The 113,346-nt window shown below is 72.7% G+C and carries 101 protein-coding genes, 1 tRNA gene, 1 pseudogene and 2 riboswitches (1 of these 105 cut by a window edge); of the genes and pseudogenes, 36 read left to right on the forward strand and 67 right to left on the reverse strand.

What is annotated here, in order from left to right; translation table 11 throughout:
- Positions 1–382, forward strand: partial view of a VanZ family protein gene (locus ACGFT1_RS12410; protein ID WP_373908941.1) — the 3' portion only. The gene continues 182 nt to the left of window position 1, outside the view; the window shows 382 of its 564 coding nt (coding positions 183–564); its start codon lies off the left edge, out of view; the stop codon is at positions 380–382.
- A 110-nt stretch (positions 383–492) separates the two neighbouring features.
- Entirely contained in the window at positions 493–696 is a 204-nt protein-coding gene (locus tag ACGFT1_RS12415; RefSeq protein WP_373908942.1) for a PspC domain-containing protein, read from the forward strand.
- 83 nt (positions 697–779) lie between these two features.
- On the opposite strand, the gene ACGFT1_RS12420 is transcribed toward ACGFT1_RS12415, so the two are convergent.
- Together ACGFT1_RS12420 and ACGFT1_RS12425 are read right to left on the reverse strand one after the other, a co-directional pair.
- Entirely contained in the window at positions 780–1,163 is a 384-nt protein-coding gene (locus ACGFT1_RS12420; RefSeq protein WP_373908943.1) for an ATP-binding protein, read from the reverse strand.
- A gap of 150 nt (positions 1,164–1,313) precedes the next feature.
- On the reverse strand, positions 1,314–2,501 hold the full coding sequence (locus ACGFT1_RS12425) for an adenosine deaminase (protein ID WP_373908944.1): 1,188 nt from the start codon (positions 2,499–2,501) through the stop codon (positions 1,314–1,316).
- A gap of 134 nt (positions 2,502–2,635) precedes the next feature.
- On the opposite strand from ACGFT1_RS12425, the gene ACGFT1_RS12430 reads away from it, so the two are divergent.
- A complete protein-coding gene (locus ACGFT1_RS12430) occupies positions 2,636–3,397 on the forward strand; it encodes a prolyl oligopeptidase family serine peptidase (RefSeq protein WP_373908945.1) in 762 nt (253 codons plus the stop codon).
- A gap of 100 nt (positions 3,398–3,497) precedes the next feature.
- On the opposite strand, the gene ACGFT1_RS12435 is transcribed toward ACGFT1_RS12430, so the two are convergent.
- Complete coding sequence (locus tag ACGFT1_RS12435) at positions 3,498–4,457, reverse strand: LysR family transcriptional regulator (protein WP_373908946.1); 960 nt, start codon at positions 4,455–4,457, stop codon at positions 3,498–3,500.
- Positions 4,458–4,519: 62 nt separating this feature from the next.
- On the opposite strand from ACGFT1_RS12435, the gene ACGFT1_RS12440 reads away from it, so the two are divergent.
- Positions 4,520–5,809 (forward strand): MFS transporter, encoded by a 1,290-nt coding sequence (locus tag ACGFT1_RS12440; protein WP_373908947.1) that lies wholly within the window; start codon positions 4,520–4,522, stop codon positions 5,807–5,809.
- 106 nt (positions 5,810–5,915) lie between these two features.
- Positions 5,916–6,929: a sigma-70 family RNA polymerase sigma factor gene (locus ACGFT1_RS12445; protein ID WP_373908948.1), complete on the forward strand. Its 1,014-nt coding sequence runs from the start codon at positions 5,916–5,918 to the stop codon at positions 6,927–6,929.
- On the opposite strand, the gene ACGFT1_RS12450 is transcribed toward ACGFT1_RS12445, so the two are convergent.
- Positions 6,813–7,169, reverse strand: coding sequence for an STAS domain-containing protein (locus tag ACGFT1_RS12450; protein ID WP_373908949.1), 357 nt, complete (start codon positions 7,167–7,169; stop codon positions 6,813–6,815). The two genes, ACGFT1_RS12445 and ACGFT1_RS12450, sit on opposite strands and share 117 nt — an antisense overlap.
- A gap of 105 nt (positions 7,170–7,274) precedes the next feature.
- On the opposite strand from ACGFT1_RS12450, the gene ACGFT1_RS12455 reads away from it, so the two are divergent.
- Complete coding sequence (locus ACGFT1_RS12455) at positions 7,275–8,195, forward strand: AEC family transporter (protein ID WP_373908950.1); 921 nt, start codon at positions 7,275–7,277, stop codon at positions 8,193–8,195.
- Between the two features lie 88 nt (positions 8,196–8,283).
- Here ACGFT1_RS12455 and ACGFT1_RS12460 read toward each other — a convergent pair whose 3' ends face one another.
- The 14 genes from ACGFT1_RS12460 to ACGFT1_RS12525 all read right to left on the reverse strand — a co-directional run bounded on the left by ACGFT1_RS12460 (position 8,284) and on the right by ACGFT1_RS12525 (position 24,811).
- Complete coding sequence (locus tag ACGFT1_RS12460; RefSeq protein WP_373909221.1) at positions 8,284–9,561, reverse strand: thymidine phosphorylase; 1,278 nt, start codon at positions 9,559–9,561, stop codon at positions 8,284–8,286.
- Between the two features lie 78 nt (positions 9,562–9,639).
- Positions 9,640–10,047 (reverse strand): cytidine deaminase, encoded by a 408-nt coding sequence (locus ACGFT1_RS12465; protein ID WP_373908951.1) that lies wholly within the window; start codon positions 10,045–10,047, stop codon positions 9,640–9,642.
- Positions 10,044–11,330 (reverse strand): ABC transporter permease, encoded by a 1,287-nt coding sequence (locus ACGFT1_RS12470; protein WP_373908952.1) that lies wholly within the window; start codon positions 11,328–11,330, stop codon positions 10,044–10,046. Before ACGFT1_RS12470 ends, ACGFT1_RS12465 begins: the two co-directional genes overlap by 4 nt.
- Entirely contained in the window at positions 11,330–12,454 is a 1,125-nt protein-coding gene (locus ACGFT1_RS12475; protein WP_373908953.1) for an ABC transporter permease, read from the reverse strand. The genes ACGFT1_RS12470 and ACGFT1_RS12475 overlap by 1 nt, the downstream gene beginning before the upstream one ends.
- Entirely contained in the window at positions 12,451–13,977 is a 1,527-nt protein-coding gene (locus ACGFT1_RS12480) for an ABC transporter ATP-binding protein (protein ID WP_373909222.1), read from the reverse strand. Before ACGFT1_RS12480 ends, ACGFT1_RS12475 begins: the two co-directional genes overlap by 4 nt.
- Before the next feature lie 198 nt (positions 13,978–14,175).
- Entirely contained in the window at positions 14,176–15,228 is a 1,053-nt protein-coding gene (locus tag ACGFT1_RS12485; RefSeq protein WP_373908954.1) for a BMP family protein, read from the reverse strand.
- Between the two features lie 290 nt (positions 15,229–15,518).
- A complete protein-coding gene (locus ACGFT1_RS12490; RefSeq protein WP_373908955.1) occupies positions 15,519–16,754 on the reverse strand; it encodes an amidohydrolase in 1,236 nt (411 codons plus the stop codon).
- 304 nt (positions 16,755–17,058) lie between these two features.
- Complete coding sequence (locus ACGFT1_RS12495; RefSeq protein ID WP_373908956.1) at positions 17,059–17,586, reverse strand: hypothetical protein; 528 nt, start codon at positions 17,584–17,586, stop codon at positions 17,059–17,061.
- A 15-nt stretch (positions 17,587–17,601) separates the two neighbouring features.
- Positions 17,602–19,422: an alpha/beta hydrolase gene (locus ACGFT1_RS12500; RefSeq protein ID WP_373908957.1), complete on the reverse strand. Its 1,821-nt coding sequence runs from the start codon at positions 19,420–19,422 to the stop codon at positions 17,602–17,604.
- 10 nt (positions 19,423–19,432) lie between these two features.
- Positions 19,433–19,882: a hypothetical protein gene (locus tag ACGFT1_RS12505; RefSeq protein ID WP_373908958.1), complete on the reverse strand. Its 450-nt coding sequence runs from the start codon at positions 19,880–19,882 to the stop codon at positions 19,433–19,435.
- 171 nt (positions 19,883–20,053) lie between these two features.
- The gene (locus ACGFT1_RS12510; RefSeq protein ID WP_373908959.1) at positions 20,054–21,208 is read right to left on the reverse strand and encodes a hypothetical protein; all 1,155 of its coding nucleotides are present in this window, start codon (positions 21,206–21,208) and stop codon (positions 20,054–20,056) included.
- A 46-nt stretch (positions 21,209–21,254) separates the two neighbouring features.
- A complete protein-coding gene (locus ACGFT1_RS12515; RefSeq protein WP_373908960.1) occupies positions 21,255–22,193 on the reverse strand; it encodes an N-acetylneuraminate synthase family protein in 939 nt (312 codons plus the stop codon).
- A gap of 12 nt (positions 22,194–22,205) precedes the next feature.
- Positions 22,206–23,450 carry an N-acylneuraminate cytidylyltransferase gene (locus tag ACGFT1_RS12520; protein ID WP_356818493.1) on the reverse strand — a complete coding sequence of 415 codons (1,245 nt, stop codon included), beginning with the start codon at positions 23,448–23,450 and terminating at the stop codon, positions 22,206–22,208.
- Positions 23,451–23,473: 23 nt separating this feature from the next.
- Positions 23,474–24,811 (reverse strand): DUF6716 putative glycosyltransferase, encoded by a 1,338-nt coding sequence (locus ACGFT1_RS12525; RefSeq protein ID WP_373908961.1) that lies wholly within the window; start codon positions 24,809–24,811, stop codon positions 23,474–23,476.
- 198 nt (positions 24,812–25,009) lie between these two features.
- Here ACGFT1_RS12525 and ACGFT1_RS12530 point away from each other — a divergent pair, with 198 nt between their 5' ends.
- From ACGFT1_RS12530 to ACGFT1_RS12540, 3 genes are all read left to right on the forward strand, one after another.
- Positions 25,010–25,987 carry a glycosyltransferase family 2 protein gene (locus ACGFT1_RS12530; RefSeq protein WP_373908962.1) on the forward strand — a complete coding sequence of 326 codons (978 nt, stop codon included), beginning with the start codon at positions 25,010–25,012 and terminating at the stop codon, positions 25,985–25,987.
- Positions 25,984–27,318: an alpha-2,8-polysialyltransferase family protein gene (locus tag ACGFT1_RS12535; RefSeq protein WP_373908963.1), complete on the forward strand. Its 1,335-nt coding sequence runs from the start codon at positions 25,984–25,986 to the stop codon at positions 27,316–27,318. Before ACGFT1_RS12530 ends, ACGFT1_RS12535 begins: the two co-directional genes overlap by 4 nt.
- A 184-nt stretch (positions 27,319–27,502) precedes the next feature.
- Positions 27,503–28,693 (forward strand): acyltransferase family protein, encoded by a 1,191-nt coding sequence (locus tag ACGFT1_RS12540; protein ID WP_373908964.1) that lies wholly within the window; start codon positions 27,503–27,505, stop codon positions 28,691–28,693.
- 42 nt (positions 28,694–28,735) lie between these two features.
- On the opposite strand, the gene leuE is transcribed toward ACGFT1_RS12540, so the two are convergent.
- The 9 genes from leuE to ACGFT1_RS12585 all read right to left on the reverse strand — a co-directional run bounded on the left by leuE (position 28,736) and on the right by ACGFT1_RS12585 (position 38,231).
- Complete coding sequence (leuE, locus tag ACGFT1_RS12545) at positions 28,736–29,386, reverse strand: leucine efflux protein LeuE (protein ID WP_373908965.1); 651 nt, start codon at positions 29,384–29,386, stop codon at positions 28,736–28,738.
- A gap of 69 nt (positions 29,387–29,455) precedes the next feature.
- On the reverse strand, positions 29,456–31,036 hold the full coding sequence (locus ACGFT1_RS12550) for a methylmalonyl-CoA mutase (protein WP_373908966.1): 1,581 nt from the start codon (positions 31,034–31,036) through the stop codon (positions 29,456–29,458).
- A 310-nt stretch (positions 31,037–31,346) separates the two neighbouring features.
- Positions 31,347–32,543, reverse strand: coding sequence for a hypothetical protein (locus tag ACGFT1_RS12555; RefSeq protein ID WP_373908967.1), 1,197 nt, complete (start codon positions 32,541–32,543; stop codon positions 31,347–31,349).
- Complete coding sequence (locus ACGFT1_RS12560) at positions 32,543–33,205, reverse strand: RNA polymerase sigma factor (protein WP_373908968.1); 663 nt, start codon at positions 33,203–33,205, stop codon at positions 32,543–32,545. The genes ACGFT1_RS12555 and ACGFT1_RS12560 overlap by 1 nt, the downstream gene beginning before the upstream one ends.
- 297 nt (positions 33,206–33,502) lie before the next feature.
- The gene (locus ACGFT1_RS12565; RefSeq protein ID WP_373908969.1) at positions 33,503–34,390 is read right to left on the reverse strand and encodes a hypothetical protein; all 888 of its coding nucleotides are present in this window, start codon (positions 34,388–34,390) and stop codon (positions 33,503–33,505) included.
- A 105-nt stretch (positions 34,391–34,495) separates the two neighbouring features.
- The gene (locus ACGFT1_RS12570) at positions 34,496–35,137 is read right to left on the reverse strand and encodes an RNA polymerase sigma factor (protein WP_373908970.1); all 642 of its coding nucleotides are present in this window, start codon (positions 35,135–35,137) and stop codon (positions 34,496–34,498) included.
- A 136-nt stretch (positions 35,138–35,273) separates the two neighbouring features.
- Positions 35,274–35,615, reverse strand: a complete 342-nt coding sequence (locus tag ACGFT1_RS12575; protein WP_373909223.1) for a hypothetical protein — start codon at positions 35,613–35,615, stop codon at positions 35,274–35,276.
- Between the two features lie 215 nt (positions 35,616–35,830).
- Complete coding sequence (locus ACGFT1_RS12580) at positions 35,831–36,415, reverse strand: hypothetical protein (RefSeq protein ID WP_373908971.1); 585 nt, start codon at positions 36,413–36,415, stop codon at positions 35,831–35,833.
- A gap of 139 nt (positions 36,416–36,554) precedes the next feature.
- Positions 36,555–38,231, reverse strand: a complete 1,677-nt coding sequence (locus ACGFT1_RS12585) for a family 20 glycosylhydrolase (RefSeq protein ID WP_373908972.1) — start codon at positions 38,229–38,231, stop codon at positions 36,555–36,557.
- A gap of 151 nt (positions 38,232–38,382) precedes the next feature.
- Between ACGFT1_RS12585 and ACGFT1_RS12590 the strand changes: the two genes are divergently transcribed.
- From ACGFT1_RS12590 to ACGFT1_RS12630, 9 genes are all read left to right on the forward strand, one after another.
- Entirely contained in the window at positions 38,383–38,931 is a 549-nt protein-coding gene (locus ACGFT1_RS12590) for a 2-oxo-4-hydroxy-4-carboxy-5-ureidoimidazoline decarboxylase (protein WP_373908973.1), read from the forward strand.
- 190 nt (positions 38,932–39,121) lie between these two features.
- Positions 39,122–39,502, forward strand: coding sequence for a succinate dehydrogenase, cytochrome b556 subunit (gene sdhC, locus ACGFT1_RS12595; protein ID WP_361988979.1), 381 nt, complete (start codon positions 39,122–39,124; stop codon positions 39,500–39,502).
- 8 nt (positions 39,503–39,510) lie between these two features.
- Entirely contained in the window at positions 39,511–40,005 is a 495-nt protein-coding gene (locus ACGFT1_RS12600) for a succinate dehydrogenase hydrophobic membrane anchor subunit (RefSeq protein WP_373908974.1), read from the forward strand.
- A gap of 19 nt (positions 40,006–40,024) precedes the next feature.
- On the forward strand, positions 40,025–41,779 hold the full coding sequence (sdhA, locus tag ACGFT1_RS12605) for a succinate dehydrogenase flavoprotein subunit (RefSeq protein WP_373908975.1): 1,755 nt from the start codon (positions 40,025–40,027) through the stop codon (positions 41,777–41,779).
- A complete protein-coding gene (locus tag ACGFT1_RS12610; RefSeq protein WP_373908976.1) occupies positions 41,779–42,558 on the forward strand; it encodes a succinate dehydrogenase iron-sulfur subunit in 780 nt (259 codons plus the stop codon). The genes sdhA and ACGFT1_RS12610 overlap by 1 nt, the downstream gene beginning before the upstream one ends.
- Positions 42,559–42,679: 121 nt before the next feature.
- Complete coding sequence (locus ACGFT1_RS12615) at positions 42,680–44,053, forward strand: FG-GAP and VCBS repeat-containing protein (RefSeq protein ID WP_373908977.1); 1,374 nt, start codon at positions 42,680–42,682, stop codon at positions 44,051–44,053.
- 88 nt (positions 44,054–44,141) lie between these two features.
- Positions 44,142–44,552 carry a VOC family protein gene (locus ACGFT1_RS12620; protein WP_373908978.1) on the forward strand — a complete coding sequence of 137 codons (411 nt, stop codon included), beginning with the start codon at positions 44,142–44,144 and terminating at the stop codon, positions 44,550–44,552.
- Between the two features lie 43 nt (positions 44,553–44,595).
- Positions 44,596–45,336: a TetR/AcrR family transcriptional regulator gene (locus ACGFT1_RS12625; protein ID WP_373908979.1), complete on the forward strand. Its 741-nt coding sequence runs from the start codon at positions 44,596–44,598 to the stop codon at positions 45,334–45,336.
- A 90-nt stretch (positions 45,337–45,426) separates the two neighbouring features.
- A complete protein-coding gene (locus tag ACGFT1_RS12630) occupies positions 45,427–46,047 on the forward strand; it encodes a Uma2 family endonuclease (protein WP_373908980.1) in 621 nt (206 codons plus the stop codon).
- Here the strand turns inward: ACGFT1_RS12630 and ACGFT1_RS12635 are convergent, their stop codons facing one another.
- A complete protein-coding gene (locus ACGFT1_RS12635; RefSeq protein ID WP_373908981.1) occupies positions 46,048–47,592 on the reverse strand; it encodes an ABC transporter substrate-binding protein in 1,545 nt (514 codons plus the stop codon). It abuts the gene before it with no gap.
- A gap of 175 nt (positions 47,593–47,767) precedes the next feature.
- On the reverse strand, positions 47,768–48,007 hold the full coding sequence (locus tag ACGFT1_RS12640; RefSeq protein ID WP_373908982.1) for an SCO4848 family membrane protein: 240 nt from the start codon (positions 48,005–48,007) through the stop codon (positions 47,768–47,770).
- Positions 48,008–48,098: 91 nt separating this feature from the next.
- Between ACGFT1_RS12640 and ACGFT1_RS12645 the strand changes: the two genes are divergently transcribed.
- Positions 48,099–49,334 carry a D-alanyl-D-alanine carboxypeptidase family protein gene (locus ACGFT1_RS12645; RefSeq protein ID WP_373908983.1) on the forward strand — a complete coding sequence of 412 codons (1,236 nt, stop codon included), beginning with the start codon at positions 48,099–48,101 and terminating at the stop codon, positions 49,332–49,334.
- Here ACGFT1_RS12645 and ACGFT1_RS12650 read toward each other — a convergent pair.
- Positions 49,282–50,190, reverse strand: coding sequence for a YihY/virulence factor BrkB family protein (locus ACGFT1_RS12650; RefSeq protein WP_373908984.1), 909 nt, complete (start codon positions 50,188–50,190; stop codon positions 49,282–49,284). The two genes, ACGFT1_RS12645 and ACGFT1_RS12650, sit on opposite strands and share 53 nt — an antisense overlap.
- An 85-nt stretch (positions 50,191–50,275) precedes the next feature.
- Here ACGFT1_RS12650 and ACGFT1_RS12655 point away from each other — a divergent pair, with 85 nt between their 5' ends.
- Entirely contained in the window at positions 50,276–51,031 is a 756-nt protein-coding gene (locus tag ACGFT1_RS12655; RefSeq protein WP_373908985.1) for a decaprenylphospho-beta-D-erythro-pentofuranosid-2-ulose 2-reductase, read from the forward strand.
- 7 nt (positions 51,032–51,038) lie between these two features.
- Here the strand turns inward: ACGFT1_RS12655 and ACGFT1_RS12660 are convergent, their stop codons facing one another.
- The 6 genes from ACGFT1_RS12660 to ACGFT1_RS12685 form a co-directional block, all read right to left on the reverse strand.
- Positions 51,039–51,623, reverse strand: a complete 585-nt coding sequence (locus tag ACGFT1_RS12660) for a 2'-5' RNA ligase family protein (protein WP_373908986.1) — start codon at positions 51,621–51,623, stop codon at positions 51,039–51,041.
- Positions 51,624–51,773: 150 nt separating this feature from the next.
- On the reverse strand, positions 51,774–52,787 hold the full coding sequence (gene trpS / locus ACGFT1_RS12665) for a tryptophan--tRNA ligase (protein ID WP_373908987.1): 1,014 nt from the start codon (positions 52,785–52,787) through the stop codon (positions 51,774–51,776).
- Positions 52,788–52,887: 100 nt separating this feature from the next.
- A complete protein-coding gene (locus tag ACGFT1_RS12670) occupies positions 52,888–54,342 on the reverse strand; it encodes a glycine hydroxymethyltransferase (protein ID WP_373908988.1) in 1,455 nt (484 codons plus the stop codon).
- A gap of 32 nt (positions 54,343–54,374) precedes the next feature.
- Positions 54,375–54,464: riboswitch (ZMP/ZTP riboswitch) on the reverse strand.
- 75 nt (positions 54,465–54,539) lie between these two features.
- Positions 54,540–55,001, reverse strand: a complete 462-nt coding sequence (locus ACGFT1_RS12675) for a nuclear transport factor 2 family protein (protein ID WP_373908989.1) — start codon at positions 54,999–55,001, stop codon at positions 54,540–54,542.
- Between the two features lie 77 nt (positions 55,002–55,078).
- A complete protein-coding gene (locus tag ACGFT1_RS12680; protein ID WP_373908990.1) occupies positions 55,079–56,263 on the reverse strand; it encodes a glutathionylspermidine synthase family protein in 1,185 nt (394 codons plus the stop codon).
- A gap of 13 nt (positions 56,264–56,276) precedes the next feature.
- Positions 56,277–56,684: a hypothetical protein gene (locus ACGFT1_RS12685; protein ID WP_373908991.1), complete on the reverse strand. Its 408-nt coding sequence runs from the start codon at positions 56,682–56,684 to the stop codon at positions 56,277–56,279.
- A 116-nt stretch (positions 56,685–56,800) separates the two neighbouring features.
- Here ACGFT1_RS12685 and ACGFT1_RS12690 point away from each other — a divergent pair, with 116 nt between their 5' ends.
- Positions 56,801–57,628 (forward strand): hypothetical protein, encoded by an 828-nt coding sequence (locus tag ACGFT1_RS12690; protein WP_373909224.1) that lies wholly within the window; start codon positions 56,801–56,803, stop codon positions 57,626–57,628.
- Between the two features lie 22 nt (positions 57,629–57,650).
- Here the strand turns inward: ACGFT1_RS12690 and ACGFT1_RS12695 are convergent, their stop codons facing one another.
- The gene (locus ACGFT1_RS12695) at positions 57,651–59,051 is read right to left on the reverse strand and encodes a PLP-dependent aminotransferase family protein (RefSeq protein ID WP_373908992.1); all 1,401 of its coding nucleotides are present in this window, start codon (positions 59,049–59,051) and stop codon (positions 57,651–57,653) included.
- Positions 59,052–59,097: 46 nt separating this feature from the next.
- Between ACGFT1_RS12695 and ACGFT1_RS12700 the strand changes: the two genes are divergently transcribed.
- Both ACGFT1_RS12700 and ACGFT1_RS12705 read left to right on the forward strand, forming a co-directional pair.
- Positions 59,098–59,598 (forward strand): carboxymuconolactone decarboxylase family protein, encoded by a 501-nt coding sequence (locus tag ACGFT1_RS12700; protein WP_373908993.1) that lies wholly within the window; start codon positions 59,098–59,100, stop codon positions 59,596–59,598.
- A 91-nt stretch (positions 59,599–59,689) separates the two neighbouring features.
- A complete protein-coding gene (locus ACGFT1_RS12705; RefSeq protein WP_373908994.1) occupies positions 59,690–60,412 on the forward strand; it encodes an isocitrate lyase/phosphoenolpyruvate mutase family protein in 723 nt (240 codons plus the stop codon).
- 6 nt (positions 60,413–60,418) lie between these two features.
- Here the strand turns inward: ACGFT1_RS12705 and ACGFT1_RS12710 are convergent, their stop codons facing one another.
- The 10 genes and pseudogenes from ACGFT1_RS12710 to ACGFT1_RS12755 form a co-directional block, all read right to left on the reverse strand.
- Positions 60,419–61,372: an ABC transporter substrate-binding protein gene (locus ACGFT1_RS12710; RefSeq protein WP_373908995.1), complete on the reverse strand. Its 954-nt coding sequence runs from the start codon at positions 61,370–61,372 to the stop codon at positions 60,419–60,421.
- A 1-nt stretch (position 61,373) separates the two neighbouring features.
- Positions 61,374–63,320: an ABC transporter permease gene (locus ACGFT1_RS12715; protein ID WP_373908996.1), complete on the reverse strand. Its 1,947-nt coding sequence runs from the start codon at positions 63,318–63,320 to the stop codon at positions 61,374–61,376.
- Between the two features lie 320 nt (positions 63,321–63,640).
- Positions 63,641–64,717 (reverse strand): annotated as a pseudogene (locus tag ACGFT1_RS12720) (glycine betaine/L-proline ABC transporter ATP-binding protein); the annotation flags it as partial.
- Positions 64,714–66,246 (reverse strand): GMC family oxidoreductase, encoded by a 1,533-nt coding sequence (locus tag ACGFT1_RS12725; protein WP_373908997.1) that lies wholly within the window; start codon positions 66,244–66,246, stop codon positions 64,714–64,716. The pseudogene ACGFT1_RS12720 and the gene ACGFT1_RS12725, both read right to left, overlap by 4 nt.
- Positions 66,247–66,287: 41 nt before the next feature.
- Entirely contained in the window at positions 66,288–67,808 is a 1,521-nt protein-coding gene (locus ACGFT1_RS12730; protein WP_373908998.1) for an aldehyde dehydrogenase family protein, read from the reverse strand.
- Between the two features lie 557 nt (positions 67,809–68,365).
- A tRNA-Arg gene (locus ACGFT1_RS12735) sits at positions 68,366–68,438 on the reverse strand.
- 77 nt (positions 68,439–68,515) lie between these two features.
- The gene (locus tag ACGFT1_RS12740) at positions 68,516–69,505 is read right to left on the reverse strand and encodes a malate dehydrogenase (RefSeq protein ID WP_373908999.1); all 990 of its coding nucleotides are present in this window, start codon (positions 69,503–69,505) and stop codon (positions 68,516–68,518) included.
- A 345-nt stretch (positions 69,506–69,850) separates the two neighbouring features.
- The gene (locus ACGFT1_RS12745) at positions 69,851–71,329 is read right to left on the reverse strand and encodes a DUF2690 domain-containing protein (RefSeq protein ID WP_373909000.1); all 1,479 of its coding nucleotides are present in this window, start codon (positions 71,327–71,329) and stop codon (positions 69,851–69,853) included.
- A 172-nt stretch (positions 71,330–71,501) separates the two neighbouring features.
- Complete coding sequence (locus tag ACGFT1_RS12750) at positions 71,502–71,975, reverse strand: DUF3017 domain-containing protein (protein WP_373909001.1); 474 nt, start codon at positions 71,973–71,975, stop codon at positions 71,502–71,504.
- Complete coding sequence (locus ACGFT1_RS12755) at positions 71,965–72,819, reverse strand: bifunctional methylenetetrahydrofolate dehydrogenase/methenyltetrahydrofolate cyclohydrolase (protein WP_356818569.1); 855 nt, start codon at positions 72,817–72,819, stop codon at positions 71,965–71,967. The genes ACGFT1_RS12750 and ACGFT1_RS12755 overlap by 11 nt, the downstream gene beginning before the upstream one ends.
- Positions 72,820–73,060: 241 nt before the next feature.
- Here ACGFT1_RS12755 and ACGFT1_RS12760 point away from each other — a divergent pair, with 241 nt between their 5' ends.
- Positions 73,061–73,666: a hypothetical protein gene (locus ACGFT1_RS12760; protein WP_373909002.1), complete on the forward strand. Its 606-nt coding sequence runs from the start codon at positions 73,061–73,063 to the stop codon at positions 73,664–73,666.
- Positions 73,667–73,748: 82 nt separating this feature from the next.
- On the opposite strand, the gene ACGFT1_RS12765 is transcribed toward ACGFT1_RS12760, so the two are convergent.
- The 5 genes from ACGFT1_RS12765 to purN form a co-directional block, all read right to left on the reverse strand.
- Positions 73,749–74,393 (reverse strand): LuxR C-terminal-related transcriptional regulator, encoded by a 645-nt coding sequence (locus tag ACGFT1_RS12765; protein WP_373909003.1) that lies wholly within the window; start codon positions 74,391–74,393, stop codon positions 73,749–73,751.
- Positions 74,357–75,679: a sensor histidine kinase gene (locus ACGFT1_RS12770; protein ID WP_373909004.1), complete on the reverse strand. Its 1,323-nt coding sequence runs from the start codon at positions 75,677–75,679 to the stop codon at positions 74,357–74,359. Before ACGFT1_RS12770 ends, ACGFT1_RS12765 begins: the two co-directional genes overlap by 37 nt.
- Before the next feature lie 82 nt (positions 75,680–75,761).
- A complete protein-coding gene (locus tag ACGFT1_RS12775; RefSeq protein WP_373909225.1) occupies positions 75,762–76,205 on the reverse strand; it encodes a MaoC/PaaZ C-terminal domain-containing protein in 444 nt (147 codons plus the stop codon).
- 319 nt (positions 76,206–76,524) lie between these two features.
- Complete coding sequence (gene purH, locus ACGFT1_RS12780; RefSeq protein WP_373909005.1) at positions 76,525–78,087, reverse strand: bifunctional phosphoribosylaminoimidazolecarboxamide formyltransferase/IMP cyclohydrolase; 1,563 nt, start codon at positions 78,085–78,087, stop codon at positions 76,525–76,527.
- Positions 78,084–78,734 (reverse strand): phosphoribosylglycinamide formyltransferase, encoded by a 651-nt coding sequence (gene purN / locus ACGFT1_RS12785; protein WP_373909006.1) that lies wholly within the window; start codon positions 78,732–78,734, stop codon positions 78,084–78,086. The genes purH and purN overlap by 4 nt, the downstream gene beginning before the upstream one ends.
- A gap of 566 nt (positions 78,735–79,300) precedes the next feature.
- Here purN and ACGFT1_RS12790 point away from each other — a divergent pair.
- Positions 79,301–80,122, forward strand: a complete 822-nt coding sequence (locus ACGFT1_RS12790; RefSeq protein WP_373909226.1) for a hypothetical protein — start codon at positions 79,301–79,303, stop codon at positions 80,120–80,122.
- Between the two features lie 44 nt (positions 80,123–80,166).
- Here ACGFT1_RS12790 and ACGFT1_RS12795 read toward each other — a convergent pair whose 3' ends face one another.
- Positions 80,167–82,173, reverse strand: coding sequence for a DUF6350 family protein (locus ACGFT1_RS12795; protein WP_373909007.1), 2,007 nt, complete (start codon positions 82,171–82,173; stop codon positions 80,167–80,169).
- A 96-nt stretch (positions 82,174–82,269) separates the two neighbouring features.
- On the opposite strand from ACGFT1_RS12795, the gene ACGFT1_RS12800 reads away from it, so the two are divergent.
- Complete coding sequence (locus ACGFT1_RS12800; protein WP_373909008.1) at positions 82,270–83,232, forward strand: RNA polymerase sigma factor; 963 nt, start codon at positions 82,270–82,272, stop codon at positions 83,230–83,232.
- Between the two features lie 103 nt (positions 83,233–83,335).
- Here the strand turns inward: ACGFT1_RS12800 and sucD are convergent, their stop codons facing one another.
- From sucD to ACGFT1_RS12825, 5 genes are all read right to left on the reverse strand, one after another.
- Positions 83,336–84,220 carry a succinate--CoA ligase subunit alpha gene (gene sucD, locus ACGFT1_RS12805; RefSeq protein WP_356818589.1) on the reverse strand — a complete coding sequence of 295 codons (885 nt, stop codon included), beginning with the start codon at positions 84,218–84,220 and terminating at the stop codon, positions 83,336–83,338.
- Positions 84,221–84,246: 26 nt separating this feature from the next.
- A complete protein-coding gene (gene sucC, locus ACGFT1_RS12810; RefSeq protein WP_356944786.1) occupies positions 84,247–85,425 on the reverse strand; it encodes an ADP-forming succinate--CoA ligase subunit beta in 1,179 nt (392 codons plus the stop codon).
- Between the two features lie 315 nt (positions 85,426–85,740).
- The gene (locus tag ACGFT1_RS12815) at positions 85,741–87,093 is read right to left on the reverse strand and encodes a VWA domain-containing protein (RefSeq protein ID WP_373909009.1); all 1,353 of its coding nucleotides are present in this window, start codon (positions 87,091–87,093) and stop codon (positions 85,741–85,743) included.
- On the reverse strand, positions 87,090–89,576 hold the full coding sequence (locus tag ACGFT1_RS12820; RefSeq protein ID WP_373909010.1) for a DUF5682 family protein: 2,487 nt from the start codon (positions 89,574–89,576) through the stop codon (positions 87,090–87,092). Before ACGFT1_RS12820 ends, ACGFT1_RS12815 begins: the two co-directional genes overlap by 4 nt.
- Positions 89,573–90,712, reverse strand: a complete 1,140-nt coding sequence (locus ACGFT1_RS12825; protein WP_373909011.1) for an AAA family ATPase — start codon at positions 90,710–90,712, stop codon at positions 89,573–89,575. The genes ACGFT1_RS12820 and ACGFT1_RS12825 overlap by 4 nt, the downstream gene beginning before the upstream one ends.
- A gap of 132 nt (positions 90,713–90,844) precedes the next feature.
- Here ACGFT1_RS12825 and ACGFT1_RS12830 point away from each other — a divergent pair, with 132 nt between their 5' ends.
- Both ACGFT1_RS12830 and ACGFT1_RS12835 read left to right on the forward strand, forming a co-directional pair.
- A complete protein-coding gene (locus tag ACGFT1_RS12830) occupies positions 90,845–92,200 on the forward strand; it encodes an SWIM zinc finger family protein (protein ID WP_373909012.1) in 1,356 nt (451 codons plus the stop codon).
- Between the two features lie 180 nt (positions 92,201–92,380).
- Positions 92,381–94,102, forward strand: coding sequence for a DUF5691 domain-containing protein (locus ACGFT1_RS12835; RefSeq protein ID WP_373909227.1), 1,722 nt, complete (start codon positions 92,381–92,383; stop codon positions 94,100–94,102).
- On the opposite strand, the gene ACGFT1_RS12840 is transcribed toward ACGFT1_RS12835, so the two are convergent.
- Positions 94,078–94,500, reverse strand: a complete 423-nt coding sequence (locus ACGFT1_RS12840; RefSeq protein ID WP_373909013.1) for a cobalamin B12-binding domain-containing protein — start codon at positions 94,498–94,500, stop codon at positions 94,078–94,080. The two genes, ACGFT1_RS12835 and ACGFT1_RS12840, sit on opposite strands and share 25 nt — an antisense overlap.
- A gap of 222 nt (positions 94,501–94,722) precedes the next feature.
- Here ACGFT1_RS12840 and ACGFT1_RS12845 point away from each other — a divergent pair, with 222 nt between their 5' ends.
- Both ACGFT1_RS12845 and ACGFT1_RS12850 read left to right on the forward strand, forming a co-directional pair.
- Positions 94,723–95,574: an esterase/lipase family protein gene (locus ACGFT1_RS12845; RefSeq protein WP_373909014.1), complete on the forward strand. Its 852-nt coding sequence runs from the start codon at positions 94,723–94,725 to the stop codon at positions 95,572–95,574.
- A gap of 233 nt (positions 95,575–95,807) precedes the next feature.
- Entirely contained in the window at positions 95,808–97,325 is a 1,518-nt protein-coding gene (locus ACGFT1_RS12850) for a M23 family metallopeptidase (RefSeq protein ID WP_373909015.1), read from the forward strand.
- A 42-nt stretch (positions 97,326–97,367) separates the two neighbouring features.
- On the opposite strand, the gene pcrA is transcribed toward ACGFT1_RS12850, so the two are convergent.
- On the reverse strand, positions 97,368–99,857 hold the full coding sequence (pcrA, locus tag ACGFT1_RS12855; protein WP_373909016.1) for a DNA helicase PcrA: 2,490 nt from the start codon (positions 99,855–99,857) through the stop codon (positions 97,368–97,370).
- Positions 99,858–100,097: 240 nt separating this feature from the next.
- A riboswitch (cyclic di-AMP (ydaO/yuaA leader) is annotated at positions 100,098–100,265 on the forward strand.
- Positions 100,266–100,273: 8 nt separating this feature from the next.
- On the opposite strand from pcrA, the gene ACGFT1_RS12860 reads away from it, so the two are divergent.
- Positions 100,274–101,344 (forward strand): C40 family peptidase, encoded by a 1,071-nt coding sequence (locus tag ACGFT1_RS12860; RefSeq protein WP_373909017.1) that lies wholly within the window; start codon positions 100,274–100,276, stop codon positions 101,342–101,344.
- Between the two features lie 129 nt (positions 101,345–101,473).
- On the opposite strand, the gene ACGFT1_RS12865 is transcribed toward ACGFT1_RS12860, so the two are convergent.
- On the reverse strand, positions 101,474–101,827 hold the full coding sequence (locus ACGFT1_RS12865) for a hypothetical protein (RefSeq protein ID WP_356818606.1): 354 nt from the start codon (positions 101,825–101,827) through the stop codon (positions 101,474–101,476).
- A 427-nt stretch (positions 101,828–102,254) separates the two neighbouring features.
- Here ACGFT1_RS12865 and ACGFT1_RS12870 point away from each other — a divergent pair, with 427 nt between their 5' ends.
- Positions 102,255–103,316, forward strand: coding sequence for an NlpC/P60 family protein (locus ACGFT1_RS12870; RefSeq protein ID WP_373909228.1), 1,062 nt, complete (start codon positions 102,255–102,257; stop codon positions 103,314–103,316).
- A gap of 85 nt (positions 103,317–103,401) precedes the next feature.
- Here ACGFT1_RS12870 and ACGFT1_RS12875 read toward each other — a convergent pair whose 3' ends face one another.
- On the reverse strand, positions 103,402–104,148 hold the full coding sequence (locus ACGFT1_RS12875; RefSeq protein ID WP_373909018.1) for a LuxR C-terminal-related transcriptional regulator: 747 nt from the start codon (positions 104,146–104,148) through the stop codon (positions 103,402–103,404).
- Positions 104,145–105,434, reverse strand: coding sequence for a PspC domain-containing protein (locus ACGFT1_RS12880; RefSeq protein ID WP_373909019.1), 1,290 nt, complete (start codon positions 105,432–105,434; stop codon positions 104,145–104,147). The genes ACGFT1_RS12875 and ACGFT1_RS12880 overlap by 4 nt, the downstream gene beginning before the upstream one ends.
- A gap of 210 nt (positions 105,435–105,644) precedes the next feature.
- Here ACGFT1_RS12880 and ACGFT1_RS12885 point away from each other — a divergent pair, with 210 nt between their 5' ends.
- Together ACGFT1_RS12885 and ACGFT1_RS12890 are read left to right on the forward strand one after the other, a co-directional pair.
- Positions 105,645–107,171 (forward strand): PspC domain-containing protein, encoded by a 1,527-nt coding sequence (locus ACGFT1_RS12885; protein WP_373909020.1) that lies wholly within the window; start codon positions 105,645–105,647, stop codon positions 107,169–107,171.
- The gene (locus ACGFT1_RS12890; RefSeq protein WP_373909021.1) at positions 107,158–107,367 is read left to right on the forward strand and encodes a hypothetical protein; all 210 of its coding nucleotides are present in this window, start codon (positions 107,158–107,160) and stop codon (positions 107,365–107,367) included. The genes ACGFT1_RS12885 and ACGFT1_RS12890 overlap by 14 nt, the downstream gene beginning before the upstream one ends.
- On the opposite strand, the gene ACGFT1_RS12895 is transcribed toward ACGFT1_RS12890, so the two are convergent.
- From ACGFT1_RS12895 to ACGFT1_RS12905, 3 genes are all read right to left on the reverse strand, one after another.
- Positions 107,364–107,891, reverse strand: coding sequence for a DoxX family protein (locus ACGFT1_RS12895; protein ID WP_373909022.1), 528 nt, complete (start codon positions 107,889–107,891; stop codon positions 107,364–107,366). The genes ACGFT1_RS12890 and ACGFT1_RS12895 overlap by 4 nt on opposite strands.
- A gap of 137 nt (positions 107,892–108,028) precedes the next feature.
- Positions 108,029–109,306, reverse strand: coding sequence for a hypothetical protein (locus tag ACGFT1_RS12900; RefSeq protein WP_373909023.1), 1,278 nt, complete (start codon positions 109,304–109,306; stop codon positions 108,029–108,031).
- A gap of 247 nt (positions 109,307–109,553) precedes the next feature.
- Positions 109,554–110,348 carry a class II aldolase/adducin family protein gene (locus tag ACGFT1_RS12905; protein ID WP_373909024.1) on the reverse strand — a complete coding sequence of 265 codons (795 nt, stop codon included), beginning with the start codon at positions 110,346–110,348 and terminating at the stop codon, positions 109,554–109,556.
- A gap of 139 nt (positions 110,349–110,487) precedes the next feature.
- Between ACGFT1_RS12905 and ACGFT1_RS12910 the strand changes: the two genes are divergently transcribed.
- On the forward strand, positions 110,488–110,955 hold the full coding sequence (locus ACGFT1_RS12910; RefSeq protein ID WP_373909025.1) for a pyridoxamine 5'-phosphate oxidase family protein: 468 nt from the start codon (positions 110,488–110,490) through the stop codon (positions 110,953–110,955).
- A 25-nt stretch (positions 110,956–110,980) separates the two neighbouring features.
- On the opposite strand, the gene guaA is transcribed toward ACGFT1_RS12910, so the two are convergent.
- Positions 110,981–112,561, reverse strand: a complete 1,581-nt coding sequence (guaA, locus tag ACGFT1_RS12915; protein ID WP_373909026.1) for a glutamine-hydrolyzing GMP synthase — start codon at positions 112,559–112,561, stop codon at positions 110,981–110,983.
- A 302-nt stretch (positions 112,562–112,863) separates the two neighbouring features.
- Here guaA and ACGFT1_RS12920 point away from each other — a divergent pair, with 302 nt between their 5' ends.
- Positions 112,864–113,163, forward strand: a complete 300-nt coding sequence (locus tag ACGFT1_RS12920) for a chorismate mutase (protein ID WP_373909229.1) — start codon at positions 112,864–112,866, stop codon at positions 113,161–113,163.
- The last annotated feature ends 183 nt before the right edge of the window (positions 113,164–113,346 follow it).

Genomic DNA, 113,346 nt, shown 5'->3' on the forward strand with positions numbered 1-113,346 from the left:
CTGGCCGGGGGCCGTGCGACCGCTCGGGGAGGGCCTCGCGCTGCTCGCCCCGCTGGGCGTGCTGCTGCCGATGGCGCACGGCAGGCTGGCCGTCTCACCACCGGCGTCCCTGGTCCGTACCGCCGCGACGGGCACCCTGGTCTCCCTCGGCATCGCCCTGCTCCAGACGGGAGTGCCGGGCCGGGTCGTCGACGTCGACTCGCTGCTGCTGAACACGGCGGGAGTCGCCCTGGCCCACCTGGCCGTCGTCCCGGCGGCCCGCGCCTGGCTGCGGCGGCGCGGGGTGCGGGAGCCGGGCGCGGCCGGGCCGTCGGTCACCGTCCAGGAGGAGCTGTCTCAGGGGCGTACCCCGACGATTCCCAGGGTCGGGATCGCCCCGTAGAGCGACGCTTCGTCCCCTTGGTCCGCCTACCGTGGAAGACAGCTGGGGACGCCACCCGGGCGGCCCCGCCCCCGGCCCGGAAACGGGCCGGCGACCACGGAGGAGCCCTCATGAGCGCCCTTGCCCGCCCCACCCACGGCCGCGTGATCGGCGGAGTGTGCGCCGCGCTGGCACGGCGCTTCGGCACCTCCGCGACGACGATGCGGGTGATCTTCCTGCTGTCATGCCTGCTGCCCGGCCCGCAGTTCGTGCTCTACATAGCGCTGTGGATCCTGCTGCCCGCGGAGAACGGCGCCCGTACCGCCGCCTGGTGAGCCGGGCGGCGGAGGGCGGGCACACCACGGGGGCGCGTCCGGGCCTGCCGGAGCGCCCCGCCCGCGTCGTGCGGAAGCCGGCCTCAGCCGAGCGGGATGCCGTTGACCGGCACACCGTGCGTGGGCAGACCCTTGAGCGGCAGTCCGCCGAGCAGGCCGCCGGCCGGCCCGGCCGGCCCCTTGGCGAGGACGCCCTCGGCGACGGGCTGCGCGGCGGCCACGCCCTTGCCGACGGCCGGGACCGCGGCGGCGACATTGCGCTCGGCCACGGGCTCGAGCAGCTTCATCGCGCCGCTGTCGGGCAGATCCTGGACGACCCGCTCGGACGGCAGTGCCTTGGTGACGGTGTTCAGGATCTGGCCGGCGGCCGGGGCGGCCGGAGCCGCGTCGGCCGCGCCCGCGCCCACGGCGGCGACGGCGGCACCGAGGGCGGCGGCGCCCAGAGTCTTGGCAGCAGACTGCTTCATGGTGGATGCGTCCTTGAATACGGAGACGGGAGATCACAAACGATCCGAGCGGTCCCCGACCTAAACACGCCGACCCACCGGCCGCAAACGCCGGAATGCGGGCACTGCGCGCGGGTGTGTCCGCATTCCGGGTCGGCGGGTGCCGCGCTACTACCCCTGCGTCCCGGCGGAACCGCTGGTGGAAGCGGTCTGCTGGAACAGCCATTCGGATTTCAGCTCGGAATATCCGGGCTTGATGACGTCATTGATCATCGCTAGTCGTTCATCGAAAGGGATGAACGCTGATTTCATCGCATTGACGGAGAACCACTGGAGGTCGTCGAGCGTGTAACCGAACGCCTCGACCAGATGCTCGAACTCCCGGCTCATCGTGGTGTGCGACATCAGCCGGTTGTCGGTGTTCACGGTGGCCCGGAAGTGCAGCCGGCGCAGCAGCCCGATGGGGTGCTCGGCGTAGGAGGAAGCGGCCCCCGTCTGGAGGTTGGAGCTGGGGCACAGTTCCAGCGGGATGCGCTTGTCCCGGACGTAGGAGGCGAGACGGCCGAGGACGACCGAGCCGTCCTCGCGGACCTCGATGTCGTCGATGATCCGCACCCCATGCCCGAGCCGGTCGGCGCCGCACCACTGCAGTGCCTGCCAGATGGACGGCAGCCCGAACGCCTCGCCGGCGTGGATGGTGAAGTGGTTGTTCTCCCGCTTCAGATACTCGAACGCGTCCAGGTGCCGGGTGGGCGGGTAGCCGGCCTCGGCACCGGCGATGTCGAAGCCGACCACGCCGGAGTCCCGGTGGCGGTTGGCGAGTTCGGCGATCTCCAGGGAGCGGGCCGCGTGCCGCATCGCGGTCAGCAGGGCGCCGACCCGGATCCGGTGGCCGTTCTCCCGGGCGAGCCGCTCGCCCTGCCGGAACCCCTCGTTCACGGCCTGCACGACCTGCTCCAGGGTCAGCCCCCGGTCGAGGTGCTGCTCGGGCGCGTACCGCACCTCGGCGTAGACGACCCCATCCTCGGCGAGGTCCTCGGCGCACTCCCGGGCGACCCGGACCAGGGCCTCCCGCGTCTGCATGACGCCGACGGTGTGCCGGAAGGTCTCCAGGTAGCGTTCCAGCGATCCGGAGTCGGCGGCCTCACGGAACCAGATCCCCAGCTTGCCGGGATCGGTCTCGGGGAGACCGTCGTAGCCCGTCTCCCGGGCGAGTTCGACGACGGTCCCGGGGCGCAGCCCGCCGTCGAGATGATCGTGCAGCACTACTTTGGGCGCCCGCCGGATCTGGTCCGGCGTCGGAACGTGTACCGGGATGGCCGCCGGGACGGCCCCCGTCGATGCAGTCTGGCTCGTCATTTCCGCACTCTAACTCCTACGCGCGTAGAACGCTGGGGGCGCGCAACGGCCGGTTCCCGGCACTTTTCCGTCGATACGCAACGGTGACCGCACGTACGGGTTTCGTACACCGCCCCTTCTGACACTGTTCTGTCATGGGACAGCAAGCGATTCCGGTCCGAACGGCCGGGCTGGGAAAGGCAGTCGGCCCGGAGCCGACGTCGGTGAGCGGAGCGGTGCTGCTGCTCCCCGGCGGGGAGGAGGTCTCCGCCCGCCGGCCGTCCCCCGTCCGGGATTTGACCCTGATCCGCTCCCTGGGCCGCGCGCTCGCCCGCGCGGGCCGGGCCGAGGACCTGGCCGTCCATCCCGTCCACTACCGCTACCGGGGGTGGAACGGCAGCGAGGCGCACCTGGCGGCGGACGCCGGCTGGGCCGCCGACGAGGTCGTACGACGGTACGGGGACGTGCCGGTCTGCCTGGTCGGCGTGGACATGGGCGGGCGCGCGGCGCTGCGGGCCGGCGGTCACGAGGCCGTCAACTCCGTGGTGGCGCTGGCCCCCTGGCTGCCGGAGGAGGATGTCGCCATGCCCGCCGAACCGGTGAAGCAACTGGTCGGGCGCCGGGTGCTGATCGTGCACGGCACGAACGACGAACGCACCGATCCCGAGCTGTCGTTCCGCTTCGCGGCGCGGGCGAAGAAGGCGAACCGGGAGGTGTGCCGGTTCGAAGTGCACTCCGACGGGCACGGGCTGTACGGTCACCGGGCCGAAGTGGTGAACCTGGGTGTGGACTTCGTCCTCGGGGCCCTGTTCGGCTGCCGGGTGTCGCGGCCGGTGGAGGACGCGCTGGCCGCGCCGCCGCCGATCGGCCTGCGGATGCCGCTGGCGGCGGGTTTCGGCAGGTCACTGAAACGCTGAGGCGGTGCGGGTCGGCCGGGATGCCTGGCTGTGTCCCTGGCCCTGGCCTTCTCCTGGTCCTGAACCTGGTGGCCCTGGCCCTGGCCTTTGTCGACCCGGTCTAGGGCAGCAGGTTTCCTCTGCGGGAGAGCAGGAACTTCTTGAAGGCCGCCACGGGCGGGGTGTCCGGCCGGTCCGCCAGCCAGGCCACGCCGATCTCGCGGGCCGCCCTCGGGGCCGTGACCGTCAGTTCCACCACCCCGGGGCGGGGAACGGTGGGCGGTGGCAGGAGTGCCACCCCGAGCCCGGCCGCCACCAGCCCCCGCAGCGTCTCGGCCTCCTCGCCCTCGAAGGCGACGCGGGGTTCGAAGCCGGCCTCGCGGCACAGGTCGTCCGTGATGCGCCGGAGGCCGTAGCCGGGCTCCAGGGTGACGAAGGTGTCGTCGGCCGCCTCGGCCAGGCGGACGCGGCGGCGGGCGGCCAGCCGGTGGTCGGCGGGGACGACCAGGCGCAGCTTCTGCTCGTCCAGGCGGCGGGCGACCAGGTCGGGGGCGTCGGGGACGGGCGAGGTGAGACAGAGGTCCAGCTCACCGGCGCGCAGCCGCTCCAGCATCGCCTCGCCGTAGTTCTGCACAAGGCTGAAGCGGACGCGCGGGTGGTCGGCACGGAAGGCGTGCAGCAGGCCGGGGACGGTCTCGGCGCCCATGGTGTGCAGGAAACCGAAGGCGACCTTGCCGGTGGCCGGGTCGGCGTCCGCGCGGATCTCCCCGGCGGCCCGCCCGACCTCCGCGAGGGCCCGCTCGACAGAGGCGAGGAGGGTACGGCCGGCGGTGGTCAGGGAGACCGTACGGCCGTGGCGGGCGAACAGGTCGACACCCAGGTCCTGCTCCAGCCGGGCCATCGCCCGGGACAGCGTGGACTGGGGGACGTTCATCTCCTGCGCGGCCCGGGTGACGTGCTCCGTGCGGGCCACTCCGGCGAAGTAGGCGAGGCGGGGCGCCAGCAGCCGTACCGTCCGAGCCATGTCTTCTGTGTCACCGGACGGTGACAGCCGCCCCTGTGGCCTCCGCTGATGCGCCATGGGAACGATTATGGCGATTCCATGCATTGGACGCATGAGGGGGGTCGTCCTACGGTCGGGGCATGTCTCCCGCCAGTACCCCGGCGTCCACGAGCGTGGGCGCCGTCTCCCCCGTCCCTCCCTCCGGCAGCGGCTCCGACTCCCGGATGACCCCGGGCGGCCCCGGCTACCGCCGGATGAGCCTCGCCCTCTTCCTCGCCGGAGTCGCGACCTTCGCCCTCCTCTACTCCACCCAGGCCCTGCTGCCGCTGATCTCCGGGGAGTTCGGGATACAGGCGAGCGAGGCGAGCTGGACGGTGGCCGCCGCGACCGGCGGACTGGCCCTGTTCGTGCTGCCGATGAGCGCCCTGTCGGAGCGGTTCGGCCGCCGTGCGGTGATGACCGCCTCGCTGGCCGTCGCCGTCACGGTCGGCATGCTGGTGCCCTTCGCGCCGTCGCTGGGCGCCCTGGTCGTGCTGCGGGCGGTGCAGGGCGCCGCGCTGGCCGGGGTCCCGGCCTCGGCGCAGGCCTATCTGGCCGAGGAGGTGCGGCCGAAGGCGCTGGTCACGGCGATCGGACTGTTCGTGGCGGGCAACAGCGTCGGCGGGATGAGCGGCCGGGTGATCACCGGCTGGGTCGCGCAGGAGTGGGGCTGGCGGGTCTCGGTCGGTGTGATCGGCGTGCTCGCGGTGGGGTGCGCGGTGGCGTTCCGGCTGCTGCTGCCGGCGCCGCGGCACTTCGCGGCGGGCTCGCTGCGCCCGCGGGTCCTGCTCGGCACGGTCCGCGGCCACCTGTCCGACCCGTTGCTGCGCCGCCTGTACGCGATCGGCGCGCTGTTCATGACGGTGTTCGGCGGCGTGTACACGGTGATCGGGTACCGGCTGACGGCGGAGCCGTTCGGGCTGCCGCAGGGGATCGTGGGCTCGATCTTCCTGGTCTACCTGGTGGGCACGGTCTCGGCGTCCACCGCGGGCCGGCTGGTGGGCCGGTTCGGCCGCCGGGGCGCGCTGTACCTGGCGGGCGGCACGACGGCGGCGGGCCTGCTGCTCTCCCTGGCGGCGTCCCTGCCGCTGGTGCTGCTGGGCCTGGTGCTGATCACGGCGGGGTTCTTCGCCGGGCACGCGGTGGCCTCCTCGGCGGTCAGCAGGACGGCCACCCACGGCCGCGCGCAGGCGTCGGCGCTGTACCAGTCCGCGTACTACATCGGCTCCAGCGCCGGCAGCACGGTCGGAGCGGTGGCGTTCCGCTCCGACGGCTGGTCCGGCACGGTCGGTGTCGGCCTCCTCGCGGTCGTCGGTGTCGTCGCGATCACCGTGCTCGGCACCCGGGCGGCCCGGGTGGCCGCCCGGCGGGAGCCGGCGGGCGCCCACTGAGCAGGCCCTTTTCGTACTCGGCGGGCCGTTGTCAGTGGGCTGCGGTAGCTTCCAGGTGGTGGGGCGCGAAGACGCGCGCAAGCACGGCCACAGGGGTGGGTGGACGATGGGCGACAGCACGGCGACGGCGGACCTGGACGCCGCACTGGAGAAGCACCGGACCGAGCTGACCGGGTACTGCTACCGGATGCTCGGTTCCTCCTTCGAGGCCGAGGACGCGGTGCAGGACACCCTGGTGCGGGCCTGGCGCAGTCACGACAAGTTCGAGGGCCGGTCCTCCCTGCGCTCGTGGCTGTACCGCATCGCGACGAACGTGTGCCTGGACATGCTGACGGCCGGCAGCAAACGGGCACGGCCCATGGATCTGACCGAGTCGACCCCCCTCGCCCGGGCGGCGCTCACGCCGCGCCCCGACACCACCTGGCTGGAGCCGATGCCGGACGCGCGTGTGCTGCCGACGGCCGGCGACCCGGCGGAGGCCGCCGTCGCCAAGGAATCCGTCCGGCTCGCCTTCATGGCCGCCCTCCAGCAGCTGCCGGCCAAGCAGCGGGCGGTGCTGATCCTGCGCGAGGTGCTGGCCTGGCGGGCGAGCGAGGTCGCCGAGTTGCTGGACACCACGGTCGCCTCGGTGAACAGCGCGTTGCAACGGGCCCGGGCCACGCTCGCGGAGCGCGCGGAGAGCGGCGCCGAGGGCGCGGTGTCCGATCCGCTGGACGAGGAGCAGCAAAAACTCCTGGAGCGCTACGTCAAGGCGTTCGAGGGGTATGACATGACGGCGCTGACGGCGCTGCTCCACGAGGACGCCGTCATGACGATGCCGCCGTTCGACCTGTGGCTGCGCGGCACCGCCGACATCACCGGCTTCATGACCACCATCGGCGCCTCCTGCGCCGGCTCCCGCCTGCTGCCGGTGCAGGCCAACGGCCTGCCCGGCTTCGCGCACTACAAGCCGGACCCGGAGAACGGCGGGTTCAGCCCGTGGGCGGTGCAGGTGCTGGAGATCTCAGACGGCCGGATCACCGGTTTCCACTTCTTCCTCGACACCCGGCGCTGGTTCCCCCTGTTCGGACTGCCCCTCCATCTGGAAGCGGAGGCCGACGAGGTCCAGCAGGGCGGCTAGCGCGGGGCCGGCGCCCCGCAGCCGGATCCGCCCGCCGGCCCGGCGGGCGGCCAGCTCCAGCCGCGCCAGCAGGTCGACGGCCGCCAGTCCCGGCGGTCCGAGCCGGCCGACGTCACAGACGACGGCACGTCCTTCGCCGCCGTCCTCCAGCAGTGCCCGCACGCCGTCGCACAGCCCCGTCACCTCGTCACGGCTGACGGGCCAGGGCAGCACAAGAACGGCGGGGGTCTCGGCATCCACGACCGGTTAGACCGACGGGACGGACGGAACTCATCGTCGTGCCGTGGCGAGAGCCGTCGAAGATCACATTGACCGATTCCCCGTTCATCCTCAAAGGTGAAGTTCGTGGTGGGGGTGCTGAGCGGGTTCGCGGTGATCGCGGTCGTCATCGGTGTGGGCTATGTGCTCGGGCGGCGCGGAACGCTCGGCGACCAGGGCGGCGAGGTGCTGACCAGGCTGGCCTTCACGGTGGCAGGCCCGGCGCTCCTCTTCACGACCCTCGCGCGCGCCGACCTCTGCGTCCTCTTCTCCAGCCGGCTGCTGGTGACGGCCCTGAGCACGGCCGCGGTGTCCGGGGTCTTCGTGGCGATCGGTGTGCTGCGGCGCTGGGAGGTGGGCCGTACGACGATCGGCGCGCTGTGCTCCGGTTACGTCAACTCGGGCAACCTCGGCATCCCGATCGCCGCCTACGTGCTCGGCGACGCGTCCCTGGTGGCGCCGGTGCTGCTCTTCCAGGTCGTCCTGGTGACCCCCGTCGCCCTGACGGTCCTGGACCTGTCCGGGGCGGGCGGGAAGGGCACGGTGTGGCGGCGGCTGCTGACCCCGCTGCGCAATCCGATAGCCGTGGGCTCCCTGTCGGGGGTGGTGGTGTCGGCGGCGGGCCGGCAGCTCCCCGGGCCGCTCATGAACCCCCTCACCCTGATCGGGCACATGTCCGTCCCGGCGGCCCTGCTGGCGTTCGGCATGTCGCTGCACGGCAGTGCGGCGCCCGGCCGGGGCCGGGACCGGTACCCGGTCCTGCTGTCGGTGGCGCTGAAGTCGGTGGGCCAGCCGCTGGTCGCCTGGACGCTGGCGGCGGCCGTCTTCGGACTGCGCGGCGCTGCCCTGCTGGACGTCGTGATCACCTCGGCTCTCCCGGCCGCCCAGAACCTCTTCACCTACGCCAGCCGCTACCGCGTGGCCGAGTCCCTGGCCCGCGAGTCGATCCTGCTGTCGACGGTGGCGTCGGTGCCGGTGATGGTGGGGGTGGCGGCGGTGCTGGGCTGACACCCGGTCAGTCGACGGGGAACCCAGCACGCCGAACGGGACCGGCGGAGGTCCACCGGTCCCGTTCACCCGAAAGGGGGGACACATGTCAGGCGATGCGCTCCAGCACCACCGGCGTCGCCGTGAACTCGGTGCCGGGCGCCGCGATGTCGTACGAGCCCGTCACCGCCTGGAGCGCGTAGTCGAAGCGCTCGGGCGTGTCCGTGTGCAGGGTGAGGAGGGGCTGGCCCTCGGTCACCGTGTCGCCGGGCTTGGCGTGCAGTTCCACGCCCGCCGCCGCCTGCACCGGGTCCTCCTTGCGGGCGCGGCCGGCGCCCAGGCGCCAGGCGGCGATGCCGATGCCGTAGGCGTCCAGGCGGGTGAGCACGCCGGAGGAGGGGGCCTTGATGACGTGCTGCTCCTTCGACGTGGGCAGCTCGGCGTCCGGGTCGCCACCCTGCGCCGCGATCATCCGGCGCCACACGTCCATCGCGGAGCCGTCGGCCAGGGCCTTCGCGGGGTCCGCGTCCTTGATGCCGGCCGCGTCGAGCATCTCGCGCGCCAGAGCGACCGTCAGCTCCACGACGTCCGCCGGGCCGCCGCCCGCGAGGACCTCGACCGACTCGCGGACCTCCAGGGCGTTGCCCGCCGTGAGGCCGAGCGGGGTGGACATGTCGGTGAGGAGCGCCACCGTCCGCACGCCGTGGTCCGTGCCGAGACCGACCATCGTGGACGCCAGCTCGCGGGCGTCGGCCAGCGTCTTCATGAAGGCGCCCGTGCCGACCTTCACGTCCAGGACCAGGCTGCCGGTGCCTTCCGCGATCTTCTTCGACATGATCGAGGAGGCGATCAGCGGGATCGCCTCGACGGTGCCGGTCACGTCCCGCAGGGCGTACAGCTTCTTGTCCGCGGGGGCCAGGCCGTCGCCCGCCGCGCAGATCACCGCGCCGGTGGTGTCGAGGACGTGCAGCATCTCCTCGTTGGAGAGCAGGGCGCGCCAACCGGGGATGGACTCCAGCTTGTCCAGGGTGCCGCCGGTGTGGCCGAGGCCGCGGCCGGAGAGCTGGGGCACGGCGGCGCCGCAGGCCGCGACCAGCGGGGCCAGGGGCAGGGTGATCTTGTCGCCGACGCCGCCCGTGGAGTGCTTGTCGGCCGTCGGGCGGGACAGCGCCGAGAAGTCCATGCGCTCGCCGGAGGCGATCATGGCCGCGGTCCAGCGGGCGATCTCGCGGCGGTTCATGCCGTTGAGCAGGATCGCCATGGCGAGCGCGGACATCTGCTCGTCGGCGACCTCGCCGCGGGTGTACGCGTCGATCACCCAGTCGATCTGCTCGTCGCTCAGCTCACCGCGGTCCCGCTTGGTGCGGATGACGGAGATGACGTCCATGGCCATGGCTGATGGCTTCCTTCCGGGAGGTGCGAAGTGCACGGCCCCCCTGAGCGGTTCAGAGGGGCCGTGCGGGAGTTACTTGGTGAGATGGTCCGGGCCGAAGGCCTGGGGCAGCATCTCGGCGAGCGGGAGGACGCCCGCGGGGGTGTCGAGCAGCAGCTCCGGGCCGCCGAACTCGTAGAGCAGCTGGCGGCAGCGGCCGCACGGGACCAGCAGGGCGCCGGTGCCGTCCACGCAGGTGAAGTGCGTGAGCCGGCCACCGCCGGTGCGCTGGAGCTGCGAGACCAGGCCGCACTCGGCGCACAGGCCGAGGCCGTAGGAGGCGTTCTCGACGTTGCAGCCGGTGACCGTGCGGCCGTCGTCGACCAGGGCCGCCACGCCGACCGGGTAGCCGGAGTAGGGGGCGTAGGCGTGGGACATGGCCTCCCGCGCCTCGGCACGCAGCGCCTCCCAGTCGAACCCGCCGGCCGGTGTCGCCGTCACTTGCCCTGGCCCTTCCGGTAGCGCATGCCGTCCGCCTTCGGCATCCGCAGGCGCTGCGCGGACAGCGACAGCACGAGCAGCGTGACGACGTACGGGGTGGCGCCCACGAAGTCGCTGGGGACCTCGTCGGTGACCAGGTACCAGACCAGGACCAGCGCGGCCGTGACGGCGCTGATCACGCCCTGCCACAGGGCCTTCTTGTACAGCTTCCAGCCGGCCAGCAGCGCGAGCAGGACGACCAGCAGCAGGAGCAGGGCGTGGACGGTGACGCCGCCGTTGCGCAGCTGGAGCGCGTCGGAGTAGCCGAACAGGCCGGCGCCCATCGCGAGGCCGCCGGGGCGCCAGTTGCCGAAGATCATGGCCGCGAGGCCGATGTAGCCGCGGCCTCCGGTCTGGCCCTCCAGGTAGGTGTGCGAGGTGACCAGCGCGAGGAACGCGCCACCGAGGCCGGCGAGACCGCCGGAGACGGCCACGGCCGCGTACTTGTAGCGGTAGACGTTGACGCCGAGCGACTCCGCGGCGGTCGGGTTCTCACCGCAGGAGCGCAGCCGCAGCCCGAACGGGGTGCGCCACAGCAGCCACCAGCTGCCGACGAACAGCAGCACGGCCAGGAGCGTCACCACGGACAGGTTGGTGATCAGACCGCCGATGATGCCGGCCAGGTCGGAGACGAGGAACCAGTGGTGCTTCTCGACCGACGCGAGGGCGTCCGAGAGACCGGGGAGGGTGACGTCGGGCAGCGAGTCCACGGGCGGGGACTGCTTGGGGTTGCCGCCCGCCTGGGCGGCCGAGCCGCCGGCGAAGAACAGCTTGGCGAGGTACTGGGTGGCGCCGAGCGCGAGCAGGTTGACGGCGACACCGGAGACGATGTGGTCGACGCCGAAGGTCACGGTGGCGACGGCGTGCACCAGGCCGCCGAGGACGCCGAAGCCGATGCCGCACAGCAGGCCGAGCCAGGGGCTGGACTGCCAGCCGATCCAGCCGGCGCCGAAGGTGCCGAGGATCATCATGCCCTCGAGGCCGATGTTGACGACACCGGCCCGCTCGGACCACAGGCCGGCGAGACCGGCGAGGCCGATCGGGACGGCGAGGGCGAGCGCGGCGGCGACCTGTCCGGCGGAGTCGAGCTGGTTGGCGCCGGTGATCACGCGGACCGCGGCGAGGAGCAGCAGCGCGCCCGCGACGATCATGAGGGTCAGGCCCAGGGAGCGGCCGGAACGCCGGGGGGCGCCCGGTGCCCTGGGGGCCGCCGGCGGCGGCGCGTCGGTCATCGTGGCAGTCATCACGCCACCTCCTGCTTCTTCGTCGCGGCGGCCTGGGCGGCGAGTTCGGCGCCCACCTTCTGCTGCTGGCGCTTGAGGCCATAGCGCCGTACGACCTCGTAGGCGATCACGACGCAGAGGACGATGACGCCCTGGATGACGCCGAGGATCTCCTTGTCGTAGCCCTGGAACTCCAGGTGGTTGGTGGTGCGCTCCAGGAAGCCCCACAGGAGCGCGCCGAGGGCTATGCCGATCGGGTTGTTGCGGCCGAGCAGCGCGATGGCGATGCCGGTGAAGCCGATCCCGCTGGGGAAGCTGTTGTCGTACTGATGGCTCTCGTTCAGCAGGGTCGGCATGCCGATCAGACCGGCCACCGCACCCGAGATGATCATGCTGGTGGCGATCATCTTCTTCACCGAGACACCGCTCGCGGAGGCGGCGCTCTCGGACTGGCCCACGGTGCGCAGGTCGAAGCCGAACCGGGTGCGGCCGAGCACGAACCAGTACGCGACACCGACGAGCACGGCGACGACGATGAACCCGTCCAGGACACCGGCCGGGCCGGTGTCGATGTTGAAGAAGTGCGCGGACGACGGCAGCGGCTTGGTGGACACCAGGGTGCCCGCCTGATCGAGCTGGCCGAGCTTCCCGGGCTGGAGCAGGTAGCCGATGATCGCGGTGGCGATCGAGTTCAGCATGATGGTCGCGATGACCTCGCTGACACCGCGGGTCACCTTCAGGATGCCGGCGATGGCCGCCCACAGCGCACCGGTCGCCATGGCGCAGATGACGATCAGCGGGATGGCCAGCCAGCCGGGCACGGTGAGCGCCCCGCCGAGGACGGCGGCGACGAACGCGGCGAGCCGGTACTGGCCGTCGACACCGATGTTGAACAGGTTCATGCGGAAGCCGATGGCCACCGCGACACCCGCCAGGTAGTACGTCGTCGCCTTGTTCAGGATGAAGACCTGGCTGTCGCTGGCGAAGCCGTAGGTCACCATGTCGTGGAAGGCGGGACCGGGATTCTTGCCGGTCGCGGCGATCACCAGGGCGGTGACGACGAGCGCGGCGACGACCGCCAGCAGCGGCGCCGCGATCCCGAGGAGCAGCCGCTCCTTGTCGATCCGTGAGGTCAGCTTCTTCATCGCGCGTCGTCCTCTGTGTGCTCCAGGTGCCCGGTGGCCGCACCCGTCATGGCGGAGCCCAGCTCTTCGGGGGTGATCGTGGCGGGGTCGGCGTCGGCGACCAGGCGGCCGCGGTACATCACCCGCAGGGTGTCGGAGAGCCCGATCAGCTCGTCGAGGTCGGCGGAGATGAGCAGCACGGCCAGGCCGTCGCGGCGGGCCTCGCGGATGTAGTCCCAGATCGCGGCCTGCGCGCCGACGTCCACACCACGGGTGGGGTGGGCGGCGATCAGCAGCTTGGGGTGGTGGCTCATCTCGCGGCCGACGATCAGCTTCTGCTGGTTGCCGCCGGACAGCGAGGCCGCGGTGACGTCGATGCCGGGGGTGCGTACGTCGTAGGCCTCGACGATGCGCTGGGTGTCGGCGCGCGCCGCCTTGAGGTCGAGCAGCGCGCCGCGCGAGTTGGGCTTCTCGGTGACGTGGCCGAGGATGCGGTTCTCCCACAGGGGTGCTTCCAGCAGCAGGCCGTGGCGGTGGCGGTCCTCGGGGATGTAGCCGATGCCGGCCTCGCGGCGGTCGCGGGTGGGGGCCTGCGATATGTCGGTGCCGTCGAGACGGACGACGCCGGCGTCGGGCCGGCGCATGCCCATGATCGCCTCGACCAGCTCGGACTGGCCGTTGCCCTCCACGCCGGCGATGCCCAGGACCTCGCCCTTGTGGATGGTGAGGGAGATCTCGTCCAGGATGACCCGCTCGACACCGTCGAGGTCGGTCTGGGTGAGATGGACGCCGTCCAGCGTCAGCATCGGCACCTCGGTGACCGTGGACTCCTCGGTCTCGGGCGTCGGCAGTTCGCTGCCGACCATCAGCTCGGCGAGCTGCTTGGGCGTGGTGCCCTCCGGCTCGACCGTGCCGACGGTGGTGCCGCGCCGGATGACGGTGATCTCGTCGGCGACGGAGAGCACCTCGCCCAGCTTGTGGGAGATGAAGATGACGGTGAGGCCCTCGGCCTTCAGCTCGCGCAGGTTGGCGAAGAGGGCGTCGACCTCCTGCGGCACCAGGACGGCGGTGGGCTCGTCCAGGATGAGGGTCCGGGCACCGCGGTAGAGGACCTTGAGGATCTCCACGCGCTGGCGGTCGGCGACACCGAGTTCCTCGACCAGGGCGTCGGGGCGGACGCCGAGCCCGTAGGCGTCGGAGATCTCGGTGATCCTGGCGCGTGCCTTGCCCCCGATGCCGTGCAGCTTCTCCGCGCCGAGGACGACGTTCTCCAGCACGGTGAGGTTGTCGGCGAGCATGAAGTGCTGGTGCACCATGCCGATGCCGCGGGCGATGGCGTCGCCGGGGTTGTTCAGGACGACCTGTTCGCCGGCGACGGTGATGGTGCCCTCGTCCGGCTGCTGCATGCCGTAGAGGATCTTCATCAGGGTGGACTTGCCGGCGCCGTTCTCACCGCACAGGGCATGGACGGTGCCCGTGCGGACCGTGATGTCGATGTCGCGGTTGGCGACGACGCCGGGGAAACGCTTGGTGATGCCGCGCAGTTCGACGGCAGCGGGAGGGCTGGACGCGTTGATGGCGCACTCTCCTCGGGGAAAGGGGCTGCGGGGAGGGGGCAGGCGTCGGCGACGCTAGCGCGGCAACTCCGTGCTACACGCGTAGAGTTGACACATTGTTATGGCTCGGCCGGGGGCTCCGGGAGGCGCCCCCGCGCCGAGCCTGGGTCCGTGGGACCCGTCAGGTCACGGGGTGGTCTTGACCTTGATCGAGCCGTCGACGATCTTCTTCTTCGCGGCGTCCAGCTTGGCCTGGATGTCGCTGATGAAGCCGCCGCTGGTGGCCAGCTTCACGCCGTCCTTGGCGAGCGAGTAGCTGTTGGTGCCGGCCAGCGCCTTGCCGTCGTGCACGGACTTGATGAAGTCGTAGACGCCGACGTCGACGTTCTTGACCATGGAGGTCAGGATCGCGTTCTTGTACTTGGCCAGACCCGGGATGTTGTACTGGTCCGAGTCGACGCCGATGGCCCAGGCGCCCTTCTTGCCGCTGACGGCCTCGATCGCGCCGTTGCCGGAGGAGCCGGCCGCCGTGTAGATGACGTCGGCGCCGTTGTCCAGCATGCCCTGCGCGGCCTCCTTGCCCTTGTCGGGGCTGGCGAAGCCGGAGGTGTCCGAGCCGTGGGACAGGTACTGGGTGTCGACCTTGATCTTGGAGTTCGTGTCCTTGACGCCCTGGACGTAGCCCGCCTCGAACTTCTTGATCAGCGGGACGTCCACGCCGCCGACGAAGCCGACGTGCTTCGACTTGGTCTTGAGCGCGGCGGCGACACCGGCCAGGTAGGAGCCCTGCTCCTCGGTGAAGTTGATGCTGTCGACGTTCTTGGCGTCCACGACCGAGTCGACGATGCCGAAGCTGGTCTTCGGGTACTTCGCCGCGACCTTGGCCATGGAGGCGGCGTACGCGTAGCCGACACCCACGACGGGGTTGTAGCCGGCGTCCGCCAGGTCCGACAGGCGCTGCTCGCGGTCGGCCTCGGTGTCGGAGGTCTTGGCGGTCAGCTCCTTGATGTCACCGCCGAACTCCTTCTTGGCCTGGTCGGCACCGCGCGCGGCGGAGTCGTTGAAGGAGCGGTCACCACGGCCGCCGACGTCGAACGCGAGGCCGATCTTGACGCCCTTGCCGTCACCGGAGGACGACGGGCTGTCGTTGTCGGAGGAGGTGCTGCCACAGGCTGTGGCAGTCATTGCGAGTGCTGCGGACGCGATACACGCAGCGGAAAGCTTGGCTACCCGGCGCACGGGAAGGCTCCTTCACCTGACCTGAGCGCCATGTCGGCGCTTGATGTGAGCACCGTGTCGGTGCTAGAGCCGGGACGCCCCTTCGGCGTCGGCTTCGCGGCATCGTAACGCGCGTAGATGTCAGAAAAACACCCCTCGCGAAGCCGTTATCGATTCGAGGCAAACAGCGCCTGAACTCGCACTCCCGGCCTTGTCACGCCGCTGTCGCGCGCTGTGCACGAATGGCTTGTATCCGTGTTGCGCCGGGCCGGAGACGGCCCCCGAGGGGGCCGCTCCGCCCGCTCCCGGGCTCAGCCGCGGGCCGCGCCGGTGTCCAGGAAGGCCACCGCGGTGAACATCTCCACGCCCACCGTGATCGCGTACTCGTCGGCGTCGAAATCGCCCTGGTGCAGGTCACGCACCGTGCGCTCGCCGGGCCGGCGCACGCCGAGGCGGGCCATCGCACCGGGCACCTGCTCCAGGTACCAGGAGAAGTCCTCACCGCCGAGGCTCTGCTCGGTGCTCTCCACGGACTTCATGCCGCGCCGGGCGACCATGGCCCGGCGCAGCACCTCGGTGGACTCCCGGTCGTTGACGACGGGCGGCACCCCGCGCACGTAGTTGATCTCGGACTTGGCCCGGTGCAGCGTGGCGACCTCGTCGATGGCCGCGTGCACGATGTCGGGCGCCTGCCGCCATGCCTCCAGGTCCAGGCAGCGCACGGTCCCGGACAGCTCGGCGTGCTGCGGGATCACGTTCGGGGCGTGCCCCGACTCGATCCGGCCCCAGGTGAGGGCGAGACCGGCCCGGGTGTCGACCCGGCGGGCGATCAGCGCGGGCACGTCGACGGCGACGCGGGCGGCGGCGGTGACCAGGTCGGTGGTCAGGTGGGGGCGGGCGGTGTGGCCGCCGGACCCGTCGAGGGCGATCTCCAGCCGGTCGCAGGCGCTGGTGATCGCGCCGTGCCGCAGACCGATCCGCCCGGCGTCCACCCGGGGGTCGCAGTGCACGGCGAGGATCCGGCCCACCCCGGTCAGCGCGCCGTCCTCGATGGCACTCAGGGCGCCGCCGGGCAGGACCTCCTCGGCGGGCTGGAAGATCAGTCGTACCGGCCGGGGCAGCAGGTCCTTGGCGTGCAGGTCGGCGAGGACGAGGCCGGCGCCGAGGACGACGGTCGTGTGGACGTCGTGACCGCAGGCGTGCGCCCGGTCGGGCACGGTCGATCGGTACGGGCAGTCCGCCTTGGTGTCCGGGATGGGCAGGGCGTCGATGTCGGCGCGCAGCGCGAGCAGCGGTACGGCCGGCTGCTCACCCTCCGGGAGCCCGATGTCACAGACGAGTCCGGTTCCGGTGGCGAGGACGCGGGGCTTGAGACCGGCTCGCTCCAGCCGCTCCTTGATCGCCGCGGTGGTGCGGAACTCCTGATTGCCCAGCTCCGGGTGCATGTGCAAGTCGCGCCGGAACGCGACCAGTTCTGCGTGCAGGGACTCGCTCAGCACGCCGGGGAGCACATCGCCCGGGAGGCCGGCCTCGGACTCTGAGGACATCAATTGCTTCACCCTCTGAAGGGTAGGACGCCCAGCCGGTCAACTACCCCACGTTCAACAAAACTTCAGCCCGTTAGGGGAATAAAATCTGACCGTCGGGCGCATGGCGGCGGACTCTGTTGGGTAAAACCTCTGTTTCCTCCTTCCACGCATACCACGCATCACCCGTGTCACGCGCGTCATGTCCACGAAGCGGACCCGCACGCGTCCCGTTCCCGGCGGGCTCCGGCGCCGCTGCCCGGGCAGGCGTCCCGGTGTCCGGGCGGACCTCCCACGCCTGGTGGCCGTCGCCCGGACGGCGGCGCTAGAAGTGCTCGACCTTCTGGCCGTCGGGAACCTGGTAGCAACCGGAGACGACGTCCACGCTCAGCATCGGAGGATTGTCCTTCGCCATCTGAACGATGTGCACGCCGGCCCTCTTCGCATCGTTCTCGGCCGTGAGCCTCAGGTTCTTGTTCTTGCTGGTGTCCGGTCCGTACTCGACGATCTTCCAGCCATGCTTCGGCAGTGCCTCCTTGAGCCGTCGCATGGCTACCCCGAGGTCATCGGAGGACGCCGGGGAGAAGCTCCACGGGTGAAGGACCCGGAAGTACTTGTCCGGGTCCTTGCCGGAACACTCCGTCACCGTCGCGCGGCTGTCGGACGTCTTCCCCCTGACACCGATCAGGTCGTGGATGCCGCTGGAGACACGTTCCAGCTCGTCCGCGGCGGCACTCGACGTGCTCGTACCGGCGGAAGGAACGTCGGAGTCGTTGTCAGTCATGTCGCATCCGGTGAGGGCAGTGAGCGCAAGGGGAATGGCGACCGCGAGGACGCCCAGCTTGATCTTCACGTCAGGGAGTCTCTCCTACTTCACACGCGCCCAGTAACCGGGCGGCCCGAACGTATCGGGCGGGGGCTTCAGCTCCACGTTGTCGCCCTTCCCGACGACGACCAACGCCTGATTCAACAGGCTTTTGGAACCGGGGTCCCAGTACCCACCGTGTCCATGGGTGTCCGTCGCCATCTGGTTGGCGCCGAAGTCCGGGTCGCTCGGAATGACGAAGCCGTCCCCGCCATGGCCGTAGCGGCCGATGTCCGGAACCGGGTCCGAGCCACCCTCCTCGTTCCACACGTGCCCCTTGGGTACGTCCATCTCGTCGGCACCGGACACCCTGACGCCGGGACTGCCCGCGAAGACGACATCGTCGGCGTTGAGGGTCCCCTTCTCGGCTGCGGCCCCGATGAGGGTCGAACCGTAGGAATGGCCGATCACGGTCCGGTGCGGTGGCGTATCTCCGGAGTGCGACGCCTCGAGCCCGTCCAGGAACTTGTTGAACGCCGGAGCACCGTCATACGCGTAGTTACTGAAAGGCGCGTCCTTGACGACGTCGCCCGGTGCGTCGTAGCCCAGCCACGTGATCGTGGAGACGGACTGGCCACCACCCTTGGCATGGGCTACGTCCCAGACGTTGACCATCCGGTCGATGTTGCCGCCGATACCGTTCAGATCCGACGTCGTGCCAGGCACATAGACGGCTTGGTGGTCCGCGGTGTCCGGGTTTCCGTTGGCCACGATGGCGCGGCCGTCGTCATCGGCGCTGAACCCCAGCAAGTAAGCCTCGGGAAGCCCCCGCTCACCGGTCTTGTCGAAGCGCTCCTGGATGCTCTTCATGCCGTTGAGCGACTTGTTGAGGTGGTCGTAGCGCTCGCCGTACTTGTTGTACCAGTCCGTGTATTCGTCGGTGTGCACCTTGGACGCCCAGCCGTTGGAGGCGATGTAGGTCCACTCGTTCATGGGCGGGTCCGGTATGGAGTCGAGCTCCAGCTGGTAGCGGGCGCGGGTCTCGTCGAGGACGACGCGGTTGGCCTCGTCGCGGACCGTGGAGGGCAGGCCGTCGAGTCCGCCGACGGAATCGGGCCGGAGGGAGAGCCATGCCGCCCGCTGCTCGTCGTCGAGGCCCTTCCACCAGGCCGCGTTGTCCTTCGGGCTGCCGTCCTCGGGTGGCTGCGGAAGGGAGTCGAGGTACTTCTTGCCGGCGTCGCCCACCCCGTCCCCGTCCGACTTCGCATCCGCCCAGTCCCGGTCGGAGACCACCAGGTCGTCGTCGGCCTTCAGCGCCCGCAGCTTCGGCGCCCACTTCGCGTCCGCGTCCGTGGCCTCCTGCAGCGCATCGCCGATGCGGTTGGCGAACCCCACGGCCTTTCCGAAGTTCGGGTTCGGGTGCATGTTCACGGCCTGGCGCTCGATCGCCGCGGCCGTCGGATCCGTGGTGCTGGACGACGGTGACACCGTGCCGCCCTCGGGCACCTTGCCGTCGGCCTCCTTGCCGCCGGCCGGGAACGACACCGACCCGTCCGCGCCCACCGTGCAGCCGGCCGCCTGTGCGTCCTCCAGCGCCGCCTCCAGCTTCTTCTTGGCCGCGGCCATGTCGAAAGCGAAACCGTTCAGCGCCGTACTGACCAGCGCGCACTCGGTCTGGATGTAGTGGAAGTCCTTGCCCAGCTCGTTCAGCTCGCGCAGGGCCGCTTCCATCGCCTCGCCCTCGAGCCGGTTGCGCAGGCCCGCGGAGATCCGGTTCGCGACCTCGTCCTTGGCGGTGCTCGCCATGTCGCTCGTGGCGCGGTACCCGTCGGCAGCCTGCTCGTACTCGGTGGGCTCGAGGGCCTTCAGCGTCGCGATGTCCATGACGTGCCCGTCACCGGCCCTTCGCGCGGCCGCCGACGGCCTCGGTGTCCTCGTACCCGGCCCGCAGTCTGTCCAGCTCCGCCTTGACGTCGCCGTCCGACTTCGCCAGGTCGTGCCCGGAACGCTCCATCACAGCGCCGAGCTCGCCGGCACGCCCCTTCACGTCGCCGACGTACTTCTTCCAGGACTCGTACAACTCCTTCTGCGCCGCCGCGGACAGGCAGCCGGCCGTGTCGCCCAGCCCCGCCTGCCCGTCGTCCAGCTTCCCCAGCGCCCTGCCGATGTCGTCCTGTAAGCCCTTGGTGTCCTCGCCGGCCTTCGTCCAGGTCTTCTTGTCCGACTTCAGCTTTCCGGAGGCACCGCTGCCACCCGGATCCATCGGAACGTGGTTCAGCTGCATGTGGGTGGAGACGCGGGCCGCCGCGTCCGCCTTCAAGTGCTCCCACTCGTCCCAGGCCATACGTCTGGTCCTCCCCGTTTCCCCGTTGCCGGCAACCCCCGCCGACTCCCGCCATGCTCACCATGGAGGCGGTGGAAATCAAATCAACCTCCGCGCTCCACAGGGACGTTGTGTGCCGGGGGCCGGGAGGCGGGTGGCCGTCGGGCCGGGCTCCGGCGCCCGGCTCCGGAGCTACGCCGGGCTGATCGCCGTCAGGCGGTGGACGTCTCGGGCCGTGCCCGTGACGCCGGAGAGGAAGCCCTGGGCCCGGGGGGAGGCGGTGTCCGTGAGCCAGGTGGGGTCGATGTCGCAGACCGCCACGCGGACACCGGTGCCGACCAGGGCCAGCGGGAGGGTGTGGACGACCGTCGAGGGAAAGCTGAGGACCGTACGGCCGATCGGGCCGCGGCGGGCGATCAGCTCCAGCGGGAGGTCCGGGCGGACGATCTCCAGGCCGGTCTCGACGGCCAGCCGGTGCAGTTTCTCGGCGCTCTCGCGGCGGTGGGCGAAGTAGCGGGTGGCGCCGTGCGCCTTGGCCAGGTCGCGGACGGCCGTCAGATAGCGGTCGCCGTCCACGACGCCGGTCTCCACCAGGGAGGTGCCGACCAGGTCCGCGCCCTTGGTGATGCGGGGCGGCCCGAAGCGGGCGCGGGTCCAGGCGAAGTCGTTGGCGGTGACGGTGACGCCGGCCGGGGTCTGAGTCACCGGCATCGAGGAGAACACCTCGACACGGCGGTGCGCGCTGGGGGTGAGGCGGCGGCGCGCGGAGGAGGACACCGGCGCGAAGAGCAGGTCGCGGGCGCCGGGACGGCCGCCCTTGCGGTGCCAGCGGACCAGGCGTTCGCCGCGGGCCAGCTGGGCGACGAACTCCATCGTCGCCGTGCCGTCGTCCACGACCACGAGGTCGCGGGCACGGGTGATGGTCAGCAGGAGCTGCACGTAGCGGGAGAAGGGGTCGCCCATCACGATCCGCTCGGCCCGGCGCAGGGAGCCGGCCAGGCCGCCGATGGTGTGGAACGGCGCCGTCGTACCGCCCCGCGCCTCCTCCCAGCGCACCCGGTACCCCTCGTCCCGGGCCAGGTCCGCCATGCGGCGCAGCTGGCCCCGGGTCATGGGGTCGGTCGGGGACAGGACGACGAGGGTGAGCCGCGCGCCGGCCGGCGGCGCCGGTTCGCCGGCCGGCCCGGCCCGCCCGGCCTGGGCGGGCAGGGCCGGCCGGGCCTGCTCGGCGGTGCCGCGCAGGCCGTGGGCGTGCGCCCACTCCAGTACGTTCAGCAGCTGTACCGGGCTCTCCACGAAGGCGAGCGTGTGGGCGGGGTGGCCGGGGTGACCGGCGCGGGGGCTCATCGGCGTACGACCGTCCCGTCGTAGGGCAGTAAGGCGGTCAAGGCGCTCAGACCGAGACCGGCTCGCCCGCCGCCGCGGCGATCTCCGCCTCGGCGACGGCGCCGGCGACGCGGCGCAGCTTCTTCATGGGGCCCAGCTCGGAGTCGTAGACCTTCTTGACGCCGTCGCCGAGGGAGGCCTCGATGGTGCGGATGTCGCGGACCAGGCGGGTCAGGCCCTGGGGCTCGACGGAGGCGGCCTGGTCGGAGCCCCACATGGCGCGGTCGAGGGTGATGTGGCGCTCGACGAACACAGCGCCGAGGGCGACGGCGGCCAGCGTGGTCTGGAGGCCGGTCTCGTGGCCGGAGTAGCCGATCGGGACGTTCGGGTACTCCTTCTCCAGCGTGTTGATCACGCGGAGGTTCAGCTCCTCGGCCTTGGCCGGGTAGGTGGAGGTGGCGTGGCAGAGGAGGATGTTGTCCGAGCCCAGGACCTCCACCGCGTGGCGGATCTGCTTCGGGGTGGACATGCCGGTGGAGAGGATGACGGTGCGGCCGGTCGCGCGCAGGGCGCGCAGCAGCTCGTCGTCGGTCAGGGAGGCGCTGGCCACCTTGTGGGCGGGGACGTCGAACTTCTCCAGGAAGGCGACGGCCTCGGTGTCCCACGGAGAGGCGAACCAGTCGATGCCCTTCTCCTTGCAGTACTCGTCGATCCGGCGGTACTCGTCCTCGCCGAACTCCACCCGGTGGCGGTAGTCGATGTAGGTCATCCGGCCCCAGGGGGTGTCGCGCTCGATGTCCCACTGGTCGCGCGGGGTGCAGATCTCCGGGGTGCGCTTCTGGAACTTCACGGCGTCGCAGCCGGCCTCGGCGGCCACGTCGATCAGCTTGAGGGCGTTCTCCAGCTCACCGTTGTGGTTGATGCCGATCTCACCGGTGATGTAGACGGGGCGGCCGGGGCCGGCCTCGCGCGAACCGAACGTGCGGAGACGGGAGTTGCTGCTCATCAGGGGATGTCCTTACTTGGGGAGGGAATCGAGAGAGGGGCCGAGGATCCAGCTGGCGATCTCCCGGATCGCGCCGTCACCGCCGGGGACGGTGGTGACCGCGCGTGCGGCGCCGCGTACGACGTCGTGGGCGCTCGCGACCGCCACGGGCCAGCCGACGAGGGCGAAGCACGGGAGGTCGTTGACGTCGTTGCCGACGTAGAGCACGCGCTCCGGCGCGATGCCCTGCTCCTCGCACCACTGCTTCAGCGCGAGGTCCTTGCGGTCGATGCCGTGCAGCACGGGGACGCGCAGCTTGCGTGCGCGGGCGGCGACGACCGGGTTCTGTTCCGTGGACAGGATCAGCAGCTTCAGGCCGCTCCTGCGCAAGGCCGCGACGCCGAGCCCGTCGCCGCGGTGCACGGCGACGAACTCCCGTCCGTCGGAGTCGATCAGCACCCGGTCGTCGGTCTGGGTGCCGTCGAAGTCGAGCACGACCGCGTCGATGTCGTCGGCGGTGGGCAGCGCGCCGGGCCGGTCCGCGTCGAAGAGCGGGGCGAGGGCGCGGGCGCGGGCCAGGTCGTGCGGGTCGTCGATCTCCAGCACCCGGGCCGGGTCGGTGCGGACCAGCTCGGTACGGCCGAAGAAGCGGTGCTGGTGGGTGCGGAAGCCGGCCGCGTCCATCGCGTAGGCGGCGCCGGTCTCCAGCAGGTCCTGGGGGCGGTCCTGGCGGCGGGGGCGGAAGGACTTGTCATGGTTGACGCCGTGCCCGCCCGTGCCACCGGCGGCGTCCGCGGTGTCCTGGCCGTCCCGCCACACGAAGCCGTGGAAGGCGGCCACGGTGACGGCGGTGTCGGCGCCGGCCTCGGCGACGGCGGCGGCCACCCCGTCGACGTCCTCGCGGACCAGGAACGGGCTGGTGCACTGCACGAGCAGCACCACGTCGACGGCGGCGCCGTGCAGCGCCTCGTGCGTGTCCATGGCGTGCAGGACGGCGGCCTCCGAGGTGGCCGTGTCGCCGGCGATGACGGCCGGCCGCAGCACGACCTCGGCGCCGGCCTCGCGGGCGGCGGCGGCGATGGCCTGGTCGTCGGTGGACACGACGACGTCGGTCACCAGCCGGGCCGCCCGGCACTCGCGCACCGCGCGCGCCACCAGCGGGACACCGCCGACGGGGGCCAGGTTCTTCGCGGGCACGCCCTTGGAGCCGCCGCGCGCGGGGATCACCGCGAGCACCCGGCGGACCGGGGCGCCCGGGCCCGCTTCCGAGTGGGACATGGGGTCTACTCCTTGGGAAGAGGTCACAGCTCGCCCATCCGCCGGATCACCGGGGCGACCCGCTGGACTCCGTGCCGGTAGGCGCCGCGTGCGGCGCGGCGCACGATCTGGCGGACGGGTCCGGGCGCCTTGTCGGCGGCGGGCGCGCCGGGCAGCGGGGCGCCGTCGGGACCGAGGTGGTGGCGGGCGAGGATGCCGGGCAGATAGCCGGGCGCGGTCTCGGGGGTGTAGTAGGGATTCAGGGGCGGCAGGTGCCCGGACCGCTCCAGCAGTTCGGCGATGCGCGCCCGGGCCGCGTCGAACGCGGTGGCGTACGACCCCGTGCCGCGGGAGGTGCCGCCGGCGGCGACGCCCTGCCGGGCGATCCATTCCTCGTCCGGCACCGGCTGGTGGCCGGCGTCGAGCTGGTTGAAGGAGGCGAGGCAGCCGGAGCCGGTGAAGTGGTGGTTGCCGAGCGTCTCGCGCACCCCGAGGTCGGTGAGGATCGCCGTGGGGATCCGGCGGTGCAGGGCCTCCAGGGCGGCCGTGGAGCTGACCGTGACCAGCAGGTCGGTGCGGTCCAGCACGTCACCCATGTGGCCGTAGACCAGGCGGAGGTTGGCCGGCAGGTCGATGCCCTGGACCAGCTTCTGGTACGGCAGCTCCTCGATGTGGGTGGTGTGTTCGCCGGGCTTGGAGCGCAGCTTCAGCAGCACCTCCCGTTCGGGGTGCTTGCGGGCGTGTTCGATGAGCCGGCCGAGCAGGTAGGCACGGTCCCGGCGGTTGTCCGGGACGGACGGCTGGGCGGCGAACACGACGGTGCAGGGCTCGTGCCCGCCGGTGTAGGGGTCACCGCCGAGGAAGGGCAGCGCGACCTCCGTGACGGCTGAGGCGTCGGCACCCACCCCCTCGTACACGGCCCGGAACCGGTCCGCGTCGTGGCGGGAGTTGGCGAGGACGAGGTCCGCGCCGTGCCGCAGCAACAGCCCGTCGGTGAGCTTCTCGTAGACGACGCCGACGTAACCGGTGACGACGACGGGCCGTCTCCCGGCCCCCCAGGCGTTCCTGAGCCCGTGCAGCACGGCCTGCACGCCGCCGCCGACCAGGGCGAGGACGAGGACGTCGTACCGCTCGTCGGGGCCCTCGGTCATCGCCCGCAGGAACTCGACGGCGGTGACCTCACGGAGGGAGTCCGCCCGGACGCCGATCTCGTTCAGCTGGCGGGCGGTGGGGGTGGCGCGCCCTCGCAGGAGGTAGCCGTCGAGCCGGACCTCGGCAGCCGGTGGGGTGAGCCGGCGCGCGGTGAGCGCGCCCCACTTCCACCGGGTGTCGGAGTCCGCGAGGACGGCGACCCGGAGAGACTTCGTTGCACTTGCTGGCACACCGAGGACGCTAGAAAGCCATTCCGCCGTTCCGCCCAACCCGGGCACAACAAACGGTTAACAGCACATCGCCGAATGGGGAATCGGGCCGTGATCCGGTGCCGAAAAAGTCTGGTTCACAGCTTCGCCATGCGTCGTTCACCGATTGTCAAGCAAACGGTCAAGACGAATGACGGGCCGCGCCCTAACGTCCCTGACGTGGTCAAGCTCTCCGTCATCGTGCCGTTCTACAACGTGCAGCAATACGCGCCCGACACGCTCAGGAGCCTGCGGGCGAACGCGCGTGAGGACTTCGAATTCATTCTCGTCGACGACTGTTCCCGCGACGGGACACCAGAGATCCTCGCGCACGCCGAGCGCGAGCTGCCGGGCGCGGTCCTGGTCCGGCACGAGCGGAACGGAGGGCTGGCGACCGCGCGCAACACCGGTATCGACCGGGCGCGCGGCGAGTACCTGACTTTTCTGGACGGCGACGACTGGCTCGCCGCCGGTTACCTCCCGCGGCTGGTCACGGCCATCGAGGAACTGGGCTGCGACTTCCTGCGCACCGACCATGTGCAGTGCACCGCCCGGTCGCGCAGTGTGCACCGGGTGCCGGTGGGCCGCCGGAACACGGTGCTGGACCCGCGGGAGGCGATCCTGCCCGCCGACCGCTCCACCTCCGTGGACTACGCCTACGCCTGGGCTGGCGTCTACCACCGGCGGCTCCTGGACAAGGGGCTGCTGCACTTCACCGACGGGCTGCGCACGGCCGAGGACCGGCCGTGGATCTGGAAGCTGCACCGGGAGGCGGAGTCCTTCGCCGCGGTGAGCATGCTCGGCGTGTTCTACCGGCGCGGGGTGGCCTCGTCGCTCACCCAGATCGGTGATGTCCGGCAGCTCGACTTCATCCGCGCGTTCGACCAGGTCGTCGCGGAGACCGCGGCCGACCGGGAGGCCGGGGCGCTGCTGCCGAAGGCCGTCCGCACCTACTGCGCGATCATCTCCCATCACCTGGGATCCATCGAAAGGTTCGAGCCGGCGGTGGCCAAGCAACTGAAGTCCCTGAGCGCCGCCGCCCTGCGGCGCATGCCGCAGGACGTGCTCGACGAGGCACTGGACTCCATGGACCTCCTGCGCGCCACCCGGCTGCGCCGGCTGCGCCGCCGCCCCTCCCCCGCGGGAGCCGCCGCGTGACCACCCAGATCTTCCAGGCGTCGACGCTGTACGGCACGGCCACGCTCGCCGCCGCCCTGGACTCCGGCTGCTTCCGCCCGGCCGACCGGCGCATCCTCCTGGTCTGCAACAACGCGGCCACGCCCGAGACCTCGCCGGCCCTGGACGAGATGCCGGGCTTCGAGAGGCTGCGCGAGAGGTTCGACGAGGTCGTCTCGTACAACGCGGCGATCTTCCCGTTCCACCCGGGCGGCTGGACTCCCCGCGGCGACGACCTGCCGCTGTGGGAGCGGTACCTGCGTCACGAGTGGCGGCTGGGCACCGACGACATCGAGCTGGCGGTCGAGTCGATCCAGGTCAGTCCGTCGCTGGCGCTCGCCCAGATCTTCACCGGCGCCCCGGTCACCGTCTACGCCGACGGTCTGATGAGCTACGGCCCCACCCGCAACAAGATCGACCCGCTGGTCGGCACCCGCGTGGACCGCGTCCTGCACCTGGACCTGGTGCCGGGCCTTGAGCCCCTGCTGCTCACCGAGTTCGGCGTGCCCGGCGAGATCGTGCCGTCGCCGGCCTTCACCAAGGTCCTCGCCACCCTGGCCTCCTCCGGTGAGGAGCTGCCGGAGATCGAGGAGCCCGCGCTGCTGCTCGGCCAGTACCTGTCCGCGCTGGACATCCTCACGCCCGAGCAGGAGGAGGACCTGCACGTGCGGATGCTGAGGGGCGTGGCCGGGCTGGGGCACACGCGGGTGGTGTTCAAGCCGCACCCGTCCGCTCCGGCCCGCTTCGCCCGCTCCCTGGAGACGGAGGCGGAACGGCTGGAGGTCGAGCTGACCGTCCTGGACACGCCGGTCCTCGCGGAGGTGCTGTACCAGCGGATGCGTCCCGCGCTGGTCGTCGGCTGCTTCTCCACCGCCCTGCTCACGGCCTCCGCGCTGTACGGCCTGCCGGTCGCCCGGGTGGGCACCGAACTGCTGCTGGAGCGGCTGACCCCGTACGAGAACAGCAACCGCGTCCCGGTCACCGTCGTCGACGCGCTGCTGCCCGAGCTGACCGACCGGGCGGCCGTGGCGGGGCAGCGCCCCGGCATGGACGTGGAGACGCTCGGCGCGCTGGTACGTGCGGTGGGCTTCGCGATGCAGCCGAAGATCCTGCCGGGGCTGCGCGCGGAGACCGAGAGCTGGCTCGGGCGGAACCTGGACGAGCGGATATTGCGCTACTTCAAGCGCAAACGGCTGACGGCGCTGGCACTGCCCGGCGGGGTGCCCGCCCAGCTGGCGTTCATCCCGCGCAATGCGACGGTCCGCCGGGTGGCGCGCAAGGCACGCAGTCTGCGCCGGTCCGTACGGCGCTGAATTCCAGCTGCCCGGCACGGCCGGGCAGCTGGAGAAAACAAGACGTAAAAACGAAGAACGGGTTAACGGACGGGAATGGCCGGGCGAACAGTGCCCGGTGGACGGAAATACCGCTCGACGTGCCACGGAAATTCACATGAATATCCGAGCCGGGCAACGTTTGTTCGGGAAAATGTCGAGCATCATGCCTCCTTCGCCCACCACGCTCACCGACGCCCCGCCGGTGCCCGGGACGGCCGCCACCGCGTCCGCCCCCGGCCGCCGCCAGGACCGGGGCCGCCTGCTCGCCCTGGACGGCCTGCGGCTCGTGGCCGCCCTGATGGTCTGCCTCTACCACTACGCCGGACGCGGCGGCGCGGTCTCGGCGTCCTGGCACCAGAGCCCCGCCCACGTCTTCCCGACCCTGTCCCAGGCGGCGACCTACGGCTGCCTGGGCGTGCAGTTCTTCTTCGTCATCAGCGGTTTCGTCATCTGCATGAGCAGCTGGGGCCGCACGCTCGGCGACTTCTTCCGCTCCCGCGTCTCGCGCCTCTACCCCGCCTACTGGGTCGCCCTGGTACTGGTCACCGCGGCGGCCGTCGCCCTGCCCGTCGTCGTCCACCCCGTCCGGACGGACGAGTTCCTCGTCAACCTGACGATGCTGCAACAGCCGATGGGCGTCACCCGCGTCCTCGGCGTGTGCTGGACGCTGTGGGCCGAGGTCCGGTTCTACGCGCTGTTCGCCCTGTTCGTCGTCGCGCGCGGTGTCACCTACCGCCGGGTCGTGGTGTTCTGCTGCGTCTGGACGCTGGCGGCGGCGGTCAGCCGCACCTCCGGCAACGCGCTCACGGACCAGCTGCTCATCCCGGAGTACGCCCCCTTCTTCATCGGCGGCCTGGCCCTGTACCTGATCCACCGCTTCGGCAGCGACCTGCTGCTGTGGGGCATCGTCGCGGTGTCCTGGCTGCTCGGGCAGAGCACCGCCACGAGCGCCCTGTGGCACGCCGGCGCGCACGGCGACTTCCATCGCGACCCGCACGTCATCCTGGCGATCGTCACCGTCGCCTTCGGGGCGGTGGCCGCCGTGGCACTGGGCTGGACACGGTGGGCCTCCTGGCCCTGGCTGGTCACGGCGGGCGCGCTGACGTACCCGTTCTACCTCGTGCACGAGCACCTGGGCTGGTTCGTCATCCGGGTGCTGCACCGGGGGCTCGGCCTGCCGCCGTGGCCGGCGCTCGCCCTGACCGTGCTGGGCATGCTGCTGCTGGCGTGGCTGATCCACCGGTGGGTGGAGCAACCTTTCGGTCCACGGCTGAGGAGGGCCTTGAAGAGGGCCGGCGCACCGGCGCTCACCCGTGAACTCACCGCCCCGGTGGACAAGAAGCCTGGCGGCTGACCCGGCGTCAGGCGCCCCGGCCCCGCGGCTCGGGTGCGGCGATCACGCCCCGGCCAGGGACAGCTTCACGGCGAACCCGAGGAACAGCACCCCCGCCGCCGAGGTGGCCGTCGCCGACAGCCCTCTGCGGCGCCGGAAGGCGGCGGCGAGGCGGGTGCCACCCATGATCAGCGCACTCAGATAGAGGAAGCTGGCCAGCTGGGCGAAGGCGCCGAGGACGACGAACGACAGAGCGGGATGCGCGTAGCCGGGGTCCACGAACTGCACGAAGAAGGCGACGAAGAAGAGGATCGCCTTGGGATTGAACAGGCTGACGACGAGGGCGCGCCGGAGGGGCCGCTCGTCCGCGGGCTGCGCGGGCGCGGCGTCCGCCACGGTGGGCTCGCGCCGGGCCCGCCACATCTGCCACGCGGCCCGCAGCATCCCGACCGCCAGCCAGGTCAGATATCCGGCACCGGCGTACTTCACGATCCCGAACAGCAGGGCGTTCGCCCGCAGCAGCGAGGCGACGCCGGCGGCGGACAGCGTCATCAGCACGGTGTCGCCGCACCACACCCCGGCGGCGGCCGTGTAACCCGCCCGCACCCCGCGGCGGGCGGCGACGGAGAGCACGTAGAGGGAGTTGGGCCCGGGCAGCAGAACGATGAGGACGAGGCCCGCCAGGTAGGTGGGAAGGTCGACGACTCCGAACATGGCAGGAGTGTCGCACGGGGGTACGACACCGGGTCCGGGCGCCGGTGCCGTGCGGGGGCACCGTCCGGCTCAGAAGGTGTCGGGGGGCGTGTGGGTGCCCCAGACCTGCCGGAGCGCCCCGCACACCTCACCGACCGTCGCCCGCCCCCGCAATGCCTCCTTCATCGGATACAGCACGTTGTCCTCCCCCTCGGCCGCCTTCCTCAGCGCGTCCAGCGCCGAGTCCACCGCCCCCTGGTCGCGCCCGGCCCGCAGTACGGCGAGCCGCTCGGCCTGCCGTGCCTCGATCGCCGGGTCGACCCGCAGGGGCTCGTACGGCTCCTCCTCGTCCAGCCGGAAGCGGTTGACGCCGACGACCACCCGCTCACCGGAGTCGGTCTCCCGGGCGATGCGGTACGCGTTCCGTTCGATCTCGGCCTTCTGGAAACCCCGTTCGATCGCCGCTTCCGCGCCGCCCAGGTCCTCGACCTTCCGCATCAGGTCCAGGGCGGCCTCCTCGACGTCGTCCGTCATCCGCTCGACCGCGTAGGACCCGGCGAACGGGTCGACCGTCGCCGGTACGTCCGTCTCGTAGGCGAGCACCTGCTGCGTCCGCAGGGCCAGCCGGGCGCTCCTGTCCGTGGGGAGGGCGAGCGCCTCGTCGTAGGAGTTGGTGTGGAGGGACTGGGTGCCGCCGAGGACCGCGGCCAGGGCCTGGACGGTGACGCGGGCCAGGTTCACCTCCGGCTGCTGGGCCGTCAGCTGGACCCCGGCCGTCTGGGTGTGGAACCGGAGCATCAGCGACTTCGGGCTCCGCGCGCCGAAGTCCTCCCGCATCACCCGGGCCCAGATCCGCCGCGCCGCGCGGAACTTGGCCACTTCCTCCAGCAGGGTCGTGCGGGCCACGAAGAAGAAGGACAGGCGGGGCGCGAAGTCGTCGACGTCCATGCCCGCCGCCACCGCCGTACGGACGTACTCGATGCCGTCGGCGAGGGTGAACGCGATCTCCTGGACGGGGCTCGCGCCCGCCTCGGCCATGTGATAGCCGGAGATCGAGATCGTGTTCCACTTCGGGATCTCGGCGGTGCAGTACCGGAAGATGTCCGCCGTCAGCCGCAGCGAGGGCCGGGGCGGGAAGATGTACGTGCCCCGCGCGATGTACTCCTTCAGCACGTCGTTCTGCACGGTGCCGGTCAGCCGGTCCGCCGGGACTCCCTGCTCCTCGGCCACCAGCTGGTACAGGAGCAGGAGCAGCGCGGCGGGCGCGTTGATCGTCATGGACGTCGAGACCCGGTCCAGTGGGATGCCGTCGAACAGCATCCGCATGTCCTCCACCGAGTCGATCGCGACGCCGACCCTGCCGACCTCGCCGTGCGCGAGGGGCGCGTCGGAGTCGTGGCCCATCTGGGTGGGCAGGTCGAAGGCCACGGAGAGGCCGGTGGTGCCGTGGTCGATCAGCCGGCGGTAGCGGGCGTTGGACTCCGCGGCCGTGCCGAAGCCCGCGTACTGGCGCATGGTCCAGGGGCGGCCGGTGTACATCGTCGGGTACACCCCGCGGGTGAAGGGGTACGCGCCCGGGTCACCCAGCTTCTCGTCCGGGTCCCAGCCGGTCAGTTCGGCCGGTCCGTAGACCGGCTCGATGGGCAGGCCCGACTCCGCATCACGCGCCATGGATGCCTCCGCAGTACGACCGCTACTCCTCACCATGCACCGCGGTCCGGCGCCGGTCACGCGGGGCGCGTCGCGGGGTGGGGTGAGGGAGGGCGGGGAGGAGGCTGCGGGGCGCGGGCGGGACCGGGGGAACGTGTCCCGCCCGCGCCAGGTGCACGAGCCGTGGGTACGGGGGGAACCCCGGCTCGGTGCGACGGCCGATGACCAGTCGGCTCACTCTGTACTGCGTAAGCCGCTCCAGAAACGTCACACCTCGCGCCGAAAAATTTTCGGTGACCGAGAAAACGCAGGTCAGGTGGGGTTGCGTCGGTCAGAGCGCGGTGTATGTCGGAGTCGGCGAGGGGACCGCGGGGGCGTTGCCCGGCCCGCCGGGGTGCGCCGGGGCGTGACGGGAGGGGACGGGAACGGCGCCGCCGCGGTGCCGGCCGCCCTTGCCGCCGCTCGCACCGCCGGCACCCGTGCCGTGGTCCTTGCCGCCGCCGTGGCCCTTGTCACCGCCGCCGCCCTTGCCGCGGCCCTGGTCCCCGTCCTTGTCCCCGCCGTTGCCCTTGTCCCCGCCTTTGTCCCCGCCGCTGCCGGCGCCGTTTCCGTTGCCGTTGCCGTTTCCGTTGCCCTGTCCACCGGTGGTGGTCCCACCGCCCGTGCCGCCGGAGCCGGAGCCGGAACCGCCCAGCACGACCTTGCAGTACTTGGTCACCCGGGCGGAGCCGCCCGCCAGGTTCACCAGCACGCGCTTGCGGCCGGCGTCCAGTTCCCGGCCGTCCCGCAGGGCCCGGCAGGCCGCGGCGGCGCCGGACCAGCCGGTGCCGGACGTCGCGGAGGGCGCCGCGGAGCCCGGGGCGGCGCTCGGGCCGGTGCCGCCGCCCGGACCGGACGACTCGCCCGAGGCGTCGGCGCGGCGGTCTCCCGGACCGCCGCCCGGTGTACCCGTGCCCGGACTCCGACCCGGGCCCGTCGCGTAGTCCGGCGGGGTCTGCGGGGACGCCGGGTCGAGGGACTCCTCGGAGGTCTCGCCGGCGGAGACGGACGCGGCGGGGCCGGGCTTGCCGTCACCGAACGGTGTGGGCAGCACGCCGCTCCCGGCGGCCACGGCCACTCCGCCGAGCGTGCCCGCGGCCACGGCCGCGGCGACCGCCAGGCGCACCGGGCGGCCCCAGCGGGGGCGCCGGGACGGGATTCCGGTACGGCCCCCTGCGCCGATGCGGACCAGGCCCGCGTCGGCGCAGGGCACGGACGGGCGGGCGCCCCCGGACGCGGGCGCGGCGGCGCTCCGGTCGGCGTCGGCGGCTTCGCGCGCCTTGCGGAACGCGGCGAGGGCGGCTTGTTCGCCGGGCAGCTCACCGGTGCCGGGGGCGGCCTCCGCGGACAGCCCGGACAGCGCGCCGAGTGCCTGGGAGAGACGTTCTGCCTGGTCACGGGCGCAGGCGTCGACGGCTTCCGGGGACTCACCGCGCAGTAGGCGTTCCGCCGTCGCACGGTTCAGCCACCTGTACTGCTCGTCGGCCATCACATGTCCTTCTGCGTCCGCGCACGCGTATGCGTCACAGTTGCGGACGTCACCGCGCCACGGTGCGGTTCTCGCTGGGGCGGAAGCGCGTCGAGCCCGCCCGCCGATTCCGGATCGGCTCCGATCAGCTCCGCGAGGCGCTTCAGACCGCGGTGCGCCGCGGTGCGGACGGCACCCGCGCGCTTGCCGAGCGTCTCGGCGGCGGTCTTGGCGTCCAGGCCCACGACCACGCGCAGGACGACCGCCTCGGCCTGGTCCTGCGGGAGGCGGGCGATCAGGGAGAGGGTGCTGTCGGTGGTGAGGGCCTCGATGGCCTCGCCGGCCGTGTCGGACTCGGCGGCCCGGCCGGTCAGCTCCGTCTCGTCACCGCCGATGGCGGGGCGGCGGCCTCGCATGCGTATGTGGTCCAGCGCGCGGTTGCGGGCGATCCGGGCGGCCCAGCCGCGGAACCGGTCGGCGTCACCTTCGAACCGGTCCAGGTCGCGGGCGATCTGGAGCCAGGCCTCGGAGGCCACGTCCTCGGCATCCGGATCACCGACCAGCGTGCGTACGTATCCGAGCAGCCGGGGCTGCACCGCGCGGTACACCGCACGGAACGCGGTCTCGTCCCCGGTCTGCGCCGCACGCACCGCGGCGGTCAGGTCCGCGTCGTCCCCCAGCACCGCACTCCCTTTACGCCTGGCTTCGGTCGGCGCGAATGGCACGTTACGGCGTGAAACCGTCTCTCGTCCATGTCTGTAGAAGATGCAACTAACTCGTGACCGGGTACCGGTGCGCGCACGGTGAGGTCCGGCCGGGGCGGACTGTGCCCGAGGTGTGGCGGGGTGTGACAGAAACCGTGTGCACGGCGCTGAAGAAAGTACGGGCCGTGCGCGGCCCGTCCGCGCGACGGCCGGGGCCTCTCCTGTGGGGGGTGGCGGCCCCGGCCGTTGCCTTCGGCCTTCGCGGGCCGGCCGTGCCTACCGCTTGCCGCCCACCGGGCCGGCCGGCTTCCCCCGGCCGCCGTTCCCGCCCTTGTTCCGGGTCTGGCTCTGGCCCTCAGTCTGGCCCTGGCCCTGGTCCCGGACCTCGCCGGTGGCGCCCGTGCCGCCCGCCTTCCCGGCCGTCCCCTCCTGCGCGCGTGCCGTCCGGGCGGCGCAGTAGGCCGCGACCTTCCCCGGGCCGCCCGCCGCCGTGACCAGCCGCTGCCAGGCCGTCGCCGCCAGGGCGCCGCTCCGCTTCCCGGCCTGTGCGTAGGCACGGCAGTGGGCCAGGGTGTCCCGGGCCGTGGCCGGGTGCCCGGGTGGCGTGGCGGGGTCGGCGGATCCGGCGTCCGCCCGCCCGGCTGCCGATCCGTCGGCCGATCCGTCGGCCGATCCGGCTGCCGATCCGGCTGCCGATCCGGCTGCCGATCCGGCTGCCGATCCGTCGGCCGACACGCCCGACGCGGCCGGGGTGCGCGGGGCGGCCGGTGACGGGTGCGCGGGACGCGGGGCGTCCGGGCCGGACCCGGCGGAGCCGATCGCCGCGACGGCGACCCCGCCCAGCGTCAGGCTCGCCAGCGCCAGCGAGAGCGTGGTCCGCAGCGAGCGGCGGGTACGGTGCGGCCGGCCGGGCCGCCAGTCGTCCCGCGCCCGGGTCCGCGCGCCGTGCGCGCCCGCCGCGCGGGCGGCCCGGAAGGCGGTGACGGCGCTGCGCTCGGCCTCGGGGTCGATGGCGGCCGGGCGCAGCGCGGAGGCGAACCGGCTCTCGAACCCGGGGTCCGGTCGCGTCGCGTCGGCCCGCTCGGGCGCGGAGACGGTGGCGCCGGCGCGAGGGTGCGCGGACCCGCGGCCGGGCAGCCACTCGCCGCTGTGCCGTTCACCCATTCCCGTCCCTGTTCCTGTTCCCGTTGCCGTTCCCGCGCTCGTCCGGCCCGCACACCGGCCCGCCCACGGCATACGCCTGTTCATACGTCCCGCGTGCCGAGGCGTTCATCCCGACTCCCCCAGCGCCGGGGCATCGCCATCCGTCACACCGCCGCCCGTGCCGTCCGCCGGGCGGGACGCGCCGAGCTGGCGGGCCAGGCGGCGCAGGCCCCGGTAAGCGGCCGTGCGGACCGCGCCGGGCCGCTTGCCCAGGACGCGGGCGGCGGCCGGTCCGTCGAGGCCGACGACCACCCGCAGCAGCACCGCCTCTGCCTGGTCCCGGGGCAGTGCCCGCACCAGTTCCAGCGCGCGTGCGGTGGACAGCGACTCCAGGGCCTGGTCGTGGGTACTGTGCGGGCCGGGCAGTTCCAGGGCGTCCGGTCCGAGCTGCGCCGCCCGGGGCCGTACCCGCTGCCGGCGCAGATGGTCCAGGGCGCGGTGCCGGGCGATGGTCGCGGTCCAGCCGCGGAAGCCGGCGCCGTCGCCGCGGAACCGGCCGAGGTCCCGGGCGATCTCCAGCCAGGCGTCGGACGCGACGTCCTCCGCGTCCTCGCCGACCAGCCCGCGCAGATAACCCAGCAGGCCGGGCTGCACGATCCGGTAGGCCACCGCGAAGGCGCTCTCGTCACCGTCCTGGGCCCGCGCGACGGCCGCGCCCAGCTCCCCGTCCCGCGGCTGCGGGCGGCGGGGTTCCCCTCCCTGGCCCAAGACCGTCCTCGTTCGTGCCGAGTTCCTGGCCACTGCGTGGCGCCTGCCTCACGGTCCGACACGTCCGGCCGTGTCACCGCCCTCCACGATCATCAGCGTCGGTCCGGACGGAAGTGTCACAGCGGGGCGGGGCCCCTCAGCCGCGGGCGGTCGCGTCGCGGCACAGCAGCCGGAGGGAGCCGTGGCCGCCGAAGCAGCGGCGGGCCTCGTCGACGGGGTCCCACAGCCGGCCGTCGGGGGTGCGCAGCCAGTGCTCGCCACCGCTCGCCCACCACTCGGCGCCGGTCTGGCGGACGATCACCTCGCCGGCGTAGGCGCCTAGGCCGCGCAGCACGTTCTCGACGGCCGCGTACGGCGGTTCCTCACGGCGTATCTCCTCGATCATCCGGTCGACGCGCCACAGGCTCTGCGCCGAGTAGTCGAGCCGGACGCGGGCGCCCTCGCGCATCGTGGCCACCGCGTCCGCCGCCCACCGCACGGGTTTCGCCGCGGCCTGCGGCCTGGTCTCCTGTCGCACCGTCGCGTACGGGTCCGTCGCCCGCTGTGTCACCTGGCCTGTCACGTGGTCTGTCGTATGGGCTGTCACATAGGGAAGAGCGGGCCGGGCGGGATTTCCGTCACCCGGTTCCGCGGTGTTCCGCCGACCGTCGCAGGACCGCCCCACGTCCACCGCGGTACGGGCACGAAACCCTCTCAGGCCCCCGGTCCGGCGGCGCCCCGCGCCCGGCGGGACACCACCGCGCGCAGCACGCGCCGCCCCTCGACGGACACCTCCAGCGCCCCGCGCAGCCCGTTCACGCCGTGCCCGGCGAGGAGTTCCAGCACCGCCGTCTGGCGGCGCAGCTCGGCGGCGACGAGCGGGGACGGCTCCGCCGTGCCCCCCGCGGGCGCGGCGTCCGGGTCCGCGGTGGCGTCCGCGGCGGGATCGAGCAGCCGGTGGATGCGCAGCGAGGCGGCCGAGCAGGCGTCGGCCCAGGGGCGTACGGCGTCGGCGGTGCGCTCGGCGGGGGCCGCGTCCAGCATGCGGCGGGCGAGCCGCGCGGCTTGGTCCCCGGCGGACCCGGACCCGGTGTCCACGGCGGACCCGTCGGACCCGAGCGCCGCGCGGGCCTTGTCCAGGCTCCCGCCCCAGTCGGAGCCGTCGGCGAGGCTCGCCCAGAGCGGGCGCAGCAGTTCGTCGTCGCCGCCGAGCAGCGGCAGACACCGATCCATACAAGCCAATCCGCTGGCGGCCAGTCCGCGTGCGTCGGCCTGTGCGATCAGTTCCACCAGGCTCATGAATGTCTCCCTCGCCAGGGCGCCGACCGGTACGGAGCCCGCACTTCCCCTTACTGCGTGCGACGGCGCGGGAGTGTCACATCCATAGATTTCCAGCCAACGGCGAGCCGTACCGGGCGGCGGAGCCGGCCCCGCCCCCTCAGCCCAGCCGGTCGGCGAGCTTCCGGAAGTCGGCCCAGGACAGCGCGGGCGTGCCGGGGTCCCACAGCTTCTGCACGGTGGCCCGCAGCGGCATCCGGATCCCCGCTGCGACCTGGGCCTCCGTCTGGGCGTTGGCGATGTCGCACCACACCGCGAACGAGCCGCCGAGTATCTGCGCGTCGTAGCGGGCCGGTACGGCCGTCGTGCCGCGCAGCACCCGCGGGTTCCACTGCTCGTAGATCCGCTGTCCCGTCGGGTAGACGAAGGTCTGCGGCTGGCCGAGGACGTAGTAGAGGAACTCGTCGTTGTAGTTGAGGACCTTCCGCCCCGTGCTCAGGTACTCCACCGGCTGCCGGGCGCCGATCTCCTTGCCGGTCCAGTAGGCGACCTGGAGGCCCTTCTCGGGCTGGACGGAGGTGTTCCGGAAGAAGCCGTCGTTCCAGGCTCGGACGGTCTTGCCGTGGGCGCGGACGGTGGCGTAGCGGTCGTTCAGCCAGTCGGTGGCGAGGTCGGCGACGGTGCCGCCGGAACCGTGGGCCTGCCGGGCGGCGGCGGCCAGCTGCGGGTACGAGGCCTGCGGGTCCTTCACGGTGAGCGCCTGGTACTCGTCACCGCCCAGATGCCACCGGCCGCCGGGGAACAGCACCGCGTACTCGTTCAGCAGGTCGTCGACGATCCGCGCGGATGCTTCCTTGGAGATGTCGACGGCGCCCTTGGTGGGGACCCCGCTCGCGTTGCGCAGCTGGAGGTCCGGGTGGGCGGCGATGACGGCTCCGAGGTGCCCCGGCGAGTCGATCTCCGGCACGACGGTGATGTGCCGGGCTGCCGCCAGGTCCACGATCCGTTTGACCTGCGCCTTGGTCAGGTGGTCCGGGGAGACGATCTCCGGGTGGGTGCTGGACTCGATCCGGAAGGCCTGGTCGTCGGAGAAGTGCAGGCCCAGCTCGTTGAACTTCAGGTCCCCCAGCTCGCGTATCCGGTCCTCGATCCAGGTCTCGGAGAACGGTTTGCGCGCGATGTCGAGCATGAACCCGCGGTCCGGCTTGGCGGGCCGGTCGCGGACGACGCCCTCCGGCGCCGTACCACCGCCGTGGACCTCCTGCTTCAGGGTGCGGGTGCCGTAGAAGACACCGGCCTCGCCGGGCCCGCTGATGTCGACCCGCCCGCCGCGGACGGTGAGGGTGTACGACTCCTGGTCCCCTCCCCCGCCGCCGAGCGTGAGCCGGACGTCCCCGGCCCGTACGTCGCCCGTGTTCTTCCGCCCCGCGTAGGTCAGCCCCAGTTCCCCCGCTATGAGCCGGCCCTCGTCGGCCAGCCCGGGGTCGCTCACCACCACCCGCTCCCCGTGCCGCGGCCGCCAGCCGGGTCCGCGCGCCGCTGTGTGGGAGCGCACCGCGGGTATCGTGCGCGGCGCCTGTGACAGCGGGTAGGCCCGGCTGGGCGTCGGACTCGCCGACGGGGTGGCCGCGCCGCCGCGATCGGCGCCGGTGGGGTCCGCGCCGGACACCCGCCCGGCCGACGCCCGTGGCGTGCTCGCGTCCGGTTTCCCGCCGCCGTCGGAGGCCCACACGCCGACGCCCGTGCCGAGCGCGACCGTCCCGACGAACGCGGCGGCCACCACCGCGCGTTTCGGTATCACCTGCCGCGCCGATCCCCGGCGCCTGTGCTGGGTCACCCTGCCACCGTACGGCTCTCTCCGGCGCACCGGTCATCGAGGTGTTCGGAAACTCTTCCGTTCGAGTGAAATTCACGCACCGCAGGGACACACCGCGACCACTCTCGATAACCTGACCACAACTTTCACAAGCTCCCCTGCCACACCACCTGTGACGCGAGGACCCACGCTGCCCGCCCACCGCCTGCCGTATCTCCCCAGGCCCCTCGACGCCTTCAACACGGCCGCCGCCGACGAGGCCCACGCCCTCCTCCTGCGCTGCCTGCGCAGCCCGCGCTGGTCCCGCCGGCTCGCGGACCACCGCCCGTACCCCGACCTGGACGCCCTGCTGGCGGCGGCGGACGAGGCGGCGTACGACCTGTCGCCGGGCGATCTGGCGGAGGCGCTGGCAGGCGAGTCCCTCCCCGAGCTGCCCGAGGACACATACTCGGCGGCGCACATGGCGCTGAGCGCGGCACAGGCGGCCTACGAGGCTCGATTCGGACACGGGTTCGCCATCTATCTGGGTGACGTACCCCCGGACGAGGCGCTCGACCGCGTCCTCGAAGCGATCCGGTCACGATTGACCAACGATCCGGAGGAGGAGCGGGTCACCGCGGCGGAGGAGCTGCGACGCCTCGCCCGGGGGCGTCTGGGCCAGTTCCTCGGGACCGCGGGAAGCTGCGCGACCAGCGCAAACGCCCCCTTATCCGGCAAATAGCCGCATCGCTCGTGCCGGTGGGCGCCCCGCTAGCCCAACCGCGTGCCAGTTTGATCACACAGCCAGGCCCCCCGTCAGTCACGGCGCGGCGCCTCGCTACGATGCTGGGGGCCGGTGGACCGTACCCGGCCGGGCCCGACCGACAGTGAAGCCGGCGCGGCCCTAATCCCCGCTCCCGGAGGGTTCTTCCGTGCCGGCTGGAACGCTGTACCGCGGCCGGGAAGGAATGTGGTCCTGGGTGGCTCATCGAGTCACCGGCGTCCTCATTTTCTTCTTCCTGTTCGTTCATGTGCTGGACACCGCTCTCGTGCGTGTCTCCCCCGAGGACTACGACAAGGTCGTAGCCACGTACAAGACGCCGATCGTCGCGCTGCTGGAGTACGGCCTCGTCGCCGCCATCCTCTTCCACGCGCTCAACGGCCTGCGTGTCATCGCCGTCGACTTCTGGTCGAAGGGCACGCGCTACCAGAAGCAGATGTTCTGGGCCGTGATGGTCGTCTGGTTGGTCCTGATGGCCGGGGCGCTGTACCCCGTCCTCGGCCACGCCGCCCGTGTCCTCTTTGGGAGCTGACGCCGCCGATGTCGAATAACTCAGTCACGACTGAAACCGCCGCGTCCGGAGTCGGCCCCGTAGAGGGTGCCCCCGTCTACACCGTCGACAACCCGGCCCCGCTGATCGAGGCGCCGCGCAAGCGGACCAAGAAGTCCCCGAAGTCGACCCGGGGCAACTTCGAGCTGGCGGCGTGGGTCTTCATGCGCCTGTCCGGCATCGTGCTGGTCGTCCTCGTCCTCGGCCACCTGCTGATCCAGCTCGTGCTGGACGGCGGTGTCTCCAAGATCGGCTTCGCCTTCGTGGCCGGCCGCTGGGCGTCCCCGTTCTGGCAGGTCTGGGATCTGCTGATGCTGTGGCTGGCGATGCTGCACGGCGCCAACGGCCTGCGCACGGTCATCAACGACTACGCCGAGCGGCCGACCAGCCGCCTGTGGCTCAAGGGCCTGCTCTACACCGCCACGGTGTTCACCATCCTGCTGGGCACGCTGGTGATCTTCACCTTCGACCCGAACATCCGCTAGGCACGGGGCTGCGAGAGATATGAAGATCCACAAGTACGACACCGTCATCGTCGGCGCCGGCGGCGCGGGCATGCGCGCCGCCATCGAGGCGACGAAGCGCAGCCGCACCGCGGTCCTGACCAAGCTCTACCCCACCCGCTCCCACACGGGCGCGGCGCAGGGCGGCATGGCCGCCGCGCTGGCCAACGTGGAGGAGGACAACTGGGAGTGGCACACCTTCGACACGGTCAAGGGCGGTGACTACCTGGTCGACCAGGACGCCGCCGAGATCCTGGCGAAGGAGGCCATCGACGCCGTCCTCGACCTGGAGAAGATGGGCCTGCCGTTCAACCGGACCCCGGACGGCACCATCGACCAGCGCCGCTTCGGCGGTCACAGCCGTAACCACGGCGAGGCCCCGGTCCGCCGGTCCTGCTACGCCGCGGACCGCACCGGCCACATGATCCTCCAGACGCTCTACCAGAACTGCGTCAAGGAGGGCGTGGAGTTCTTCAACGAGTTCTACGTCCTCGACCAGCTGATGACCGAGGTCGACGGCGTGAAGCGGTCGGCCGGTGTGGTGGCGTACGAGCTGGCCACCGGGGAGATCCACATCTTCCAGGCCAAGGCCGTCATCTACGCCTCCGGCGGCACCGGCAAGTTCTTCAAGGTGACGTCGAACGCCCACACGCTGACCGGTGACGGTCAGGCGGCGGTCTACCGGCGCGGGCTCCCGCTGGAGGACATGGAGTTCTTCCAGTTCCACCCGACCGGCATCTGGCGCATGGGCATCCTGCTGACGGAGGGCGCCCGTGGTGAGGGCGGCATCCTGCGCAACAAGGACGGCGAGCGCTTCATGGAGAAGTACGCGCCGGTCATGAAGGACCTCGCCTCCCGCGACGTCGTCTCGCGCTCCATCTACACGGAGATCCGCGAGGGCCGCGGCTGCGGTCCCGAGGGCGACCACGTCTACCTGGACCTCACCCACCTGCCGCCGGAGCAGCTGGACGCCAAGCTCCCGGACATCACCGAGTTCGCGCGGACCTACCTCGGCATCGAGCCCTACACGGACCCGATCCCGATCCAGCCGACCGCGCACTACGCGATGGGCGGCATCCCGACGAACGTCGAGGGTGAGGTCCTGGCGGACAACACCACCGTCGTCCCGGGCCTGTACGCTGCCGGCGAGGTCGCCTGTGTCTCCGTGCACGGCGCCAACCGCCTGGGCACCAACTCGCTGCTGGACATCAACGTCTTCGGCCGCCGCGCGGGCATCGCCGCCGCCGAGTACTCGGCGAAGGCCGACTACGTCGAGCTTCCGGAGGCCCCGGAGTCCTTCGTCGTCGAGCAGATCGAGCGGCTGCGCACCTCCACCGGCAGCGAGCGGGTGGCCACGCTGCGCCGCGAGCTGCAGGAGACCATGGACGCCAACGTCATGGTCTTCCGCACCGAGCAGACGATCAAGACGGCCGTCGAGAAGATCGCCGAGCTGCGCGAGCGCTACCGCAACGTGGCGATCCAGGACAAGGGCAAGCGGTTCAACACCGACCTCCTCGAGGCGATCGAGCTGGGCAACCTGCTCGACCTGGCCGAGGTCATGGCGGTGTCGGCCCTGGCCCGCAAGGAGTCCCGCGGCGGTCACTACCGCGAGGACTACCCCAACCGCGACGACGTCAACTTCATGCGCCACACGATGGCGTACCGCGAGGTCGGCGCCGACGGCTCGGAAACCGTCCGTCTCGACTACAAGCCGGTCGTCCAGACCCGCTACCAGCCGATGGAGCGTAAGTACTGATGGCTACCCCTGTTCTGGACAAGGCGGACGCGGCCGGCCGGCCCGAGCCCGGCTTCGCCGACTCCCCCTACATCACGGTCACCGTCCGCGTCCGCCGGTACAACCCGGAGGTCTCGGCCGAGGCGAGCTGGGAAGACTTCCAGCTGGAGATCGACCCGAAGGAACGTGTCCTCGACGCCCTCCACAAGATCAAGTGGGACATCGACGGCAGTCTCACCTTCCGCCGGTCGTGCGCGCACGGCATCTGCGGCTCGGACGCGATGCGGATCAACGGCAAGAACCGCCTCGCCTGCAAGACGCTGATCAAGGACATCAACCCCGAGAAGCCGATCACGGTCGAGCCCATAAAGGGCCTCACGGTCCTGAAGGACCTGGTCGTCGACATGGAGCCGTTCTTCCAGGCGTACCGGGACGTGATGCCGTTCCTCATCACGAACGACACCAACGAGCCGACCCGGGAGCGGCTGCAGTCCGCCGAGGACCGCGAGCGCTTCGACGACACCACCAAGTGCATCCTGTGCGCCGCGTGCACGTCGTCCTGCCCGGTGTTCTGGAACGACGGCCAGTACTTCGGTCCGGCCGCGATCGTGAACGCCCACCGCTTCATCTTCGACAGCCGTGACGAGGCGGGCGAGCAGCGCCTGGAGATCCTCAACGACCGCGACGGCGTGTGGCGCTGCCGCACGACTTTCAACTGCACGGACGCCTGCCCGCGCGGTATCGAGGTCACGAAGGCGATCCAGGAGGTCAAGCGCGCGCTGATCACGCGTCGCTACTGACCGCCGTACGCCTGCGGTTCTTCGGGCCCCGTCCCCGGTCACGCACCGGGGGCGGGGCCCTCGCCGTACAACCGTTCCCCGCCGCCACGGGTCTTCTGTGTGTACGCGATCAAGGAGACACATGCGCACGCACAGGAAGCTCACCGTCGCCCTCGCGACGGTCACGGCCGCCTCGCTGACCGGCGGACTGCTCGCCCTCGCGGCCGGCCCGGCCGCCGCGGCCACCCCCGCCAAGTACGCCGACGACTTCAACGGCGACGGCTACCGCGACTACGCGTCCGGCTGGGGCGGTGAGGTCACCGTCACCTACGGCACGGCGACCGGGCCGGGCCCGAGGACGGTGCGCTTCACCCAGGACAGCCCCGGCATCCCCGGCACGGCGGGCGACGCCGGCGGCTACGCCGACGGCTTCGGCAACCAGCTCGCCCACGCCGACCTGGACCGCGACGGGTACGCCGACCTCGCCGTCGCCGACGGCAGCGAGAAGAGCGGCACGACGGCCGGAGCGGGCGCCGTCACCGTCCTGTGGGGCGCCAGGTCCGGTCTCGGCACGCAGGCCACCCGCATCCCCGCGCGGTCCAAGGCGGCGTTCGGCGCGGCCCTCGCCTCCGGCGACTTCGACGGCGACGGCAAACCGGACCTGGCCGTCACCGATGCCACCGGCACCCTCTACGTCTACCGGGGCGGCTTCTCCCGGTCCGGTACGACGGGCAGCGTGACCAAGCTGGAGGTGAGCCCCAGCGGCGCCGAGGTGCTGGAGCCGACCGCGATCGTCGCCGGCAGGGTCGACAAGGACAAGGCCACCGACCTCTACGTGCTCGGCCAGGGCTACAAGGACGGCCGGATGACGCAGGCCGCCTGGTTCGTGCAGGGCGGCTCCACCGTCAAGCGCGGCAAGTACACCACCTACAACGCCGCACAGGTGGACTTCAACGCCACCGGAGTGATCGCCGACTTCGACAAGAACGGCTACGGGGACCTCGCCGTCAGTGACACGCCGTACAACGACGGCGCGGGTTCCGTGCTGGTCCTGCGCGGCGGCGCGAGCGGCCCGGGCACCTCCTACCGCCTGACGCAGTCCACCGCGGGGGTGGCGACGGCGGCCACGAAGAACGACCGCTTCGGTTACTCCCTCTCCGCCGGCGACACCAACCGCGACGGCTACCCGGACCTCGCCGTGGGCGTGCCCGAGGAGGAGTCCGGCTCGGTCCACAACGCGGGCGGCGTGCACGTCCTGCGCGGCGGGAGCAAGGGCCTGACCGGCACCGGCTCCCAGTGGTTCACCCGCGCCACGGCGGGTGTGCCGGGCAGCGCCACCGCGGACGAGATGGCCGGCCTCTTCGTGCGCCTGCGCGATCTCGACCGGGACGGTGACGCCGACCTGCTGTTCTCCGGCGACCTGTACCGCAGGAGCGTGCTGCTGCGCGCGACCGCGACCGGCATCACGACCGGCGGCGCCTCGGAGACCGACCTGGACCCGAACTTCCCGCAGTGACGGCCGGCCCGTCCTCTGAGGAGCCCCACCGCGGTCCGCTGCGGTGGGGCTCCTCGCATCCGGGGAGAAGGACTCCTAATGTGACGACATGTCAGACGAAGGGTCGTACGAACTGCTCGGTTTCGACAACGTGCTGCTCCCCGTCGGTGACCTCGGCGAGGCGGTCGCCTTCTACGAGCGGGCCGGGTTCACCGTGGGGTTCCGGTTCGACGAGGGCGGGCTCGCCCAGCTGAAGGTGGGGGCCGAGACCCCGGGCATCCTGCTCCAGGCCGAGGAGCAGCTGGGACACCGCTCGCCGCCGTGGCCGTCGGCACGGATCTGGCTGGAGGTGCCGGACGCGCGGGCGGCGGCCCGGGCACTGGCCGCCGCGGGGATCCCGCCGCTGGACGAGGTGTCCCAGGTGGCCACCGGCTGGGCCGTGGAGATCACCGACCCCTGGGGCAACGTCCTGGGCTTCACGGACTACACCAAGCGCCCCCAGCTGGGCCGCCGGGGCTGAGCCGCCGCCATGAGCCGCCCACGCCACTCGTTAGGCTCCTCCCGTGCCAGCGAAGAACGACGGCCCCGGTGCGGCCGGCCCCCGGAGCAGCAAGTCCGAGCAGACCCGTGCGCTGATCCTGGAGACCGCGATGCGGTTGTTCCAGGAGCGCGGGTACGACAAGACGACCATGCGGGCCATCGCCACGGAGGCCGGGGTGTCCGTCGGCAACGCCTACTACTACTTCGAGGGCAAGGAACACCTGATCCAGGGGTTCTACGACCGGATCGCCGCCGAGCACCAGGCGGCCGTCCGGCAGGTGCTGGACCGGGAGACCGACCTGGAGGCGCGGCTCGCGGGCGTCCTCACCGTATGGCTGGACATCGCCCGGCCGTACCACGAGTTCGCGGTCCAGTTCTTCAAGAACGCCGCCGACCCCGACAGCCCGCTCAGCCCCTTCTCCCCCGAGAGCGAGCACGCGCGCGAGGCGGCCATCAGCGTGCACCGGGAGGTCCTCGCCGGTTCGAAGTCCAAGGTGGCGCCCGAGCTGCGGGACGTCCTCCCCGAGCTGATGTGGCTCGCCCAGATGGGCCTGGTCCTGTACTGGATCTTCGACCGCACGGAGGGCCGCGAACGCAGCTACCGCCTGGCGCGACGGGGCGCCCGGCTGACCGCGCGCGGCGTCTCCCTGGCCCGCTTCCGCGTCCTGCGCCCCCTGGTCCTGGAGATCCACGAACTGTTCACGGACTTCCTGCCCGGCATGACGAAGGCACTCCCGTCCCCCGACCGCAAGCGGGACGCGTGATCACTTCCGGGTGAACGCGCACGATCGAGCCGCCCGGCACCCGCTCTGCTTACGATGATGTCCTCGACACCGGCCCCCAGGAGGCACGCGATGTCCGCTGCATCCGTCGAGCAGCCGCCCTTCTACGACGATGAGCCGTTCTCCCTCACGGCCATCGCCGACGAGATCATGGAGCGCCATCCGGGCTACCGCGTCGAGATCATCGGAGGCCACCTCCTCGTGACCCCTTCACCGGATGCCCCCCACGCGCGCGCACTGACCAAGCTCATGCGCCCCTTCATCGCCGCGGGCCTGGACGACGGCGGGACCGAGGTTCTCCAGAGCGTCGCCATCAAGCTCCCCACCGGAGCCGAGGACTACTGCATCCCCGACCTGGTGATCGTGGACGCCGACATCGACGACCACCTCATCGAGAACAACGCCTACGACCCGATCTGCTTCCGCCTCGTCCTGGAGGTCACCTCCAGCAACTGGCGGGACGACCTGAAGACCAAGGTCGGCGCGTATGCCGAGGCCAAGGTGCCCGTCTACCTCGTGGTCGACCGCAAGCACCAGCGCCTGCACGTGCTCACGGAGCCCGACGGGAACGAGTACGCGAGCCACCGCGTCCACGCGGCCGGTGAGACGATCACGCTGCCCGACTCGATCGGCGCCGGGGTCACACTCGACGTCGAACAGATCATCAGGGCCGGGCAGCGGAAGACCGACTGATCAGATCCATCCCAGCCGCCACAGCCGGAACACGCCGGTGCCGTCCGTCAGGTACTGGCCGCCCCCGACGTCCTCCGTGCTGACCACGTACTCCTTGCGCTGCCACAGCGGGATCAGCGGGACGTCCTCGGCCACATCGGACTGGATGTCGCGGAAGTCGTTCGCGGCGCGGCCGCGGTCGGCGAACTGCTGGCTGTCCAGGACGAGACGGTCGACGGCCTTGTTGCTGTAGCCGGTGCTCATGGTGGAACCGGTGCCGACCAGCGCGGCGCCGAAGGTGTCCGGGTCGGGGTAGTCGGCGACCCAGCCGACCGCCCAGGCGTCGATCGTCCCGGCGGCCCAGCGCTTCTGGAAGTCGGTCCACTCGTAGCCCTTGAGGTCGACGGTGAACAGGCCGCTCGCCTCGAGCTGCTTCTTCAGCGCCCTGGCCTCCTCCGCGCTCGCGCCCCGGCCGACGCCGTAACCGAAGGTGAAGCGCACCGGCAGGCTCACCCCGGCCTCGGTGAGCAGTTGCCGCGCCCTGTCGGTGCTCCGCTCCGGGTACCGGTCGAAGAACGACGTGGTGTGGCCGGTGATACCGGTGGGGATCAGCGAGTACAGCGGGTCGACGGTGCCCTCGTACACGGTCGCCGCCAGCTTCTCGCGGTCGACCAGCCAGGCCATCGCGCGGCGCACCCGTACGTCGTGCAGCGGGGAGGCGGCGCGGGTGTTGAGGTACAGGTTGCGGGTCTCGGCGCTGTCGGACTCGGTGACCCGCTGCCCGGGGTCGCTCGGGTTGAGCGCGGAGAGCACCTTGGGCGGCAGGGTCCGCGTGGCGACGTCGACCTGGCGGCCCTTCCAGGCGCGGTCGAGTTCGCCGGAGTCGGCGTAGTAGCGCAGCTCGACCGGGCGTCCGGTGCCGCTGAGGTAGCCCTTGTAGTGCGTGTTCGGCGCGAGGTCGGCCTTGTGGTCCTTGGTGTACGCCGTCAGCCGGTACGGCCCGGTGCCGTCGACGGCGGCGTCCTCGCGCAGACGGCCGGCCGGGTACTTCTCCTTGTCCACGATGGAGCCGGCACCGGTGGCCACCTTCAGCGGGAAGGTCGCGTCGGAGGACGACAGGTGGAAGGTGACGGTGTCCGCGCTGTCGGCGGTCACCGAGGCGAGCGTGCCGAACAGGGACGCCGGGCCCACATCGTCGTTGATCCTCCTGACCCGGTCGAAGGAGAACTTCACGTCCGCGGCCGTCATCGCGCGCCCGCTCGGGAAGGTGATCCCGGAACGCAGCGTGCACCGGTACGTCCGCAGCCCGCTGCCCGTGAAGGCGCAGCTCCTGGCCGCGTCCGGGACCGGGTCGGTGCCGGCCGGCTCGAACGTCAGCAGGGACTGGAAGACGTTGCTGAACAGCGCCCAGGAGCCGGCGTCGTAGGCGCCGGCCGGGTCGAGCGCGGTGACGGCGTCGGTGGTGCCGACGGTGATGGTCCTGTTCTTGTACTGCTGCGACGGCAGCAGCTGCCAGCCGCCGATCCCCACGACGGCGAGTACGAGCAGCGTCACGAGAATGCGCACGCGAACAGATCGCACGGTGGTGCCCTCCCCAGGCCCGTCAGGGCCCTGCCCCTGGCCCAGCGCGAATCGGCCACTTCCCCTCAAGTGGCGCGGCTCACCCAATCACACGGGTTTCACCTGGGGAAGGGCTTTCTGACCGGATGGGGAAGAACTTACCGAGCGCGGCGGTCTGCCGTCATGACGTCCGGCGCAGTGCGCGCAGGCCGCGCAACCCGATGCCCCCGATGACCGTCCCCAATACGAAGGAGACGACCGCCAGCAGCAGGTGCACCCAGAAGTACGCGGTCGGGTGACCGTCGTCGAAGGCGAGCCCGCTGCTGTCCTTGACGAGGTTCTTGACGAAAGTGACCCAGATGACCCAGCTCCACACCCCGAAGGCGAGCAGGAACCAGGAGACCGGGCGGCTGAGCTTCATGTCCCCAGTATCGCTGTCCCGTGTCCGGTTCCGTGTCGGGGGTGGGGCGCGAAACGGGACTTCCCGTGTGCGCACGGGTACGTTCTCGACCGTGCCCGCACCGAAGAGGACCGGCCGGCGACCCGTGCTGGTGACCTCCGCCACCCTGCTGTCCCTGTCCGTCACCGCCCCCGCCGCCCTCGCCTCGCCGGCCCCCACGCCGAGCCCCACGGCCACCCCGCCGGCCCGGATGTCCACCCTGGGCGGCGTCCGGCTGGGGCAGCCCGGCACCCAGGTCAACCTCGCCCCGGGCGTGCCCGTGCTGCCCAAGGACCTCACCGCCCGTTCCTGGATCGTCTCGGACGCCGAGTCGGGTGAGGTGCTGGCCGCGCACAACGCGCACTGGCGGCTGCCCCCGGCGAGCACGCTGAAGATGCTGTTCGCGGACACCGTGCTGCCCCGCTTCCCCAAGGGGACGCACCACACGGTCGTCCCGTCGGACCTCGCGGGCATGGGCGTCGGCTCCAGCGTGGTCGGGATGCGGGAGGGGCGCACCTACACCGTCCGCGACCTGTGGCTGGGGGTGTTCCTGCGCTCGGGCAACGACGCCGTGCGCACCCTGTCCGCGATGAACGGCGGCATCGCGCGGACCGTGCAGGACATGCAGGAGCACGCCGGACAGCTCCAGGCCCTGGACACGCACGTGGTCTCCCCCGACGGCTACGACGCGCCGGGGCAGGTGTCGTCGGCGTACGACCTGACGCTGTTCGCCCGGTCCGGGCTCCAGAAGAAGGACTTCCGCGAGTACTGCTCCACCGTGCGGGCGACGTTCGGGTCCGCCACGATCCAGAACACCAACCGGCTGCTGAGCGGCGACACCGACGTCCCCGTCTACCCGGGGATCGCCGGTGTGAAGAACGGCAACACCACGCACGCGGGCGCCACCCTCACCGCGGTCGCCGAACGGGGCGGCAAGGTCCTGCTGGTCACGGTGATGAATCCGGAGAAGCACGAGCACAACGAGGTCTACAAGGAGGGCGCGAAGCTCCTCGACTGGGGGTTCCAGGCGGTCGGCAAGGTGAATGCGGTGGGCGAACTGGTGCCCCCGAGGGGCGCCGTGCCGGCCACCGGGCAGCCGGCCACCGGAGCGCCCGCCGGGCCGGCGTCCGGCATCGGCGGGGCCGGTTCGCAGCCGGTGGCGAGCGCCCCCACCGGGTCGGGTACCGGCGGCGCCTGGACCGCGCTGGCCGTCGCGGGCGGTCTGCTCGTGCTGCTCGGCGGCGGGGCGTTCCTGGTCAACCGCCGGTGGCCGCTGCCCGAGCTGATGCGGCGCCGGACACGTCACTGAGTGCGGCCTCCTTGCTCGGCGTCGCCGTCCAGGAGGCGCAGAACAGCACCAGCTTGGCCGTGAAGTTGATCCACAGCAGCAGGGCCACGGGGACGCCGAACGCGCCGTACATGCTCTTCGCGGCGACACCCTGGACGTAGCCGCTGAGCAGCAGCTTCAGCAGTTCGAAGCCGACCGCCCCGAGGAGGGCGGACACCAGCAGGCGGCGGCGCGGCGGCTCGACCCCGGGCAGCAGCGTCAGGACGTAGAGCAGGACCAGGAAGTCGGCGAGGACGGCGACGGCGAACGCGACGACCTGGAGCAGCACGCTGCCCCAGCCGTGCTCGGCCAGGCCGATCTGCCGGGACAGCCGGCCGACGGCGGCCGAGGCGAGGATGGACGCGGCAAGGGTGACCAGCAGGGCGCCGCCGAATCCGAACAGGATGCCCGCGTCCTTGGCCTTGGTGACGAGGGGGTTCTCCTCGCGGTCCGGCAGTTCCCACACCGCGCGCAGGCAGTCCCGGACCTGGCCGACCCAGCCGACGCCCGTGAACAGCAGCACCGCGCCCGCGATGACGCCGACGGTGCCGGCGTTCTCCACCAGGGAGGTCAGGTCCAGCTGGTCGGAGAGGCCCGGGAACTGCTCGGCGATCTTGTGTTCGACGGTCCTCTCACTGGCGGGGCTGAGCGTGGCGGCGGTGACCGCGGCGGCCACGGTCAGCAGCGGGAACAGGGCCACGAAGCTGACGAACGTCATGGCGGCGGCCAGCCGGGTCCACTTCACCCGGTCCAGCCGCTCGTACGACCGCCACGCGTGCGTGGCCGTCAGCCGGGTGACCACCGGCCCGACGCCGGGGAGCTTCTTCAGCCAGTCCATGATCCGACCATGCCCGCTCCGCGAGAGCGTGAACACCGCGTTTCTTCGCCAGAACGGTCATATCCGGGCGATACGGTCAGTTGTCATGAAGGATGCCACCGCACTGCCCCGTTCCCTGCTCGTCCTCGGCGGCACGTCCGAGATCGCGCTGGCCACCGCCCGCCGGCTGATCGCCCGCCGCACCCGCACGGTGTGGCTGGCGGGCCGCCCCTCCGTCGCCCTGGAGAACGCCGCCGGAAGCCTGCGCGCGCTCGGCGCCGACGTGCACACCGTCGGCTTCGACGCGCTCGACCCCGGGTCCCACGAGAGTGTCCTCGGCAAGGTGTTCGCCGAAGGTGCCGTCGACATGGTGCTGCTCGCGTTCGGTGTCCTCGGCGACCAGGCGCACGACGAACGCGACCCGGTCCGCGCGGTGCGGGTCGCCCAGACCAACTACACCGGGGCCGTCTCGGTGGGTCTGATCACCGGCCGCGCCCTCCAGGCGCAGGGGCACGGCTCCCTCGTCGTGCTGTCCTCCGTCGCCGCCGAACGCGCCCGCCGCGCCGACTTCATCTACGGCTCCAGCAAGGCCGGCCTGGACACCTTCGCCCAGGGCCTGGGCGACGCCCTGCACGGCACCGGCGTGCGCGTCATGGTCGTACGCCCCGGGTTCGTCCGGACCCGCGGGACGGCCGGCCGGCACCGGCCCCCGCTCGCCACCACGCCGGAGGCGGTCGCCACCGCCGTCGAACTCGGCCTGCGCCGCCGCTCGGAGACGGTGTGGGTACCGGGGGCGCTCCGACCGCTGATGTGGGCACTGCGGCACGCGCCGCGCGCGGTGTACCGCCGGCTGGAGGTCTGACGTCCGGCTAGCGGCCCGCGGGCGTGCCGCGTCCGACGTCCGCGTGGCCGGCCTGCGGCGGTACCACCGCGCCGCCGAAGGGGTATTCGCGCAGCTTGCGCCACACCCCGTCGGCGCCCTGCTCGTAGAGCGCGAAGCCGGTGCACGGCCATTCGGCGTCGAAGCCCGCCAGTTCCTCGAAGGCGCGGTCCATCGCCGCGTCGTCGATGCCGTGGGCCACGGTGACGTGCGGGTGATAGGGGAACTGGAGCTCGCGCGCCACCGGGCCGGAGGCGTCGCGGATCCGCTGCTGCAGCCGGTTGCAGGTCTCGGCGCCCCGGACGACGCAGACGTAGACCACCGGCGACATGGGCCGGAAGGTGCCGGTGCCGGACAGCCGCATCGGGAACGGCCGGACCGCCGCCGCGACCTCGCCGAGGTGCGCGTCGACGGCCGGCAGGCCGGCCTCGTCCACCTCGGTCGGCGGCAGCAGCGTGACGTGCGTGGGGATGCCGTGAGCCGCGGCGTCGCCGAAGCCCGCGCGCCGCTCCTGGAGCAGGCTGCCGTGAGGCTCCGGGACCGCGATCGACACGCCGATCGTTACGGTCCCCACGTCGTCTCCTTCGTCGCGTCCGTCGTTTTCCCGGCCGTCCCGTCCCGGCCGTCGGCTATCGACTGTACGGCCACGGATGTCCTGTCGGCAGGCGCACCGCGAGTGATGTGCAGCGCTCCGTCCGGCAGGACCCGTGTGCGGTCGTACGCCTCAGTGCTTGGCCGGGAGGAACCCCACGCGGTCGTACGCCTGAGCGAGCGTCTCGGCGGCGACGGCGCGTGCCTTCTCGGCGCCCTTGGCCAGGATGGAGTCCAGCGTCTCGGAGTCGTCCAGGTACTGCTGGGTGCGCTCGCGGAACGGCGTCACGAACCCGACCATGATCTCGGCGAGATCGGTCTTGAGCGCGCCGTACATCTTGCCCTCGTACTCCCGCTCCAGCTCGGCGACCGGCTTGCCGGTGAGCGTGGCGTAGATGGTGAGGAGGTTGGACACGCCCGGCTTGTTCTCGGTGTCGTAGCGGATCACCGTGTCGGTGTCGGTGACCGCGCTCTTGACCTTCTTGGCCGTGGCCTTCGGCTCGTCGAGGAGGTTGATGAGGCCCTTCGGCGTGGACGCCGACTTGCTCATCTTGACCGTCGGGTCCTGGAGGTCGTAGATCTTCGCCGTCTCGCGGAGGATGTACGGCTCCGGAATCGTGAACGTCGCGCCGAACCGGCCGTTGAACCGCTCGGCGAGGTCGCGGGTCAGCTCGATGTGCTGGCGCTGGTCCTCGCCGACCGGCACCTCGTTCGCCTGGTACAGCAGGATGTCGGCGACCTGGAGGACCGGGTAGGTGAACAGGCCGACGGAGGCGCGGTCGGCGCCCTGCCGGGCGGACTTGTCCTTGAACTGGGTCATCCGGCTGGCCTCGCCGAAACCGGTGAGGCAGTTCATGACCCAGGCCAGCTGGGCGTGCTCGGGGACGTGGCTCTGCACGAAGAGCGTGCAGCGGTCCGGGTCCAGGCCGGCGGCCAGCAGCTGTGCGGCGGCGAGGCGGGTGTTGGCCCGCAGCTCGGCCGGATCCTGCGGCACCGTGATCGCGTGCAGGTCGACGACCATGTAGAACGCGTCGTGGGACTCCTGGAGGGCCACCCACTGGCGGACGGCGCCGAGGTAGTTGCCGAGGTGGAACGAGCCTGCGGTGGGCTGGATTCCGGAGAGCACGCGGGGTCGGTCAGTGGCCATGTGCTCATTCTCGCAGAGAGTGCGGGAGCTTCGGTGCGGTGGGGAACCGCGGGCCCCGACGGGCCGGCGGCGCGGTTCCCCGTGCCGGTGCCGGGGCGTTTCAGCCCAGGTCGACCTCCGGGTAGAGCGGGAAGCCCGCCACCAGGTCGGTGGCCCGCCCGGCGATCTCCTCGGCGACCTTCTCGTCCAGGACGTGGGCGGCCCGGGAGGGGGCGCCCGACTTGGTGGTGCCCGGCTCGGTGGTGGTCAGGACGCGGTCGATCAGGCCCGCCACCTCGTCCATCTCCGCCGTGCCCAGGCCGCGGGTGGTGAGCGCGGGGGTGCCGACGCGGATGCCGGAGGTGTACCAGGCGCCGTTCGGGTCGGCCGGGATGGCGTTGCGGTTGGTGACGATGCCCGAGTCGAGGAGCGCCGCCTCGGCCTGGCGGCCGGTGAGGCCGTAGGAGGTGGCGACGTCGATCAGGTTGAGGTGGTTGTCCGTGCCGCCCGTGACCAGGGTGGCGCCGCGGCGCATCAGGCCCTCGGCCAGGGCGCGGGAGTTGTCCACGATGCGCCGGGCGTAGTCCTGGAAGGACGGCCGGCGGGCCTCGGCCAGGGCGACGGCCTTGGCGGCCATGACGTGCGGCAGCGGGCCGCCCAGGACCATCGGGCAGCCCCGGTCGACCTGGTCCTTGAGGGAGTCGTCGCACAGGACCATGCCGCCGCGCGGGCCGCGCAGGGACTTGTGGGTGGTCGTGGTGACGATCTGGGCGTGCGGGACCGGGTCGAAGTCACCGGTGAGGACCTTGCCGGCGACCAGGCCGGCGAAGTGCGCCATGTCGACCATGAGGGTGGCGCCGACCTCGTCGGCGATCTCGCGCATGAGCCGGAAGTTCACCAGCCGGGGGTACGCGGAGTAGCCGGCGACGATGATCAGCGGCTTGAACTCGCGGGCCTGGGCGCGCAGGGCGTCGTAGTCGATGAGGCCGGTGGCCGGGTCGGTGCCGTAGGAGCGCTGGTCGAACATCTTGCCGGAGATGTTCGGGCGGAAGCCGTGGGTGAGGTGGCCGCCGGCGTCCAGGGACATGCCCAGCATGCGCTGGTTGCCGAAGGCCCGGCGCAGCTCGGCCCAGTCGGCCTCGGTCAGGTCGTTGACCTGGCGGACGCCGGTCTTCTCCAGGAAGGGCGCCTCGACGCGGTCGGCGAGGACGGCCCAGAAGGCGACGAGGTTGGCGTCGATGCCGGAGTGCGGCTGTACGTAGGCGTGGCGGGCGCCGAAGAGTTCGCGGGCGTGCTCGGCGGCGAGGGACTCGACCGTGTCGACGTTGCGGCAGCCGGCGTAGAAGCGGCGGCCGACGGTGCCCTCGGCGTACTTGTCGCTGAACCAGTTGCCCATGGCGAGCAGGGTCGCCGGGGAGGCGTAGTTCTCGGAGGCGATCAGCTTGAGCATCTCGCGCTGGTCGGCGACCTCCTGGCCGATGGCGTCGGCGACGCGCGGCTCGACGGCGCGGACCACGTCGAGGGCGGCGCGGAAGGCCGTGGACTCGGTGGAGAGGGGGGCGGAATTCTCGGGCATCGGGACCTCCGGACGGCGTGCGTACAGCGTTCACGTTCGGCCCAGGCGCACGGCACTCTTTCCGGCTCGGGCCGCTCCCCGATGGTCCGTCCCATCCCAGCGCGCCAGTCACGGCCCGCTCGTCAGCCTACCCGGCGCGCCGGGCGGGGACGGGCGCGCGTCCACCATGCGAGCGACAGGGGCGGCCCCGGTGGCCGTCAGCGGAGCGGAAGGTCCCCGCCGTGCTCGCCTGCGGGCCGGGGGCCCCGGATGCGGCGGTCGGTCCCGGCGATGGCGACGTCGTTGATGCTCGCCTCCCGGCGCCGCATCAGGCCGTGCTCGTCGAACTCCCACAGCTCGTTGCCGTAGCTGCGCCACCACTGGCCGCCGGTGTCGTGCCACTCGTACTGGAAGCGGACGGCGATCCGGTCGTCGTGGAAGCACCAGAGGTTCTTGCGCAGCGCGTAGTCGAGTTCCCGGGCCCACTTCCCGGTCAGGAAGGCGACGATCTCGGCGCGGCCGGTGAGGAACAGGTCCCGGTTGCGCCAGACGGAGTCGGGTGTGTAGGCCAGGGCCACCCGGTGCGGGTCGCGGGTGTTCCAGGCGTCCTCGGCGGCCTGCACCTTCTGGAGGGCGGTCGCCAGGGTGAACGGGGGGCAGGGCGGGCGGGTCTCGGGCACGGCGGCCTCCTCGGGACGGCGGCGGACGGGAGAGAACGAGCGTTCCTCTCGGCGCACGACCACGGTAGGCCCGGCGGTCAGAGGATGACGTGGGGCAGGAAGCGGGCGTACTCGTCCGTGATCAGGCCCGAGGACTCGCGCAGGCCGAGCCCGGCCGGCTCGTCACGGACGACCCAGGCGCCGAGGACGACGTGGTTGCCGTCGAAGGCGGGGAGGGGGGCGAGGCGCTGGTAGCAGCAGGGCTCGTCCCGTACGGCCGCGGGCGCGCCGGGTCCGTGCACGGTGACGCCCTCGCCCTCACGGCCGAGGAGGGGCTTGGCGACGTAGCCGGCGGACCGGGCCAGCTCGCGGGGGCCGTCCAGGTAGGCGGGCAGGAGGTTGGGGTGGCCGGGGTACAGCTCCCACAGGATCGCCAGCAGGGCCTTGTTGCTCAGCAGCATCTTCCAGGCGGGTTCGATCCACAGGGTGCTGCCGGTGCCGCCGCCGTTGTCGAGGGTGTCCAGGACGTGCCGGCCGAAGGCGTCGGTGGTGAGCCACTCCCAGGGGTAGAGCTTGAACAGGGCGCGGATGAAGCCGAGCCGGTTGTCGACGAAGCGGCCGGAGAGGCTGTCCCAGCCGATCTCCTCCACGGCGAGCCAGTCGGTGGTGAGACCGGCCTGTTCGGCGGTCTCCTTCAGATAGGCGACCGTCATCAGGTCCTCGCCGAGTTCGTCGGCGCAGGAGTGCGCGAAGTGCAGGGGGCTGCCGGGCGGCAGGAGCGCGGCCTGCGCGCGCCAGGCGTCGACCAGCCGCTCGTGGAGGCTGTTCCACTGGTCGGCGCCGGGGAAGCGGTCCTCCATCCAGAACCACTGCGCCGAGGCGGCCTCCACCAGGGAGGTCGGGGTGTCGGCGTTGTACTCCAGCAGCTCGGCCGGGCCGGTGCCGTCGTAGCGCAGGTCGAAACGGCCGTAGAGGGAGGGGAGTTCGCCGCGGCGGTGCCAGGACTCGGCGACGGCGGCGGCCACGCGCGGGTCGGTGATGCCGAGGTCGGCGAACCGGTCCTCGGCCACGATGTGCCCGGCCGCCGCGAGGCACATGCGGTGCAGTTCGCCGACGGTCTCCTCCAGCGCCTCGACCTCCTCCAGGGTGAAGACGTAGCAGGCGCTCTCGTCCCAGTAGGGGCGCAGGGAGCCGTCGGGGTGGCGGGTGAGCGGGTAGATCAGGCCCTGGGCCTCGACGGTCCGCTGCCAGCCGGGACGGGGGGTGAGGGTGCGGCGTTCCATGCGCGTGTCCCCGTCAGCCGCCGGAGCTGCCCTTGCCGCCGCCGAAGCCGCCGCGGTGCACCCCCGTGCCGTGGTGGCCGTCGTCGTCCGACGAACCGCCGCCGCCCTTGCCGGGCTCGGTGAAGGAGCCGCCGCCGACCCAGCCGTGCTTCTCGTCGCCCTCGTAGTACCAGGCGGCGCCGGCCGTCTTCCGCGGGGACTTCCCCGGGGCCTTCTTCCTCGTGCCCGACCTCGGTGACGTGACGCCGGTCTCGCAGTTCTTGTCGGGGACGACCCGGTAGCCCTTGGCGAGGCTGTAGCTGTCGCGGTCGACGCAGCGCTTGTCCGGCTCGGACGAGCAGGCCGTGAGGGCGGCGGCCAGCAGGCCCATGCCGCCGAGGACGACCGTGCCCGAGCGCAGTCGCCGGCGTGTGTCCGCCATGGTGGTGCCTCCCCCGTCTGCCATGCTGTCCGGCCGACAGCCTAGGGACCGGTGCGGGCGGCCCGCCAGGCACCCCCTCGTCCGCGCTCGCCTAGAGTCACCCCGTGCTTCTCGGAATGGTGTGCGCCCTCGGCGCGGCGGTCTGCTTCGGTACGGCGACGGTGTTGCAGGCGGTGGCCGCGCGGGCGGCCGTCGCCGACGGGGACGGCGGGGACGCGGCACTGCTGCTGCGGGCGCTGCGGCAGTGGCGGTACCTGGCCGGGCTCGCGCTGGACGGACTCGGGTTCCTGCTCCAGATCGCGGCGCTGCGGTCGCTGCCCATCTACGCCGTGGGCGCGGCGCTCGCGGCGAGCCTCGCGGTGACGGCGGTGGTGGCTGCGCGGCTGCTGCGGGTCCGGCTGAGCGGGGTGGAGTGGGCCGCCGTGGGCGTGGTGTGCGCGGGCCTCGCCCTGCTGGGGCTGGCCTCGGGCGCGGAGGGCGAGCGGGAGGGGCCGGACTGGCTGCGGTACGCGATGGTGGCGGCGGCGGTGTGCGTGCTGCTGCTCGGCGCGGCCGGCGGGCGCCTGTCGGGCCGGGCCCGCGCCCTGCTCCTGGGACTGGGTGCCGGGTTCGGGTTCGGGGTGGTGGAGGTGGCGGTACGGCTGATCGACTCGCTGCACCCGGCCGACCTGCTCACCAACCCGGCGACGTACGCCCTGCTGCTCGGCGGCGGCGCCGCGTTCCTGCTCCTCACCTCGGCCCTCCAGCGGGGCTCGGTGACGACCGCCACCGCCGGCATAGTCATCGGCGAGACCCTCGGCCCCGCCGCGGTGGGCGTGGTCTGGCTCGGCGACCGCACACGGGAGGGCCTGGGCTGGCTGGCCGCCCTGGGCTTCGCGGTGGCGGTCGCGGGAGCCCTGCTGCTGGCCCGCTTCGGCGAGGCCCCGGCGGCGCAGGACAGCTAGGACGCGGGACCGGCGCGGCCCCCTACGGCAGTACCCGGCACAGGGCTCGCAGGGTGTTCGTCCAGGTGCTGTCCGGTGGGGTGCCGTAGCCGACGACCAGGGCGTCCAGGGGCGTGGCGCGGGCCTGGGGGTGGCGGTGGAAGGCGAGGCCGTGCAGGGCCAGGCCCTGCCAGACGGCGGCCTGGACCACCGACTGTTCCGTGCCCGGCGGCAGGCGCAGCACCGCGTGCAGGCCGGCCGCGATGCCCGTCACCCGCACGTCGGGCGCGTGGCCGGCGACGGCCTCGGCGAGGGCGTCGCGGCGGCGCCGGTAGCGCAGGCGGGCGGAGCGGACGTGGCGGTCGTACGCGCCGGAGGTGAGGAACTCGGCGAGGGTGAGCTGGTCCAGGGCGCCCACCGTGTCGGTGCGGCCCTTCGCCGCGGTCGCCTCCTGGGCCAGGGCCGGCGGCAGCACCATCCAGCCCAGGCGCAGTCCGGGTGCGAGGGACTTGCTGGCGGTGCCGAGGTAGACGACCCGGTCGGGGTCGAGGCCCTGGAGCGCGCCGACGGGCTGGCGGTCGTAGCGGAACTCGCCGTCGTAGTCGTCCTCCAGGACCAGTCCGCCGGTGCGGCGCGCCCAGTCGGCGACGGCGGCCCGGCGGTCGGGGTGCAGGGCGGTGCCCATGGGGAACTGGTGCGCGGGGGTGAGCAGTACCGCGCCCGCGTCGCCCGGTGCCCGCGGGTCCGTGCCGAGTTCGTCGTAGGGCAGCGCGGGCGTGGTGAGGCCGGCGTCGCGCAGGAGCCGCCAGTACACGTCGAGGCCGTACGACTCGACCGCCACCGTCCGCACCCCGCGCGCCCGCAGCACCTTGCCCAGGATGCCCAGGGCGTGCGAGAAACCCGCGGTGATGACAACGGTCTCCGGGGTGGCGCGGACGCCCCGGGCGCGGGCGAGGTAGCCGGCGAGGGCGGTGCGCAGTTCGGGCCGGCCGCGCGGGTCGCCGTAGCCGAGGGCCTGGAAGGGGGCGGTGGCCAGGGCGCGGCGGGCGGCCCGGAGCCATTCGGTGCGCGGGAAGGCGGCGAGGTCGGGGGAACCGGGGGTGAGGTCGTGGACCGGAGCCGCGGTGGCGCGGCGGGGCGCCGGGCGGGTGGCGGAGGCGGGCGGGGTGCTGTGGGGCACGCCGGTGGCCACGCGGGTGCCGGAGCCCTGCCGGGCGGTGAGCCAGCCCTCGGCGACCAGGTCGGCGTAGGCCTCGGCGACGGTGTTGCGGGCGATGCCGAGGTCGGCGGCGAGGGTGCGGGAGGACGGCAGGCGGGTGCCGGGGGCGAGGCGGCCGGTGCGGACGGCGTCCCGCAGGGCGTCGGTCAGGCCGCGGCGCAGCCCGCCGGAGCGCACGGGTTCGAGGTGCAGGTCGACGCCCGGAGTGGCCCAGGATCTTGCCATGGAAATGGACCATACCCCTGGGCTGCCTCGCTCCTAGGGTCGAGGCATGAGCACTACGCAGGAGAGCGGCGCCTACGCCGCCGAGGAGGCCCCGCGGCTGGGCTGGGCCGAGCACGCACCCGAGGTCTACAAGGCGATGATCCGACTGGAGACCGCCGCCAGGAAGGGCCTGGACCCGGCGCTGTACGAGCTGGTGAAGATCCGCGCCTCGCAGATCAACCACTGCGCGTTCTGCCTCGACATGCACACCAAGGACGCCCTCGCGGCCGGGGAGAGCGTCGAGCGGATCGTGCAGCTCAGCGCCTGGCAGGAGTCGCGGCACTTCTACACGGAGAAGGAACTGGCCGCGATCGAGCTGACCGAGGCGGTCACCGTACTGACGGAGGGCTTCGTCCCGGACGAGGTCTACGCCCGGGCCGCCCGGCACTTCGCGGAGGCCGAACTGGCCCAGCTGATCGCCGCGATCACCGTGATCAACGCCTGGAACCGGTTCGGCGTGACCACCCGGATGGCCCCGGGCCACTACCGGCCGGGCCAGCACCGATGAGCCGTGCACGGCCGCCGGGGCCGGTCACCGTCATCAACGGCCGGAACCCTCTGACGGCCGGCCGCCGCGTCGCACCGGGGGGGCACCGGCCGTGAGCAAGGTGGACGAGTTCCGCGCCCTGCACGTCAGGCGCGCGCCGGGTGAGCCGCTGGTGCTGCCCGGTCCCTGGGACGCGGCCGGCGCCCGCGTGTTCGTGGCAGCCGGGTTCCCGGCCCTGGCCACGCCGAGCGCGGGGGTGGCCGCCTCGCTCGGGTACGAGGACGGGGCCACTCCGGCGGGTGAGATGTTCGCGGCTGTCGCCCGGATCACGCGGGCGGTGGACGTGCCGGTGTCGGCGGACGTCGAGGGCGGGTACGGGCTCGCACCGAAGGAGCTGGTGGAGCGGCTGCTCGAGGCGGGAGCGGTGGGGTGCAACCTGGAGGACTCGGACGGGGGTGTCCTCAAGGACCGGCACGGGCACGCCGAGTACCTCGCCGAGGTCCGCTCGGCCGCCGCGGACCGGCTCTTCGTCAACGCCCGCGTCGACGTCTTCCTCCACGGCGACGGCGACCCCGAACGGGCCATCGAGCGGGCCGCGTCGTACGTGGCGGCGGGCGCGGACTGCGTCTATCCGATCATGGCCCCGTCCGCCGTGCTGCCACTGCTGCGCTCCGGCATCCAGGGCCCGCTGAACGCCCTGGCCAGGCTGGACGGGGACGGCCCCTCGCCCGCCGCGCTCGGCGAACTCGGGGCCACCCGCATCACGTTCGGGCCGGGATTCCAGCACCGGGCGTACGCCGCACTGGGCGAGATCGCCCGCGGTCTGCGCGGTTGAGGGGGGTCAGGACAGCCACCGCTTCCACACGTCGGGGTGGCTGTCCACCCACTTCCGCGCCGCCTGGGCCGGGTCCGTCTTCTGCTCGGCGATCATCAGCGAGACCTGGTTCTGGTCCTCGGTGGTCCACCGGAACTTCTTCAGGAAGGCCGCGGCCCGGCCGCCGTCCCGCGCGAATTTCGCGTTGAGGTACTTCTGGAGCGGGGTGTGCGGGTAGGCGCAGGCGACCTTCGCCGCGTCCGCGTCGCAGCCCTCCTTGTACGGCGGCAGCTTCACCTCCGTCATGGGGACCTTCTCGAACAGCCACTGGGGCGCGTACCAGTACGTCAGGAACGGCTTCCTGTCCTTGGCGAACTGCTTGATCTGCGTGATCTGCGCCGCCTCGGACCCGGCGAAGACGACCTGGTAGTCCAGCTTCAGGTTCTTCACCAGTGCCTTGTCGTTGGTGACGTAGGACGGGGAGCCGTCCATCAGCTGGCCCTTGCCGCCGCTCTCCGCGGTGCGGAAGAGGGACGCGTACTTGTTCAGGTTCTTCCAGTCGGTGATGTCCGGGTGCTGCTTGACGAGGTACGTCGGCACGTACCAGCCGATGTGACCGGTCACCCCGAGGCCGCCGCCGGGGGCGATCGTCCTCTTGTCGTGGACGTACCGCTTCTCCTGGTCCGGGTGGCCCCAGTCCTCCAGCAGGGCGTCGACCCGGCCCTGGCTGAGCGCGTCCCACGCGGGCACCTCGTCGACCTGGACGGTGTCGACGCGGTAGCCCAGCTTGTGTTCGAGGAGGTACTGGGCGACGGCCACGTCGGCCTGCGCGCCCACCCAGGACTGCACGGACAGGGTGACCGTCTTCGAGCCCTTGGCGTCGGCGAACGGGCTGGCCTGCTTGGTCATGTCGGCGGCGCCGCAGCCGGTCGCGGTCAGCAGCGTCAGCGCGCCCGCCAGGGCGGTCGTACGTCGGCGCATGTCAGGCTCCCTTCTTCGCGGACCGCTCGGTCGGCTGGGTCACCCGGTCCAGCATCAGGCCCAGGCAGACGATCGCGGCTCCGGCGACCAGGCCGGTCGCCAGGTCGCCCTGGGCGAGGCCGAAGGCGACGTCGTAGCCGAGGGCGCCGCCGCCGACCAGGCCGCCGATGATGACCACGGCCAGCACCAGGACGACGCCCTGGTTGACGGCGAGCAGCAGTGAGCGCCGGGCCAGCGGGAGCTGGACCTGCCACAGCTGCTGGCGACCGGTCGCGCCGAGTGAACGCGCGGACTCCAGGGCGGCCTCGTCGACCTGGCGCAGGCCCTGCGCGGTGATCCGGACGACGGCCGGGAGGGCGTAGACGACGGCCGCGGCGACGGCGGGGGCGCGGCCGACGCCGAACAGGGCGACGACCGGGATGAGGTACACGAACTGCGGCATCGTCTGGCACACGTCCAGCACCGGCCGCAGGACCCGTTCGACCCGGTCGCTGCGGGCCGCGGCGATGCCGGTGGCGAAACCCAGGACGAGGGTCACGGCGACCGCGGCGAGCACCTGCGAGAGGGTGTCCAGGGACGGCTCCCACACGCCGAGCACACCGATCGCCGCCATGGCGAGGACGGCGGTCAGGGCGGTCCGCCAGGTGCCGATCAGCCAGGCCAGGGCGGCGACGACGAGCAGCACCGACCACCAGGGCAGCCACTGGAGGCCGTCGCGTACGGGGTCCAGGACCCAGGTGGTGAAGTGGCCCGCCCAGTCGGCCGTGCCGCCGATGACCGGGACGCCGGAGTACAGGTGGGAGGTCATCCAGTCGACGCAGCGGTTGACCGGCCCGGCGATGGCCAGCGTCCACCCGGAAGGCCAGTCGAGCGCGCCGAGGAGGCGGGCGGCGAGGGCGGCGGCGACGGTGACGGCCAGGGCGTACGGCCAGCCGATCGTGCGGGTGCGGCCGGTGGCCGGGGTGCCGGCGCCGGCGGCGCCGGTGACGCGGTCCAGGACCACCGCCAGCAGCACGATCGGGATGCCGGCCGCGAGGGCCGCGCCGACGTCGACCGAGGCGAGGGCCTGGTAGACGCGGTCGCCGAGGCCGCCGGCGCCGATGACCGCCGCGATGACGGCCATGGACAGCGCCATCATGATCGTCTGGTTGAGGCCGAGGAGGAGTTCCTTGCGGGCCAGCGGGACCCGGGCGGTCAGCAGCCGCTGGCGCGGGGTGGAGCCGAGCGACTCCACGGCCTCCAGGACTTCGGGGTCGGCGCCGCGCAGGCCGAGCGAGGTGAGACGGGCCATCGGCGGGGCGGCGTAGACGACGGTGGCGAGGACGGCCGCGGGGACGCCGATGCCGAAGACCAGGACGACGGGGAGGAGGTAGGCGAACGCCGGGAGCACCTGCATGGTGTCCAGGACCGGGCGCAGGGCGCGGTCCAGCCGGTCGGAGAGGCCGGCGCCGAGACCGAGGACGGTGCCCACGGCGACGGAGGCGAGGACGGCGACCACCATCAGGGCGAGGGTCTGCATCGTCGGCACCCACATGCCGAGTGCTCCGCAGGCCAGGACGGCGACCGCGGTGCCGGCGGCCAGACGCGCGCCGCCCAGGCGCCAGGCGGTGAGCGCGCCGAACGCGGTGACGCCGGCCCAGCCCGCGGCGAGCAGGCTGAGGTAGACGGCGCGGACGGCCCAGATGACGGCGTTGCTGATGTAGCCGAAGAAGTAGAGGAACAGGGGGTGGCTGTCCCGGTTGTCCATGACCCAGTCGCTGGCCGTGGCGAGGGGTTTGGTGAGGCTGACCGTCAGCTCGTGGGGCCAGGCGGCGCCGGGCCAGTGGGTGGCCGCCCAGGGAGCGAGGACGGCGGCGAGGACGGCGAGCAGGAGGAGCTTGCCGGCGGCTCTGCTCCTCAGGAGGCGGGGGGCGCCCGTGCGGGAGGCGGGGACGGTGAGTGCTGCCATCACACGGCCTCCGGGCTGGTGCGGGCACCGGGCGGGGGTGCGGCCTCGGGGCCGGTACGGGCGCCGCGCGGGGCCGGGGCCTCCGAGCCGGTACGGGCGCCGCGCGGGGCCGCCTGCCGGTGCCGGCCGGGTGCCGCCCCGCCGGGGACGGCACCCGGCCCCGCGGTACGGGGGCCCGCGGCGGCGTCCGCGGTACGGGAGACGTTGATGCCGGTGCGGGTTCCGGTCGTGCCGCCGAAGCCGGTGGCGCCGCTGCCGTCCGGGGTGCCTGGCATGCCGGTGGCGGGCGGGGTGCCGGGCAGGCCGGTCGGCGTGGTGCCGGCCGTGTCGGCTGCCGTCGGTATACCGGCGACGACACCGAGGAGCTGCTCGTGGTCGACGACCCCCATGCACGCGCCCGCGTTCATCACCCGGGCCGGGGCGCCGGCCCTGGCCACCGCCTCGATCGCCTCGGCCACCGTGGCCTCCGGGCGGAGCGCGGGACCGCTGCCGGCCTCCTCCGCGGACGCGGGACGCATCGCCGTACGCACCGTCATCACCTGTTCGCGCGGGACCTCCCGGACGAACTCGCGGACGTAGTCGTCGGCGGGGGAGCCCACGATCTCCTCGGGTGTGCCCAGCTGGACCACCCGGCCGTCGCGCATGAGGGCGATGCGGTCGCCGAGTTTCAGCGCCTCGCTCAGGTCGTGGGTGATGAAGACCATCGTGCGGCCCTCCTCGCGGTGCAGGCGGGTCACCTCGTCCTGCATGTCGCGGCGGATGAGCGGGTCGAGGGCGCTGAACGGCTCGTCGAAGAGCAGGACCTCGGGGTCCACGGCCAGGGCCCGGGCCAGGCCCACGCGCTGGCGCTGACCGCCGGAGAGCTGGCCGGGGCGGCGCTTCTCCATGCCTTCGAGGCCGACCTTGGCGACGAACTCGGCGGCCCGTTCCCGGCGTTCGGCTCTGCCGACGCCCTGGATCTCCAGGCCGTAGGCGACGTTGTCGAGAACCGTGCGGTGCGGGAGCAGTCCGAAGTGCTGGAAGACCATCGCGGCGCGGTGGCGGCGCAGTTCGCGCAGGCGGGTGCGGTCCATCGCGCGGACGTCCTCGCCGTCGATGGCGATGGTGCCGGCGGTGGGTTCGATCAGCCGGGTCAGGCAGCGGACCAGCGTGGACTTGCCGGAGCCGGACAGGCCCATCACGACGAAGACCTCGCCCTTGCGGACGTCGAAGGAGACGTCGCGGACGGCGGCCGTGCAGCCGGTGCGGGCGCGCAGGTCGGCCGGGGCCAGCTGCTTGAGCTCGGGGTCGGCCGGGACGCGGCCGGACTTGGGCCCGAACACCTTCCACAGGCCGGAGACCGAGAAGACGGGAGCGTCGGTGGTGGGGGGCTTGCGGGTGGGGACGGTGGGAGTCATCGGGGATCGCCTCCGATCAGGTCGACGGCCTTCTCCCCGACCATGAGCACCCCGATCATCGGGTTCACGGCGGTCATGGTGGGGAAGACGGACGCGTCGGCGATGCGAATACCGGACAGACCGCGGATCCTCAGTTCCGGGTCGACCACGGCGAGTTCGTCGTCGGCGGCGCCCATCTTGCAGGTGCCGGCCGGGTGGTAGACGGTGTGCGCGGCCTTGCGGGCGTACTCGCTCAGCTCCGCGTCGCCGAGGATCTCCGGGCCGGGGCAGACCTCGCGCTTGAGCCAGCCGGCCAGCGGCTCGGTCCTGGCGATCTCGCGGGCGATGCGGATGCCGTCGACGAGGGTCCGGGCGTCGTAGTCGTCCTCGTCGGTGAAGTACCGGAAGTCCAGCGCGGGCTTCACGGACGGGTCGGCGCTGGTGAGGTAGAGCCGGCCGCGGCTCTTGGGCTTGGGGATGTTGGGGGTCATCGAGACGCCGTACGCCGGGCGTTCGTAGCCGAGGCGCTCGGGGTTGTCGGTGAACGGGATCTGGTAGAAGTGGAACATCAGGTCGGGGCCCGCGTGTTCGGGGTCGCGGCGCACGAACAGGCCCGCGTCGGAGTCCATCGCGGAGTTCTCCGGTATCGGGCCGTGGGTCTCCCAGACGATCACCGACTCGGGGTGGTCGAGCAGGTTCTCGCCGACGCCCGGGAGGTCGTGCGCGACCGGGATGCCGAGCGCCGTGAGGTCATCGGCGGGGCCGATGCCCGAGTGGAGCAGCAGCCGCGGGGTGTCGACGGCGCCCGCGCACAGGACGACTTCCTCACGGGCCCGGATCAGCAGTTCCTCGCCGTCCTTGGTGCGCACGTGGACGCCCTCGGCGCGGGTGCCGTCAAGTTCCAGCCGGTATGCCCAGGTCTCCAGGAAGAGGTGGAGGTTGGGGCGCTCGTCCAGGACGGGGTGGAGGTAGGCCACGGAGGCGGAGGAGCGCTTGTTGTCCTCGGGGTGGTAGGCGAGGTCGAAGAAGCCGGCGCCCTCGGTGAACGGCGCGCGGTTGAAGCCCTCGATCTCGGGTACCCCGAGTGCGGACCGGGCGGCGTCCACGAAATCGCGGGCGATGGCGTTCCGGTCCTTCTCGTCGACGGAGACGATGTTGTTCTTGAGGCGGGTGAAGTAGGCCTCCATGGAGACGGCGCCCCAGCCCTTGGCGCCGGCCGCCTCCCACTCGTCCCAGTCGGAGGGCAGGGGCTTGAACGAGATGAGGGTGTTGTGCGAGGAGCAGCCGCCCAGGACGCGGGCGCGGCTGTGCCGGATGTGGGAGTTGCCGCGCGGCTGCTCCACCGTCGGGTAGTCGTAGTCGAGTTCGCCGCCGAGCAGGCCCATCCAGCGGCGCAGCGTGAGGACGTCGTCGCGGCCGACGTCGCTCGGGCCGCCCTCGATGACGGCGACGGTGACGTCCGGGTTCTCGGTGAGGCGGGAGGCGATGACGGAGCCCGCGGTGCCGCCGCCGATGACGACGTAGTCGTAGAGGTGGGGGGTGTGGGACATGGGGGTGCTGCTCCGGAGGTGTGGAAGGGGTCGGGATGGACTCAGCCGGCGAACCAGCGGACCGGCGCGGGCGCCAGGTTCTGGTAGACGTGCTTGGTCTCGCGGTACTCGGCGAGCCCGGCGGGGCCGAGTTCGCGGCCGGTGCCGCTCCTGCCGAAGCCGCCCCACTCCGCCTGCGGCAGGTAGGGGTGGAAGTCGTTGATCCAGACGGTGCCGTGGCGCAGTCGGGCGGCGACGCGCCGGGCGCGGCCGGGGTCGGTGGTCCAGACGGCGCCGGCCAGGCCGTACTCGGTGTCGTTGGCGAGGAACACCGCCTCCTCCTCCGTCCGGAAGGTCTCGACGGTGAGGACCGGGCCGAACACCTCCTCGCGAACGACCTTCATCTCGCGGTGGCAGGCGTCGAGGACGGTCGGCTCGTAGAAGTAGCCGGTCTCCGGGCGGGCCGGCGACGGTGCGGGCCGCTTTCCCCCGCAGCGCAGCACCGCACCCTCCGCCAGCGCGGAGGCGACGTACGACTCGGTCTTGGCGCGCTGCTGCTCGGAGACGAGCGGGCCGCACTCGACACCGTCCTCGGTGCCGCGGCCCAGGCGGATCCTCGTCGCACGGCGGGCGAGTTCGGCGACGAAGCGCTCGCGGACCGGTTCCTCGACGATGAGGCGGGCGCCGGCCGAGCAGACCTGGCCGCTGTGGATGAAGGCCGCGTTGAGGGCCTGGTCGACCGCGGTGTCGAAGCCCTCCTCGGTGGCGCAGGCGTCGGCGAAGACCACGTTGGGGTTCTTGCCGCCGAGTTCCAGGGCGACCTTCTTGACGGTGGGCGCGGCGGCCTGGGCGACCTTGACGCCGCTGGTGAGGCCGCCGGTGAAGGAGACGAGGTCGACGCCGGGATGTTCGGCGAGCCGGGCGCCGACGGTGTGGCCGGGGCCGGTGACGAGGTTGGCGACGCCCTCGGGCAGTCCGGCCTCGGCCAGCAGCCCGATCAGCGCGATCGTGGTCATCGGGGTGATCTCGCTGGGCTTGATCACGAAGGTGTTGCCGGCGGCGAGCGCCGGGGCGATCTTCCAGCTGGCCTGGAGGAGCGGGTAGTTCCAGGGGGTGATCAGTGCGCAGACGCCGACCGGTTCGTGGACGACCACGCTGTGGATGTCGGGCGAGCCGGCGTCGACGACCCGGCCGGGGGCCTCGGCGGCGACCAGGTCGGCGAAGTAGCGGAAGGCGTCGGCGACGCAGTCGATGTCGACGCGGCCCTCCTCGACGGTCTTGCCCGCGTCCCGGCTCTCCAGCAGGCCGAGTTCCTCGCGGTCGCGGACGAGGAGGCCGGCGACGCGGCGCAGCAGGGCGGCGCGGTCGGCCACCGGGGTGCGGGGCCAGGGGCCGTGGTCGAAGGCCTGCCGGGCGGCGGCCACCGCACGTTCGGCGTCCTTCTCGTCGCCCTCCGCCACCACGGCGAAGGGCCGGGCGTCCGCGGGGTCGAGGATCTCGCGGGTCGCGCCGGAGATCGCTTCCAGCCACTCGCCGCCCGCGTGGATGGTCGCCTGAGGGTGTCGTTCCGTTCTGTCCGCCATGATCGGTGTTGCCTTCCGTTCCTGTTCGGTACCCCTTTGTCACACGCAGGTCACGCTCGGGGACCGCGGTCGCCTGCCCAGACGCCTGCCACGCATGCGCAATCGATGGCCGAAAGTGCGCCGTGTCACTGGCAAAGCGGTAGAAATAGGCACAGAAGCGGGCACTGGCGAAGGGCCGGAGGGGGCCGGGACGCTCTGATCGGCGGCCGGGCCCAGGAGCATCGCCTCCCTGACACAGCTCCGCGGCCAGGCGTGGGCGGAGTCGGCGTCGTGCCGCGGACGCCGGTCGAAGCCGGTCGGGAGGGCCGGCGGCGGGGGCGGGATCTCGAAGGTGCGCGCCGCCGGTGACGCGTCCGCGTCCGCCGGGCGACGGAGGACGGGCGGTGGGTGGTGGGTGGTCGGGCACCGGCTGGACGGGCGGTCCGAGGACACCCACGGGGCCGCGGTCGAGGTGCTCCACCGGGAGGGGTGACGGACCGGGGGCGAGGGGCCGGGGTGACGGCCGGGCCGGAACGACGAGGTCCCCTCCCGCTCATCGCGGAAGGGGACCTCGTGTGTGGAGCGCCGGGCAGGCCTTGCACCTGCATCTCCCCGCAGGAAGCGGGACGTCTTTCCTTGGACCACCAACGCATCACCTGGTGCCGGTTTCCCGGCGGCCGGTGCGTGATCAACTATAACCTACGGCCGCCGGGTCGCACCACGTCGGATCAGAGGAGGCCGAGACCGCGGACCGCCTCGCGCTCCTCCGCCAGCTCCTTGACGGAGGCGTCGATGCGGGCGCGCGAGAACTCGTTGATGTCCAGGCCCTGGACGATCTTGTACGTGCCGTTCTCGGTGGTGACCGGGAAGGAGGAGATCAGGCCCTCCGGGACGCCGTAGGAGCCGTCCGACGGGATGCCCATGGAGGTCCAGTCGCCCTCGGCGGTGCCGTTGACCCAGGTGTGCACGTGGTCGATGGCCGCGTTGGCGGCGGAGGCGGCGGAGGACGCGCCCCGGGCCTCGATGATCGCGGCACCGCGCTTGGCGACGGTCGGGATGAAGTCCTCGGCCAGCCACTTCTCGTCGTTCACGGCCTCGGCGGCGTTCTTGCCGGCGACCGTCGCGTGGAAGATGTCCGGGTACTGGGTCGCGGAGTGGTTGCCCCAGATGGTCAGGCGCTTGATGTCGGCGACCGTGGTGCCCGTCTTCTTCGCGAGCTGGGTCAGCGCGCGGTTGTGGTCCAGACGGGTCATCGCGGTGAAGCGCTCGGCCGGGACGTCCGGCGCGGCGGCCTGCGCGATGAGCGCGTTGGTGTTGGCCGGGTTGCCGACGACGAGGACCTTGATGTCGTCCGCCGCGTGGTCGTTGATGGCCTTGCCCTGCGGCTTGAAGATGCCGCCGTTGGCCTCCAGAAGGTCGCCCCGCTCCATGCCCTTCGTGCGCGGGCGGGCACCCACCAGGAGGGCCACGTTCGCGCCGTCGAAGGCGACGTTCGGGTCGTCGGTGATGTCGATGCCCTGGAGCAGCGGGAAGGCGCAGTCGTCCAGCTCCATGGCCGTGCCCTCGGCCGCCTTGAGCGCCGGGGTGATCTCCAGCAGGCGCAGCTTGACCGGTACGTCCGCGCCGAGCAGCTGGCCGGAGGCGATGCGGAAGAGCAGGGCGTAACCGATCTGGCCGGCCGCGCCGGTGACGGTGACGTTCACGGGAGTGCGGGTCATGGCGTTCTCCGTATGACAGCTGGCGGTGGGGCGGCACTGCCCCGGGCGGATGATCGATCTCTTGGCGTCAAGAGAGATCCAGCGGTCAGGCTATCGCGCATCCGGCATGCGAGACGTACGGGGCTGTGTGGCTCAGCCCACAGGATTCACCGGGTGTACGCGTCACCGGGGGCGCGGTCGGCGAGAGGCGTGAAAAGGCGGCCGTCCGTTCGGGGGGGGGAACGAGGACGGCCGCCGATGGGGGTACCGGTGGGCCGGACTCCCGTGGGGGTGTCCCACACCTGCCCCGGTTCCGGTCACGGCATGCGCACCGGCACGGAATTTCCTCTTCCACCTGGTGCGCCGCTAGTTGGTGCAGCCCGACCGCCCCGAGGCGAGCGTGGCACAGGCCCGGGACCGCGCCGGGTCCCGCACGGCGGCCATCGGGGTGTACGCGATGGTGTCCCCGGCCGCGGTGATGTCACCCGACTGCCGGACCCCGCCCACGGTGAGCCGCACGGTGTCGCCGGGCGCACCGCCGGTGATCCGCCCCCATACCGTGCCGCACGTCCTGCTGTAGCGGACCTCCAGGACGGTGGTGCCGAGGGTGACGGACTTCGCGGTCGTCACCAGGTCGCCACTGCACCCCATGGCCTCGGCGTCCTTGCCGGTGCAGGCGGAGCCGGCACACTTCACGCCCGGCGGAAGGCTCGGCCGGGTACGGGCCGACGGGGCCGACAGGCCCGCGCCCTTGCCCCGGTGACCGTCGCCGTCCAGGTGGGTGAGCAGGAAGACACCGGCGATGATCACCAGCACGCCGGCCATCCCCGCGAAGAACATCAGCACCTGCTGCCGCTTCGGGGGCACGGAGCTCGCGGCGCTCGCCGGGCTGGTCGGGCGCGCCGGGTCCGCGGGCCAGGTCGCCGGCTGCCCGCCACGGGGGGCCGGGGTACGGGCGGGGGCGCCCGGGAGGTTCCGGGTGGCCGGGGTGCCGGTGGGCGGGGTCGAGGCGGCGGTGCCTCGTGTTCCGGCGGAGGCGCCCGGGGCGCCGGTGGGCGCGGGCCAGGACGGGACGGCGGTGCCCGGCGTTCCGGCCGGAGCGCCCGGAGTGCCGTTCGCTGTGCCCGGGGTGCCGGTGGGCGTGGCCGGGGCCGGGGCCGCGGTACCCAAGGTCAGGGCGGCGGTGCCCGACGGGCCGGTGGGGCCGGCCGGCCGGGGCGGGGAGCCGCTCCCCGGGCGGACCGTCGCCTTCGACGGCCCCCGGTACCCGGCCAGCCCCCAGGAGTTGCTGCCGGGCGCGGGAGCACCACCGGCCGCCGCGCCGGAGGCGTCACGGGTCCCGGTTCCGGCGTTGCCTTCGGCCGCCGGCGCAGAGCCACCGCGCGCCGCCGCACCGAGGCCGCCACCGGCACTCGTACCAGAACCACCGCGGCCCCCCATGGCGGCGCCACCGCCGCGTCCCGTCCCGGCGGCGTCGCCGATCCCCGTCCCGGGGTCGCCGGTGCCCGTGCCCGTGGTCGGGTCGGTCGTCGGGGTGAGGTCGGCGTGCGCGGCCCGGGTCCGGGCGACGCGGATCGCCTCCATCGCGCTGTCGTGCCCCGACTCCCCCTGGGTCCAGGCGCGTTCGGCCAGTTCCCAGAGGGTGGTCAGGTCGACGGTGTGGGTGCCGGTGGTCTCGGCCAGCGCGACGACCGCGCCCTTGGGGGCGAGGAGCCGACCGCCCAGGTACCGCTCCCAGGACGTCCTGCTGTATCCCGTGCTGTCGGCCAGCTCCGCGACGCTCAGGCCGCTGTGGTCCACAAGCCCCCGCATCCGCTCGGTGAACTCCCTGATCTGCGGATCCATATCCTTCGGCAGGGTTTTCCAGCGAGGCATCGCTTCCCCCTCCTCCCCTCTTCCCCCGTGTTCCGTACGCGCGTCCAAGGATCCCAGCTTTTGGACCGTGGTCGTCGGCAGGGGATACGGGCGTGGCCCGCGCCCCCCCGGGGGGCGCGGGCCACGTGACGTGGGGACGGCGCTACTTGGTGACCGTGAGGTGCAGGGTGTCCTTCAGGAACGGGATCTCCAGCCACGGTTTCGGCTGGGCCATCATCGCCAGCAGCACGATCGCCAGGCCGAGGACGCCGTAGGTGGCGATGTCCGTGAAGCGGGAGCGGACGGCGAGCATGCCGACGCTGGGCGTGATCCAGCGTATGACCGCGCCGGCCAGCAGGGCGGCGCCGATGAGCAGGGTGCCGACCCGGAACAGGTCCAGCGCGGTCAGCAGCAGGCCGAGCGCGACCGCCGACAGCACCACGAGCAGGGGCCACTGGCGGGCGGGCGCCGGGGCGTCGCCGGGCGCGGCCCGGCCGCCGCCCTCCGGCCGGGCGGTGTCCCGCGTGAACAGCGGGAACCGGCGGGTGACGCGGCGCGGGCGCCCCTCGGCGTCGGGGGCGCTGATCGCGTCGCGCACGGTCGGTTCCGCGGGCTCGCGGGTGTCCTCAGCCGGCACTGCGCTCCGCCGCCTCGACCACGTTGACCAGCAGGAGCGCCCGGGTCATCGGGCCGACCCCGCCGGGGTTGGGGGAGATCCACGCGGCCACGCCGGCCACGTCCGGGTGGACGTCACCGACGATCTTGCCGTCGGCGTTGCGGGAGACGCCGACGTCCAGGACGGCCGCGCCCGGCTTGACGTCCTCGGCGCGGATCAGGTGCGGGGACCCGGCCGCGGCGATGATGATGTCGGCCCGCTTCAGGTGGGCGGAGAGGTCACGGGTGCCGGTGTGGCACTGGGTGACGGTGGCGTTCTCGCTGCGCCGGGTGAGCAGCAGCGGCATCGGGCGGCCGATGGTGACGCCGCGGCCGACGACCACGACCTCGGCGCCCTTGATCTCCACGCCGTGGGCCCGCAGCAGGGTCAGGATGCCGTTGGGGGTGCAGGGGAGCGGGGCCGGCTCGTTGAGCACGAGGCGGCCGAGGTTGGTGGGGTGCAGGCCGTCGGCGTCCTTGGCCGGGTCCATGAGTTCCAGGACGCGGTTCTCGTCGATGCCCTTGGGCAGCGGCAGCTGGACGATGTAGCCGGTGCAGGCGGGGTCCTCGTTCAGCTCGCGGACGACCGCCTCGATCTCCTCCTGGGTGGCGGTGGCCGGCAGCTCGCGCTGGATGGAGGCGATGCCCACCTGGGCGCAGTCGCGGTGCTTGCCGGCGACGTACTTCTGGCTGCCGGGGTCGTCCCCGACCAGGATCGTGCCGAGGCCGGGCGTGACGCCCTTCTCCTTCAGCGCCGCCACGCGGGCGGTCAGATCGGACTTGATCGCGGCTGCGGTGGCCTTGCCATCGAGAATCTGGGCGGTCATGGGTCCCATCCTCGCGGATGACCCGGCCCCGGTACCAATCCGGTGGGTGCCGGCGTGATCATCGATGTTGCACTTGCACAACGCCCTGGGCTTCCGGCTGGACAAGTAAGAGCCTGTTAAAAGACGATGAGCCACACAGTGCCGCGGGCAGTACCGGGGGGACGGACCGCATCTGTAGAACTTTCCTCCGCACCGTGCCGCGCGTCGTCCCCGCACTTGAACAGACGGAGGAAAGACCGCCATGAGCTTTGGCGACCCGAACAACCCCTACGGCGCGCCGCAGGGCCAGCAGCCCGGATACCCGCCCCAGCCCCCGCAGGGCCAGCCCGGCTACGGCTACCCGGCCGCCCCCCAGGGCCAGCCCGGTTACGGCTACCCGGCCGCCCCGCCGTTCCAGCAGCCCGGTTACGGCGTCCCGATGGAGATGCCCGGCCTCATGAAGACCGCCCGGGTGCTGCTGTTCGTCCTGGCCGGTTTCCAGATCCTGTTCGGTCTCATCGTCGGTGCGGCGGTCGGTGCCGTCCAGGACGTCTCCAACGGTGCCGGCTCCGGTGACAGCACCGACGGCCTGGCCGGCCTGGGCTTCCTGGTCGCGGCGCTGCTGGTGGGCTTCGGCGCGCTGTCGATCTTCCTGGGCGTGAAGTTCAAGAACGGCGGCAGCGGCATCCGCATCGCCACGATCGTCTACGCCGGTCTGATGATCCTCGGCGGCATCACCAACATGGTCAACGGTGCGAACGGCTCCGCCACCTTCGGCGGACTGGTCTCGCTGGCCATGGCCGGCATCATCCTGGCGTCGATGGTCACCGGCGCCGCCTCGGCGTGGTTCAACCGCCCGCGGTACTGATCCGCCAGGGGCCCGACACCCCGGGGCCGTGTCCCGTCCGGCCGGACGGAGCGCGGCCCGCTGTGTTTCCAGGGCCGCCGGCTCACTGGTCCAGGTAGGCCAGGACGGCCAGCACCCGCCGGTTGTCGCCGTCCGCCGGGAGCAGGCCCAGCTTGGTGAAGATGTTGCCGATGTGCTTGGCGACGGCCTTCTCGGTGACGAACAGGGCCGCCGCGATGCCGGCGTTGGAACGGCCCTGGGCGAGGAGTTCGAGCACCTCGCGCTCCCGTTCGGTCAGGCTGCCGACGCACTCGTCGCGCTCCTTGCGGACCAGCAGCTGGGAGATGACGTCGGGATCCATGGCCGTGCCGCCCGCGGCCACCCGCTGGATGGAGTCCAGGAACTGGGCGCCGTTGGTGACGCGGTCCTTGAGCATGTAGCCGACACCCCGGCCGCCGCTGGTGAGCAGCTCGCGGGCGTAAAGGGGTTCGACGTACTGGGAGAGCAGGAGCACCGCGAGGTCCGGGTTCTCCTTGCGCGCGGCCAGGACGGCGCGCAGGCCCTCGTCGGTGAAGTCCGGCGGCAGCCGGACGTCGACGACGGCGATGTCCGGCTGTTCCCGGCCCAGCGCCTCGAGCAGGTCGGTGCCGTTGTCCACGGCGGCCACCACGTCGTGGCCGTAGGCCCCGAGCAGGCGGATCAGCCCGTCCCTCAGGAGGAAGTGGTCTTCGGCGAGGACAATACGCACGGGATCTCCATCGTCACCATCGTCGGCCCGTCGACCGGACTGCTCAGGGCCAGCACGCCGTCGAAGGTGGCGAGCCGCCGCTCGATGCCCCGCAGACCGGTGCCGCGGGAGGCGTCGGCGCCACCGTGACCGTCATCCGTGACGGTGATGTGGAGCATGCCGCGATCGTAACGAAGATCGATCCAGGCCCGGTCGGCCCGCGCATGCTTTGCGACATTGGCGAGGATCTCGGAGAGGGCGAAGTAGGCGGCGGACTCCACCGGCATCTCCGGGCGGCCCGGCAGGTCGACCCGCACCTCGGTGCGTACCGGGCAGACCATCGCCAACGCCCGTACGGCGTCGGCGAGTCCCCGGTCGGCGAGGACGGGCGGATGGATGCCGCGGACCAGGTTGCGCAGTTCCTCCAGGGCCGCGGAGGAGGACTGGCGGGCCTCGATGAGCAGGGCGCGGACGGCCTCGGGGTCGGTCTCCAGCAGGTGCTCGGCCGCGTCGAGAGTCATGCCCATGGCAACCAGGCGGGCCTGGGCGCCGTCGTGCAGGTCCCGCTCGATCCGGCGGATCTCGGCCATCTGCGTGTCCACCGCGTCGGAGCGGGTGGCGGCCAGGTGCTGGATCCGGCCGGCCATGACCTCGCTCTCGCTCGGCGCGAGCATGGCCCTCGTGTACAGGGCGTGCCGGCGCACCGCGCGCGGCGCCGCCCACACGGCCAGCGGCAGCTGGAGCAGCCCGAGGACACCGGCGAGGATCGCCGTGGCCCGGCCCTCGATCGGGATGAACTGGTACCACAGGCCGTCCCACTCGGTGGACAGCGGAACCCCGAAGAAGGCGAGGAAGACGCCCCACAGGCCGCTGAGGATCAGCGCGAACGGGAAGAAGGCCAGGAAGCCGCCGGCGAGCGGATCGGCGAGCACCCAGACGTACTCGCGCCGCGTCTGCGGGTCGCTCATGATCCAGCGGTAGCGGGCGACGGCACCGGAGGCACCCGCGGGCGCGGGCGGCAGCGGTCCGGGCGGGCCCGGGATCTCCACCCCCGCCCAGCGCCGGGCGAGTTCGCGCTGGTGCGCGGCCAGGGAACGCACTCCCTCCATGGCCCGCGGCACCATGCCGAGGCCCGGACCGACCAGGCTGATCGCCCCGGACACGGCGAGGGAACGGCCGCAAGCCGCCACCGACATCCAGCACAGCGTCATCGCCCGCCGCAGTGCGGTCATGCCGGCGGGCACCGAGAACCCCTGGATCACCGCCGGCTGGCGGACCCCGCCGAGCTGCATCGTGCGGTCGTCCATGCGACCCGCTCCTTCCTCGCCCTGCTCCGCCGTACGCGGTGCCGGAGTCGTACGTTCGTCGTGGGCCGAAGCGCCCGCCCCCTCATTGTGGTGGCGAAGGGGTGGCGAAATCGGTGGTGAAAACACCCCTCTTGAGGCCGCGGCCGTCAGGGGCCGACGAACAACGACAGCGTGTCGGCCACACAGGCGGCCGGGGCTGCCCCTCGACCTCCACCGTCATGCGGACGGCGGCCAGACGGCCGACGGGCGTCTCCCGCACCCCGGTGAGCTTCGCGCCGCCCCGCACCCGGGAGCCGACCGGCACCGGATGCGGGAAACGCACCTCGTCCAGGCCGAAGTCGACGCCCATCTCGATCTTCTCGATGTCGAAGAGGGCGCGCATCATGGTGGGCAGCAGGGCCGGCGTCATGCAGCCGTGCAGGATGGTCCAGCCGAACGGGCCGGTCGCCGCGCGCTCCGGGTCGGTGCGGATCCGCTGGAGGTCGCCGGTCGCGCCCGCGAACTGGTCCGCCTGCTCCCGGGTCAGCCGCGACCGCGGCCGAGTTCGCGGTGGAAGCCGGCGATGGGGATGGCGTCGGGAAGACGGCTGGAAACTGCCACGATCGACGTCATGCCCCCACCCTCGCGTCCACCGCTGACGAGGGACTGAAACGTTGCTGACCGCTGTGCCGGACACCGCTTCGGAGGGTCCGGGTCCGGATACGCGCGATCCCGCCCGTCGGACGACGGGCGGGATGGGACGGGCAGCGGCGGGCGCCCGGGGTACCGCGCGGTGCCGGGTCACGCCCGGAGTACCGCGCGGTGCCGGGTCATGTCCGGGGTACCGCGCGGTGCCGGGCGGCGGGTCAGTGGAAGAAGTGGCGCGTGCCCGTGAAGTACATGGTCACGCCCGCCTTCTTCGCGGCCTCCACGACCTGCTCGTCACGGATCGAGCCGCCCGGCTGGACGATCGCCCGGACGCCGGCGCCGATGAGGATCTCCGGCCCGTCGGGGAAGGGGAAGAAGGCGTCCGAGGCCGCGTAGGCGCCGCGGGCCCGCTCCTCGCCGGCCCGTTCCACGGCCAGCTTGCAGGAGTCGACGCGGTTGACCTGGCCCATGCCGACGCCGACCGAGGCGCCGTCCCTGGCGAGCAGGATCGCGTTGGACTTCACCGCACGGCACGCCTTCCAGGCGAAGGCCAGCTCCCGCAGCTCCTCGGCCGAGAGCGCCTCGCCGCTGGCGAGCGTCCAGTTGGCCGGGTCGTCGCCGTCGGCCTGGAGCCGGTCGGCGACCTGGAGCAGCGCGCCGCCGTCGATCGGCTTGACCTCGACCGGGTGGCCCGGGCCGTCGGGGCAGCGCAGCACGCGGATGTTCTTCTTCTTGGTGAGGGCCTCCAGCGCTCCGTCCTCGTAGCCGGGGGCGACGATGACCTCGGTGAAGATGTCCGCGACCTGCTCGGCCAGCTCCTTGCTGACCGGGCGGTTCACGGCGATCACACCGCCGTACGCGGAGACCGGGTCACAGGCGTGCGCCTTGCGGTGCGCCTCGGCGACGTCCGCGCCGATCGCGATGCCGCACGGGTTGGCGTGCTTGATGATCGCGACACAGGGCTCGTCGTGGTCGTACGCGGCACGGCGGGCGGCGTCCGTGTCCGTGTAGTTGTTGTACGACATCTCCTTGCCGTGCAGCTGCTCGGCCGCCGCGAGCCCGCCCTCGCCGGAGGTGTAGAGGGCGGCGGGCTGGTGCGGGTTCTCGCCGTAGCGCAGGGTGTGGGCGCGCTCCAGGGTGGCACCGAGGAAACCGGGGAACGGCGAGTCGTCGGCGGGGGCGTACGACGACGCGAACCAGGACGCGACGGCGGTGTCGTACTCCGCCGTGTGCCGGAACGCCTCGGCCGCCAGCCGCTTGCGGGCGGCGAGGTCGAAACCGCCGTCCCTCACCGCGGCGAGCACGTCGGCATACCGCCGCGGGCTGGTCACCACGGCCACCGACGGGTGGTTCTTGGCGGCGGCGCGGACCATCGACGGGCCGCCGATGTCGATCTGCTCCACGCACTCGTCGGGCGAGGCGCCGGAGGCCACCGTCTCGCGGAACGGGTAGAGGTTGACGACCACCAGGTCGAACGGCTCCACGCCCAGCTCGGCGAGCTGCTCGCGGTGGCTGTCCAGCCGCAGGTCGGCGAGGATGCCGGCGTGCACCTTCGGGTGCAGGGTCTTCACCCGGCCGTCCAGGCACTCGGGGAAGCCGGTCAGCTCCTCGACCTTGGTCACGGGGACACCGGCGGCGGCGATCCGGCCGGCCGTGGACCCGGTGGAGACCAGCTCCACACCGGCCTCGTGCAGCCCGCGCGCGAGGTCCTCGAGACCGGTCTTGTCGTAGACGCTGACGAGCGCGCGACGGATGGCCCGCTTGTTGCTCTCCGCGGTCACTGGATAACTACCTTTCGTCCCTCAATGCGATAGCCGTTGCGGGCGAGCCGCCCCACGACCTCGACGAGCAGCCTTCGCTCGACTTCCTTGATGCGCTCGTGCAGCGCGCTCTCGTCGTCCTCGTCCCGGATCTCGACCACGCCCTGGGCGATGATCGGGCCGGTGTCGACGCCGTCGTCGACGAAGTGGACGGTGCAGCCGGTGACCCTGGCGCCGTACGCGAGCGCGTCACGGACCCCGTGGGCCCCCGGAAAACTGGGCAGCAGGGCGGGGTGGGTGTTCACGAACCGCCCGCCGAACCTCGCGAGGAACTCCTTCCCCACGATCTTCATGAACCCGGCGGACACGACGAGGTCGGGCTCGTACGACGCCACGGCCCCGGCCAGGGCGGCGTCCCACTCGTCGCGGGAACCGAAGTCCTTCACCCGGCACACGAAGGTCGGCAGCCCCGCCCGCTCGGCCCGGGCGAGGCCCTCGATGCCGTCGCGGTCGGCCCCGACGGCGACGATCCGGGCGCCGTACGCCCCGGCTCCGGTGCGCTCGATCTCGTCCAGCAGCGCCTGGAGGTTGGTACCGGACCCGGAGACCAGCACGACGAGGCGCCTGACCGCTGGTCCGGTAGCTGGGCCGGGAGTGGTGGCGGCCACGGTGGGGCCCTTTCTCGGGAAGCGACGGGTCCGGCCGTTCCCGGCCGGACGGTTTGTACGGTCGTACGAATGCTTCGCGCCCCCGGATACGGGGAAGTCTACGAAGCGGCCGACCGTCAGCAACGATACCGGCACTCCGGAAGGGCCCCTCGGGACGGGGGGCGGGGCGGACGGTAGCGTTCGCAGCGAGTCACGAAGGAGCAGCCCCGGGAACGCGGTCGTCGTGCGGTGCGTTCACGAGGTGGAAGCTCACGTCGGACAGCCGTAGTCATCTAGGGGAAGACGCTCTTTTGATGCCCGCTCGCAGCCTGCGACTCCTCACGTTCCCGCCGCGCCCGGTCCAGGGAGGCGTGGCTGGCGCCGCACTGCTGCGGGACCTGCCGACCCCGCCGCCGACGGGCACACCACGCAACGGTTCCGGCCACGGCGACTCGGGGCGGGGCGGTCCCGGGCAGGGCGGTCCCGGGTGGGGCGGTGCTGGACGCGGAGCCGGGCCGGACGGTTCCGGGGAGAGTGGCCCTGGGCAGGGCGGCTCCGGGCGGGACGGTTCCGGTTCCGACGACTCCGTGCGGGACGGTTCCGGTTCCGGGCGGGAAGGTTCCGGGCGGGACGGCGGGCCGCAGGACGGCAATCCGTTCGCGCCGCCGCCGGAGGGCGCGCCGGACCGGCCGTGGCAGCCGCGGCACCCCGGAGGCCCGTCCGGCCACGGACAGGGTCACGGTCCGGCTTCCGGGCAGGGGCCTGGCTGGGGACAAGGCGCGGTTCCGGGGCAGGGCCCGGGCTGGGGCCAGGGCCCCGGTCAGGGACAGGGGCAGGGACAGGGGCCGAACTGGGGTCAGGGTCCGGAGTCCGGGCACGGGGACGGGGACGGCCCTTCCTCGGGCAGTCACTGGAGCGACCACCAGCCCGGCCGTTCCCCCGGCAGCTTCGGCGAGCGGCCCGGCGGCGGCCCCCAGGGCCCCGGCGGACCGGCCGGCCCCGGCATGCGCTGGGACCCGGCGGACCCGGCCCAGCGCCGTGCGCGGTACGCCCTGCTCTCCGGCATGTGGGCGGTCTTCTTCGTCCTGTTCAGCTGGCCGTACGTGGCCCTGCTACTGGGCGCGCTGGCCCTGTACTGGGGCAGCAGCGCCCTGCGCGCCAAGCCGAGCCGCCCGTCGCCGGACGCCCCCGCGGCGCCCAACGGCCGGCCCCAGACGACAGCGGCCGTTAGCGGCCTGGTCACGGCGTCCCTGGCCCTGGTCCTGGTGGCTTCGACGTTCACCGTCCAGCTGGTCTACCGCGACTACTACACCTGCGTCGGTGACGCCCTGACCCACGAGGCCAAGCAGTCCTGCGAGACCCTGTTGCCGCATCAGCTGCGCGGCGTGCTGGGCGTCGAGAACAGCTGAACCCGCGGCACCGCCGGCACCGGTAGCGGGCCGGCGCGGGCACCTCACGGCTCGGGGGTGTCCGGACGGCGGGCCGGGGGCAGCTCGTCCGTGCCCCCCGCGCCGCCCATCCCCGCCGAGTTCTTCGTACCGGTACCGGTACCGGCGTCGGTAGCGGTAGCGGTGCCGGTATCGGCGTCGGCGTCGGCGTCGGTCTCCGTTTTCTCGGGGACGTTCCGGGCCGTGGCCGCCTCCTTCAGGGCCGCCCAGCGGGAGGCGCGGGCGACGTCGTCGTGCCATTCCGCGGGGAAGGGTTCGCCCAACGGCGTCGGGAACGGGTCGTCGGCCGGGAGGAAGTCGTAGAAGTCCCCCTCGGCGGCCGCGGCCGTACCAGGCGTGGCCGTCCCGCGCGCGGACGTCCTCGCCTTCTGCCCCCGCCCTCCCTTGCGCGCCCCCTTCTCGCCGCGGGCGCCCTTGTCCTGCCCCGAGCCGTTCTCGTGCCCCGCGCCCTCCTCCTTGCCGGCCCCCTTGGCCCTGGCCCAGAACCCGGCTCCGCCCCCGCCCGCCGCAACCGGCTCCCCGTCGGAGGACGCCGCCCCGGCGCTCCCGCCCCCTTCCGGCACCGTCCCCCCTCCCGCGTCCGCCCTCTCCCCCGCCTTCACCGCGTCCGCCGGTTTCCCGGAGCCCTTGGCACCCGTCGCCGCCGTGACCTCCGGCTGCCCGCCCCGCGCCGGGAGCGCCTCGTCCCGACCGCGCCGGCCCCGCAGCCGCCAGGCCCGCGCGGTCAGTGCCACGGGCAGCGCGAACGTCACCGTCCACAGCCCGGCCGCCGCCCCGGTCCACCACCACACCGGGCCGAGGCGGGCCAGCAGGGCCACGCCCAGGGGTCCGCCGGACAACTCGGCGAGCAGGGCGAGCGTCACCGCGCAGACCGTGCCCGTCAGCAGGACCACCCCGGCGGTCCGGGCGGCCGGCCAGCGGGCCGATGCCGGCCCCGCGGGCCCGGGCCGCCCCACGGCCGCCCGGGCCACGAACCATCCCGCCGTCGCCCCGGCCACCGCCGGGACCAGCCCGGCCGCCCAGTTCAGCTGCGTCCCGGGGCCCGGGTCCGGCACCGCCGCCAGCAGCGGGAACGGCGGCAGCAGCGGGGCGGGGTCGGAGAGGAACGGGTGGACCGGGTGCCCGGCGCCGAGGACGAAGCCGGGGCCGAGGGCGTACGACGCGGCCCACACCGCCGCGTTGGGGATCAGCGCGATGCCGAGCAGCAGCACCGCGAACCGCCCCGTCCAGCCCTCCGTCAGCTGCACGAACGTGGCCCGCGCCGGCTCGCCGTGCCACACCAGTGACACGCCGACCAGCAGCGCCCCGCCGCCGAGGAGCACGGCCGTCGCGGCACCGGCGGCGCGCACGGCCGCTCCCAGCCGCGCCCGCGCGTCGCCGCCGGACACCAGCCGCCGTACCGGACCCGGCACGACCGCCAGCGCGCGCAGCACCGGTTCACGCGGACAGCCGTACGCCGACCACACTCCCAGGCCCGCCGCGCCGCCCGCGACCAGCGGCAGACACGCCGTCACCCACGGCCACTCCGGACGCAGTTCGCCGCCGGTGTCGTACAGCGCCGCCGCAACGCCGACGGTCAGGTAGCCGAGGACCACGCCGGTCCACGCCGTACGCGCGGGCACCGGAGGCGGGCCGTCCGGCTCGGCCGACGCGTCGGTGGCGTCCCGCGCCGCCCGGTACACCAGCCACACCGGCAGCGCGAGCAGCAGCAGCGGGGTGACCCCGACGGGCAGGGACGCGCCGGAGAGGGTGCCGGTGCGGACCAGTTCCACGCCGTGCGCCAGCAGCCACAGGGCGGCGGCGATGTGCAGCGCACCGCCCGGCCCGCTGTCGGGGTACGGCGAGCTGACCCACAGGATCATCACCACCACGGCGAACGAACCGAGTCCCAGTCCGGCGGCGACGGCCCCGCCCAGCAGGCTCGCGGCCAGGCCGGGTGAACGGTCACGCATCCGGGTGCGCAGGGGTGGCAACGACGAACGGCGCGCGGTCATCTGGATCACGCACGCCATGCTCCCAACGACACGCGCTTTCCCGTCGTAACAGGCGAACCTCCGCTGTGTCGCTCAATATACGTTTATGTTCTTTTTCGCACGGAAGGGTGCACGGTGACGACGCAGAGCCCTGCCAGCCCGCTGCCACCGCCGAACCGGCGCCGACGCCTCGGCCGGCGCCGGTCACTGACACGGGCTCAGCTCGCCGCGGCGCGGCAGGCGTCCGGAAAGGCGGACCAGGACGGTCCTGCCCTCGCGCCCCTCACCCCCGAACCCCAGCCCCTGACGCCCTCTCAGGCCTTCGACGCGCTGTACGCCTTCTGTGCCCCCGCCCTCGTACGCCAGACGTATCTGCTGACCGGGCGCCGGGAACTGGCCCGGGAGGCCGTGGAGCGCGCCTTCCAGCTGGCCTGGCAGCGCTGGTCCGAGGTGGCGCGGGACCGGGACCCGGCCGGGTGGGTCCGGGCGGTGGCGTACGACTGCGCGCTCTCCCCCTGGCACCGCTTCCGCCCCCGCTACCGGCAACCGGAACCCCCGCCCGCAGACCCCGCCGACCGCGCGCTGCTGCACGCCCTGCTCGAGCTTCCGCCGACGTACCGGCGCACGCTCGTCCTCTACGACGGTGTCGGCCTCGACCTGCCGGAGACGGCGGCGGAGACGGAGGCGAGCACACCGGCCGCCGCCAAGCGGCTGACCCACGCCCGCCAGGCGGTGGTGGCGCTGCTGCCGGAACTGGCCGATACGGCCGCACTCCACCGCCGGCTGCTCGAACTGGGCTCGGCCGAGCGGTTGCGCGCCCCCCGCCCGACGATCGTACGGACCGGCTGCGAGCGCCGGAACGTGTTCTGGACCCGGGCGGCCATCGCCTTCACGGTGACGATCATCGGTGCGACAACGCTCACCCTGCGGACGGCACCGACCCGCTACGAGGCACCGGTCGCTCCGGCGCAGGCGGTCCAGGGAGTCCCGCCACCGGCGGGCATGGGCCCGCTGTCCCGGAGCGAACTGGTGCTGCGGGCGAAGCTGCACCGGTCGGAGGCGAGCGGCCCGGAAAGGCTGATGCCGCAACCACGCTGAACGCGGGCCGGCCCGCCGCCGTCCTCGCGTGCCGCACCCGCAGAACGCCGGCAGGCCCGCCCCGGACGACGGGAACGGGCCTGCCGGCATGCGGCTGGGAGACTCAGGCGCTGAGGATCTCCCGGGCCAGCTTGGCCGTCTCGGTCGGCGTCTTGCCGACCTTGACGCCCGCGGCCTCCAGGGCCTCCTGCTTGGCCTGCGCGGTGCCGGAGGAACCGGAGACGATGGCGCCCGCGTGGCCCATGGTCTTGCCCTCGGGCGCCGTGAAGCCCGCGACGTAACCGACGACCGGCTTGGTCACGTTCTCCTTGATGAACGCGGCCGCGCGCTCCTCGGCGTCGCCGCCGATCTCACCGATCATGACGATCAGGTCGGTGTCGGGGTCGGCCTGGAACGCGGCGAGCGCGTCGATGTGCGTGGTGCCGATGATCGGGTCGCCACCGATGCCGACGGCGGTCGAGAAACCGAGGTCCCGCAGCTCGTACATCATCTGGTACGTCAGCGTGCCGGACTTCGACACCAGACCGATGCGGCCCGGCTTGGTGATGTCGCCCGGGATGATGCCGACGTTCGACTGGCCCGGGGTGATGATGCCGGGGCAGTTCGGGCCGATGATCCGGGTCTTGTTGCCCTTCTTGCCGGCGTACGCCCAGAAGGACGCCGTGTCGTGCACGGCGATGCCCTCGGTGATGACGACGGCCAGCGGGATCTCGGCGTCGATGGCCTCGACGACCGCGTCCTTGGTGAACTTCTCCGGCACGAAGATGACGGAGACGTCGGCGCCGGTCTTCTCGACGGCTTCCTTGACGGTCCCGAAGACGGGTACCTCGGTGCCGTCGAAGTCCACGGTCTGACCCGCCTTGCGCGGGTTGACGCCGCCCACGACGTTCGTGCCGTCACCGAGCATGAGCTTGGTGTGCTTCATGCCGGTGGCGCCGGTCATGCCCTGGACGATGACCTTGCTGTCCTTGTTGAGCCAGATAGCCATGGTGGTGTGAGTCCTCGTCCTCGTGCTTACTTGGCGGCGGCCAGCTCGGCGGCCTTGTCGGCCGCGCCGTCCATGGTGTCGACGCGCTGCACCAGCGGGTGGTCGGCGTCCGTGAGGATCTTCCGGCCCAGGTCGGCGTTGTTGCCGTCCAGGCGGACGACGAGGGGCTTCTCGACCTTCTCGCCGCGGTCCTCGAGGAGCTTCAGGGCCTGCACGATGCCGTTGGCGACCTCGTCACAGGCGGTGATGCCGCCGAAGACGTTCACGAAGACGGACTTGACGTCCGGGTCGCCCAGAATGATCTCCAGGCCGTTCGCCATCACCTGGGCGGAGGCGCCGCCACCGATGTCCAGGAAGTTGGCGGGCTTGACGCCGCCGTGCTTCTCACCGGCGTACGCGACGACGTCCAGGGTGCTCATGACGAGACCCGCGCCGTTGCCGATGATGCCGACCTCGCCCTCGAGCTTGACGTAGTTCAGGCCCTTTTCCTTGGCGGCCGCCTCGAGCGGGTTGGCGGCCTCCTTGTCGTGGAGCTCTTCGTACTCGGGGTGACGGAACTCGGCGTTCTCGTCCAGCGACACCTTGCCGTCGAGGGCCAGGACGTCACCGGAGGCGACCTTCGCGAGCGGGTTGACCTCGACGAGGAGGGCGTCCGACTTGATGAAGGTGTCCCACAGCTTGATCAGGACGTGCGCGACCTTGTCCGCGACCTCGGCCGGGAACTTGGCGGCCTCGACGATCTCGCGGGCCTTGGCCTCGTCCACGCCGTCGATGGCGTCGATCGCGATCTTGGCGACGGCGTCCGGACGGGTGGCCGCCACCTCCTCGATCTCCATGCCGCCCTCGACGGAGGCGATGGAGAGGAAGGTGCGGTTGGCACGGTCGAGGAGGAAGGAGACGTAGTACTCCTCGACGATCTCCGGAGCGGTCTCGGCGATCATCACCTTGTGGACCGTGTGGCCCTTGATGTCCATGCCGAGGATGTCCGTCGCGCGGGCGACGGCCTCGTCCGGGGTGGCGGCCAGCTTGACGCCGCCGGCCTTTCCACGACCACCGACCTTCACCTGCGCCTTGACGACGGACTTGCCGCCCAGCCGCTCGGTGATCTCGCGCGCCGCCTCAGGCGTGTCGATGACTTCACCGGCCAGCACCGGTACATCGTGCTTGGCGAAGAGGTCCCTCGCCTGGTACTCGAACAGGTCCACGCGCTTCCGTCCCTATCAGTGATCTCGCGGTTCGTTGGATGCGTGGGCGTGCCGCGAAGGGCAACGTGACGTCCGCTGTCACTAGGGAAGCGCACACGGTGTCCGAGCGCGCGGCATGTCCGTCTCGCAGGTTATCGCTGCTTACGGGGGCCCCCTAAATCGCGGGTCACACCTGAGCGGTGATACCTGTCACATGATGCCGGGATTCCTGGCACGGGGTGCCGGTACGCGGGCCGGTACGGGCCCCGGACAGGCGATCTGCCCGGCCTCACCGGTCCGGGTCCGGCCCGGTGAGAGCCTGGGCGGCGGCGCCCGTCAGGCCGCGTCGGGTATCGGCAGCGGGCGCTTCTCCAGCGCCGCCGCCATCACCTCGGGGAACAGGTCGGGCGTGCAGGCGAAGGCCGGCGCACCGAGGGCGGCCAGCGCCGCCGCGTGCTCACGGTCGTATGCGGGCGCCCCCTCGTCCGACAGCGCGAGCAGCGTCACGAACTGCACCCCGGACGCCTTCATCGCCGCGACCCGCTTGAGCATCTCGTCCCGGATGCCGCCCTCGTAGAGGTCGCTGATCAGGACGACGACGGTCTCCGCCGGACGGGTGATCCGCGACTGGCAGTAGGCGAGCGCCCGGTTGATGTCCGTGCCCCCGCCGAGCTGCGTGCCGAAGAGCACGTCGACGGGGTCGTCCAGCTGGTCGGTGAGGTCGACGACCGCCGTGTCGAAGACGACCAGCCGGGTGCCGACCGACCGCATGGAGGCGAGGACCGCCCCGAACACGGACGCGTAGACCACGGACGCCGCCATCGACCCGGACTGGTCGACGCACAGGACGACCTCCTTCTTCACCGACCGCGCGGCCCGCCCGTAGCCGACGAGCCGTTCCGGTACGACCGTGCGGTACTCGGGGAGGTAGTGCTTGAGGTTGGCCGCGACGGTGCGGTTCCAGTCGATGTCGTGGTGGCGCGGCCGGGTGATCCGGGCGCTGCGGTCCAGGGCGCCGGTGACGGCGGCCCGGGTACGGGTCGCGAGCCGCCCCTCCAGGTCCTCGACCACCTTGCGCACGACCGCGCGGGCCGTCTCCCGGGTGGTCTCCGGCATCGCCTTGTTGAGCGAGAGCAGGGTGCCGACCAGGTGCACGTCGGCCTCCACCGCCTCCAGCATCTCCGGTTCCAGCAGCAGGGAGGCGAGGCCGAGCCGGTCGATGGCGTCGCGCTGCATGACCTGGACGACGGAGGACGGGAAGTAGGTGCGGATGTCCCCGAGCCAGCGGGCCACCGACGGTGCCGAGCCGCCGAGCCCCGCCGAACGGTTCCGGCCCGCCTGTGCCGTGTCGCTCCTGCCGTAGAGGGCGGCCAGCGTGCCGTCCATCGCCGCGTCCCGGCCGGACAGCGCGCAGCCCGTGCCGTCGGCCTGGTCCCCGCCGAGCACCAGCCGCCAGCGCCGCAACCGCTCCCGCGCCGGGTCGGGCGGCACGGTCACGGCCGCTTCGGCCACGGTCGGATCGGTCGCCGTCGGCTCGTTCACCGCCGGGTCGGTCGCCGCCGGGTCGTTCACTGTCGGGTCGTTCACTGTCGGACTGCTCGTCGTCGGCTCGTTCACGGTCGGGCCGGCCGCCGTCCGCTCGTTCTCTGTCGGATCGGTCGCCGTCGGTTCGGTCGTCCGGTTCGTCATGCGCCCACTCCCGCGAAGCCGGTGTCGTGCGTCGTTCCACGGTCTGTGTCCAGGCCGAGCAGCAGCCGCAGCACCGGCAGCACCGCCTCGGCGCGCCCGGCGTCCGGTTCGGCGGCGAACCCGGGCACCGCGACCGTCCGGGCGGCGGTCCCGCCACGCCCGTCTCCGCGACCGCCTCCGGGGCCGCGCCGGACCAGTTCGCCGAGGGTTCTGCGCACCCCCGGCTCGTACGCCGCGAACGTACGCCGGAGCAGGGGCAGTACGTCCGTGAAGGCAGCCGCCGGCACCCCGGTCAGCCATGTGTCCAGCAGCCCGAGCAGCCGCTCGTCATGCGCCAGCAGCAGTCCGCCCCCGCCGCCGGCGAATCCCTCGATCCAGGCGGCGGCAGCGGCGGGCGGCGTGCCGGGCGACAGCGCGAGCCCCATCAGCCTGGCGGCCTCCTCCGCCCGCAGCACCCCGTCGTCGAGCAGCAGCCGCACGGCCCGCCCCCGGATGACACCGGCCGCGGTCTCCCGCAGCGCCAGGGTGCGCAACACGCCCCGCCAGCGATCACGCAACCCGGCAGGGTCCCCGGGGTGCTCGCGTCCCCCGTCGCCCGCGGGGGCCCGGGTGCCCGGGGCGGGCAGACTCTCCGCCAGGAGTGCCACCGCGGTGTGCACGGCGTCCACATGGCCGCGCATCTCCTCCGCCGCGTTCGCGTCCAGCGCGGCACAGGCCGGTGGCAGGCCGACGAAGACGCGCTCGGCGAGGGCCGCCGCGACTTCGGCCAGAGCGCCGGTGCCGGTGCCGCGTACGTCGCCGTAGCGCAGGGCGCGGACCAGGGCGGGCAGGGCCTGGGCAAGGTGAGCGACGTCCGTGTCGAGGGCGGCCCGGTCGGCCAGTGCCCGCATGACCATGGGCAGCGCGTCCGGCAGGCCGGCCAGCAGGCACTGTTCGGCGAGCGCGGTGACGTCGGCGAGGGCGGGCGCGGCGGTCGCGTCCGCCTCGGCCCTGGCCCGCGCCGCGGCGCGCACGGTCGTCCCCCACACGCCGGCCTCGGCGACCCGCACCGACAGCTCGGGCTCCCAGCGCAGCCGCCAGGTCTCCCGGAAGGTGCCCGTGCTCCCCCGGGACCTTGCCGGCTCGCCCCAGCCGACGCCGAGCAGCCGCAGCCGGTGCAGCAGCCTGCTGCGGCCCGCGTCGGTCTCCCCGCGCAGGTCCAGCTCCAGCTCGCGCTCCGGCGCCTCGGGCTTGAGCCGCAGCGCGCGCTGCCGGCGGGCCAGGTCGCGCTGGAGCGGCACCGCGGGCGCCGACTCGGGCACCTCGCCCAGGACGTCCCCGACCACCAGCCGGTCGTACACCAAGGACAGCGGCACGTCCGAGCCCTCACACAGCACCGCGCGGACCGCGTCGGTGGTCTCCCCCAGACCGGGCAGCGGGCGCCCCCGCAGCACCGCCAGGCTCTCCGCGAGCCGCACGGCCTCGATGACGTGCGCGGGGGAGACGATCCGGTCCTCCGCGCGCAGCAGCCCCGCCACCTTGGTCAGCCACCGTTCGACCGGCCGGTCGGGGGCGTGGAACAGATGCGCGTACCAGCCGGGGGAGTCGATGCCCGCGCCGTACCCGCCGGTCCGGGCCAGCCGGCGGTGCGTCCACGGCACCCAGGTCAGGTCCGCCTTCGCCTTGGGCAGCCCCCTGAGCAGCGCCCGGTCGGCGGTGACGGTGGTCCTCGCGCGCAGCGCTGGCACGTGCCAGGCCCCGCACACGACGGCCACGGCGTCCCCCGCCTCCTTGCGGGCGTCGCGCAGCCGCAGCCGCATGTGCGCCTCGCGGACGAGGTCCCTGGGGCGTCCGCCGGCGCCGTACCGCTCGCGCAGCACGCCCATGGCCTCCCCCACCGCGGCGAACGGCGCGAAAGGGTCCCGGCCGCCCGGCCCCCGGTGCTCGACGACGTCCTCCCACCAGCGTTCCGGGTCGTCGTACCCGGCGGACCCGGCGAGCACGGCGAGGGGGTCGACGCGGACCTGGTCGCCGTCGGCGGCGAGAGCCGGCGCGGGAACGTCGTCCCCGGCGGAGGCGGACGCGGGACCGCCCGCCTCCGCCGCCGGGCCCTCCTCCTCCGTGCCGCTCCCGCCGCCCTCGTCCGCCTCCTGCCACGCGAGCGTGTGCGTGGCGGGCAGGTCGATGAAGCGGGCCGGGACGCCGTGTTCGACGGCCCAGCGGATGGCCACCCACTCGGGACTGAACTCGGCGAACGGCCAGAAGGCCGAACGGCCGGGTTCGTCCACGGCGTGGGCGAGCAGGGCGACCGGGGGCCGCAGCCCCGGGTCGGCGGCCAGCGGGATCAGCGTGTCGGCCTCGGGCGGCCCCTCGATCAGGACGACGTCGGGCCGGGCGGCGTCCAGCGCGGTCCGCACCGCGCGCGCGGAGCCGGGCCCGTGGTGCCGCACGCCGAGCAGCAGGGGCCCGGAGTCGTACGCCGGGCCCGCGCCGGTGGCGGTCATGCGCTCACCTCCCGGCAGGCGCGGTAGAAGTCCGTCCAGCCCTCGCGCTCGCGCACCACCGTCTCCAGGTACTCCTGCCAGATCACCCGGTCGGCCGCAGGGTCGCGGACGACGGCACCGAGGATGCCGGCGGCGATGTCACCCGGGCGCAGCACGCCGTCACCGAAGTGGGTGGCGAGCGCGAGGCCGTTGGTGACGACGGAGATCGCCTCCGCCGTGGACAGCGTGCCGCTGGGTGACTTCAGTCTGGTGCGGCCGTCAGCGGTGACGCCGTCGCGCAGCTCCCGGAAGACGGTCACGACACGCCGGATCTCGTCGATGCCGTCGGGCGCGGCCGGCAGCTCCAGGGAGCGGCCGAGCTGCTCCACCCGGCGGGTGACGATGTCGACCTCGGCGTCGGCGCTCTCCGGCAGCGGCAGCACCACGGTGTTGAAGCGGCGGCGCAGCGCGCTGGAGAGGTCGTTGACGCCGCGGTCACGGTCGTTGGCGGTGGCGATGAGGTTGAAGCCGCGGACCGCCTGCACCTCCTCGCCCAGCTCGGCGACGGGCAGGGTCTTCTCGGACAGGATGGTGATCAGCGTGTCCTGCACATCGGCCGGGATGCGGGTCAGCTCCTCCACGCGGGCGGTCATGCCCTCCGCCATGGCGCGCATCACGGGGCTGGGCACGAGAGCGTCCCGGCTGGGGCCGTGCGCGAGGAGCCGCGCGTAGTTCCAGCCGTAGCGGATCGCCTCCTCCGGGGTGCCGGCCGTGCCCTGCACCAGCAGCGTCGAGTCTCCGCTGACGGCGGCGGCCAGATGTTCCGACACCCAGGTCTTGGCGGTGCCGGGCACACCGAGCAGGAGCAGGGCGCGGTCGGTGGCGAGCGTGGTGACGGCGACCTCGACGATCCGGCGCGGCCCCACGTACTTGGGGGTGATCACCGTGCCGTCCGGCAGTGTGCCGCCGAGCAGGTACGTCGCCACCGCCCACGGCGACAGCTTCCAGCGGGCCGGGCGCGGGCGGTCGTCCTGCGCGGCGAGTGCGGCGAGTTCGGCCGCGAAGGCGTGCTCGGCGTGCGGGCGCAGCACCTGCCCGGTCTCGTCCCGCTCGGATGCGGCGGTCGTCGGTTCCGCGGACTCCATGGACACAGACATGGCTGAGGCCCCCTCCAGCTCGGCCGGTTCGGATCTGGCACCCACCGTGCACCACGCCACTGACAATCGCTGCGACCTGCACGAACGCGCCCGTCGGGCCGGTTGTCAGTGGGGGGACCTACCGTCGGTGCCATGACTGAGCAGGGGGTGCGCCGGAGCGCGGAGCAGGTGCTGGCACTGGCGCCTGACGCCGCGTCACGCAAGGCGGGGAGCAGACTCGGCGCGGCCGGGCCGTGGTCCGGGGCGGGGAGCGCGCAGGGGTCGGTGTGGGGGCAGTGCAAGGGCAGTGGCAGCAGGCCGTACCGGACGGTGGTGGACCTGGCGGACGTGGCAGGACCGGCGTACCGGTGCAGCTGTCCGAGCCGTAAGTTCCCGTGCAAGCACGCGCTCGGCCTGCTGCTGCTCTGGGCGGCGGGTGACGACGCGGTGCCGGCCTGCGCACAGCCGCCGGACTGGGCGGAGCAGTGGCTCGCGGGCCGGCGCGGACGCGAGGCGACGAGAGCGGCCCAGGCCGACGGCGGTGCGCCGGCCGGGTCGGCCGGTCCGGAGGCGGCCCGCCGGCGGGCCGAGCGCCGGGCCGAGCGGGTCACGGCGGGCGCGACGGAACTGGAACAGCGCCTGACGGACCTGCTGCGCGGCGGCCTGGCAGCGGCCGAACAGGCGGGGTACGGACTGTGGGAGGAGACGGCGGCCCGCATGGTCGACGCTCAGGCCCCCGGACTGGCCGCACGGGTGCGCGAATTGGGGGCGATACCGGCCTCGGGCGCGGGCTGGCCCGCCCGGCTGCTGGAGGAGTGCGCGCTGCTGCACCTCCTCGACCAGGGCTGGCTGCGCCGCGACACGCTGCCGGACGCCCTCGCGGCCACGGTCCGCTCCCGGCTCGGCCTGCCCGCCACGCCGGACGGGCCGCCGGTGCGCGACCGCTGGCTGGTCCTCGCCCAGTACGACACGGCCGACGCGAAACTGACGACCCGCCGGATATGGCTGTACGGCGCCGAGTCCGGCCACACCCGGCTGCTGCTGTCCTACGGCGCGGCCGGACGGGCGCCGGAGATGGCGCTGCCGGTAGGGCTGGCCCTGGAGGCGGAGCTGTCCGCCTACCCGGGTGCCGGCCGGACCCGGGCCGCCCTGGGCGAACGGTTCGCCGCTCCGGCCCCGGCCGCGTTCCGCCCGCCGGGCGTGACCACCACGGAGGCGGCGGCCCGGTACGGCGCGGCCCTGCGCGACGATCCCTGGCTGGAGTCGGTCCCGGTGACGCTGGGCCGGGTGACACCGGTCCCGGACGGCGACCGGTGGCAGCTGGCCGACGCCGGCACGGACACGGCCCTGCCGCTGACCCGGGCCGCCCGCTCCCGCCCCGGCCTGTGGCGGCTGGTCGCCCTCTCCGGCGGCGCCCCCGTCACGGTCTTCGGCGAGTTCGGCCACCGCGGCTTCACTCCGCTCACCGCCTGGCCGGAGGGAACGGGCGACGCGGTGCCCCTGTACTGACCGCGCACACAGAGCCTCCAGGGGAACCCCGCCGGCCGAAGGGAAGGAAACACGATGAACGGCACACCGCCCGGCAAGGACGCACCGGCCGAGGGAGAGACACCGGCCCGCGGAACGGCACCGGACAGCCACGCCCCGTCGGACAGCGGCGTGGGGTCGGTCAGCGCCGTGCCGGACCGCATGGCCCCCGCGGATCCCGGCGGCTCCTGGGAGGACCTGGTGACCACCGCGCTTCTCGGCACCGACCGGCGTACACCGGCGTACGCCGTGCCCGGGCGCGCCGCGCCGGTCGCGCTGCTGGACGCGGCCGCCGTGGCGACCGTACGACGGCGGGCCGGACTGCGGCCCGCACGCGCGGCAGGGCGGCCGGAGCGAGCGCCCGCGGACCCGCGGCCCGCCCTGCCCGCGGCGGCGGCGCGCCGGCTCACCACGCTGCTCGCCGACCGTTCCGGCGGGGCAGGCGGCCGGCGGGGCAGCTCGCCGGACCTCATGGAGCTGCTCCCGCAGTGGCTCGCGGCGGCCAACGCGCACGGCTACGCGGCGCCCCCGCAGGCGCTGCCCGCGCTGCTGGACGCGGCCCGGGGCCGTACGGACCTGCGGCCGGCGACGCTGGCGTTCGCGGGACCGCGCGCGCTGTGGCTGGCCCGGCTGAACCCGGACTGGCGCTTCGCCCTGCGCGCGGCCCCAGGCGGCGGCGCCGCCCTGCCCGGTCCGCAGGACGCCGGGGCGGTGCGCCGGCTGTGGTCGGAAGGACTGTTCGCCGAGCGCGTGGCGCTGCTGGGCGCCCTGCGGGCCGGTACACCGGCACTCGGACGCGATCTGCTGGCGTCGAGCTGGGCGGCGGAGCGGGCGGAGGACCGGCTGATGTTCCTCGACTCGCTGCGTACCGGCCTGTCGGACGCGGACGAGCCGTTCCTGGAGCAGGCGCTCGGCGACCGCAGCCGCAATGTCCGGGCGACCGCGGCGGACCTGCTGTCGGCGCTGCCGGGTTCCGCCCTCGCCGCGCGGATGGCCGCACGGGCCACGGCATGTGTGGCCCTGGACCGGACGGGGAACTCGCCCGTGATCGTGGTGGAGCCGCCGCCCGAGTGCGACTCCGGCATGGAACGCGACGGTGTGGTGGCCACACCGCCCTCGGGCAGAGGGGAACGATCGTGGTGGCTGGGGCAGCTGGTGGAAGCCGCCCCGCTCGGCACCTGGGCCGGGCGGTTCGGCGGGCGGACGGCCCACGACATCGTGGCGCTGCCGGTGGCGGACGGCTGGCAGGGCGAGCTGCACGCGGCCTGGTGCCGGGCGGCGGTACGGCAGCGGGACGCCGCGTGGTCCCGGGCACTGCTCGGCTCGCCGTCGGCGCCGGAGGCGGGCGGCCCTGGCGCGGTGTCCCTGGCGGAACGGGCGAAGCTGCTGGCAGCGCTGGCCCCGGCGGAGCGGGCCGCGTGGGTGGCCGGGTTCATCGCGACGCACGGCTTGTCGGAGGCGTTCCAGCTGCTCGGCGTGTGCGCCGTCCCCTGGGCCGCACCGCTGGGCCGGGCCGTGGTGGACGCCCTGAACATCGCGCGCGACGCGGGCAGTTACCCGTGGAGTTTCAGCGGGGTGATGGGGCTGGCGGAGCGCTGTCTGGACCCGGCGGAGACCGTACGGCTGGAAGCGCTGCTGGCGATACCCGACGAGCGCGAGGACGCCGCGCCGGGGGCCGGCGGGTACTGGGCGGAGGCGTTCCAGCGCCTGGTCACGACGCTGCGGCTACGGGCGGTGATGGCGCAGGAGCTGACACCGGTGCCCGCCGGCGCCCCGGCTCGGCCGCCGCGGGCACCCGCTCGGCCGCCACAGGCGCCGGCACCGCTGACCACGCCCGCTCACCCGGCGCAGGCAGCCCCTCAGCCGCCGGACGCGGCCGGCTGACCGGCGTTCTCCCGGACCCACTCCACGATCGAGGTCATGGTGGCGCCCGGCGTGAAGATCGCGGCGACGCCCTTCTCCTTCAGCGGCGCGATGTCCTCCTCCGGGATGATGCCGCCCCCGAAGACGAGGATGTCCGCCGCGTCCCGGTCCCTGAGCAGGTCGATGACCGCGGCGAACAGCGTGTTGTGGGCGCCGGAGAGGATGGAGAGACCGATCGCGTCGGCGTCCTCCTGGATGGCGGTGTCGACGATCTGTTCCGGGGTCTGGTGGAGCCCGGTGTAGATGACCTCCATACCGGCGTCGCGCAACGCGCGCGCGATGACCTTGGCCCCACGGTCGTGGCCGTCGAGCCCCGGCTTGGCGACCACTACGCGGATCGGACCGGCTGCCACACCCATCACTGCCTCCATCAAGCGACCACGGAAGCGATCGCTTCCGTCCGTACCGACAAGTACCGCACTTTTGGCGCGTCCCGCCATTGTCGCGAAGTGAACGAACGTTATCCACAGCATCCCGCACCGCGCGGTTTCACGGCGCGCAGGGAGGGGGAAATCACATGTGGGACATGAGGGCACACGGGGGATCGAGCCGCCTCCCGGCGTGCCGACAGGAGGTCGGCCATGAAGGTCACCGGGGTACTGCCACTCTTCCTCCCGGTCTGCCGCCGCCTGTGGCCCGGCAGACTGACCGGACTGTCCATGGCGCTGCTCAAGGCGACCGCCCTCGAGGCGGCGATCCTCGCCGGGCATCTCCTGCTGTATCCGACGGGCCTCGCCCAGGAGCGCCGCTCGGCGGCCCTGGCCGCGGCGGAGGGCGCCACCCGGTTGCCGGCCCACCCCGGCACCCCGGTCGTGCTGCTGCACGGCTTCATCGACAACCGCTCGGTGTTCGTCCTGCTGCGCCGCACCCTCGCCCAGCACGGCAGACAGCGGGTCGAGTCGCTGAACTACTCCCCGCTGACCTGTGACATACGGGCCGCGGCCGACCTGCTCGGCCGGCACATCGAGGAGATCTGCGAGCGCACCGGCAGCGCCCGGGTCGACATCGTGGGACACAGCCTCGGCGGTCTGATCGCCCGCTACTACGTCCAGTGCCTGGGCGGTGACCTGCGCGTACGCACGCTGGTCACGCTCGGTACACCGCACTCCGGGACCAAGGTGGCGCCGCTGGCCGACGCCCATCCGATCGTGCGGCAGATGCGGCCCGGATCCCCGGTGATCAAGGAGCTCGCCCGGTCCGCGCCCGGCTGCCGTACGCGCTTCGTGAGCTTCTGGAGCGACCTCGACTCGATGATGGACCCGCTGGAGACGGCCTGCCTGGAGCATGCCGATCTGGACGCGCGCAATGTCCGGGTGACCGGCATCGGTCATCTCGCCCTGCCCGTGCACCCCGCCGTGGCCGCCGGGATACGCGAGGTCCTCGACGCTCCGCACCCCGGTGAGCGGGTCGGCGAGGGTCTGACGGTGGCCTGAGACCGGCCCCGGCCGGGAGGCGCGGAGTCCGCGCACAGCTGACTCAGAGTCACCTCACATCGAACAGACTTCGAACGAAAAGCCAAGGTCGGGTTCCGCCTCCCCCGAAACACGTCCGAATGCCCGTTTCCGGCCCACGGGAAACAAGCCGAAGATTGTCGTGCCCGCATACCGCCGGGTACAGTCGCCGCACTGCTCTGGCAGCCCCTGTTGTCGAGGCGAAAGAGAAGTTGGTGAACGATCGTCACCCGTCGGGGACCATGACCACCCCGGCCCCGGCTTCCGACGCCTCCCCCGCGCACTACGCGCCGTACGGGGCACAGGAAGTCCCCTACGGCGACCTCACCACCCACGGTGGCTATGACGCCACCGGTTTCGCGAGTGGTTCCGCGGGCACCACGGCCTTCGACACCGACCCGCTCTTCGGCAGTTTTCCGGGCGGCGAGCAGGCCACCGGCGCGTACGACACGGCCCAGTGGCAGCCGGGCAGCGGCCAGACCTGCGAGTACGACGCGTACACGGCCCCGCACCATGCCGGTCACGACTCCGGCGGCTACGACACTTCCGCTTGGGCGTTCCCCGCGCAGGCCACCGGCAACGACGTCAGCGGCCAGTGGGACACGGGCGCCTGGCTCCCGTCCGACCGGCCCGGCGGCGCCGACCCCACCCAGCAGTGGGAGTGGGGCACCCAGACCTTCGACACGGGCGCGTACGACGCCACGCAGTGGAACTCCGCGGGGCAGCAGGGCCGGACGGCGGAACCCGAGCAGGGTGGCGAGCCGTTCGACCAGCAGGCCACCGCCACGTTCGAGGCGGTCGGCGACGCGCGGGACGCGGCCTTCGAGCAGGCGTCGTACGAGGACACGTCGTACGAGGACACCTCCTACGGCCGACAGCCTCACGGCGAGGGCGAGCCGGACTCCACCGGTGAACTGCCCGCCGCGACGGGACTGCTGGACGGCCAGGAGGAGACCGGCCCGGCGCCGGAGACCCGCGCGGGCTCACGCGGCGCCGCGCGTTCCCGGCGCCGTACGCCCGCCAAGCGCTCGGCGCTGCTGACCGTCGCCGTGCCCTCGGCCTGCGTGATGGGGGTCGCCGGGATCGCCGCGGCCTCGGTCGGCGCGCTCGGCGACAGCTCCGAGGACACCACCGCCTCCGCACCCGACGTGCAGGTGGTCAAGCCGTCGATCGCCAACAGCAAGCTGGACACCCAGCTCAGGACGCTCTCCGACGGCGCCCACGACTTCGCCGACCGGGCGAGCCGCACCCAGGAGCGGATCGACCTCGTGGCGCAGCAGGCGCTGGAGAAGAAGAAGGCCGCCGCGGAGGCCGCCCTCAAGGAGCGGCTGCGCCCCAAGTTCGTGCTGCCGGTCACCCAGCGCGGCCTCAGCGCGTACTTCGGCCAGGCGGGGGTCAACTGGATGTCGGTGCACACCGGCATCGACTTCCCCGTCTCGTACGGCACGACGGTGATGGCCGCCACCGACGGCACGGTCAGCACGCAGTGGAACAGCGCCTACGGCAACATGCTGATCCTGACGTCGAAGGACGGCACGCAGACCTGGTACTGCCACCTGTCCAGCTACCGCGTCGCCTCCGGTACGACCGTCAAGGCCGGCCAGCCGATCGCCTACTCCGGCAACTCCGGCAACTCCACCGGCCCGCACCTCCACTTCGAGGTGCGTCCGGCGGGCGGGGCGGCCATAGACCCGTTGCCGTGGCTGCGCAGCCACGGACTCGATCCGACGTAGGACCGGCAGGCCCCCGCCGAGCGGCGGGGGCCCTTCTGTGCCCTACAGCTTCTCCACCGGCGCGTACCGCAGCAGCAGCCGCTTCGGCTTGGCTTCCCCGAAGTCGACGGTGGCCTCCGCGTTGGCGCCCGTGCCCTTCACCCCGACGACCGTACCCAGCCCGAACTGGTCGTGGGTGACCCGGTCGCCGACGGCCAGCGCGACCACCGGCTTCTCGGCCGTGCGCCGCGTGGCGAAACCCGACGCGCCCGACGCCGAGGAGCGCGAGCGGGACGAGGACAGCGAGGCCGCGATCCCGGACACCGGCCCGGACGACACCGGCGCCGCGGCCCCCGTCCGCTTCCACTCCAGGTGCGCGGCCGGGATCTCCTCCAGGAAGCGGGAGGGCGGGTTGTACGACGGCTGGCCCCAGGCGCTGCGCAGCGCCGACCGCGTGAGGTACAGCCGCTCCCGGGCACGGGTGATGCCGACGTAGGCCAGGCGCCGCTCCTCCTCCAGCTCCTTGGCCTCGCCGAGGGCGCGCATGTGCGGGAAGACGCCGTCCTCCATGCCGGTCAGGAACACGACCGGGAACTCCAGGCCCTTGGCGGTGTGCAGCGTCATCAGCGTGATGACGCCGTCGCCGCCCTCCTCGTCGGGAATCTGGTCGGAGTCGGCGACCAGGGCGACCTGCTCCAGGAAGTCGGCGAGCGTGCCGGCCTCCCCTTCGCCGCGCTCCTGCTCGAACTCGAGCGCCACGGCGGCGAGTTCCTGAAGGTTCTCGATGCGGGTCTCGTCCTGCGGGTCGGTGGAGGCCTGCAACTCGGCCAGGTAACCGGTGCGTTCGAGTACGGCTTCGAGGACGGTCGCCGGGCCGGCGCCCGATTCGACGATCGTGCGCAGGTCCTCCATCAGCGTGTTGAACCGCTTCACGGCGTTCGTGGACCGAGCGGCTATGCCGTACGCCTCGTCGACCCGCTTCAGGGCCTGCGGGAAGCTGATCTTCTCGCGCTGGGCGAGGGCGTCGACCATGGCCTCCGCGCGGTCGCCGATGCCCCGCTTGGGCACATTGAGGATGCGGCGCAGCGGCACGGAGTCCTCGGGGTTGGCGAGCACACGCAGGTAGGCCAGGACGTCCCGGACCTCCTTGCGCTCGTAGAAGCGGACGCCGCCGACGACCTTGTACGGCAGGCCGACGCGGATGAAGACCTCTTCGAAGACACGGGACTGGGCGTTGGTGCGGTAGAAGACGGCGACGTCCCCCGCGCGTGCCTCGCCCGCGTCGGTGAGCCGGTCTATCTCGTCCGCGACGAACTGCGCCTCGTCGTGTTCGGTGTCGGCGACGTAACCGGTGATCCGGGCGCCGTGGCCGGCGTTGGTCCACAGGTTTTTAGGGCGGCGGGACTCGTTGCGCTCGATGACCGCGTTGGCGGCGGACAGGATCGTCTGCGTGGAGCGGTAGTTCTGCTCCAGCAGGATCGTCGTCGCGTTCGGGTAGTCCTCCTCGAACTGGAGGATGTTGCGGATCGTCGCGCCCCGGAAGGCGTAGATCGACTGGTCGGCGTCACCCACCACACACAGTTCGGCCGGCGGCAGGTCGCCGTCCCCGGGCGGTACGTCGACGTCCTCGGCGGCACGCTCGCCCGTCCCGACCAGCTCGCGCACCAAGGCGTACTGGGCGTGGTTGGTGTCCTGGTACTCGTCGACCAGGACGTGCCGGAAGCGGCGGCGGTAGTGGTCGGCGACGTCCGGGAAGGCGCGCAGCAGGTTGACCGTCGTCATGATCAGGTCGTCGAAGTCGAGGGCGTTGGCCTCACGCAGCCGCGACTGGTAGAGCGCGTACGCCTGAGCGAGGGTCTTCTCGAAACCGTCGGCGGCCTGGGCGGCGAAGTCCTCCTCGTCGATCAGCTCGTTCTTCAGATTGCTGATCTTGGCGCTGAAGGACTTGGGCGGGTAGCGCTTGGGATCGAGTTCCAGATCACGGCAGACCAGGGCCATCAGGCGCTTGCTGTCGGCCGCGTCGTAGATCGAGAACGACGAGGTGAAACCGAGCTTCTTCGACTCGCGGCGCAGGATGCGCACACACGCGCTGTGGAAGGTCATCACCCACATCGCGTTGGCGCGCGGGCCGACGAGCTGCTCGACGCGCTCCTTCATCTCGCCGGCGGCCTTGTTGGTGAAGGTGATCGCGAGGATCTGACCCGGGTGGACGCTGCGCTCGGCGAGCAGGTGGGCGATGCGGTGGGTGAGCACACGGGTCTTGCCGGAACCGGCGCCGGCGACGATGAGCAGCGGGGAGCCGGCGTGCACGACCGCGGCGCGCTGGTTCTCGTTCAGCCCCTCCAGGAGCGCCGCCGCGTCGATCACGGGGCGCGGGGCGCCGTCGCGGTAGTGGGAGTCCCGGTCCGGCGGCACGTCGAACTTCCCGCCGAACAGATCGTCCGGAAGCGGCTCCGGAGCGTGGTCGTGCTCGGGCGGCGGCGGGAGCTCCTCGTCGTGCCCACGCGGGGGCTGGAGGTCCGCCAGGAAGCTGTCGTCAAAGAGGCTGCTCATCGCTCTCCGAGTCTAGGGTGCCCCACCGACAACCGGTCACCGTCCCGCGAGTCGATCATCGCCACTTGGCGCCCCGAGACCCCTCACGCACCGGAAGCGCCTGGTCACGTGCGCGTGAACCCGCCCGGAGGTCACGGAAATGTATCGGACATACCGCGCACCAACCTTCACAGAAGCCACACGAGTTGGCTAGGTTGCCGTCAGGCCGCACGACCCCCCTCCGGCGAACGTCGCCGGGCCGCGCGGCCTCCGCCGAGTCCGGCGCGCCCCTGTGCGGCGCCCGGAGCCGGGGACCCACCGAATCCCGGGGTGAATCGGCCGACTCCCGCCCGGGACGACGCCGTAGGGCAACCCTTCCATCCGCCCGAACCCGACAGCTAACCCGGTAGGCGGCAGCTAGGAAGGAGTCGCCTCCCTTGGCGTCGCACCGCAAGCCGCGCCCCGGCGGAACCCCCGGAGCGGGCGTCCGCACCCCCGCTCTCGCCACCGCCGCCCTCACCTCCCTCGCCGTGCTCTCCCAGACCGCGGAGGCCACTCCCGAGGCCGGTCACGGCAGGCCGAGCCCGGAGGAGGTCGAGCGGAAGATCGACGACCTCTACCGCCGGGCGGACTCCGCGACCGGCGGGACGGCCGCAGCGGCCGAGGAACCGGCCGGCGCCCCACGGAGGCAGGCCGACAGCCTCCAGCGGCTCCGTGACGAGGTAGCCCGGCGCGCGGCCCGGGCCCGTGCCGTCCCGGGCCCCCGCGGCACCGCCCCCACCCTGGACACGGCAGTCCTGCCGCCCATGCGGGGCGGGGCCGCCGTGGTGGCGCCCGGGGGGAGAGTCGGCACCGCGGCAGCGGCGGCGGACCGGAACGCCGCGGCACCCCGGTGGAGTGGGGGCGTCGTAGCGCCGCCCACCGGAGGCGACGTCACCACACTCGCACCGGCGGCACCGGCTCCACCGGTCAGGGACGCGGTCGTACCGGGCCGGGGGATGCCGCCCGGGGACAGCCGCCCGGAGGTCGCGGCTCGGGATGCGCGGGACCCTAAGGCGGTGAAGACCGCCGTTCAGAGGAAGCTCGCCCACGCGCGCGTGCTGCTCGCACAGCGGACCGCCCAGGGGTCCGCGCCGTCCGGCACCGACGCGGCCAAGGCCGGGAAGGCCGTGGCCTTCGCCCGGGCCCAGCTCGGCAAGCCCTGCGTGTGGGGTGCCGCCGGCCCCGGTTCCTACGACTGCTCGGGCCTGACCCAGGCCGCCTGGAAGTCCGCCGGCGTCACGCTGCCGCGTACCGCCCGCGACCAGGCCGCCGCCGGCACCGGGGTTCCGCCGGCCGACGCCCGCCCCGGCGATCTCGTCTTCTTCCACGACGACCGCCGCCACGTCGGGCTCTGCACCGGCGACGGCATGATGATCCACGCGCCCCGACCCGGCGCGTACGTCCGTGAGGAGCCGATCTCCTCCGCCGGCGAGTCGGCCGTCCACAGCGTGGTGCGGCCGGGCTGACGTCCCGGACCGGCCCTCCCCCTGCCCGCCCGCGCCGGCCCTGCCTGGCCTGCTGGGCCGGCGCGGGTGGCCTGCCGGGCCGGCGCGGGTGGCCTACCGGGCCGGCGCGGGTGGCCTACCGGCCTGCGATCAGGTCCAGAGGACGGCGATGAAGATGTTCGCCGTGGTCAGCAGGCCGACGAGCGCGAACTGGCCCTTGTCGATCCGCTCCTCGTCGCGCTTGACGTAGACCAGCCCGAGGATCACGATCAGCAGGGCCAGCTTCACACCGATCTTCACCGTGTTGATGTGGTGGTCGTCGGCCTGGTTGAGGCCGACCAGCGCCACGCCGGTGACCAGCATGGTCAGGGCGCCGTGCAGCATTCCCGGCACGAACCGGGCCGTGCCCCGGCCCATCGCCTTCATCTGGGTGAGGAAACCGCCGAGCAGCGCGGCGATACCGACGATGTGCAGGCCGACGAAGAGATGGATGAGTACGTCCATGGGGCCGGAGCCTAACCAGGCGCCTCCCGGCCCCCCGTCACCGGCCCCACCCGAGCGCTCGTGACGGGGGGGGCGCGGACACCGACGGGCGTCGCATATATGCGAGCCATAGCACCCCACCTCTCCCGCCAGTCACACTTTCCGCACTTCGATCATCACGCAGTGTGAAGGGAACGACTCCTACTGGACAGCGGGATCACATGTGTTCATATTCCGACTCATCTCGGACAGTTCCGCACAGTCCGTTACCAACCCGTCACCGTTCGGCCTAGCGTCCTCCCCCAGGTGACCGGCTCTCCACGCCGCCCGGACCAGGGTGGCAGTCGGCCATCCGCGCCCCGGCGGCGGCCCGTTCCCCTGTGCGGACCGCCGCCGGGCGCACTGACCGCTCGACATACGAGCCGTACGGAAGGACGTGACGGTCCAGTTGGCAGTGCACCGCAAGCCCCGGCAACGCTCGCTCAGTGGTACGGCCCGCACAGCGGCCACACTGGCCCTGGCGGGCGTGGCCACCGCGACGGGCTTCGACGGGACGGGCCACGCCGAGCCCCAGCTGACGCCCGGGCAGGTGCGGGCCGAGGTGGACCGCCTGTACCGGGAGGCCGAGACCGCCACCGAGAAGTACGACGGGGCGAAGGAGAAGGCGGAGGCGGCCCAAAAACGGATTGCTGCATTCCAGGACCAGGCCGCCCGCAGGCAGCAGAGACTCAGCTCGGCCCGCGACGCACTGGGCTCGATCGCGGCGGCACAGTACCGGGCCGGCGGCGTCGACCCGGCCTGGCAGCTGGCCCTCTCCAGCGACCCCGACCGATACCTGGACGGCGCCGCGTTCGCGGAACGGGCCGGTCACCGGCAGGCCACCATGGTGTCCCGGGTGCAGGACCAGCTGCGGGAGATCGAGCGGCTGCGCGGTGCCGCGCGCATCGAGCTGACGTCGCTGCGCGCACGGCAGGCGGAGCTGAACCGCCGAAAGAGGACCGTCACCGGCAAACTGGACGAGGCCCGGCGGCTGCTCGCCCGCCTGACACCCCGGCAGCGGGCCGAGGCCAAGGGCACCGCCGACGACACGGGCCGGCGCGTCCCCCGGTCGGCCGCGGGCCCGAGGGAGCCGATGCGCGCCGGATCCTCACCGGCCACCACCGCACGCGCGGCGGCGGCCGTCGCCTACGCCTACGGCAAGCTCGGCAGCCCCTATGTGTGGGGGGCCACCGGTCCGAACGCCTTCGACTGCTCGGGACTGGTCCAGGCCGCCTACCGCTCGGCCGGCATCTCCCTGCCTCGCACCACCTACGCCCAGATCGACGCGGGCCGTCGGGTGTCCCGCTCCGAACTCCAGCCGGGCGACCTGGTCTTCTTCTACTCCGGTATCAGTCACGTAGGGATCTACGTGGGCGACGGCCAGATGATCCACGCCCCGAACCCGTCGGCTCCGGTACGCCTGGCTCCGGTCGACCAGATGCCGTTCGCGGGGGCGACCCGCGTGGCGTGAGGGTCGGGACCCGGGCTTCCGTGGGGGGCGGACCAAGGTCGCGGTAGGAGCGGGAGCCGGAGTGAGGCGGGCGGTGACGCGGGGGTCAGACCAGCCGGCGGGCGGTCGCCCAGCGGGTCAGCTCATGACGGTTGGACAGCTGGAGCTTGCGCAGGACGGCCGAGACATGGGACTCGACCGTCTTCACCGAGATGAACAGCTGCTTGGCGATCTCCTTGTACGCGTAGCCACGGGCGATCAGCCGCAGCACCTCCCGCTCGCGCTGGGTGAGGCGGTCCAGGTCCTCGTCCACCGGCGGGGCGTCGGTGGAGGCGAAGGCGTCCAGGACGAACCCGGCCAGCCGTGGGGAGAAGACGGCGTCGCCCTCCTGGACGCGGAAGACCGAGTCGACCAGGTCGGTGCCGGTGATCGTCTTGGTCACATAGCCGCGGGCACCGCCGCGGATCACGCCGATCACGTCCTCCGCAGCGTCCGACACCGACAGCGCCAGGAAGCGGACGGGCCGTTCGGGGTCCGCCATCAGGGCCGCACACCGGCGCAGCACCTCGGCCCCGCCGCCGCCCGGCAGGTGGACGTCGAGGAGGACCACCTCGGGCCGGGTCGCGGCGATGACCGAGACGGCCTCGTCGACGTCCGCGGCCTCGCCGACCACCTCGACCCCGGTCTCGGTGGTCCGGCCGATCTCGGCCCGCACACCGGTGCGGAACATCCGGTGGTCGTCCACGAGGACCACCCGCACCTGCCGCCCGCCCGCGCCGCCGTCATCGGACCGCTCGGTCCCTGCCGCCTGTGCCGCCCCCGCCGTGCCGTTCGCCTCGGTCGCGTCGCTCATGACGTCCTCTCCGCCCTCTCCATCTCCAGCTCGACCTCGGTCCCGCCCCCCGGCACCGCCCGCAACCGGGCCGTACCGCCGTTGCGCTCCATGCGGCCGATGATCGATTCTCTGACGCCCATGCGGTCGGCGGGTATCGAGTCCGGGTCGAAGCCGGGACCCCGGTCGCGTACGGACACGAAGACCGCCTTCCCTTCGACTTCGGCGTACACCTGTACGGCACCGCCGTCGCCACCGTACTTGGCGGCGTTCACCATCGCCTCGCGCGCGGCCTGCATCTGCGCGCCGGTTTTCTCGTCCAGCGGGCAGTCGCCGACGATGACGACCTCGATGGGCACGCCGTGCTTGTCCTCCACCTCGGCGGCGTTGCGCCGCACCGCCTCGGCGACCGTGTCCGGTTCGTCCGCCTCGTCCTTGCCGGTGCCCTCCGGCCTGTACAGCCAGGTGCGCAGGTCGCGTTCCTGGGCGCGCGCGAGACGGCGCACCTCGCTCGCGTGGTCGGCGTTGCGCTGGATCAGGGTGAGGGTGTGCAGCACGGAGTCGTGCACGTGGGCCGCGACCTCCGCACGCTCCTGGGCACGGATGCGCATCAGGCGTTCCTCGGACAGGTCCTGGGTCATGCGGACCAGATATGGGCCGGCGAGCAGGGTGATGCCCACCAGGACGGCGAGCGCGGCCTGGAGGACCGCGCCGAGGTGGGCGGCCGAGCCCTGGAGGACGAAGACGGCCGAGACACCGGCCGTGACGAGCAGGACACCGGCGGCCGCGCGCAGCAGCGTGAGCGTGCGGCGCCGGCGACCGACCTCGACCCAGCGGGCCCGACGGGCGTTGTCGGCCTGGCGCCAGACGAGGGCGACACCGGCCGCGACGAGCACGGCGGGCACCAGATACGCCTTGGCCGGGCCGCCCAGGTTGACGCTGCCGACGAAGACCATGGACACGATGACCATGAGGAGCAGTGCGGCGATCTGCCCCCGGTCCGGCTTGCGGGCCACCAGCTTGCGCCGGCCGTCCGGCGAGGTCTCCGTGCCCACCAGCGACGGCTTCTGGCCACCGACGCCGCCGATGCCGAGCGGGACGAAGAACCAGAATGCCGCGTACAGCAGGGCGCCGAGTCCGTCGGCCATGAACAGGCCGACGAAGACGAGCCGCACCCAGACGACGGGCAGCCCGAGATGCCCGGCGAGGCCCCGCGCCACTCCGCCGAGCCAGCGTCCGTCGCTGCTGCGGTAGAGCTTGCGCGGTGGCCGCGGGTCGTCGAGGGGCGGGCTTGCGGCTTCCGGCATGGCATCGATGGTCACACGGCCGGTGGGGCGGGGCATCAGGGTCGGTCCCCGAGACGCCCCTGATCTTCCGTCGGAGCCGGCCGGGGCGGGCGGACGTCCGGCGGCCGATGCAGGCCGAACGCCTCCCCGGTCCGTCTCGGGGCCGATTTCAGGGTCGGCCCAGGGTTGTCCCGACTGCCGCCCGGGCGGACGGGCCGTCACCATGGACGCATGACGGATCACGAGCACGCCGCGACGGGTCCGGGACCCGGCTCCGGCCCGCGCCCGGCCCCGGGCACCGGGCCGACGGGTGCCGCACCCGCCGCGACGGGAAAGACAGGAGCGGCCGGCCCCGGCACCCACACCCATACCCACACTCACACCAGCGCCCGCGTCCCCACCGGCACCGCTGACGGCAGCGGCAGCGGCAGCGGCAGCGGCAGCGCGACCGACGAGCGGGAAGAGCGTCAGGACACCGCCGCGGTCCCCGAGCGGTTCCGGCGCGACCGCGGACACAAGATGATCGCGGGCGTGTGCGCGGGGCTGGGACGGCAGACCGACATGGATCCGGTGATCTTCCGGATCACTCTGGCCGTGCTGTCCGCGACCGGCGGTCTCGGCCTCATCTTCTACGGCTTCGCCTGGCTTCTGGTGCCCTACGCGGACGAGGAGGAGAACGAACTCCGCAAGCTGTTCACGGGCCGCGTCGACGGCCAGGCGCTGGCAGCCGTGCTGTTCGCGCTGGTCGGCTGCGGGATCTTCCTGACGATGCTGAGAAACGGCGGGGTGCTGGCCTTCGCAGCGGTGCTCTCACTGCTGCTCGCGGGCGCCGGGTACTGGTCGCGGCGCCGGGACGCCCCCGACCCCGACCCGCTGGCCGCGCAGGCCGCCGCCGATGCCCCGCCGGAGGCCCAGGCGCCGCCGGTCATCACCTACCCGTCCTGGTGGCGGGACCCGATCGTCAAGGACGGCACCCATGTCGGTGGCACCGGCTATCTGTGGGGGCCCGGCGACGCCCGGGACCGGGACCTCACCTCGGTCCTCGACATCGGCATCGCCACCCCCTGGCCGCACCAGGGGACCGTACGGCCGCCCCGCACCGAGCCCCCGATACCGCCCCAGCGCGGTCCCCGCTGGATCGGTGGGCGGCTGTTCCTGCTGGCCCTGCTGGCGGGCGGCCTGGGCGCCAGGATCGGCTGGGACAGCCGCCCCCTGGGCACCAGCCTCCAGACCGGCCTGGCATGCGCGCTGGCGGTCTTCGGACTGGGTATCGCGTTCAGCGCGTTCCTGGGCCGGACCGGGGCGGGCACGGTGTTCCTGGCGATCGTCACGGCGGCCCTGCTGGCCGGGGCGGCGGCCCTGCCCCGGGACGTCACCGGCCACTGGCGGGAGACGTCCTGGAAGCCGGCGGCCACGGCCGGGCTGCGGTCCGCGTACGACCTCGGCACCGGCCGGGGCACCCTGGATCTGACCCGGGTGCGTCCGGCCGAGGGGCAGACGGTCACGACGGACGCCCGGGTGGGCGCGGGACAGCTGAAGGTGATCGTGCCGGCGGACGCGACCGTGCGGATGAGCATCGATGTGGGTGTGGGCGACATCCGGTTGCCCGGGGACAGCGGAAAGGACGTGGACGTGAAACCCGGCAGGCACAAGGACATGACGCTGGCGCCGGTCGGCACTGCCGGGAGCACCGGCACGCTGGAGCTGACGCTGGGCGTCGGTGTGGGACAGGTGGAGGTCAGCCGTGCTGCGTCATGAGTTCCAGCCCGGGAAGCTGGTCGCCGGACTCTTCCTCACCGCCACCGGTGCCGTGTACGCGGGGGACGCGGGCGGTCTGTGGGAGACACCGTGGTTCGCGGTCGTGCCGCTCGTGGTGGGCGGACTCTGCCTGGCCGGCATCACGGCCGTCCTGACCCGGGGGATACGCAGACGCGGAGGTGCGGAGGGCGGCTAGCGGTAACCGCCGGCCCGCTCCCGCCGGGCCCGCCAGGCCGCGTCCAGGGAGAGGTAGGGGGCGCCGGCGAGAACCAGGGGGAGCCAGGCCATCAGGTAGACGAGGTCGTTGCCGTAGTAGTAGGGGGTGGTCGCCCAGCTCACCGTCAGCCAGAGGCTGAGCGAGATCAGCGCCCCGCCGAGCGCGGCCAGCCGGCCGAACAGGCCCAGCAAGGTACCGATGCCGACGGCCAGCTCGCCGAGGGCGATGGCGTAGCCGAAGCCCACCGGACTCTTCAGGGCCAGGTCGATCAGGGCCGGGAGGGCGGCGGATCCGCGGGACCCGCTCAGGGTCTCGCCGATCGAGCCGGTGCCGCTGGCGTGGAAGAACGCGCTGTCGGTGAGCTTGTTCAGGCCGGCGTAGGCGAAGGTGATCCCGAGGAAGACGCGGAGCGGCAGGAGCGCGTAGTGGGTGGCGGTGTCCCGCCAGGGGCGGGAATCGTTCAGGCGGTTGGTGTACGTGTCCGTCCGCATGCCGTGAGTCATCGCTGCCAGCCGCCTCTCGCCCACCGTGCACCCCTCGTCCGACGATACGTACGACGAGGGGGGCCCGTTCAATCCTGTCCCGGTCGATTCTCCGGATTTCCGGCGTTCGTGTGGACGGCGGGGTGGGTGGGGCCGGCTCACTCGGTCACGTGGACCGGGTACCGGTTGGTCGCCGTGCCCGCTGCGGTCACCACCTGGATGTCCACCGGGCCGGGCTCGACGTCGGCGGGTACCGGCACGGTCAGGGTGGTGTCCGTGGGATTGCGGAAGCCGCCGGTGACGGGGACCAGGGGGACGTGGACGTCGACCGCGCCGATGCGGACCACCATGCGGGAGAGGTGGTCGGCGGTCTGGGCGCCGGGCGGGACGAAACCGGCGCCGCGGATCTCGATGTCGTCGCCGGTACGGACGGGTCCGTCGAGGTCTCCGGGTTCGCGGGCACGGACCACCGAGAGGATCACGGGCCGGCCGCCCTCGGCGTACTTGCCCGCCAGGTAGGTCGCGGCCGAGATGAGCACGACCACGGCCAGGCCCCAGGGCAGGTCGGGAAGCCGGTCGGGGCTGCGGGCCAGCCGTACGGCGGCGAACAGCAGGGCGACGGCGCTCACAGCGACGTACTGGATGTCGGCGAAGGCGCCCCGGCCGGAGTCGTCGGTGAGCAGGTCGGCGGCGCGCGGCCGGTGGGCCGGCACCTTCTGGAGCCGCTGGGCGAGGATGCGCAGGCCCACCACCCGGCGGACCAGGACGGCGATGCCGCACACCACGGCGAGGACGGTCAGCACCCCCGCGCCGCGCGCCAGGCCGAGGCCCGAGACCAGGGTGTCGCGCTCGGCCGGGCCGGAGGCCGCGGCCAGGCGGGCGGCCAGCAGCAGAACGGCGTATCCGGTGAACAGCACCCAGCAGACGGCCACGGTACGGGAGGTGGACATGCGGTTGTCCTCACCGATCACCGGTGCGAGCGCTCCGCCGCGCGCCCGGTGGAGGAAGCAGGCGGCGGTCAGCGCGACGGCGACGGCGAGCGCGGCGAGCAGAGCGGCGGTGCGGGCGCCCGTCCAGCCCGTGCCGATCGCGGTGAGCGCCTCGGTGAGCAGCAGCGCGGTGACCGCGCCCCACACCGTGTACACGGTCCGCAGCCACAGCCGGGCCAGCCAGCCGGCGCCCTCGGCCCGGCCGCGTTCGGCGACGGCCTCGGCCCGCTGGGTCAGTTCCTCGGAGACCCACTGGCGGGACGCCGGGGCGGAGTGCGCGACGGCCGCCGGCAGTCCCCGGCCGGCGGCGAACTCGTCGCGCCGGCGCAGGAACGCGGCGACGGCCCGCCGGTGGCCCTCCCCCGCACCGTGCGGGCAGTCCCCGCAGGTGCAGCCGCTGTCGCCGCCCTCGGCACCCGTGTCCCCCCTGGCCTCCTGCACCGCCATGCCCGACGCCCGCCTTCCCCATGACCTGCCGTCGTGGCCGCCGGCCGGCGCAGTGCGCGCGACCGCCCGGCAACTGCCCAGTGTTGACAGCGAATTGTGCCCTACATCAGGGCCTCGGGGGCTGCGGCTCGGGGGTGCCGCGGGTGAAGCGCGGACCGCCGTGTTGACCTGGCCGCGCACATTGCCGTTCGGCCGGGATCATCCGGCGGGGGGAGTTCGTGGTGACGGAGACGGCCGTGCCGGGGCCTCAGCCGAGCAGGTCCGGTTCGCTGCGGCTGATGTCCTGCCACAGCGGCTGGTAGTTGATCCAGGCGACCAGGTCGCCGCCGAGCTGTTCCCGGGTGGCGACCGCCAGTCTGTGGTCGATGAGCACCGGCCGGCCCGCCGCCTTCGCCATCAGCTGCACCTGGCAGGAGCGTTCGAGGGACAGGAACCACCAGGCCGCCGCGTCCACCGAGTCGCCGACGGTGAGCAGCCCGTGGTTGCGCAGGACGAGTGCTTTGCGGGAGCCGAGCGCGGCGGCGATCCGGCGGCCCTCCCCGGCGTCGACGGTGACACCGGTGTAGGCGTCGTACAGGGCGATGTCCTCGTAGAAGGCGCAGCTCTCCTGGGTGATGGGGTCGATGAGCTCGCCGAGGGCGGCGAGGGCTCTGCCGTGCACGGAGTGGCAGTGGGCGACGGCGACGACGTCCGGGCGGGCGGCGTGGACCTGGGCGTGGACAGTGAAGGCGGCCTGGTTGACGTGGTAACGGCCCTCGACGACCTGCCCGTCCTGGTTGGCGAGGACGAGGTCGTCGACGGTGACGTGCCGGAACGGCATGCCGAAGGGGTTGACCCAGAAGCAGTCGGTGAACTCGGGGTCCCGGGCCGTGATGTGCCCGGACACCCCCTCCTCCAGGCCGGCCCGTCCGAAGATTCGCAGGGCACCCGCGAGCCGCTCCTTGCGGTGCCGGCGTTCGTCCTCGGCCGTCTCGTGCATGGGCGGCATGGCGAACCGAAGCTGGTCGGTGGGCAGCGGCAGGGGCGGTTTGGGCCCGTGCATAGGTCCTCCAGCACTGGGATTGCGGTACGGGCGGAAGTTACCTTCGGCCGGCGCAAAAGAGCAGAGCCGTTGTGTGAAGATGCCGTATGCCGCGAATACCCGACAGAAGATGTCGGCATTCTCGGCGAGACTCGTCCGTATGAACTGGGCAGCCTTCAGCACCGCCGCACCCGAATTGGCGGCGACCACCGAACAGCGCTTCGGCGCGTACCGGCACCACGTCCTGGTGACCCTCCGCAAGGACGGTTCGCCCCGCACGTCCGGCCTCGAGGTCCGTTTCCTGGACGGGGAACTCTGGCTCGGCATGATGCCGGGCTCCCTCAAGTGCCTCGACCTGCGCCGCGACCCCCGCTTCGCCCTTCAGGCCAACCCCGGCGAGGGGACGGGCATGGGCGGCGGGGATGTGCGGGTCAGCGGGCGGGCGTACGAGGTCGGGGACGGCGCGGCGAAGGCCGCCTACGTGAAAGAGGTGGAACCGCCGGAGCCGTTCCACCTCTTCCGCACCGAACTGACGGAGGTCGTACGGACCTCCGTCGAGGACGACATGTATCTGGTAACCCGGGTATGGAAGCCCGGAGAGCCGGTGCGCACTCTCCGGCGCCGCTAGGACCTGGGGAGGACCTCGGGACGAACTACTCCCACTCGATGGTGCCCGGCGGCTTGGAGGTCACGTCGAGCACGACCCGGTTGACGTCCCGGACCTCGTTGGTGATGCGGGTGGAGATGCGGGCGAGGACGTCGTAGGGCAGCCGGGACCAGTCGGCGGTCATGGCGTCCTCGGAGGAGACGGGGCGCAGCACGACCGGGTGACCGTAGGTGCGGCCGTCACCCTGGACGCCCACGCTGCGGACGTCGGCGAGCAGCACCACCGGGCACTGCCAGATGTCGCGGTCGAGGCCGGCGGCCGTCAGCTCCTCGCGGGCGATGGCGTCGGCCTCGCGCAGCAGGTCGAGACGCTCCTTGGTCACCTCGCCGACGATGCGGATGCCCAGGCCGGGGCCGGGGAACGGCTGGCGCTGGACGATCTCCTCGGGCAGGCCCAGCTCCTGGCCGACCATGCGGACCTCGTCCTTGAAGAGCATGCGCAGCGGCTCGATCAGCTGGAACTCGAGGTCCTCGGGCAGGCCGCCGACATTGTGGTGCGACTTGATGTTCGCGGCGCCGGTGCCGCCGCCGGACTCCACGACGTCCGGGTAAAGGGTGCCCTGGACGAGGAACTCCACGGCCGGCCCCTCGTCGGCGATGATCTCGGCCTGGGCCTGCTCGAAGACGCGGATGAACTCGCGACCGATGATCTTCCGCTTCTCCTCGGGGTCGGTGATCCCCTTGAGAGCGGTGAGGAAGCGCTCCTCGGCGTCGACGACCTTCAGCTGGACGCCGGTGGCCGCGACGAAGTCCTTCTCGACCTGCTCGGTCTCACCCTTGCGCATCAGGCCGTGGTCGACGTAGACGCAGGTCAGCTGGTGGCCGATGGCCTTCTGGACGAGGGCGGCGGCGACGGCCGAGTCGACCCCGCCGGACAGGCCGCAGATGACGCGCTTGTCGCCGACGAGCTCGCGGATCGCGGCGACCTGCTCCTCGATCACGTTGCCGGTGGTCCAGTCCGGCTTCAGGCCCGCACCGCGGTACAGGAAGTGCTCCAGCACCTGCTGGCCGTGCGTGGAGTGCATGACCTCGGGGTGGTACTGGACGCCGTAGAGCCGCTTGTCGTCGTTCTCGAAGGCGGCGACCGGGACGACGTCCGTGGAGGCGGTCACCGTGAAACCGTCGGGCGCGGCGGAGCAGGCGTCACCGTGCGACATCCACACGTGCTGCTCGGCCGGGGTGCCCTCGAAAAGGGTGGAGGACGCCCGGGAGACCTGGAGGTCGGTGCGGCCGTACTCGCGCGCTCCGGTGTTGTCGACGGTGCCGCCGAGGCTCTGCGCCATCAGCTGGAAGCCGTAGCACATGCCGAAGACGGGGACGCCGGACTCGAAGATCTCGCGGTCGAGGCTGGGCGCACCCTCCTCGTACACCGACGAGGGGCCGCCGGAGAGGATGATGGCCGCGGGCTTCTTGGCGAGCATCTCCCGGACCGGCATGGTGCTCGGCACGATCTCGCTGTAGACCCGCGCCTCGCGGACGCGACGGGCGATGAGCTGGGCGTACTGCGCGCCGAAGTCCACGACCAGAACGGTGTCGGGGTTGGCGGCAGTGGGAGTCGCTGATGACACGGGGTGCCTTCTGGTGGTCGGGCGGGGGTCTGTGCTACCGAGTCTAACGGGGTGGCGGGAAGGCTTCCTCTGTACGGGGTCATGGCATACTGGCGCCATGTTCCAGCACGCGATCTCCGTCTTTACCTATGGCACCCGGCCCGCCGGCTGCCATGGTCGTGCTGCTTGAGCTGACGCCAAGCGACTTCCCAGGCGCCCCGGGCCGACAAGGCCCGGGGCGCCTGTCGTTCGCCGGGTTCTGCCGTTCCAGGGCATCCGTCTTCCCGACCGAGGAGCCCGACGTGACCACCACCAGCCCGCACGTGACCACCACCAGCCCGCACGTGACCGCCACCAGCCCGCACGTGACCGCCACCAGCCCGGAAACGGCCATCGCCGACGCCCGGGAGCGCATCGACGTGCTCGACGACCGGATCATCGGCCTCGTCCAGGAGCGGATGGCCGTCTCCGCCGTCGTCCAGCGGACCCGGATCGCCTCCGGCGGCCGGCGGGTGAACCTGTCCCGCGAGATGGAGATCCTCGGCCGCTACCGCGACGCGCTCGGCAAGCCGGGCACCTCCCTCGCCATGACCCTGCTGGAACTGTGCCGGGGCCGGGTCTGAGCTCGTCCCCGTTCTCACCCGTACGGCGCGTGACCGGTCGGCGCACCGCTTCGTTGAGGGCTCCAGGAAGGTGACCGGACGGCAGGGGACAGCGGCCCGGTCATCCAGGAGAACGGCCGGTCCCGGGGACGCCCGGGGCCGGCCGGGGGAAACGGCACACCGGCCGGGGTCACAGGCGGACAC

The organism is Streptomyces sp. Y20 (assembly GCF_043195475.1).
GTDB lineage: Bacteria > Actinomycetota > Actinomycetes > Streptomycetales > Streptomycetaceae > Streptomyces.

Excerpts from the sequence above, each read along its gene's own strand:
- ACGFT1_RS12415 (WP_373908942.1), top strand. The coding sequence starts at position 493 with ATGAGCGCCCTTGCCCGCCCCACCCACGGCCGCGTGATCGGCGGAGTG.
- ACGFT1_RS12420 (WP_373908943.1), bottom strand. The coding sequence starts at position 1,163 with ATGAAGCAGTCTGCTGCCAAGACTCTGGGCGCCGCCGCCCTCGGTGCC.
- ACGFT1_RS12425 (WP_373908944.1), bottom strand. The coding sequence starts at position 2,501 with ATGACGAGCCAGACTGCATCGACGGGGGCCGTCCCGGCGGCCATCCCG.
- ACGFT1_RS12430 (WP_373908945.1), top strand. The coding sequence starts at position 2,636 with ATGGGACAGCAAGCGATTCCGGTCCGAACGGCCGGGCTGGGAAAGGCA.
- ACGFT1_RS12435 (WP_373908946.1), bottom strand. The coding sequence starts at position 4,457 with ATGGCGCATCAGCGGAGGCCACAGGGGCGGCTGTCACCGTCCGGTGAC.
- ACGFT1_RS12440 (WP_373908947.1), top strand. The coding sequence starts at position 4,520 with ATGTCTCCCGCCAGTACCCCGGCGTCCACGAGCGTGGGCGCCGTCTCC.
- ACGFT1_RS12445 (WP_373908948.1), top strand. The coding sequence starts at position 5,916 with ATGGGCGACAGCACGGCGACGGCGGACCTGGACGCCGCACTGGAGAAG.
- ACGFT1_RS12460 (WP_373909221.1), bottom strand. The coding sequence starts at position 9,561 with ATGGACGTCATCTCCGTCATCCGCACCAAGCGGGACCGCGGTGAGCTG.
- ACGFT1_RS12470 (WP_373908952.1), bottom strand. The coding sequence starts at position 11,330 with ATGACTGCCACGATGACCGACGCGCCGCCGCCGGCGGCCCCCAGGGCA.
- ACGFT1_RS12475 (WP_373908953.1), bottom strand. The coding sequence starts at position 12,454 with ATGAAGAAGCTGACCTCACGGATCGACAAGGAGCGGCTGCTCCTCGGG.
- ACGFT1_RS12490 (WP_373908955.1), bottom strand. The coding sequence starts at position 16,754 with ATGTCCTCAGAGTCCGAGGCCGGCCTCCCGGGCGATGTGCTCCCCGGC.
- ACGFT1_RS12500 (WP_373908957.1), bottom strand. The coding sequence starts at position 19,422 with ATGGACATCGCGACGCTGAAGGCCCTCGAGCCCACCGAGTACGAGCAG.
- ACGFT1_RS12505 (WP_373908958.1), bottom strand. The coding sequence starts at position 19,882 with ATGGCCTGGGACGAGTGGGAGCACTTGAAGGCGGACGCGGCGGCCCGC.
- ACGFT1_RS12510 (WP_373908959.1), bottom strand. The coding sequence starts at position 21,208 with ATGAGCCCCCGCGCCGGTCACCCCGGCCACCCCGCCCACACGCTCGCC.
- ACGFT1_RS12515 (WP_373908960.1), bottom strand. The coding sequence starts at position 22,193 with ATGAGCAGCAACTCCCGTCTCCGCACGTTCGGTTCGCGCGAGGCCGGC.
- ACGFT1_RS12520 (WP_356818493.1), bottom strand. The coding sequence starts at position 23,450 with ATGTCCCACTCGGAAGCGGGCCCGGGCGCCCCGGTCCGCCGGGTGCTC.
- ACGFT1_RS12540 (WP_373908964.1), top strand. The coding sequence starts at position 27,503 with ATGCCTCCTTCGCCCACCACGCTCACCGACGCCCCGCCGGTGCCCGGG.
- leuE (WP_373908965.1), bottom strand. The coding sequence starts at position 29,386 with ATGTTCGGAGTCGTCGACCTTCCCACCTACCTGGCGGGCCTCGTCCTC.
- ACGFT1_RS12550 (WP_373908966.1), bottom strand. The coding sequence starts at position 31,036 with ATGGCGCGTGATGCGGAGTCGGGCCTGCCCATCGAGCCGGTCTACGGA.
- ACGFT1_RS12555 (WP_373908967.1), bottom strand. The coding sequence starts at position 32,543 with ATGGCCGACGAGCAGTACAGGTGGCTGAACCGTGCGACGGCGGAACGC.
- ACGFT1_RS12565 (WP_373908969.1), bottom strand. The coding sequence starts at position 34,390 with ATGGGTGAACGGCACAGCGGCGAGTGGCTGCCCGGCCGCGGGTCCGCG.
- ACGFT1_RS12580 (WP_373908971.1), bottom strand. The coding sequence starts at position 36,415 with ATGAGCCTGGTGGAACTGATCGCACAGGCCGACGCACGCGGACTGGCC.
- ACGFT1_RS12600 (WP_373908974.1), top strand. The coding sequence starts at position 39,511 with ATGTCGAATAACTCAGTCACGACTGAAACCGCCGCGTCCGGAGTCGGC.
- sdhA (WP_373908975.1), top strand. The coding sequence starts at position 40,025 with ATGAAGATCCACAAGTACGACACCGTCATCGTCGGCGCCGGCGGCGCG.
- ACGFT1_RS12610 (WP_373908976.1), top strand. The coding sequence starts at position 41,779 with ATGGCTACCCCTGTTCTGGACAAGGCGGACGCGGCCGGCCGGCCCGAG.
- ACGFT1_RS12615 (WP_373908977.1), top strand. The coding sequence starts at position 42,680 with ATGCGCACGCACAGGAAGCTCACCGTCGCCCTCGCGACGGTCACGGCC.
- ACGFT1_RS12620 (WP_373908978.1), top strand. The coding sequence starts at position 44,142 with ATGTCAGACGAAGGGTCGTACGAACTGCTCGGTTTCGACAACGTGCTG.
- ACGFT1_RS12630 (WP_373908980.1), top strand. The coding sequence starts at position 45,427 with ATGTCCGCTGCATCCGTCGAGCAGCCGCCCTTCTACGACGATGAGCCG.
- ACGFT1_RS12640 (WP_373908982.1), bottom strand. The coding sequence starts at position 48,007 with ATGAAGCTCAGCCGCCCGGTCTCCTGGTTCCTGCTCGCCTTCGGGGTG.
- ACGFT1_RS12650 (WP_373908984.1), bottom strand. The coding sequence starts at position 50,190 with ATGGACTGGCTGAAGAAGCTCCCCGGCGTCGGGCCGGTGGTCACCCGG.
- ACGFT1_RS12655 (WP_373908985.1), top strand. The coding sequence starts at position 50,276 with ATGAAGGATGCCACCGCACTGCCCCGTTCCCTGCTCGTCCTCGGCGGC.
- trpS (WP_373908987.1), bottom strand. The coding sequence starts at position 52,787 with ATGGCCACTGACCGACCCCGCGTGCTCTCCGGAATCCAGCCCACCGCA.
- ACGFT1_RS12670 (WP_373908988.1), bottom strand. The coding sequence starts at position 54,342 with ATGCCCGAGAATTCCGCCCCCCTCTCCACCGAGTCCACGGCCTTCCGC.
- ACGFT1_RS12680 (WP_373908990.1), bottom strand. The coding sequence starts at position 56,263 with ATGGAACGCCGCACCCTCACCCCCCGTCCCGGCTGGCAGCGGACCGTC.
- ACGFT1_RS12685 (WP_373908991.1), bottom strand. The coding sequence starts at position 56,684 with ATGGCGGACACACGCCGGCGACTGCGCTCGGGCACGGTCGTCCTCGGC.
- ACGFT1_RS12690 (WP_373909224.1), top strand. The coding sequence starts at position 56,801 with ATGGTGTGCGCCCTCGGCGCGGCGGTCTGCTTCGGTACGGCGACGGTG.
- ACGFT1_RS12695 (WP_373908992.1), bottom strand. The coding sequence starts at position 59,051 with ATGGCAAGATCCTGGGCCACTCCGGGCGTCGACCTGCACCTCGAACCC.
- ACGFT1_RS12700 (WP_373908993.1), top strand. The coding sequence starts at position 59,098 with ATGAGCACTACGCAGGAGAGCGGCGCCTACGCCGCCGAGGAGGCCCCG.
- ACGFT1_RS12710 (WP_373908995.1), bottom strand. The coding sequence starts at position 61,372 with ATGCGCCGACGTACGACCGCCCTGGCGGGCGCGCTGACGCTGCTGACC.
- ACGFT1_RS12715 (WP_373908996.1), bottom strand. The coding sequence starts at position 63,320 with ATGGCAGCACTCACCGTCCCCGCCTCCCGCACGGGCGCCCCCCGCCTC.
- ACGFT1_RS12725 (WP_373908997.1), bottom strand. The coding sequence starts at position 66,246 with ATGTCCCACACCCCCCACCTCTACGACTACGTCGTCATCGGCGGCGGC.
- ACGFT1_RS12730 (WP_373908998.1), bottom strand. The coding sequence starts at position 67,808 with ATGGCGGACAGAACGGAACGACACCCTCAGGCGACCATCCACGCGGGC.
- ACGFT1_RS12740 (WP_373908999.1), bottom strand. The coding sequence starts at position 69,505 with ATGACCCGCACTCCCGTGAACGTCACCGTCACCGGCGCGGCCGGCCAG.
- ACGFT1_RS12745 (WP_373909000.1), bottom strand. The coding sequence starts at position 71,329 with ATGGATCCGCAGATCAGGGAGTTCACCGAGCGGATGCGGGGGCTTGTG.
- ACGFT1_RS12755 (WP_356818569.1), bottom strand. The coding sequence starts at position 72,819 with ATGACCGCCCAGATTCTCGATGGCAAGGCCACCGCAGCCGCGATCAAG.
- ACGFT1_RS12760 (WP_373909002.1), top strand. The coding sequence starts at position 73,061 with ATGAGCTTTGGCGACCCGAACAACCCCTACGGCGCGCCGCAGGGCCAG.
- ACGFT1_RS12770 (WP_373909004.1), bottom strand. The coding sequence starts at position 75,679 with ATGGACGACCGCACGATGCAGCTCGGCGGGGTCCGCCAGCCGGCGGTG.
- ACGFT1_RS12795 (WP_373909007.1), bottom strand. The coding sequence starts at position 82,173 with ATGGCGTGCGTGATCCAGATGACCGCGCGCCGTTCGTCGTTGCCACCC.
- sucD (WP_356818589.1), bottom strand. The coding sequence starts at position 84,220 with ATGGCTATCTGGCTCAACAAGGACAGCAAGGTCATCGTCCAGGGCATG.
- ACGFT1_RS12815 (WP_373909009.1), bottom strand. The coding sequence starts at position 87,093 with ATGACGAACCGGACGACCGAACCGACGGCGACCGATCCGACAGAGAAC.
- ACGFT1_RS12820 (WP_373909010.1), bottom strand. The coding sequence starts at position 89,576 with ATGACCGCCACCGGCGCGGGCCCGGCGTACGACTCCGGGCCCCTGCTG.
- ACGFT1_RS12825 (WP_373909011.1), bottom strand. The coding sequence starts at position 90,712 with ATGTCTGTGTCCATGGAGTCCGCGGAACCGACGACCGCCGCATCCGAG.
- ACGFT1_RS12830 (WP_373909012.1), top strand. The coding sequence starts at position 90,845 with ATGACTGAGCAGGGGGTGCGCCGGAGCGCGGAGCAGGTGCTGGCACTG.
- ACGFT1_RS12835 (WP_373909227.1), top strand. The coding sequence starts at position 92,381 with ATGGCCCCCGCGGATCCCGGCGGCTCCTGGGAGGACCTGGTGACCACC.
- ACGFT1_RS12840 (WP_373909013.1), bottom strand. The coding sequence starts at position 94,500 with ATGGGTGTGGCAGCCGGTCCGATCCGCGTAGTGGTCGCCAAGCCGGGG.
- ACGFT1_RS12845 (WP_373909014.1), top strand. The coding sequence starts at position 94,723 with ATGAAGGTCACCGGGGTACTGCCACTCTTCCTCCCGGTCTGCCGCCGC.
- pcrA (WP_373909016.1), bottom strand. The coding sequence starts at position 99,857 with ATGAGCAGCCTCTTTGACGACAGCTTCCTGGCGGACCTCCAGCCCCCG.
- ACGFT1_RS12865 (WP_356818606.1), bottom strand. The coding sequence starts at position 101,827 with ATGGACGTACTCATCCATCTCTTCGTCGGCCTGCACATCGTCGGTATC.
- ACGFT1_RS12875 (WP_373909018.1), bottom strand. The coding sequence starts at position 104,148 with ATGAGCGACGCGACCGAGGCGAACGGCACGGCGGGGGCGGCACAGGCG.
- ACGFT1_RS12880 (WP_373909019.1), bottom strand. The coding sequence starts at position 105,434 with ATGCCGGAAGCCGCAAGCCCGCCCCTCGACGACCCGCGGCCACCGCGC.
- ACGFT1_RS12885 (WP_373909020.1), top strand. The coding sequence starts at position 105,645 with ATGACGGATCACGAGCACGCCGCGACGGGTCCGGGACCCGGCTCCGGC.
- ACGFT1_RS12895 (WP_373909022.1), bottom strand. The coding sequence starts at position 107,891 with ATGACTCACGGCATGCGGACGGACACGTACACCAACCGCCTGAACGAT.
- ACGFT1_RS12900 (WP_373909023.1), bottom strand. The coding sequence starts at position 109,306 with ATGGCGGTGCAGGAGGCCAGGGGGGACACGGGTGCCGAGGGCGGCGAC.
- ACGFT1_RS12905 (WP_373909024.1), bottom strand. The coding sequence starts at position 110,348 with ATGCACGGGCCCAAACCGCCCCTGCCGCTGCCCACCGACCAGCTTCGG.
- ACGFT1_RS12910 (WP_373909025.1), top strand. The coding sequence starts at position 110,488 with ATGAACTGGGCAGCCTTCAGCACCGCCGCACCCGAATTGGCGGCGACC.